At 68.4% G+C, this 115,343-nt stretch carries 94 protein-coding genes (1 of these 94 running past the window's edge); 48 read left to right on the forward strand and 46 right to left on the reverse strand.

Annotated features, from left to right (window positions below; all coding sequences use genetic code 11):
* On the reverse strand, positions 1-383 hold a 383-nt coding region (locus tag E6C76_RS10425), incomplete at its 3' end, for a primosomal protein N' family DNA-binding protein (protein ID WP_456320490.1).
* Between the two features lie 405 nt (positions 384-788).
* Positions 789-1,868 (reverse strand): uroporphyrinogen decarboxylase, encoded by a 1,080-nt coding sequence (gene hemE / locus E6C76_RS10430; RefSeq protein ID WP_136348198.1) that lies wholly within the window; start codon positions 1,866-1,868, stop codon positions 789-791.
* 309 nt (positions 1,869-2,177) lie between these two features.
* Here hemE and E6C76_RS10435 point away from each other — a divergent pair, with 309 nt between their 5' ends.
* A complete protein-coding gene (locus tag E6C76_RS10435; protein WP_136348199.1) occupies positions 2,178-3,437 on the forward strand; it encodes a Zn-dependent hydrolase in 1,260 nt (419 codons plus the stop codon).
* On the opposite strand, the gene E6C76_RS10440 is transcribed toward E6C76_RS10435, so the two are convergent.
* The 13 genes from E6C76_RS10440 to rpmH form a co-directional block, all read right to left on the reverse strand.
* Positions 3,412-4,869, reverse strand: coding sequence for a TrkH family potassium uptake protein (locus E6C76_RS10440; RefSeq protein WP_136348200.1), 1,458 nt, complete (start codon positions 4,867-4,869; stop codon positions 3,412-3,414). The genes E6C76_RS10435 and E6C76_RS10440 overlap by 26 nt on opposite strands.
* Before the next feature lie 11 nt (positions 4,870-4,880).
* Complete coding sequence (gene trkA, locus E6C76_RS10445) at positions 4,881-6,284, reverse strand: Trk system potassium transporter TrkA (protein WP_136348201.1); 1,404 nt, start codon at positions 6,282-6,284, stop codon at positions 4,881-4,883.
* A 103-nt stretch (positions 6,285-6,387) separates the two neighbouring features.
* Entirely contained in the window at positions 6,388-7,635 is a 1,248-nt protein-coding gene (locus E6C76_RS10450; protein WP_136348202.1) for a sigma-54-dependent transcriptional regulator, read from the reverse strand.
* Positions 7,636-7,647: 12 nt separating this feature from the next.
* Positions 7,648-9,759, reverse strand: a complete 2,112-nt coding sequence (locus tag E6C76_RS10455; protein WP_136348203.1) for a sensor histidine kinase — start codon at positions 9,757-9,759, stop codon at positions 7,648-7,650.
* Positions 9,756-10,274, reverse strand: coding sequence for a DUF4390 domain-containing protein (locus E6C76_RS10460; protein ID WP_136348673.1), 519 nt, complete (start codon positions 10,272-10,274; stop codon positions 9,756-9,758). The genes E6C76_RS10455 and E6C76_RS10460 overlap by 4 nt, the downstream gene beginning before the upstream one ends.
* Before the next feature lie 64 nt (positions 10,275-10,338).
* Positions 10,339-11,619, reverse strand: coding sequence for a 16S rRNA (cytosine(967)-C(5))-methyltransferase RsmB (gene rsmB, locus E6C76_RS10465; RefSeq protein ID WP_230976268.1), 1,281 nt, complete (start codon positions 11,617-11,619; stop codon positions 10,339-10,341).
* 130 nt (positions 11,620-11,749) lie between these two features.
* Positions 11,750-12,619, reverse strand: a complete 870-nt coding sequence (gene speE / locus E6C76_RS10470) for a polyamine aminopropyltransferase (RefSeq protein WP_136348205.1) — start codon at positions 12,617-12,619, stop codon at positions 11,750-11,752.
* 4 nt (positions 12,620-12,623) lie between these two features.
* A complete protein-coding gene (speD, locus tag E6C76_RS10475; RefSeq protein ID WP_136348206.1) occupies positions 12,624-13,010 on the reverse strand; it encodes an adenosylmethionine decarboxylase in 387 nt (128 codons plus the stop codon).
* A 114-nt stretch (positions 13,011-13,124) separates the two neighbouring features.
* Positions 13,125-13,892, reverse strand: a complete 768-nt coding sequence (locus E6C76_RS10480) for a sulfite exporter TauE/SafE family protein (protein ID WP_136348207.1) — start codon at positions 13,890-13,892, stop codon at positions 13,125-13,127.
* A 50-nt stretch (positions 13,893-13,942) separates the two neighbouring features.
* Positions 13,943-15,304, reverse strand: coding sequence for a tRNA uridine-5-carboxymethylaminomethyl(34) synthesis GTPase MnmE (mnmE, locus tag E6C76_RS10485; RefSeq protein WP_136348208.1), 1,362 nt, complete (start codon positions 15,302-15,304; stop codon positions 13,943-13,945).
* Entirely contained in the window at positions 15,273-16,937 is a 1,665-nt protein-coding gene (gene yidC, locus E6C76_RS10490) for a membrane protein insertase YidC (RefSeq protein WP_136348209.1), read from the reverse strand. Before yidC ends, mnmE begins: the two co-directional genes overlap by 32 nt.
* Positions 16,938-17,055: 118 nt before the next feature.
* On the reverse strand, positions 17,056-17,457 hold the full coding sequence (gene rnpA, locus E6C76_RS10495) for a ribonuclease P protein component (RefSeq protein ID WP_230976237.1): 402 nt from the start codon (positions 17,455-17,457) through the stop codon (positions 17,056-17,058).
* A complete protein-coding gene (gene rpmH, locus E6C76_RS10500; protein ID WP_002926183.1) occupies positions 17,417-17,551 on the reverse strand; it encodes a 50S ribosomal protein L34 in 135 nt (44 codons plus the stop codon). Before rpmH ends, rnpA begins: the two co-directional genes overlap by 41 nt.
* 295 nt (positions 17,552-17,846) lie before the next feature.
* On the opposite strand from rpmH, the gene dnaA reads away from it, so the two are divergent.
* The 3 genes from dnaA to gyrB all read left to right on the forward strand — a co-directional run bounded on the left by dnaA (position 17,847) and on the right by gyrB (position 22,996).
* Positions 17,847-19,268 (forward strand): chromosomal replication initiator protein DnaA, encoded by a 1,422-nt coding sequence (gene dnaA / locus E6C76_RS10505; RefSeq protein ID WP_230976238.1) that lies wholly within the window; start codon positions 17,847-17,849, stop codon positions 19,266-19,268.
* A gap of 31 nt (positions 19,269-19,299) precedes the next feature.
* Positions 19,300-20,409, forward strand: coding sequence for a DNA polymerase III subunit beta (gene dnaN, locus E6C76_RS10510; RefSeq protein WP_136348212.1), 1,110 nt, complete (start codon positions 19,300-19,302; stop codon positions 20,407-20,409).
* A gap of 94 nt (positions 20,410-20,503) precedes the next feature.
* Positions 20,504-22,996 (forward strand): DNA topoisomerase (ATP-hydrolyzing) subunit B, encoded by a 2,493-nt coding sequence (gyrB, locus tag E6C76_RS10515; protein WP_136348213.1) that lies wholly within the window; start codon positions 20,504-20,506, stop codon positions 22,994-22,996.
* Between the two features lie 120 nt (positions 22,997-23,116).
* On the opposite strand, the gene E6C76_RS10520 is transcribed toward gyrB, so the two are convergent.
* On the reverse strand, positions 23,117-23,713 hold the full coding sequence (locus E6C76_RS10520; RefSeq protein WP_136348214.1) for a cytochrome b: 597 nt from the start codon (positions 23,711-23,713) through the stop codon (positions 23,117-23,119).
* A gap of 35 nt (positions 23,714-23,748) precedes the next feature.
* Positions 23,749-24,492, reverse strand: a complete 744-nt coding sequence (locus tag E6C76_RS10525; protein ID WP_230976239.1) for a TetR/AcrR family transcriptional regulator — start codon at positions 24,490-24,492, stop codon at positions 23,749-23,751.
* Here E6C76_RS10525 and E6C76_RS10530 point away from each other — a divergent pair.
* Together E6C76_RS10530 and E6C76_RS10535 are read left to right on the forward strand one after the other, a co-directional pair.
* On the forward strand, positions 24,491-25,708 hold the full coding sequence (locus E6C76_RS10530; protein ID WP_211090187.1) for a multidrug effflux MFS transporter: 1,218 nt from the start codon (positions 24,491-24,493) through the stop codon (positions 25,706-25,708). The genes E6C76_RS10525 and E6C76_RS10530 overlap by 2 nt on opposite strands.
* Before the next feature lie 261 nt (positions 25,709-25,969).
* Positions 25,970-26,926 (forward strand): DUF72 domain-containing protein, encoded by a 957-nt coding sequence (locus tag E6C76_RS10535; RefSeq protein ID WP_230976240.1) that lies wholly within the window; start codon positions 25,970-25,972, stop codon positions 26,924-26,926.
* Between the two features lie 28 nt (positions 26,927-26,954).
* Here E6C76_RS10535 and E6C76_RS10540 read toward each other — a convergent pair whose 3' ends face one another.
* Both E6C76_RS10540 and E6C76_RS10545 read right to left on the reverse strand, forming a co-directional pair.
* Positions 26,955-30,080 carry a UvrD-helicase domain-containing protein gene (locus E6C76_RS10540; protein ID WP_136348216.1) on the reverse strand — a complete coding sequence of 1,042 codons (3,126 nt, stop codon included), beginning with the start codon at positions 30,078-30,080 and terminating at the stop codon, positions 26,955-26,957.
* A gap of 101 nt (positions 30,081-30,181) precedes the next feature.
* Positions 30,182-30,979, reverse strand: a complete 798-nt coding sequence (locus E6C76_RS10545) for a hypothetical protein (protein ID WP_136348217.1) — start codon at positions 30,977-30,979, stop codon at positions 30,182-30,184.
* 192 nt (positions 30,980-31,171) lie between these two features.
* Between E6C76_RS10545 and E6C76_RS10550 the strand changes: the two genes are divergently transcribed.
* The 4 genes from E6C76_RS10550 (at position 31,172) to cysW (ending at position 34,607) form a co-directional block, all read left to right on the forward strand.
* Positions 31,172-31,561: a hypothetical protein gene (locus E6C76_RS10550; protein WP_136348218.1), complete on the forward strand. Its 390-nt coding sequence runs from the start codon at positions 31,172-31,174 to the stop codon at positions 31,559-31,561.
* Between the two features lie 210 nt (positions 31,562-31,771).
* The gene (cysP, locus tag E6C76_RS10555; protein WP_136348219.1) at positions 31,772-32,788 is read left to right on the forward strand and encodes a thiosulfate ABC transporter substrate-binding protein CysP; all 1,017 of its coding nucleotides are present in this window, start codon (positions 31,772-31,774) and stop codon (positions 32,786-32,788) included.
* A gap of 176 nt (positions 32,789-32,964) precedes the next feature.
* The gene (cysT, locus tag E6C76_RS10560; RefSeq protein ID WP_230976241.1) at positions 32,965-33,774 is read left to right on the forward strand and encodes a sulfate ABC transporter permease subunit CysT; all 810 of its coding nucleotides are present in this window, start codon (positions 32,965-32,967) and stop codon (positions 33,772-33,774) included.
* Positions 33,771-34,607, forward strand: coding sequence for a sulfate ABC transporter permease subunit CysW (cysW, locus tag E6C76_RS10565; RefSeq protein ID WP_136348221.1), 837 nt, complete (start codon positions 33,771-33,773; stop codon positions 34,605-34,607). The genes cysT and cysW overlap by 4 nt, the downstream gene beginning before the upstream one ends.
* A 70-nt stretch (positions 34,608-34,677) precedes the next feature.
* Here cysW and E6C76_RS10570 read toward each other — a convergent pair whose 3' ends face one another.
* Positions 34,678-35,013 carry a hypothetical protein gene (locus E6C76_RS10570; protein WP_136348222.1) on the reverse strand — a complete coding sequence of 112 codons (336 nt, stop codon included), beginning with the start codon at positions 35,011-35,013 and terminating at the stop codon, positions 34,678-34,680.
* A gap of 194 nt (positions 35,014-35,207) precedes the next feature.
* On the opposite strand from E6C76_RS10570, the gene E6C76_RS10575 reads away from it, so the two are divergent.
* Positions 35,208-37,040: an SLC13 family permease gene (locus tag E6C76_RS10575; protein ID WP_136348223.1), complete on the forward strand. Its 1,833-nt coding sequence runs from the start codon at positions 35,208-35,210 to the stop codon at positions 37,038-37,040.
* A gap of 46 nt (positions 37,041-37,086) precedes the next feature.
* A complete protein-coding gene (gene purT, locus E6C76_RS10580; RefSeq protein ID WP_136348224.1) occupies positions 37,087-38,286 on the forward strand; it encodes a formate-dependent phosphoribosylglycinamide formyltransferase in 1,200 nt (399 codons plus the stop codon).
* A 6-nt stretch (positions 38,287-38,292) separates the two neighbouring features.
* Here purT and E6C76_RS10585 read toward each other — a convergent pair whose 3' ends face one another.
* A complete protein-coding gene (locus tag E6C76_RS10585; protein WP_136348225.1) occupies positions 38,293-39,246 on the reverse strand; it encodes an AEC family transporter in 954 nt (317 codons plus the stop codon).
* A gap of 202 nt (positions 39,247-39,448) precedes the next feature.
* Between E6C76_RS10585 and E6C76_RS10590 the strand changes: the two genes are divergently transcribed.
* From E6C76_RS10590 to E6C76_RS10615, 6 genes are all read left to right on the forward strand, one after another.
* The gene (locus E6C76_RS10590; protein ID WP_136348226.1) at positions 39,449-41,080 is read left to right on the forward strand and encodes a peptide chain release factor 3; all 1,632 of its coding nucleotides are present in this window, start codon (positions 39,449-39,451) and stop codon (positions 41,078-41,080) included.
* A 25-nt stretch (positions 41,081-41,105) separates the two neighbouring features.
* Positions 41,106-41,630 (forward strand): retropepsin-like aspartic protease family protein, encoded by a 525-nt coding sequence (locus E6C76_RS10595; protein WP_136348227.1) that lies wholly within the window; start codon positions 41,106-41,108, stop codon positions 41,628-41,630.
* 125 nt (positions 41,631-41,755) lie between these two features.
* Positions 41,756-42,772 (forward strand): Bug family tripartite tricarboxylate transporter substrate binding protein, encoded by a 1,017-nt coding sequence (locus E6C76_RS10600; RefSeq protein ID WP_136348228.1) that lies wholly within the window; start codon positions 41,756-41,758, stop codon positions 42,770-42,772.
* A 147-nt stretch (positions 42,773-42,919) separates the two neighbouring features.
* Positions 42,920-43,357, forward strand: a complete 438-nt coding sequence (locus tag E6C76_RS10605) for a tripartite tricarboxylate transporter TctB family protein (protein ID WP_136348229.1) — start codon at positions 42,920-42,922, stop codon at positions 43,355-43,357.
* Entirely contained in the window at positions 43,354-44,880 is a 1,527-nt protein-coding gene (locus E6C76_RS10610) for a tripartite tricarboxylate transporter permease (RefSeq protein WP_136348230.1), read from the forward strand. The genes E6C76_RS10605 and E6C76_RS10610 overlap by 4 nt, the downstream gene beginning before the upstream one ends.
* 104 nt (positions 44,881-44,984) lie before the next feature.
* Positions 44,985-46,013 (forward strand): AbrB family transcriptional regulator, encoded by a 1,029-nt coding sequence (locus E6C76_RS10615; protein ID WP_136348231.1) that lies wholly within the window; start codon positions 44,985-44,987, stop codon positions 46,011-46,013.
* Positions 46,014-46,065: 52 nt separating this feature from the next.
* Here the strand turns inward: E6C76_RS10615 and E6C76_RS10620 are convergent, their stop codons facing one another.
* Together E6C76_RS10620 and E6C76_RS10625 are read right to left on the reverse strand one after the other, a co-directional pair.
* Positions 46,066-47,193 (reverse strand): aminotransferase class V-fold PLP-dependent enzyme, encoded by a 1,128-nt coding sequence (locus tag E6C76_RS10620; RefSeq protein WP_136348232.1) that lies wholly within the window; start codon positions 47,191-47,193, stop codon positions 46,066-46,068.
* Positions 47,194-47,258: 65 nt separating this feature from the next.
* Positions 47,259-48,353, reverse strand: a complete 1,095-nt coding sequence (locus E6C76_RS10625; RefSeq protein WP_136348233.1) for an ABC transporter substrate-binding protein — start codon at positions 48,351-48,353, stop codon at positions 47,259-47,261.
* Positions 48,354-48,466: 113 nt separating this feature from the next.
* Between E6C76_RS10625 and E6C76_RS10630 the strand changes: the two genes are divergently transcribed.
* Together E6C76_RS10630 and E6C76_RS10635 are read left to right on the forward strand one after the other, a co-directional pair.
* Positions 48,467-49,144, forward strand: a complete 678-nt coding sequence (locus tag E6C76_RS10630) for a response regulator (RefSeq protein ID WP_136348234.1) — start codon at positions 48,467-48,469, stop codon at positions 49,142-49,144.
* A complete protein-coding gene (locus E6C76_RS10635) occupies positions 49,137-50,570 on the forward strand; it encodes a sensor histidine kinase (protein ID WP_230976242.1) in 1,434 nt (477 codons plus the stop codon). Before E6C76_RS10630 ends, E6C76_RS10635 begins: the two co-directional genes overlap by 8 nt.
* Positions 50,571-50,602: 32 nt before the next feature.
* Here E6C76_RS10635 and E6C76_RS10640 read toward each other — a convergent pair whose 3' ends face one another.
* Genes E6C76_RS10640 through E6C76_RS10675 form a run of 8 tightly spaced genes read right to left on the reverse strand, consistent with a single transcriptional unit; the run spans position 50,603 to position 58,814 of the window.
* Complete coding sequence (locus E6C76_RS10640; protein WP_136348235.1) at positions 50,603-51,439, reverse strand: alpha/beta hydrolase; 837 nt, start codon at positions 51,437-51,439, stop codon at positions 50,603-50,605.
* The gene (locus tag E6C76_RS10645) at positions 51,436-52,251 is read right to left on the reverse strand and encodes an ABC transporter ATP-binding protein (protein WP_136348236.1); all 816 of its coding nucleotides are present in this window, start codon (positions 52,249-52,251) and stop codon (positions 51,436-51,438) included. Before E6C76_RS10645 ends, E6C76_RS10640 begins: the two co-directional genes overlap by 4 nt.
* Complete coding sequence (locus E6C76_RS10650; RefSeq protein WP_230976243.1) at positions 52,251-53,327, reverse strand: FecCD family ABC transporter permease; 1,077 nt, start codon at positions 53,325-53,327, stop codon at positions 52,251-52,253. The genes E6C76_RS10645 and E6C76_RS10650 overlap by 1 nt, the downstream gene beginning before the upstream one ends.
* Positions 53,328-53,372: 45 nt before the next feature.
* Positions 53,373-54,476, reverse strand: a complete 1,104-nt coding sequence (locus E6C76_RS10655) for an ABC transporter substrate-binding protein (protein ID WP_136348237.1) — start codon at positions 54,474-54,476, stop codon at positions 53,373-53,375.
* Positions 54,477-54,513: 37 nt separating this feature from the next.
* A complete protein-coding gene (locus E6C76_RS10660; RefSeq protein WP_136348238.1) occupies positions 54,514-55,284 on the reverse strand; it encodes a 2,3-dihydro-2,3-dihydroxybenzoate dehydrogenase in 771 nt (256 codons plus the stop codon).
* Between the two features lie 31 nt (positions 55,285-55,315).
* Positions 55,316-55,951 (reverse strand): isochorismatase family protein, encoded by a 636-nt coding sequence (locus E6C76_RS10665; protein WP_136348239.1) that lies wholly within the window; start codon positions 55,949-55,951, stop codon positions 55,316-55,318.
* On the reverse strand, positions 55,951-57,609 hold the full coding sequence (locus E6C76_RS10670) for a (2,3-dihydroxybenzoyl)adenylate synthase (protein WP_136348240.1): 1,659 nt from the start codon (positions 57,607-57,609) through the stop codon (positions 55,951-55,953). The genes E6C76_RS10665 and E6C76_RS10670 overlap by 1 nt, the downstream gene beginning before the upstream one ends.
* Complete coding sequence (locus E6C76_RS10675; RefSeq protein WP_211090188.1) at positions 57,609-58,814, reverse strand: isochorismate synthase; 1,206 nt, start codon at positions 58,812-58,814, stop codon at positions 57,609-57,611. Before E6C76_RS10675 ends, E6C76_RS10670 begins: the two co-directional genes overlap by 1 nt.
* Before the next feature lie 479 nt (positions 58,815-59,293).
* On the opposite strand from E6C76_RS10675, the gene E6C76_RS10680 reads away from it, so the two are divergent.
* The 7 genes from E6C76_RS10680 (at position 59,294) to E6C76_RS10705 (ending at position 68,105) form a co-directional block, all read left to right on the forward strand.
* Positions 59,294-60,739 (forward strand): YncE family protein, encoded by a 1,446-nt coding sequence (locus E6C76_RS10680; protein WP_211090189.1) that lies wholly within the window; start codon positions 59,294-59,296, stop codon positions 60,737-60,739.
* A gap of 217 nt (positions 60,740-60,956) precedes the next feature.
* The gene (locus E6C76_RS10685) at positions 60,957-62,240 is read left to right on the forward strand and encodes an MFS transporter (RefSeq protein ID WP_136348242.1); all 1,284 of its coding nucleotides are present in this window, start codon (positions 60,957-60,959) and stop codon (positions 62,238-62,240) included.
* Positions 62,237-62,497, forward strand: a complete 261-nt coding sequence (locus E6C76_RS10690) for a phosphopantetheine-binding protein (protein ID WP_136348243.1) — start codon at positions 62,237-62,239, stop codon at positions 62,495-62,497. Before E6C76_RS10685 ends, E6C76_RS10690 begins: the two co-directional genes overlap by 4 nt.
* Entirely contained in the window at positions 62,494-66,411 is a 3,918-nt protein-coding gene (locus tag E6C76_RS10695) for a non-ribosomal peptide synthetase (protein WP_136348244.1), read from the forward strand. The genes E6C76_RS10690 and E6C76_RS10695 overlap by 4 nt, the downstream gene beginning before the upstream one ends.
* A gap of 45 nt (positions 66,412-66,456) precedes the next feature.
* Positions 66,457-66,600, forward strand: a complete 144-nt coding sequence (locus tag E6C76_RS22260; RefSeq protein WP_211090190.1) for an ASCH domain-containing protein — start codon at positions 66,457-66,459, stop codon at positions 66,598-66,600.
* Between the two features lie 59 nt (positions 66,601-66,659).
* Positions 66,660-66,830: a hypothetical protein gene (locus E6C76_RS22265; protein WP_211090191.1), complete on the forward strand. Its 171-nt coding sequence runs from the start codon at positions 66,660-66,662 to the stop codon at positions 66,828-66,830.
* Positions 66,831-66,908: 78 nt separating this feature from the next.
* Positions 66,909-68,105, forward strand: a complete 1,197-nt coding sequence (locus E6C76_RS10705) for a M20 aminoacylase family protein (protein ID WP_136348245.1) — start codon at positions 66,909-66,911, stop codon at positions 68,103-68,105.
* A gap of 3 nt (positions 68,106-68,108) precedes the next feature.
* Here the strand turns inward: E6C76_RS10705 and E6C76_RS10710 are convergent, their stop codons facing one another.
* The 4 genes from E6C76_RS10710 to E6C76_RS10725 all read right to left on the reverse strand — a co-directional run bounded on the left by E6C76_RS10710 (position 68,109) and on the right by E6C76_RS10725 (position 71,033).
* Positions 68,109-68,972 (reverse strand): SPFH domain-containing protein, encoded by an 864-nt coding sequence (locus E6C76_RS10710; protein WP_136348246.1) that lies wholly within the window; start codon positions 68,970-68,972, stop codon positions 68,109-68,111.
* Between the two features lie 25 nt (positions 68,973-68,997).
* Positions 68,998-69,441 carry an NfeD family protein gene (locus E6C76_RS10715; RefSeq protein ID WP_408003478.1) on the reverse strand — a complete coding sequence of 148 codons (444 nt, stop codon included), beginning with the start codon at positions 69,439-69,441 and terminating at the stop codon, positions 68,998-69,000.
* A 91-nt stretch (positions 69,442-69,532) separates the two neighbouring features.
* Entirely contained in the window at positions 69,533-70,489 is a 957-nt protein-coding gene (locus E6C76_RS10720) for a recombination-associated protein RdgC (protein ID WP_136348248.1), read from the reverse strand.
* A gap of 79 nt (positions 70,490-70,568) precedes the next feature.
* Positions 70,569-71,033 carry an SRPBCC family protein gene (locus tag E6C76_RS10725; protein WP_136348249.1) on the reverse strand — a complete coding sequence of 155 codons (465 nt, stop codon included), beginning with the start codon at positions 71,031-71,033 and terminating at the stop codon, positions 70,569-70,571.
* A 123-nt stretch (positions 71,034-71,156) separates the two neighbouring features.
* Here E6C76_RS10725 and E6C76_RS10730 point away from each other — a divergent pair, with 123 nt between their 5' ends.
* The 6 genes from E6C76_RS10730 (at position 71,157) to E6C76_RS10755 (ending at position 81,203) form a co-directional block, all read left to right on the forward strand.
* Positions 71,157-71,876 carry a pseudouridine synthase gene (locus tag E6C76_RS10730; RefSeq protein WP_211090192.1) on the forward strand — a complete coding sequence of 240 codons (720 nt, stop codon included), beginning with the start codon at positions 71,157-71,159 and terminating at the stop codon, positions 71,874-71,876.
* 295 nt (positions 71,877-72,171) lie between these two features.
* On the forward strand, positions 72,172-73,365 hold the full coding sequence (gene earP, locus E6C76_RS10735) for an elongation factor P maturation arginine rhamnosyltransferase EarP (RefSeq protein ID WP_136348250.1): 1,194 nt from the start codon (positions 72,172-72,174) through the stop codon (positions 73,363-73,365).
* A gap of 55 nt (positions 73,366-73,420) precedes the next feature.
* Positions 73,421-73,978, forward strand: coding sequence for an elongation factor P (gene efp, locus E6C76_RS10740; RefSeq protein WP_136348251.1), 558 nt, complete (start codon positions 73,421-73,423; stop codon positions 73,976-73,978).
* A gap of 183 nt (positions 73,979-74,161) precedes the next feature.
* Complete coding sequence (locus E6C76_RS10745; protein ID WP_136348252.1) at positions 74,162-74,605, forward strand: hypothetical protein; 444 nt, start codon at positions 74,162-74,164, stop codon at positions 74,603-74,605.
* A gap of 116 nt (positions 74,606-74,721) precedes the next feature.
* Complete coding sequence (uvrA, locus tag E6C76_RS10750) at positions 74,722-80,307, forward strand: excinuclease ABC subunit UvrA (protein ID WP_136348253.1); 5,586 nt, start codon at positions 74,722-74,724, stop codon at positions 80,305-80,307.
* A gap of 197 nt (positions 80,308-80,504) precedes the next feature.
* A complete protein-coding gene (locus E6C76_RS10755; RefSeq protein WP_136348254.1) occupies positions 80,505-81,203 on the forward strand; it encodes a cytochrome b/b6 domain-containing protein in 699 nt (232 codons plus the stop codon).
* A gap of 95 nt (positions 81,204-81,298) precedes the next feature.
* Here E6C76_RS10755 and E6C76_RS10760 read toward each other — a convergent pair whose 3' ends face one another.
* Positions 81,299-81,775 carry a c-type cytochrome gene (locus E6C76_RS10760; RefSeq protein WP_136348255.1) on the reverse strand — a complete coding sequence of 159 codons (477 nt, stop codon included), beginning with the start codon at positions 81,773-81,775 and terminating at the stop codon, positions 81,299-81,301.
* Between the two features lie 248 nt (positions 81,776-82,023).
* Between E6C76_RS10760 and E6C76_RS10765 the strand changes: the two genes are divergently transcribed.
* Positions 82,024-83,646: a methyl-accepting chemotaxis protein gene (locus E6C76_RS10765; RefSeq protein WP_136348256.1), complete on the forward strand. Its 1,623-nt coding sequence runs from the start codon at positions 82,024-82,026 to the stop codon at positions 83,644-83,646.
* A 72-nt stretch (positions 83,647-83,718) separates the two neighbouring features.
* Here E6C76_RS10765 and E6C76_RS10770 read toward each other — a convergent pair whose 3' ends face one another.
* On the reverse strand, positions 83,719-85,173 hold the full coding sequence (locus E6C76_RS10770) for a DegQ family serine endoprotease (RefSeq protein ID WP_136348257.1): 1,455 nt from the start codon (positions 85,171-85,173) through the stop codon (positions 83,719-83,721).
* A gap of 108 nt (positions 85,174-85,281) precedes the next feature.
* On the reverse strand, positions 85,282-87,360 hold the full coding sequence (locus E6C76_RS10775) for a TonB-dependent receptor plug domain-containing protein (RefSeq protein WP_136348258.1): 2,079 nt from the start codon (positions 87,358-87,360) through the stop codon (positions 85,282-85,284).
* A gap of 181 nt (positions 87,361-87,541) precedes the next feature.
* Between E6C76_RS10775 and E6C76_RS10780 the strand changes: the two genes are divergently transcribed.
* Positions 87,542-88,480 (forward strand): hydrogen peroxide-inducible genes activator, encoded by a 939-nt coding sequence (locus tag E6C76_RS10780; RefSeq protein WP_136348259.1) that lies wholly within the window; start codon positions 87,542-87,544, stop codon positions 88,478-88,480.
* A gap of 166 nt (positions 88,481-88,646) precedes the next feature.
* Positions 88,647-89,117, forward strand: coding sequence for a Dps family protein (locus tag E6C76_RS10785; RefSeq protein ID WP_136348260.1), 471 nt, complete (start codon positions 88,647-88,649; stop codon positions 89,115-89,117).
* 166 nt (positions 89,118-89,283) lie between these two features.
* Here the strand turns inward: E6C76_RS10785 and E6C76_RS10790 are convergent, their stop codons facing one another.
* From E6C76_RS10790 to E6C76_RS10805, 4 genes are all read right to left on the reverse strand, one after another.
* Positions 89,284-91,800, reverse strand: a complete 2,517-nt coding sequence (locus E6C76_RS10790; RefSeq protein ID WP_136348261.1) for a DNA topoisomerase III — start codon at positions 91,798-91,800, stop codon at positions 89,284-89,286.
* Positions 91,801-91,914: 114 nt separating this feature from the next.
* Positions 91,915-92,379 (reverse strand): DUF494 family protein, encoded by a 465-nt coding sequence (locus E6C76_RS10795; protein ID WP_136348262.1) that lies wholly within the window; start codon positions 92,377-92,379, stop codon positions 91,915-91,917.
* 24 nt (positions 92,380-92,403) lie between these two features.
* A complete protein-coding gene (dprA, locus tag E6C76_RS10800; protein WP_136348263.1) occupies positions 92,404-93,501 on the reverse strand; it encodes a DNA-processing protein DprA in 1,098 nt (365 codons plus the stop codon).
* Between the two features lie 2 nt (positions 93,502-93,503).
* Positions 93,504-94,523 carry a LysM peptidoglycan-binding domain-containing protein gene (locus tag E6C76_RS10805; RefSeq protein ID WP_136348264.1) on the reverse strand — a complete coding sequence of 340 codons (1,020 nt, stop codon included), beginning with the start codon at positions 94,521-94,523 and terminating at the stop codon, positions 93,504-93,506.
* Positions 94,524-94,699: 176 nt separating this feature from the next.
* Here E6C76_RS10805 and def point away from each other — a divergent pair, with 176 nt between their 5' ends.
* The 12 genes from def (at position 94,700) to E6C76_RS10865 (ending at position 110,088) form a co-directional block, all read left to right on the forward strand.
* Positions 94,700-95,203, forward strand: a complete 504-nt coding sequence (gene def, locus E6C76_RS10810; protein ID WP_136348265.1) for a peptide deformylase — start codon at positions 94,700-94,702, stop codon at positions 95,201-95,203.
* Positions 95,204-95,256: 53 nt separating this feature from the next.
* Positions 95,257-96,198: a methionyl-tRNA formyltransferase gene (gene fmt, locus E6C76_RS10815; RefSeq protein WP_136348266.1), complete on the forward strand. Its 942-nt coding sequence runs from the start codon at positions 95,257-95,259 to the stop codon at positions 96,196-96,198.
* A gap of 66 nt (positions 96,199-96,264) precedes the next feature.
* Complete coding sequence (htpX, locus tag E6C76_RS10820; protein ID WP_136348267.1) at positions 96,265-97,110, forward strand: zinc metalloprotease HtpX; 846 nt, start codon at positions 96,265-96,267, stop codon at positions 97,108-97,110.
* A gap of 177 nt (positions 97,111-97,287) precedes the next feature.
* The gene (gene fdnG / locus E6C76_RS10825; RefSeq protein WP_136348268.1) at positions 97,288-100,353 is read left to right on the forward strand and encodes a formate dehydrogenase-N subunit alpha; all 3,066 of its coding nucleotides are present in this window, start codon (positions 97,288-97,290) and stop codon (positions 100,351-100,353) included.
* 10 nt (positions 100,354-100,363) lie between these two features.
* Positions 100,364-101,284, forward strand: a complete 921-nt coding sequence (fdxH, locus tag E6C76_RS10830) for a formate dehydrogenase subunit beta (protein WP_136348269.1) — start codon at positions 100,364-100,366, stop codon at positions 101,282-101,284.
* On the forward strand, positions 101,281-101,907 hold the full coding sequence (locus E6C76_RS10835; RefSeq protein WP_136348270.1) for a formate dehydrogenase subunit gamma: 627 nt from the start codon (positions 101,281-101,283) through the stop codon (positions 101,905-101,907). Before fdxH ends, E6C76_RS10835 begins: the two co-directional genes overlap by 4 nt.
* Positions 101,908-102,043: 136 nt before the next feature.
* Positions 102,044-102,985, forward strand: a complete 942-nt coding sequence (gene fdhE, locus E6C76_RS10840) for a formate dehydrogenase accessory protein FdhE (RefSeq protein WP_136348271.1) — start codon at positions 102,044-102,046, stop codon at positions 102,983-102,985.
* A gap of 116 nt (positions 102,986-103,101) precedes the next feature.
* Positions 103,102-104,562, forward strand: coding sequence for an L-seryl-tRNA(Sec) selenium transferase (selA, locus tag E6C76_RS10845; RefSeq protein WP_136348272.1), 1,461 nt, complete (start codon positions 103,102-103,104; stop codon positions 104,560-104,562).
* Positions 104,563-104,747: 185 nt separating this feature from the next.
* Positions 104,748-106,136 (forward strand): FAD-dependent oxidoreductase, encoded by a 1,389-nt coding sequence (locus E6C76_RS10850; RefSeq protein WP_136348273.1) that lies wholly within the window; start codon positions 104,748-104,750, stop codon positions 106,134-106,136.
* 124 nt (positions 106,137-106,260) lie between these two features.
* Positions 106,261-107,187 (forward strand): phosphate/phosphite/phosphonate ABC transporter substrate-binding protein, encoded by a 927-nt coding sequence (phnD, locus tag E6C76_RS10855; RefSeq protein WP_136348274.1) that lies wholly within the window; start codon positions 106,261-106,263, stop codon positions 107,185-107,187.
* Positions 107,188-107,249: 62 nt separating this feature from the next.
* The gene (locus E6C76_RS10860) at positions 107,250-108,059 is read left to right on the forward strand and encodes a phosphonate ABC transporter ATP-binding protein (protein ID WP_136348275.1); all 810 of its coding nucleotides are present in this window, start codon (positions 107,250-107,252) and stop codon (positions 108,057-108,059) included.
* Between the two features lie 25 nt (positions 108,060-108,084).
* Positions 108,085-110,088, forward strand: coding sequence for a PhnE/PtxC family ABC transporter permease (locus E6C76_RS10865; RefSeq protein ID WP_136348276.1), 2,004 nt, complete (start codon positions 108,085-108,087; stop codon positions 110,086-110,088).
* 52 nt (positions 110,089-110,140) lie between these two features.
* On the opposite strand, the gene E6C76_RS10870 is transcribed toward E6C76_RS10865, so the two are convergent.
* From E6C76_RS10870 to E6C76_RS10885, 4 genes are all read right to left on the reverse strand, one after another.
* On the reverse strand, positions 110,141-110,389 hold the full coding sequence (locus tag E6C76_RS10870) for a hypothetical protein (RefSeq protein ID WP_136348277.1): 249 nt from the start codon (positions 110,387-110,389) through the stop codon (positions 110,141-110,143).
* 187 nt (positions 110,390-110,576) lie between these two features.
* Positions 110,577-111,002 carry a hypothetical protein gene (locus E6C76_RS10875; protein ID WP_136348278.1) on the reverse strand — a complete coding sequence of 142 codons (426 nt, stop codon included), beginning with the start codon at positions 111,000-111,002 and terminating at the stop codon, positions 110,577-110,579.
* 259 nt (positions 111,003-111,261) lie between these two features.
* Positions 111,262-111,822: a hypothetical protein gene (locus E6C76_RS10880; RefSeq protein ID WP_136348279.1), complete on the reverse strand. Its 561-nt coding sequence runs from the start codon at positions 111,820-111,822 to the stop codon at positions 111,262-111,264.
* 134 nt (positions 111,823-111,956) lie between these two features.
* Positions 111,957-115,343 carry the 3' portion of an RHS repeat-associated core domain-containing protein gene (locus tag E6C76_RS10885; protein ID WP_136348280.1) on the reverse strand. It continues 1,953 nt past the right edge of the window, so the window shows 3,387 of its 5,340 coding nt (coding positions 1,954-5,340); its start codon lies off the right edge, out of view — the gene reads right to left on this strand; it ends in the stop codon at positions 111,957-111,959.

The raw sequence follows: 115,343 nt of genomic DNA on the forward strand, positions 1-115,343 counted from the left end.
AGCGCGGCGCGGCCGGCCTCGGCCAGGGCGAGCAGCGGATCGGCGTCGCGCCCGGCCACCGCGTCGGCACGGCGCAGGCCGGGCGGCAGCGCGAGGGCGATGACCTCGCCGAGGGGGGCGTGATAGTAGCGCGCGGTGAAGGACACCAGCTCCAGCCAGTCGGCCGGCAGCGCGGCGACCTCGCGCTGGATGTGGAGTACCGCTTTGAGGCGCGTGGATTCGACCTCCGCCGCAGCGGACAGGGCGACGATCAAACCGCTCTTCTCGCCCCGCCCGAAGGGCACCCGCACGCAGCGTCCGACGTCCGAGGCGTCTACATTTTCCGCCGTGTAATCAAACAGTTGTGGAATCGGAACAGGAAGCGCGACACGGACAATGTTCATCAGCGGCGACTTATTGTCCGTTGAAGTTCTTCATAAACAAGACATTACCGTGTTCTTTTGAGAAATACCCTGGAAAGGAGCGGTAACAGCTTGCCTGGAAAACAGCTCGGCGGCTTGTCCACAAAACCTGTGGATAACTTTGTGGAAAGCATGGGTGAAAACGCTGCAAACCTGTGTGGCGCAAGCATTTTCTATACTTTGCCCCATCATTAGGCATCAAAAATTCTTTTTAAAATCAATTGCTTGAAAAAACACCTGCATATTCATCGATTTGCCTCCGGTGCGCGCCTTCGGAACGCTTCGGTGTGTATAAGTCAACCCATTTCGGTGCATTTTCTTGCTTGACAAGGCACCCGGAACCCCATTCGGAAAACGGGTTTTCCGGGCACCCTGGATGTGGCGGAATCAGCGCGTGCCGGCACGCAGTTCACGGCTGCGTGCATGCACGGTATCGACCAGCACCGAGACGTTCTCCGGCGGGGTGAATTGGGAGATGCCGTGGCCCAGGTTGAACACGTGGCCGGGATGCGGGCCGAAGGCATCGACCACGCGGCGCGCCTCGGCGGCCACCACTTCGGGGGGCGCGAACAGGATGGTCGGGTCCAGGTTGCCCTGCAGCGCCACCTTGTGGCCCACCAGCTCACGCGCGCGGCCGATGTCCAGCGTCCAGTCCAGGCCCACGGCGTCCGAGCCGATGCCGGCGATCTGCTCCAGCCACACGCCGCCACCCTTGGTGAACACGATGCTGGGCACGCGCTCGCCGTCGCGCTCGCGGATCAGGCCCTGCACCACGCGCTCCAGATAGGCCAGCGAGAATTCGCGGTAGGCCGCCTCGGACAGCACGCCGCCCCAGGAGTCGAACACCATGACGGCCTGCGCGCCGGCTTCGATCTGCGCGTTGAGGTAGGCCACCACCGCATCGGCGGTCACCGACAGGATGCGGTGCAGCAGGTCGGGGCGCGCGTAGGCCATGGTCTTCACGCGGCGATAGTCGGTTTCCGCGCCGGAACCGCCCTCGACCATGTAGCAGGCCAGCGTCCACGGGCTGCCGGAGAAGCCGATCAGCGGCACGCGGCCGTCCAGCGCGCGGCGGATTTCGGCCACCGCGTCCACGACGTAGCGCAGTTCGCCGTGCGGATCGGGCGCGGCGAGCTTGAGGATGTCCGCTTCCTCGCGCAACGGGCGCTCGAAGCGCGGCCCCTCGCCCTCGGCGAAGTACAGCCCCAGGCCCATGGCGTCGGGCACGGTGAGGATGTCGGAAAACAGGATGGCCGCGTCCAGGTCGTAGCGTTCCAGCGGCTGCAAGGTGACCTCGCAGGCCATCGTCGGGCTCTTGCACAGTTGCAGGAAGCTGCCCGCGCGCTTGCGGGTCTCGCAGTACTCCGGCAGATAGCGCCCGGCCTGGCGCATCAGCCAGACGGGGGTGTATTCGGTGGGCTGGCGCAGCAGCGCGCGGAGGAAGGTATCGTTCTTGAGGCGGCTCACGTTGGCGTTCCTGATCTCGTCCGGGCGGCCCGGCCGCGAGCCACGAGGGCCGCACCGGGGTAAAGGCGGGATTATCCCGCGTTTCGCCCCGCCCGCCTAACCGGACGGGCAGGTTGCATGGACCCGTGCGGGAGGGCATTGGCGCCGCGCTCACCGGAACCGGCGGGATCGCAGCGGCTGCTTTATAGTCGGACCTGCCTCCGCCAATCCACCACGGCCGCTTTCCGGACCCCGCATGAACCCAGTACCCGCCCCCTTCGACGCGCTTTCCTTCCAATACGCCGGTGCGATCGCGGAGACCGCCGGATCATGAACACGCCCCGCATCGACGGCGAACGTCTGGCCCGGCGCATCGCCCGGCTCGCCGAAGTCGGCGCCATCGAGGGCGGCGGCTGCGCGCGCCTGGCGCTCGGCGACGCTGACCGCGCCGGCCGCGATCTGGTGTGCGGCTGGATGCGCGAGCTGGGCCTGGACGTGCGCGTGGATGCCATCGGCAACGTCGTCGGCGTGCGCGCCGGGCGCGTGGACGGCGCGCCGGTGATGACCGGCTCGCACATCGACACGGTGGGCACCGGCGGGCGCTACGACGGCAACTACGGCGTGCTCGCCGGGCTGGAGGTGGTGGCCGCGCTCAACGACGCCGGCGTGCGCACCGAGCACCCGCTGGCGGTGGCCTTCTTCACCAACGAGGAAGGCGTGCGCTTCGCCCCGGACATGATGGGCAGCCAGGTCTATGCCGGTTCCCTGGCGCTCGGCGAGGCCCTGGCCGCGCGCGGCATCGACGGCCCCACGGTGGGCGAGGAACTCGCGCGCATCGGCTATGCCGGCGCGGCGCCGGTGCCCGGCCCGGTGCCGCGCGCCTTCGTGGAGCTGCACATCGAACAGGGGCCGGTACTCGACCGCGAGGGCGTCGACATCGGCGTGGTGGAATCGGTGCAGGGCATCTCGTGGACCGAGGTCGATATCCGCGGCACCGCCAACCACGCCGGCACCACGCCGATGGCGCTGCGCCGCGACGCGGGCTGGGCGGCCGGCGCGCTGATCGCCTGCGTGCGCGAACTGGCGCTGGAACTGGGCGGCAGCCAGGTGGCCACGGTGGGCCGCATCGAGTTCTTCCCCAACCTGATCAACGTGGTGCCCAGGCAGGCGCGGCTCGGCGTGGACCTGCGCAACACCGACGAGGCTCAGCTGCAATTGGCCGAGGCGCGCCTGGCCGCCCATCTGGAAAACTTGCGCGCTGCCGAGGGCGTGGACATCGCCACCCGCAGCCTGGCGCGCTTCGCCCCGGTGCGCTTCGCCCCGGAGATGGCCGCGCGCATCGAGCGCCATGCCCGCGCGCTGGGCCTGTCCACCCGCCGCATGCCCAGCGGCGCCGGGCACGACGCGCAGATGCTCGCCGCCGTCTGCCCCACCGCGATGATCTTCGTGCCCAGCGTGGAGGGCATCAGCCACAACGTGCGCGAATTCACCCACCCACACCACCTGGAGGCCGGCGCGCGCGTGCTGCTCACGGTGCTGTGCGAACTGGCCGGCGGGCCGGCGCTCAGCGCCGCCAGAACGACGGGGTGAGCACCACCAGGAAGGTGAAGATCTCCAGGCGGCCGAGGATCATGGTGAAGGCCAGCAGCCAGCTCTGGAAGGTGTTCATGTCCGCATAGCTGCCGGCCGGCCCCACGCCGCCGAGGCCCGGGCCGGTGTTGTTGATGCAGGCCACCACCGCCGAGAACGCGGTGACGATGTCCAGCCCGGTGGCCGACAGGGTGAGCGTCAGCGAAACGATGGACACCATGTACATGAACGAGAAACCCAGCACGGCGTGCAGCACGCTTTCCGACACCGGCTGCTCGCCCAGGCGCACCGGGCTGACCGCCTGCGGATGCAGCGAGCGGATGATCTCGCGGAAGAACTGCTTGTAGAGGATCATCGCGCGCATCATCTTGATGCCCCCGCCGGTGGACCCGGAACAGGCGATGAAGCTGCCGAGGAACAGGATCCACAGCTGCGCGAACATCGGCCACTGCGTGTAGTCCTGCGTGGTCAGGCCGAGCGAGGTGGCGATCGACACCACGTGGAAGGCCACCGCGCGCAGGGTCGCCGGCACGTCGCCGCCACCCTGCACGGCGGTGAGATAGAAGGTCAGCATGCCGATGCTGGCGGCGAGCACGGCAAAGTAGTGGCGGATTTCCGGGTCGCGCAGATAGGGGCGCAGGCTGCGCCGCGCCAGCGCGAGGTAGTGGGTGGCGTAGTTGAGCCCGGCGAGCAGAGCGAAGACGATGGTCACCACCTCCACGCCGACGCTGTCGAAATGGCCCAGCGAGGCATCCTTGCTGGAAAAACCGCCCAGCCCGGTGACCGTGAAGGCGTGGATCAGCGCGTCCCAGCCGTCCAGCCCGACCGCCCGGAAACTCAGCCCGCAGGCCACGGTGAGCAGGATGTAGGTCATCCACAGGCCCTTGGCGGTTTCGGTGATGCGCGGGGTGAGACTGCTTTCCTTCATCGGCGTGGGCACTTCGGCCTGGAACATCTGCCGGCCGCCGATGCCGAGCAGCGGCAGGATGGCGACCACCAGCACGATCACCCCCATGCCGCCGATCCAGTGCATGAAGGTGCGCCACAGGTTGATCGAGACCGGCAGATCCTCCACCTCGCGCAGGATGGTCGCCCCGGTGGCGGTCAGCCCAGAGGCGGCCTCGAAATAGGCGTGGGTGAAGGACAGCTCCGGCAGGTGGGCGAGCAGCGGCAGCGCGCCGAACACCGGCAGCACCACCCAGGCCGAGACCACCAGCAGAAAGCCGTCATGCACGCGCAGGTCGCGGCGCGCCGAGCGGGTGAACATCCACAGCAGCGCCCCGCAGCCCACGGTGATCAGCAGCGCCTTGTCGTAGGCCGGGGTGGCGCCGTCGTTGAGCCAGAACGAGACGATGAGCGGAAAGGCCATCAGCAGGCCGAAGATCATCACGATCAGGCCGAGCGCCTTGAAAGCCGGAAAGTAGGGACGCATGGGCGCGCGGATCAGAGGAAGCCGAAGCCGACCTGGAACAGTTTCTCGACCTTGCGCACCAGGTTCTTGTGGGTACAGAACACGATCACGTGGTCTTCCGGCTCGATCACCGTGTCGTGGTGCGGAATGATCACCTGGCGGCGTGCCGCCTTGCCGTCGCCGCGCTGCCCGGCACGCACCACGGCGCCGATGGAGGCCCCGTCGGGCAGGGCGATCTCCTCGATGCGGCGGCCCACCACCTTGGATTCCTTGGGCGTGCCGTGGGCGATGATCTCCAGCGCCTCAGCCGCGCCCCGGCGCAGGCTGTGTACCGCGACCACGTCGCCGCGCCGCACGTGGGCGAGCAGCGAACCGATGGAGGTCTGCGCCGGCGAGATGGCGATGTCGATGGGCCCGCCCTGCACCAGATCGACGTAGCTCTTGCGGTTGATCAGCGCCAGCGTGCGGCGCGCGCCCAGGCGCTTGGCGAGCGAGGCGGACATGATGTTGTCTTCCTCGTCGTTGGTCAGCGCGACGAACAGGTCCATCTCGTCGATGCCCTCGCTCTCCAGCAGCTTCTCGTCGGTGGCGTCGCCGCGCAGCACCAGGCTGCCGTTGAGCTGGGTGGCGAGCAGTTCGGCGCGCGCCTCGCTGGTCTCGAGGATCTTCACCACGTACTCGGCCTCGATGCTGCGCGCCAGGCGCTGGCCGATGTTGCCGCCGCCGGCGATCATGATGCGCCGCATCGGCCGGTCGGTACGGCGCAGTTCGCGCAGCACCTTGCGGATGTCGGTGCTGGCGGCCAGGCAGAACACTTCGTCGCCGGGCACCACCAGCGTGGCGCCGTCGGAGGGGATGGGCAGGCCGTTGCGGTAGATGGCGACGATGCGCGCCTCCACGTCGGGCAGGTGCTGGCGCAGGTTCTTCAGCGGCTTGCCCACCAGCGGCCCGCCCTCGAAGGCCTTCACGCTCACCAGGCTGACCGCGCCGTCGGCGAATTCGAGCACCTGCAGGGCCTCGGGAAAGGCGATCAGGCGGCGGATGTAGTCGGTGACGATCTGCTCCGGGCAGATGGAGAAATCCACCGCGAAATTGTCGTCGTCGAGCAGCTCGGGATAGTCGGCGAAATCGGTGGAACGCAGCCGGGCGATGCGCGTGGGCAGGTTGAAGACCACCTTGGCGATGCGGCAGGCGCACAGATTGGTCTGGTCGGACTGGGTGACCGCGATCAGCAGGTCGGCGTCTTCCGCGCCGGCCTCGCGCAGCACCGAGGGCGCGGCTGCGTTGCCGCACACCGTGCGCACCTCCAGCCGGCTGCGCAGCGCGGCGAGCTGGACGGCGCTGGTATCCACCAGGGTGATGTCGTTGGCCTCGGACACGAGGTTTTCCGCCACCGAGGCGCCGACCTGGCCGGCGCCGAGAATGATGATCTTCACGACATGCGCCTATCCGCAGGGGAAGACGGCCATTCTACGCCCGCCTCCGGGCACACCGCCATGTCATGTTGCGGCGCACCAACAGCGCGTCGGCACCGACGCTTCAGCTTTCCTCGGCGCGCCGGCCGGCCTGCAGGCCGAGCTGCTTGAGCTTGCGGTACAGATGGGTGCGCTCCAGCCCGGTCTTCTCCGCCAGGCGGGTCATGTTGCCGCCTTCCAGGCGCAGGTGGTGCTCGAAGTACAGGCGCTCGAAGGCCTCGCGCGCCTCGCGCAGGGGCTGGTCGAGCGGCAGGCCGTACAGCGTGCCCTCGGCCGGCGGCGCGGTCATGCGGCGCACGTCGGCCAGCGAGATTTCCTCTTCCAGCGTGCCCAAGGCGATGGACTTCACCGCCGCGCGCAGTTCAGCGTAGCCGCCCGGCCAGGGATGCGTGCGCAGCGCGTTGAGCGCGGCGGTGGAGAAATGATGGCGCGGCACTTCGCCGGCCTCGACCAGATGCAGCAGGATCTGCGCGGCCAGTTCGGGCAGGTCGTCGCGCAGGTCGGCCAGCGAGGGCGGCGCCAGGCTGACCTCGAACAGGCGGGCGAGCAGCCCTTCGTCCCAGCCCAGGCGGGCCAGCGCGTCCTGCGCGTGGTCGGTGGCCACCACCATGCGCAGGTCGTAGCGGTCCAGGCGCTCCAGCGTGAAAGCCAGATTCTTCTGCTGGGGACGCGACAGGCGCGCCAGTTCGCCGACGAACACCACCCCGCCATGCGCGCCCTGCAGCTGGGAGATATCGATGGGCGCATGCAGCGCGGCCAGGTCCACCCATTGCGTGGAGCAGCCCAGCACGCTGCGCGCGGCCAGTTCGGCGATGCTGCCGGCGCCCACCTTGAGCAGCAGCACGCGCGAGTTCTCGCCGATCTGCTCGATGCGGCGGCGCAGTTCGCGCAGGGCCTGCGAACGCGTGAACGCCGCCAGGCTCAGCGGCGCGGGCGCGCCGGGGGTGGCCGGACGCTGCAGGCCGCGCTTCACCGCGCCCAGCAGCTTCTGCAGGGCGATGGGCTTTTCCAGATAGTCGATGGCACCGATGCGGGTGGCTTCCACCGCGGTATCGATGGTGCCGTGGCCGGACATCATCACCACCGGCATGATGAGCTGGCCGCTGGCCGCCCACTCCTTCAGCAGGGTGATGCCGTCAGTGTCGGGCATCCAGATGTCCAGCAGCACCAGATCGGGCCGCGCAGCGTTGCGCGCGGCGCGCGCCGCGCCGGCGTTTTCCGCAAGCACCACGTCGTGCCCTTCGTCACGCAGGATTTCCGAGAGCAACTCGCGGATGCCCATTTCGTCGTCAACGATGAGTATGTTCGCCATGATTCCGTCGTATCAGTTGTCGGCCGCCACCGCGCACAGACGGATGCGGATTTCCGCCCCGCCGCCGTCCGGGTTGCTCAGGCGCACGTCGCCGCCGTGCTCGTCGACGATCTTCTTGACCATCGCCAGGCCCAGGCCGGTCCCGCGCGCCTTGGTGGTGAAGTAGGGTTCGAAGGCACGCGCCAGCACCTCGGGCGGAAAGCCCGGGCCGTTGTCGCGCGTGCGCAGCACCACGCGCTCGTTCTCGACGCACGTGGCGATGCGCAGTTCCGGCGCCTCGCGGCCGGCCAGTGCATCCTCTGCATTCTGCAGCAGATTGTGGATGATCTGGCGCAGCTGCGAGGCGTCGCCCAGTACCGCCGGCAGATCCGCGGACAACTCCTTGCGGATGCCGAGCGGCGTGCTCTCGTAGAGGTTGAGCACTTCCTCGATCAGCCCGTTGAGGTCCACCGCGCCGAGTTGCGGGGCGGGCAGGCGGGCATAGTCGCGGAAGGCATTGACCAGGTTCTTCATGGCCTCGACCTGGTTCACGATGGTGCGCGTGGAACGCTCCAGCATGGCCTGCGCGTCGCCGTCGAGGCGGTCGTGCAGCTTGTGCAGGAGACGCTCGGCGGACAGCTGGATGGGGGTCAGCGGGTTCTTGATCTCGTGTGCCAGCCGGCGCGCCACCTCGCCCCAGGCGGCGGTGCGCTGCGCGGCGATCAGGCTGGAGATGTCGTCGAACACCACCACCGAGCCGCCACCGGAGCTCTCCGGCAGGCGCGCGCCGTGGATCAGCAGGGTCTGCGGCGCCACATCGGCGCGCGCCAGTTCGAGTTCGCGATGCCAGTCGCCCTCGTTGGCGGCGAAACCTTCCAGCAGGGCATCACGGAACACCTCGTGGCGCGGCCAGTCGGCCAGCGCGAGATCCTCGAAGCCTTCCAGCGGATCGCCCAGGATGTCCATCGCCCCCCGGTTGGCGGCGCGCAGCGTGCCGTCGGCGGCAAAGGCCAGCACGCCGGTGGACAGGTTGGCCAGCACGCTTTCCAGGTAGGCGCGCGCCGACTCCACCGCCGCACGGTTGCGCTCGGCGGCCGCGCGCGCGTCGTCCAGCTGGCGGGTCATGCGGTTGAAGGACTGGGTGAGCACGCCCAGCTCGTCGCGCGCGGGCAACGCCTGGCGCGGCGAGTAATCACCCTGCGCCACCGCCTGGGTACCCTCGGCGAGAATCAGCAGCGGCGCAGCGAGCCGGCGCGCGAGCACGAAGGCGAAGGCCATCGCGCCGAGCAGCGCGAGCAGCAGGGCGAGGGTCAGCGTGAGCGTGTAGATGCGCGTGAGCCCGTCGCGCCCCAGGGTGAGCTGCTGGTAGTCGCGGTAGGCCTCCTGCACCGCCTCGACATGGCGGGCAAAGGTTTCCGGCACCGGCTGGCCGATCACCAGGTAGGGCGGCTCCTGCACCAGCGAACGGCCGGGCATGGGCACCACCACGCGGATCAGCAGCGAGCCGTCCGGCAGGCTGTCGACCTGGCTGAACTTGCGGAACTGGCGGGCCTGGCGCAGTTGCGCGGGGCCGGGCAGATCGGGGATCAGGCTGCCGCGCCCGTCGGTCACCGTGGTGAGCAACTGGCCGCTGGCCGACACGATCGTCAGGCTGGCCACCCCGGCCTGTTCGCGCAGGCGGTTCAGGCGGGTGCTGGACACCGGCAGATCCTCCAGCTCCAGCGCCATGCCCTCCGCCTTGTCGGCGATCTGCCCGACCAGGTAGTCGAGCGCGTTCTGGCCGAGCGCGATGCCGCCTTCCAGCGCGGAATCGACACGCACGTCGAACCACGATTCGATGCTGCGCACGACGAACTGCAGCGACACCGCGTACACCACCACGCCGGGCAGCAGCGCCATCAGCGCGAACATCAGCACCAGCCGGTACTTGAGCCGGGAGCCGAACTGGCGGGTGCGGTACTCCCGCCACAGCGCGCGCAGCTGCACGCCGACCAGCCCGGCGAGCGCCACCGCGACCACGCCGTTGAGCGCCAGCAGGTAGGGATAGCTGTTGGCGAACAGATCGGAATTGGCGCTCGCCGAGGCCAGCAGGAACAACGAGATGCCGGCCAGGGCGGCGATGACGAGGAGAGCGATGCGCTTCATTGGCCGATCTGCGCCCCCGCCAGGAAGGTCCAGGCGTACCAGTCGGTGCCGAGATTCCACTCGCGGCTGCCGATCGCGGTGACCTGGAAGGGTTTGGGCAGTTGTGCAGTGTCGAGGCGGAAGCGGATCGCGGCATTGTAGGACTGCCCGTCTTCCAGTTCGTCGCGCCCGGCCACCTGCCAGTTGCGGATGCGCTGCATGGTCAGCAGCGCCCCTTCCAGGCTGTCGAAGCTCTGGTGGAAGCTGCCCAGCGACAGGCGGTAGCTGCGCGTGATGGCGTGGTAGGACAGGCGGTAGTTGAGCCGGCGGTCCACCACCACCTTGTTGAACCAGTACCAGCGCGGACGCTCGACGACGAATTCGGCGACGAAGTACAGCGACACGCCGCGATTGACCGCCTCGGCCAGGCGGTCGTTGAGTTCGACGCCGAATTCCGCGTTGACCACGTAGCCTTCCTCGCGCAGCAGCACTTCGGCGTGGAGCAGGCGGGCCTCGTCGTTGGCGGTAGCGCCCATCGGCAGCCACAGGGCGCACAGCAGCAGCCAGCCGGCCAGAAGGCCGGGCCAGCCCAGGGCAGACCTAGACACGCTTGCGCAGCAGGGCGTAGTAGAAACCGTCATGCTCGGGGGTAGGCAGCAGCTGTTGCTCGAGCCGGCCATCGATCGGCAGGCGCAGGACGTCGGCATGGCGCTCGCGGAAGCGGGCCATCTGGCCGCGGTTTTCCTCGTCGAACACCGAACAGGTCACGTACAGCATTGTGCCACCCGGCGCCAGCGTCTGCCAAAGTGCATCGAGTATCCCGGCCTGCTGCGCGGCGAAGTGCGCGATGTCCTCGCGGCGGCGCAGCCACTTGATGTCCGGGTGGCGGCGCGCCACGCCGGAGGCCGAGCACGGCACGTCGGCCAGGATGCGGTCGAACGGCCGGCCGTCCCACCAGCGTTCGGGATGGCGGGCATCACCCACGCGCACCGTGCCATGCAGTCCGAGACGGGCGAAGTTGCCCTCGATGCGGCGCGCGCGGCGCGGGTCGATTTCCAGCGCGGTGAGAGCCGCGTCGGCGCCTTCCAGGATGTGCGCGGCCTTGCCGCCGGGCGCGGCGCAGGCATCCAGCACACGCTCGCCCGCGCACGCCTCCAGCCAGCGCGCGGCCCATTGTGCGCCGGCGTCCTGCACGGAGACGCGGCCTTCGGCGAAGCCCGGCAGGCGCGCGACCGGCAACGGATCGGTAAGCAGCAGCGCATCGTTGGACAGGCGGCGCACGGCGATACCGGCGGCGTCCAGTTCGGCGATCACCTCCTCCACCGTGGCGCGCCGCTGGTTCACCCGCAGCGCCATCGGCGGGTGCTGGCTGCCGGCGGCCAGCGCGTCTTCCCATTCGGCCGGCCAGGCCGCGCGCAGGCGGTCGATCCACCACTGCGGATGGCGGTGGCGGGCCACCGCATCGGCCTCCCGCCAGCGCGCCACCTGCTCGCCCTGGCGCACGACGTTGCGCAGCACGCCATTGACCACGCCCTTCAGGCCCGGCGCGGCGGCGGCCACCGCCTCCACGGCCTGGTCGACGATGGTGTGTGCCTGCTCCGGGCAGCGTTCCAGACGATGCAGCGCGATGCGCAGGAAGGACTGGTAGGGTTCGTCCAGCGGCTTCTGCATCAGCCGGCTGAGCACGGCCTCCGCGCGCCCGTAGTCGCGCAGCGTGCCCCAGGCCAGGTCGCGCACTGCGCCCCGGGTGGCATCCGGCCAATGCGGATGTTCGCGCAGCATGCCTTCCCAGGCCTCGGTGAGATTGGCACCGCCGATGACCGCTTCGATCAGCGCGGCGGCACGGGCGATGGCGTAGGCCAGGCCGGTCTCGGGCAGCACCACGGGTGCCGGTGGGGATGGGCGGCGGTTTGCCGCGCCCTGCGGGCGGGCGGCGCGGCGCGGGCTGGATGGCGGGTGGGTCACGTCTGGTATCGGCCTGTGGCGGGCGCGGCACCGCCCTCCGCGGAGGTCAGGCGAGCAGTTCGCGCAGGTAGTTGGGCAGCGCGAATTGCGCGCAGTGAACCGCGCCATTGTAGTGCCGCAGGGCACCGATGCCACGCTGCGCGATGCGCGCATCCACTTCGGCGGCGGACAGGGCCGCAGGCTCCAGCGTGTCGGATGCGCTGGCCATGCCCCACAGGCTGCCGTACAGCGGAATGTAGAGGAAATACGGACTGACTCGGGTGAAGGCCGCCCGCAGGTTGTCCACCAGCCGGCGCACGCGCTCCGGCTGGAACACCGGGGCGCCAATGTGCAGGGTGAGCGCGCCGCCCTCGGCGAGCAGCGCCTTGCAGTCGCGGAAGAATTCGGGGGAATACAAGGCTTCCGCAGGGCCGACCGGATCGGTGAGGTCGAGCACGATCAGGTCGAAACGCTCGCCGCTTGCCGGGGCCACTTCGCGCACATAGCGCAGGCCATCCTCGACGCGCAGCTCAAGGCGGGGATCGTCGAGCGCGCCGTGATGCACGGCGTCGAAATGCGCGCGGGCGATCTCCACCACCTTGGCGTCCAGCTCGACGAGCACTACGCGTTCCATGCTCGGGTACTTGAACAGTTCGTCCGCCGAGCCGCCATCCCCTCCGCCGATGACCAGCGCCCGGCGCGGTGCGGCCTGGGCAATGGCAGGCACGTGGATGAGATTCTCGTGGTAGAAGAACTCATCCCGCTCGGAAGTCATGAAGCAGCCGTCCAGGCGGAACAGACGGCCGAACTGCGGGGTCTGCCACACCTCGTAGGCCTGGTAGGCCGACTGGCCCGCGTCCAGCAAGGTGCCGCGCCGGTAGAAGAAGCCGGCATCGTCGTTGAGCCATTCGAGCAGCAGATCGTCGCGCTCGGCCATTGCCTCAGGCCTCCGCCAGGATCTTGCCGCGGATGACATCGTGGCAGGCCGAATCCTGCGGCTTCAAGGCATCGAGCACACGGGAGAACACCTGGCGCGCCCGCTCGCTGTTGTCGCGCGAGAAATTACACACGTAAACGTCCAGGGTCACGTCGCCGCTTTCCGGCCAGGTGTGGATGGCCAGGTGGGATTCGGCCAGCACCACGGTACCGGTCACGCCGGCCTTCTGGCCGTCGTCGTGCAGAAACTGATAGAAATAGGCGCCCAGCGGGGTCAGACCGGCACCGCGGCACTCGTCGACACACAGGGTTTCCAGTACGTCCCGGTCGATCAGCAGGTCGGGTGGGCATTGACAGCGGTACAGATCCGCAATCAGATGAAGTCCGTTCATGGTGTTCTTCTATCCAACCACAGCAAAGCGATCAATTCTATCACGTTGGACGGCCATCTCATTGGCGCGAATATATCTCCCAGCCACGCAATCAAGTTTCACGTGAAACGCGGCTCAGGCCAGCAGATCGTAGGTCAGCTTGATGATGAGCACACTGACGACGAACAGGAACATCTTGCGCACGAACGCCGTGCCGTGGCGCAGCGCCATGCGCGAACCGGTCACCGCGCCCGCGAGGTTGCACAGCGCCATCAGGGCGGCCAGTTTCCACAGCACCTCGACGTTGAGCGAAAAGAACGCCAGCGCGGCCAGGTTGGTCGCGACGTTGAGGATCTTCGCCGTGACCGATGCGCGCAGGAAATCCATGCCGAGCATCCGGATGAACAGGAAGATCAGAAAGCTGCCGGTTCCCGGTCCAAAGAACCCATCATAGAAGCCGACCACCAGGCCAATCCCCGCAGCAATACCACTTACCTTCATGCCTGGAGCGGATTCATTGGACTGCTGGCCAAGATCCTTGCGCATGAAGGTATAGACCGCCACGGCGATCAGCAGCAGCAGAATCAGCGGACGCAGCACATCGGGCGGCAGATAGGCCACCGCCTTGGCGCCGAACCATGCGCCGATCAGTGCCGCCACCGCCCCGGGCAATGCCGCGTGCCACGGGATGCGTACCCGGCGGGCGTATTGAATCGCCGCGCTGCTGGTTCCCACGATACTGGCGGCCTTGTTGGTGGCGAACAGCGTGGCCGGCGTCGTATTGGGATACGCGGCAAACAATGCGGGAATCTGGATCAACCCACCGCCACCGACGATGGCATCGACAAAGCCCGCGAAGAAAGCGGCAATACCAAGTACTACGAACAACAGATCGATATCCATGGAACTCCGTTTCACGTGAAACAGGCGACTCGTGGCCGCCTGTCGATCTGCTACTTGCCGATGCAGAACCTTGAGAAGATGACACCCAGCAGGTCATCGGCCGAGAATTCTCCCGTGATTTCACCCAGGGCCTCCTGCGCCAACCTCAATTCCTCGGCAAACAATTCCAGCGCGGCGCCACTCCGCTCCTCGGCCTCGCATACATGTTCCAGCGCGCGGCGCAGCGCGATCAGATGACGCTCGCGTGCCAGCACCAGATCCTCGCCATGGGCATGCCACCCGGCCACCCGCAACAATTCGGCGCGCAGCAGATCCACTCCATCCCCCGTACGGGCACTCAGGTGAAGTTCCACCGCGCCCTCCCGCTCATGGCGCGATGCGGGCAGACCCAGCAGGTCGGATTTGTTGTGGACGGTAATGCGTTCGACGCCCTCGGGCAGAAGGCCATCGATCTCGGCATCTTCTTCCCCCGCGCCTTCCCGTGCATCGCGCAGCCGCAGGATCACGTCGGCACGTTCGATCTCCTTCCAGGTACGCTCGATGCCGATGCGCTCCACCTGATCCGCCGTTTCGCGCAACCCTGCGGTATCGATGACATGCAGCGGAATGCCTTCGATCTGGATGGTCTCGCGCAGCGCATCACGCGTCGTGCCCGCCACGTCGGTGACGATCGCACGCTCCTCACCGGCCAGCTGATTGAGCAGGCTGGACTTGCCGACATTCGGCCGACCAACCAGCACCACGTTCAGCCCACTGCGCAGCAGCGCGCCCTGGCGCGCGCGATCCAGCAGCGCCTCCAGGCGCAGCCGCAGTGCGTGCAGACGGCCAAAGGCGTCGGCGGCCTGGAGAAAATCGATTTCTTCCTCGGGAAAATCCAGCGTCGCCTCGACCAGCATGCGCAGATCGATCAGCGCGTCGCGGATGCCGTCGACCTCGGCGGAAAAGGCGCCGGACAAGGAGCGCAGCGCGGAACGCGCAGCCGCCGCGGTGGACGCCTTGATCAGATCGGCGACGCCCTCGGCCTGGGCCAGATCGAGCTTGCCATTGAGAAACGCACGCTTGGTGAACTCGCCCGGCTCGGCCAGCCGTGCGCCCAGTTCGAGACAGCGCGCCAGCAGCATCTGCATGACCACCGGCCCGCCATGGCCCTGCAATTCGAGCACATCCTCGCCGGTGAACGAATGCGGCGCCGGAAAAAACAACAACAGGCCCTCGTCGAGGACCTGTTGTTGGGCATCGCGGAAACGGGCGAAATGCGCTTCGCGCGGGCGTGGCAACCGCCCGGCGATGGCCTGCGCGAACGGCGCCAGATCGGCGCCGGACACGCGCACCACGCCGATGCCTCCCCGGCCCGGCGCGGTGGCCACCGCCGCTATGGTGTCACGAGGCGGCTTTGTTGCCGTTCTTCGCACCCTCGATCATCCGGGTGATCTGCCACTGCTGGGCAATGGACAGGATGTTGTTCACCACCCAGTACAGCACCAGGCCGGACGGGAACCACAGGAACATGATGGTGAAGATGAAGGGCAGCGCCATCATGATCTTGGCCTGCATCGGATCGGGCGGCGCCGGGTTGAGCTTCATCTGCACCAGCATGGACAGGCCCATGATCACCGGCAGGATGAAGTACGGATCCTTGGAGGACAGATCCTGGATCCAGCCCAGCCACGGCGCGTGGCGCATCTCCACGCTGCCCAGCAGCACCCAGTACAGCGCGATGAACACCGGGATCTGCACCAGGATCGGCAGGCAGCCGCCCAGCGGGTTGATCTTCTCGGTGCGGTAGAGATTCATCATCTCCTGCTGCATCTTCTGCTTGTCGTTGCCGTACAGCTCCTTCAGGCGCTGCATGCGCGGACCGAGCACGCGCATCTTGGCCATCGACTTGTAGCTCGCCGCCGACAGCGGGAAGAACACCAGCTTGATGGCGACGGTCACCAGGATGATCGCCCAGCCCCAGTTGCCGGTCAGGCTGTGGAACCACGACAGCACCCAGAACAGCGGCGCGGCGATCACCGTGAGGAAGCCATAGTCGACCACCAGATCCAGCCCGGCGGCGATGTTCTCCAGCTTGTCCTGCTCCTGCGGGCCGGCATACAGACGCACCGCGATGCTGCCGCTCTCGCCCGCGGCCACCGGGGCCACCGGCAGGATCACCCCGGCGGAATACAGGTCATTGCTGACCCGACGCGCGAAGAACTCGCGCTGCGCACCGTCTTCCGGCAGCCAGGCGCCGACGAAGTAGTGCTGCACCATCGCCACCCAGCCATCCGCGGCATCGCGGACGAACTTGGCCTTGCCCTTGTCGATATCTTCGAACTTGACCTTCTGGAAACGCTCGGCATCGGTATAGAAGGCCGGGCCGGTGAAGGTATTCACGCCGAACACCTCGACCGCCTCCGCCGCCTTGCCGTCGCGGGTGAACTGGTAGTACGCGTGCGGCGACAGGCTCCGGTCGCTCTGGTTGCTGATCTCGTAGGACACATCGACCAGGTAGTTGCCACGGTGGAAGGTCAGCAGCTTGGCCACCCGCACGCCATCCTGCTCCGGCGCTTCCAGGCGCACGGTCACGCTGTCCTGGCCGGCGGCCAGCACCACCTCCGTATCCGGCAGGGTGAACACGGTCTTGTGACTCGGCAGGCCCTCGCCGATCAGGCCGGTCTGCGCCGCGTAGAGGTGCCGGCCGCCATCGTCGAACAGCACGAAGTTGCGGCTGCGGTCCTCGTTGGATTTGTGCGCCGGCAGCTCCAGGCGGACGATGTCGCCGCCCTGCGCGGCGATCTCTGCCACCATCAGGTCGGTACGCACCACCATGCGCGCAGAAGTGTTCGCTTCCGCCGCCCCGGCTGCGCCGCCGGGCACCGGCGCGGCACTCAGGGTACTGCCGGGGCTGGGCATCGGCACCGCGGAGATGCCGTCTGCGGCCGTGGCGCCCTGCTGCTGGGCCACCACCGGCGCGGGACGGCTGTATTCCAGCCAGCCGTTCCACAGCATCACCAGGGAAAACGAGAAGATCAGAAAGAGGATGAGGCGACGTTGATCCATACGGATGGCTATCGATTGAGCGTTCGTTGGTCGGGAAACGGGATCATACCCGTCCGGCGGGACGGCGCGCGCGGGGCTTGGCGATACACGGCAGGCAACGGCGGTCGCGCAAAGTTCGTCATCTCGGCAGGCGGGCCAGCAGGCGGGCCAGGTCTTCGTTGAGCTGCGCGCGGCTGGCATCGTCGGCCTTGGCGTGCAGCCGGACCACCAAGTCCAGCTTCGGCAGCGTGGCGCGCGTCTTGCGGAAATTCTCGCGCGTCAGGCGTTTCAGCAGATTGCGCAGGCTGGCACGGCGCGCCAGCTTCTTCGCCACCACCACGCCGAGCCGCGCGGTTTCCAGCCCGTTGGGGCGGTAATGGACGATGAACCAGCGCCCCTTGATCGCCCGCCGAAAAGCAAAAACGGATGAATACTCATCCGTTTTGCGTAGTCTGTGGGCGTCGCGAAACCTGAAGTCAACGCCCGGAAGTTCCGTCACCTCAGACGGCGAGGCGATGACGGCCCTTCGCACGACGGGCACGGATCACCGCGCGGCCGCCACGGGTCTTCATGCGGACCAGGAAGCCATGGGTGCGCTTGCGGCGAACGACGGACGGTTGGTAGGTGCGTTTCATTTTCAGCTGACCCGAGGAAAAAGGTTAAACGAAGGATTTAATTGGATAATCCCATGTTTGTCAAGAACAGTTTTTGGGAAGACCTGTGGATAAGTCTGCCCGCCAGGGGTAGAATCCCCGGGTCGCCCCCGCCGGCAAAGGAGGGGCCCGCGCAGCCACCCGCTGGTTGCCGGCCCGCCGACCGGGCTCCCTATAACAAGCATCCGACCGCCAAGCCTCCCTTCGTGTGCCCCCCGGCGCATCCGGGGGCGGGCGCGTTTTGAGTACCGTGTCGCAAGCACAGACCGCACGTTCCGTGAACCAAGACTTCTGGTCCTTCTGCCTGTCGCGCCTTGAGCAGGAACTGCCCACGCAGCAGTTCAACACCTGGATCAAGGCCCTTTCCGCCTGCGAAGGCGGCGGTGCGGAACAGCCCACGGTCGCCCTGCAGGCACCCAACCGCTTCGTGCTGCAGTGGGTGCGCGAGCGCTATCTGCGCCGCATCGGCGAACTGGGCACCGAATTCTACGGCGCCGAACCCGAGATCGAACTGGCCCTGCCCGCCGCCGGCGCGCCACGCGCTGCGCTTGCCCCGCGCGCGCCGGCCGCCCAGGCCCAGGCAGCCAACGCATCCGAAGCACCACCGGCCGCGCCCGTGCTGCTGCTCGACAAAACGGAGGATGAGGCCATCCTCGGCGTCACCGACGTGGCCTACGAAAAAACCCGCCTCAACCCCGACTTCACCTTCGACACCCTGGTCACCGGACGCGCCAACGATCTGGCGCGCGCCGCCGCCATGCAGGTGGCGCAGAACCCCGGCACCTCCTACAACCCGCTGTTCGTGTATGGCGGCGTGGGCCTGGGCAAGACCCACTTGATCCACGCCATCGGCAACGCGGTGTATCGCGCCAACCCGCGCATGGTGATCCGCTACGTGCACGTCGAGGACTACTACGCCGACGTGGTGCGCGCCTACCAGCAGAAGAGCTTCGACGCCTTCAAGCGCTACTACCGCTCGCTGGACCTGCTGCTGATCGACGACATCCAGTTCTTCAACAACAAGAACCGCACCCAGGAAGAGTTCTTCCACGCCTTCAACGCGCTCACCGAGGCACGCAAGCAGATCGTCATCACCTGCGACACCTACCCCAAGGACATCCAGGGCCTGGAAGACCGGCTGATCTCGCGCTTCGACTGGGGCCTCACCGTGCAGATCGAGCCGCCCGAGCTGGAAATGCGCGTGGCCATCCTGAAGAAGAAGGCCGAGGCGCTGCGCGTGGCGGTGGATGACGACGTGGCCTTCCTGATCGCCAAGAACCTGCGCTCCAACGTGCGCGAGCTGGAAGGCGCGCTGAACAAGGTGGTGGCCTACGCGCGTTTCCACAATCGCGGCATCTCGCTGGAAGTGGCCAAGGAAGCGCTCAAGGACCTGCTCAACGCACACAACCGCCAGCTCAGCATCGAACACATCCAGAAGACGGTGGCCGACTACTACAAGATCAAGGTCGCCGACATGCACTCCAAGAAGCGCACCCGCGCGGTGGCCCGGCCCCGCCAGGTCGCCATGTGGCTGGCCAAGGAACTCACCCCGATGAGCCTGCCGGCCATCGGCGACGCCTTCGGCGGGCGCGACCACACCACCGTGCTGCACGCCTGCCGCACGATCACCGAGCTGCGCCTGGGCGACCACCAGCTCAACCACGACGTACACGTGCTCACCCAGGTGCTGCGCGGCTAACCCTTCCATCAACCTTCCTCAACGAGACGCCATGCTCCTGCTCAACACCACCCGCGACGCGCTCCTCGCCCCGCTGCAGTCGGTTGCCGGCATCGTCGAAAAGCGCCACACCCTGCCCATCCTCTCCAACGTGCTGATCGAAAAGCAGGGCGAAACGCTCACCCTGCTGGCCACCGACATCGAGATCCAGATCCGCACCGCCAGCGCCGGCCACCAGGGCGGCGAGGACACCGCCATCACCGTGGGCGCGCGCAAGCTGCAGGACATCCTGCGCGCCCTGCCGGACAGCGCCGAGGTCACCCTCACCCTGGACGACAAGCGCCTCACCGTGAAGGCCGGCAGGAGCCGCTTCGCCCTGCAGACCCTGCCGGCGGCGGACTACCCGCGCCTGAACGTGCCGGACGGCGACGCCGTGCGCCTCACCGTGCCGCAGCGCACCTTCAAGCGCCAGCTCGCCCAGGTGGCCTACTCCATGGCCCAGCAGGACATCCGCTACTACCTCAACGGCCTGCTGGTGATCGCCGACGGCGGCGAGCTGCGCATGGTGGCCACCGACGGCCACCGCCTGGCCTACGCCGCCAGCACGCTGGAGACCCCGGTGGAGCCGCGCACCGAAGCCATCCTGCCGCGCAAGACCGTGCTGGAACTGGCCCGCCAGCTGGCCGACAACGACGACCCGCTGGAAATCGTGCTGGCCGGCAACCAGGCGGTGTTCCGCTTCGGCGCCATCGAACTGATCTCCAAGCTCATCGACGGCAAGTTCCCCGACTACGAACGCGTGATCCCGCAGAACCACCCGCGCCTGATCGCCTTCGACCGCGTGCCGCTGCTGGCCGCGCTGCAACGCGCCGCCATCCTCACCTCGGACAAGTTCCGCGGCGTGCGCATGGTGCTCTCCGACGGCAGCCTGAAGATCGTCTCCTCCAACGCCGAACAGGAAGAAGCGGTGGAAGAGCTGGAAGTGGATTACCACGACGTGCCGCTCGACATCGGCTTCAACGTCACCTACCTGCTCGACGTGCTCAACAACCTGTCCTCCGAACAGGTCGAATGGCGCTTCAACGACGGCAACTCCAGCGCGCTGATCACCCTGCCCGGCAACGAGCAGTTCAAGTACGTCGTGATGCCGATGCGCATCTGATCCGCCGCTGCTCTGCCGACCGCGCGCCCGGCCCTGCCGGGCGTTCTGCCCCCGTCACCGGGGGCGCGTTCTTTATGAATCACCCGAGATGACCATGTCCGAACCGCAAAACCCGCCCGCTTCCCCCGGCAACGACTACGACGAATCCAGCATCCAGCAGCTCGAAGGGCTGGAAGCCGTGCGCAAGCGCCCCGGCATGTACATCGGCGACACCTCGGACGGCACCGGCCTGCACCACATGGTGTTCGAGGTGGTCGACAACGCCATCGACGAAGCGCTGGCCGGCCACTGCGACGACATCGTGGTCACCATCCACGCCGACAACTCCATCTCGGTCACCGACAACGGGCGCGGCATCCCGGTCGGCGTGAAGATGGACGACAAGCACGAACCCAAGCGTTCCGCCGCCGAAATCGTCATGTGCGTGCTGCACGCCGGCGGCAAGTTCAACCAGAACAGCTACAAGGTCTCCGGCGGCCTGCACGGCGTGGGCGTCTCGTGCGTGAACGCGCTGTCCAAGTGGCTGCACCTGACCATCGCGCGCGACGGCAAGAAGCACCTCATCGAATTCGAACGCGGCGCGCCGCAGAACCGCCTCATCGAAGTGGTCGATGGCGTGGAAGTCAGCCCCGCTCGCGTCGTCGGCGACACCACCAAGCGCGGCACCAAGGTGCACTTCCTCGCCGACGACGAAATCTTCGGCGTGGTCGAATTCCACTACGAAATCCTCGCCAAGCGCCTGCGCGAGCTGTCCTTCCTGAACAACGGCGTGAAGATCCGCCTGCTCGACCAGCGCACCGGCAAGGAAGAGGACTTCGCCTTCGCCGGCGGCGTGCGCGGCTTCGTCGAATTCATCAACCGCACCAAGACCGTGCTGCACCCCACGGTGTTCCACGCCGAAGGCAACACCCGCATCCCCACCGGCGCCGGCCACGACGCCGAACTCTCGGTGGAAGTCGCCATGCAGTGGAACGACAGCTACCAGGAACAGGTGCTGTGCTTCACCAACAACATCCCGCAGTCCGACGGCGGCACCCACCTCACCGGCCTGCGCGCGGCGATGACGCGGGTCATCAACAAGTACATCGAAGAAAACGAGATCGCCAAGAAAGCCAAGGTGGACATCACCGGCGACGACATGCGCGAAGGCCTGGCCTGCGTGCTGTCGGTGAAGATGCCCGACCCCAAGTTCGCCAGCCAGACCAAGATGAAGCTGGTGTCCTCCGAGGCCCGCCCGGCGGTGGAGGAAGTGGTCGCCGGCAAGCTCACCGACTTCCTGCTGGAAAATCCCATCGACGCGCGCACCATCTGCAACAAGATCGTCGAAGCCGCGCGCGCGCGCGACGCCGCCCGCAAGGCGCGCGAGATGACCCGCCGCAAGGGCGTGCTGGACGGCGTGGGCCTGCCCGGCAAGCTCGCCGACTGCCAGGAAAAGGACCCCGCGCTGTCCGAACTCTATCTGGTCGAGGGTGATTCCGCCGGCGGCTCCGCCAAGCAGGGCCGCGACCGTAAATTCCAGGCCATCCTGCCGCTCAAGGGCAAGATCCTCAACGTCGAAAAGGCGCGCTTCGACAAACTGCTGCAAAGCCAGGAAATCGCCACGCTGATCACCGCGCTGGGCACCGGCATCGGCAAGGACGACTACAAGCCCGAGAAGCTGCGCTACCACCGCATCATCATCATGACCGACGCGGACGTGGACGGCGCCCACATCCGCACCCTGCTGCTCACCTTCTTCTACCGCCAGATGCCGGAACTGGCCGAGCGCGGCCACATCTACATCGCCCAGCCGCCGCTCTACAAGATCAAGCACGGCAAGACCGAGCTCTACATCAAGGACGACCACGAGCTCAACAACCACCTGCTCAAGCTCGCCCTGGACGGCGCCGCCCTGGTCCCTGCCGAAGGCGCCAACCCCATCGTCGACGAAGCGCTCGGCGGCCTCGCGCGCAGCTACCTGCTCGCCGAGGCGGTCACCCGCCGGCTGTCCAGCCTGATCGACCCCGAAGTGCTGCAGGTCATGCTGGCGCACAACCTGGAAGTCAGCCTGGCCGACGAAGCCGCCGCGCGGGCCTCCGCCAGCGGCATCGCCGCCCACCTGCCGGAAGGCATCAGCATCCGCGCCGAATTCCACGACGAAAGCGAAGCCTGGCGCCTGATCATCGAGCGCATGCACCACGGCAACATCAAGTCCGGCTGGATCGAAGAAGACTTCCTCGTCTCCGGCGACTACCGCAGCATCCGCAACGCATCGGAAGCCATCGCCGGCCTGATCGGCCCCGGCGCCGAAATCCGCCGCGGCGACAAGCGCCAGCCGGTCACCCGCTTCGCCGACGCCATCGGCTGGCTGCTCGCCGAGGTCGAACGCGGCCTCACCAAGCAGCGCTACAAGGGCCTGGGTGAAATGAACCCCGAACAGCTCTGGGAAACCACCATGGACCCGGCGGTGCGGCGGCTCCTGCGCGTGCAGATCGACGACGCCATCGCGGCGGACGAGATCTTCACCACGCTGATGGGCGACAACGTGGAGCCCCGCCGGGCGTTCATCGAGGGCAATGCGCTGTATGCGCAGAACATCGATGTGTGACGCCGCAGGCGCCCGCAACAGGTGAAAGCCTCCGGCCCCCGCTGATGGCTCGGCGCGGGCCGGGGGCGTCATCGTCCAGCGCAGTGATGAACTCTCCTGGCCCGCCGGGCCGCCCCTGATTCATGCAGCCTTCGATGCTCCTGACCACTGCAACATGCGCGTCAACACGTTGTCGCGGCGTACCCAATGATGGAACAGCGCAGCGGCCACATGCAGGCCGACCACGACCCAGGCAACCCATTTGCCGAGGAAGTGATGGACAACATCAATGGGAGCCTCGAACGCTTCATAGCTCAAATCGAAGGCGCTGCTGATCCAGGCGAACAGCGCGGTTTCGTCGAAGCCCGTCACGCTGAACAGCCCGAAGTCGGTCGGTGCGCCGGTGCCGAGATAGCCGGTCAGCGGCATCACGATGAGCAGGCCATACAGCCCCCAATGCGCCGCATGCGCAAGCCAGTGCTCCAGCGCCGAACCGGGCGGATCTTCGGGCTGCACGTTCAGCAGTCGCCACAGCAACCGGGGTAACACCAGGAAGCCAACCAGCAGGCCCAGCGCCCAATGAATATTGAGCACAGGCCAGGATTCCGGCGAGGTGTCGTCCATGAACCAGATGACGTAATAAACGACGATGTAGGCGGCAATGAACGCGGCCGCGCTCGTCCAATGGAAGAATTTGGCAAGAATGCCAAAGCTGGTTGCGGTATTACGCCATTGCATCTTGTATTCCCCCAGAAGACGGTAAACGAGGGTGGTCAGCGGATGCGCAGGCCGCCGAGCAGACGCTCCAGGCCTTCGAGCGCCTGGGCCAAACGTGCTTCATGGTCGCCATCCGTTTCGGCAATCCAGAAAGACGCTTCCGTCACCGCGCCATAGATCATGCGGGCCGTCACGCCCGTGTGCAGCGGGGCCACGGCAGCTTCGGCAATCAACCCGTCCAGCGAGGCTTGCAGCGCGGCAATGCCCACCGATTGCGCGGCTTGCGGCACATCGCCGAAGACTGCGCGCGCATCCTGCAAGATGATCCGGCGGATCTCCGGCTCCAGCGCCAGTTCCAGATAGGTGCGGCAACGGCGGCGGAAACCTTCCCAGGGCGAAGGGGCGGCATCCGAAACGGCTTGCAGGCGTTCGCCGACCTCGGCCTCGACCTGCTCGATGACCGCGATCAGCAGCCCTTCCTTGCTGCCGAAATGGTGATAGAGCGCCCCCCGCGTCAGGCCAGCGGCGGCGGTGAAATCGTCCATCGAGGTGTGGGCGAAGCCTTGGGTGGCAAATGCGCGCCGTGCCGTTGCCACCAGCTTGGCACGGGTTTCTTCGATCATCTCGGCGCGGGTGCGGCGTTGTTGCTGCATCACAGCCCTTCCTTTTTCAACAACATGCGCGACGTATGTTAATTGACATACGTCGCGCACGTCAATATGATCGAGACTGACATGCGCAGCGTATGTGAATATCCTCTCATGCGCTGGAAGTGCATCGTGCAGGTGAGCGTCGTTCATGACTATGGATACCCAACAGCAAACCGTCGGAATGAAAACGGCCGCGTCCCTGGCCCTCATCACGATCCTGGGGCCCGCGGCCATCGACATGTATCTGGCGGCCATGCCGCAGATGACGAAAGACCTGAACACCGACTACGCCACCATGCAGTTGACGCTGACGGTGTTCCTGCTGGCAATGGGCGCGGGACAAGTCGTATTTGGGCCGGTGATCGACGCGTTGGGACGCCGGCGTCCGCTACTGGCGGGCTTGCTGATGTTCATTCTGGCCTCGTTATGGGCAGCCGCCAGCACGTCGATGAGCGCGATGTTGTATGCCCGCTTCTTCCAGGGACTGTCCGCAGCACTGGTGCTGGTCACAGCCATGAGTTCGGTGCGTGACATCGCCAGCGGTGCCCGTGCCACCCAGCTCTTTGCCTTGCTGGTGACCATCCAGGGTGCAGCCCCGATCCTGGCACCGGCTGTCGGCGGCGTCATCGACGTGCAGTTCGGGTGGCGTGCGGTGATGCTGGCGCTGGCCATCATCGGTGCGCTGGCTTTGCTGAACTCCGCCGTCAATTTGCCGGAAACCTTGGCCGACGAGAAGCGTGTGGCGTTGAAGCTGGGTAGCGTATTTCGCACCTATCGGCGTCTGCTTGCCGATCGACGATTCATTGTTCCGGCACTGGCCCTGGCGGCCGTTTTTTTCTTCCTGTTCGGCTACGTCGGTGGTGCGTCCTATGTGTACCAGGCCGGCTACGGCCTGCGTTCGGACGTCTTCGGCTTCGTATTCGGCGGCACAGGCGCTGCGATGATGCTGGGCGCCATGACCAGCAGCCGCTTGGCTCGCACACGCTCGGCGGGCCTGCCGGCGCTGGTCGGGGTCGCCATCATGGGCGGCGGTGCAGCTTTGGCACTACTTGCCGTGCTGGCAGGTGTCGGGCTCTACGGCATCGTCCCGGGGCTGTTCATCGCGGTGTTCGGCTTGGGTATGGCAGAACCGCCATTGATGTCGATTGCGATGGCCTCCCAGGAACGCTCATTGGGTGCCACCGCTGCGCTGCTGGGTTCCGGTACACACATCATCGGCTCACTTGCCACGCCGCTGGCCGGCGCTCTGGCGCCAGTCGGGGCGAATGCGTGGCTGGGATTCTTGCTGGTGACTGCACTGGCAGCATGGATACTGGCCTTCATCAGTGCCCGCAGTGTGGGCCATAAAACAGTCAGCGCGCATTGACTGATATGCGGGCAAGGAACAGGGTTTCTCAGCATCCTGCTAGCACGGAGCGATGATGCGGCTACGCTGTCAGCACCACGAAAGGCACCAGCTGCGCCAGCCCCGCCATCGCCGGCCGTTGAAGCAAGCCGTGCGCGGCGCAGCGACTTACAATCGCACGCATCGCGGTAAACCGGTGCGCCGCACCGCACGCCCCCAACGCCACCCGCCCGACCCATGCAGAACTCGCTTTTTCCCGATAGCGGACCAGGGGCGCCGCCCGTGGTCGAGGCCGCAGTGCCCGATCCGGCGCTGCGCAGCCTGGCCGGGGTGCTGCCGGCGCAGTTGCGCTTCGGCACCTCGTCGTGGAACTACCCTGGCTGGGCCGGCCTGGTGTGGAAGCGGGGCTACCCGGATGCGCTGCTGTCGCGCCACGGCCTGCCGGCGTATGCGCAACATCCGCTGTTTTGCACGGTCGGCCTCGACCGCAGTTTCTACCGGCCGCTGAGCGCTGCCCAGTTCGCCGCCTACGCGGCGCAGGTGCCGGCGGATTTCCGCTTCGTGGTGAAGGCGCCGAACCGGGTGACCGATGCGCTGCTGCGCGACGAATCCGGACGAGGCCGGCAACCCAATCCGGACTTTCTGGCCGCCGGCCCGGCCGTACGCGATTTCGTCGAGCCTGCGCTGGCCGGCCTGGGAGACAAGCTCGGCGCGCTGGTATTCCAGATCAGCCCGCTGCCGCCGGCGTGGCTGGCGCGCATCCCGGAACTGGTCGGGCGTCTGCATGCCATGCTGGCGGCCATCCCCGCGCTGCGCGGGGCCGCGCCCGACGGCGTGGTGGCGGTGGAGGTACGCGATCCGCAGTGGCTCGTACCGGCATTCACGCAGGCGCTGCGCGACGGTGGCGCAACCTATTGCATGGGCCTGCACGCCAAGATGCCGCGCATCACCGAACAGCTCCCCATCCTGCGCGCGTTGTGGCCGGGGCCGCTGGTGTGCCGCTGGAACCTCAACCCGCTGCACGGCGCCTTCGGCTACGAGCAGGCGCGTCGCCAGTATGCGCCCTACGACCGGCTGCAGGACCCGGACCCGGATACCCGCGCCGCGCTGGCGCGAGTGATCGCGGGCACCGTCGGCGCCGGCCAGAATGCCTTCGTGACCCTCAGCAACAAGTCCGAGGGCAGCGCGCCGCTGTCGGTACGGGCATTGGCCGAGGCCGTCCGCGATCAATTGCGTTGAGCCGTGGGGCGGGTGGGGCAAGTCCTCTTCAGAACAAATCGAACTGCCGCTGCTCCGCGTTCACCTTGCGCGGCGGGGCGTTCTGCTCGCGCAGCAGCGCCGGGGCGATGTCCGCCAGGAAAGGCGAGGGCGGCAGCGCGCGTCGCTGGCCGCGCCATAGGCGTTCGCGGGCGCGGGTGAGGAACAGCCGGTCTCTGGCGCGGGTCAGGGCGACGTAGAACAGGCGGCGCTCCTCGGTCACCGTGCCATCGTCGACGCCGGCTTCGGCGTCCGCCGGGCCCCACGAAAAGGGCACCAGCCCGTCCTCGACGCCGGCCACGAACACCACCGCGAACTCCAGCCCCTTGGCGGCGTGCATGGTCAGCAGCGAGACGCGCTCGGCGCGCGCGTCCCAGAAATCGGCCTCGGTGCATAGCGCGACCCGTTCGCGCAGCTGCGCTTCGTCGGCATCCGCGGCCAGCGTGGCGAGCCAGCGGCGGGCCTCGGCGAGCGCGGCCTGGCCAGCGGCGTCCTGTTCCTGGCGCAACTGCTCGACGGCACTGGCGAGGCGCTCGGGCAGGGGCGTGGTCTGCTGCTGCGCGCCTTGCTGCGCCAGGGCATCGAGCAGGGCGTTCACCATGGCATGGCCGGCGATGGGCGCGGGCGAGCTTTTCCGGTGCGGGATGCCGGCGCGGTCGAAGGCCTCGCGCAGCGCGGCGGCCTGGGCGTCAGTGCGGTAGAGCACGGCGAAATCGGCGAAGCCGAGCGGCCGCCCGCCATCTGCGCCAGCCAGCGCGGCGCCCTTGCGGTTGGCGGCGAGCATGTCGTGGCCGCCAAGCAGGCTTTCGATGCTGGCGGCGATGAAATCCGCTTCCGCGCGCTCGTCCGGGGCGACATAGAGCGTGAGGGGTTCGCCCGGCGGCCGGGTGGCGTCGTCCGGCGTGCCGCTGCCGATCACTTGCGCGGCGGCGCCGACGATATGGGCGGTGGAGCGGTAGTTGCGGCCCAGGCGCAGCGTGCCGGCGCCAGGGAAGTCCTGCGCGAAGCGGGCGAACAGGGTGGCGTCGGCACCGCGGAAACCGTAGATCGCCTGGTTCGGGTCGCCGATTGCGCAGACGCTGGCGGCCGACGGGGCGAGCCGTTGCAGCAGGCGGTACTGGCGCGCGTCCAGATCCTGGAACTCGTCGACGCAGATATGGCGGAAGCGTTGCTGCCAGCGCGCCGCGACGGCCGGGTCGCGTTCCAGGATGTCCACCGGCAGGCTGACCAGATCGTCGAAATCCACCCAGTGGCCGGCCTCGCCGAGCCGGCGGCAGGCGGCCAGCGCGGCGGCGCTTTCCTCGTCGGCGGGCGGCGCACCGGTGCGCTTGGCGAGCGAGACGGCTTTCAGCAGGCGCGCGGCCTTGGCGTTGCTGACACCGAGTTCGGCGGCGAGCGCGGCGGCGCGCTCGCGCTCGTCGGCAATGCGGAAATCCGCCGGCAGGCCGGCCGCCGCGCCCTCTGCATGCAAAAAGGCGAGGCCGAGCGAGTGGAAGGTGTGGATCGCGCATTCCCCGGCATCGGCCGGCAGCAGCGCGGCGAGGCGCTCACGCAGTTCCCCGGCGGCGCGGCGGCTGAAGGTGATCGCCAGGCAGGCCGGCGCCGGTACGCCGCGTTCCAGGATCAGGTGGGCGAGGCGATGGGTCAGCATGCGCGTCTTGCCGGCGCCGGGGCCGGCGGTGACGATCAGCGGGCCGTCCACCCTTGCTGCGGCGCGGGCCTGATCGGCATCGAGCGCGGCGAGGATGCCGCTCAGGCCGGACGGCGCGGGCAAGGGCGGCGCGGCCGCCGGCGCCTCCGCCGCTGCTTCGGCCACCCTCAGCGCGGGGGTTGGCGCGGCCTGCGGAGGCAGCGGCAGGTCGAACAGCAGGTCGCCGTGGCTGAAGCGCTTCAGTTCGCCGTCCTCGAACAGGCGGATCACGCCGTATTCGCCGTCGTAGCCGGCCTCGCGGATCACGCGGCCGGCGCGCAGCCGCTCCACCGCCTCGCCGAGCAGCGGGTGCACGCGGCGGATGTCGTCGATGGGTGTCTCGCACAGGATGGCGAAATCCGGCCCGAGCGCGGCCGACACGCGGTCGTACTCGCGCGTCACGCCCTGCGAGGCGACACCGCTGCCGAGGATCTCGGCGAGCATCTCGGGCAGCGGCACCAGGCTGGTCACCGTGCCGGCGGTCGGCGGCGGAATGCCGACCTTGCGGTCGGCCAGCGTTTCGATGCGGTGCGCGGTGCCGACCGTCACCGGCTTGCCGCACACGGGGCACAGCCCGCCGTGGGCCAGTGTCTCCTGCGGATCGAGGCGCACGTTGCAGGCGCGGTGGCCGTCCAGGTGGTACTTGCCTTCCTCGGGGAAGAATTCCACCGTGCCGACGTAGCCCTCGCCGGTCTCCAGCGCGCGGCGCATGGCGTAGTAGTTTGGCGTGCCGGCGAAGCGCGTGGCCTCGCGGCCGAGCTTGGACGGCGAATGGGCGTCCGAGTTGGAAATCAGGCGGAAACCATCGAGCGAGGATATCCGCCAGTTCATCTCCGGGTCCGACGACAGGCCGGTTTCCACCGCGAAGATGTGCCCGGCCAGGTCGCCGTAGCATTCCTGGATCGAATCGAAGCCGGACTGCGAGCCGAGCGCGGCGAACCACGGCGTCCAGATGTGCGCCGGCACCAGATAGGCCTGCGGCCCCGATTCCAGCACCACCTCCAGCAGGTCGCGCGAATCGAGGCCGAGGATGGGTCGTCCGTCGGAGGCGATATTGCCGATCCGCCCCAGGCTGGCGGCCAGCCGGTCGGCGGTGGCGAAATCGGGCGCATACACCACGTGGTGGATCTTGCGCGTGCGCTCACCCTTCTTGTAGATCGTCGAGATCTCGGTGGAGAGCATGAAGCGCACCGGTGTACGGCAGCTCGGCGGCAGGGTCTTCAGGACTTCGGCCTCGATCTCCGGCCGCAAGGCGAACAGGCCGTCGCCGGTGGCCACCAGCTTGTCCTTCATCTCCGCCAGCCAGGCCGGATGGACGCAGTCGCCGGTGGCGACCACGGCGATGCCCTTGCGCGCCGCCCACCAGGCCAGATGCTCCAGGTCCAGGTCGCGGCTGGTGGCGCGGGAATGCTTGGAATGCACGTGCAGGTCGGCGTGAAACAACATGGCGCGGGAGTTCGGTTCCTGGTGATACGAACGATTATAGAAGCCGAAGCGCCACGCCCCCTCGATCGGTGCCGCGCCGCCCGGCGGATTTCGCCGCCCCGCTACGGCGCCTGCGGCCCCCTCATCCATCCCTGCCCGACCCGGAGCAGCACCCACATCACCAGCAGCGGCAGCACCAGGGTCTGCAGCAGAAAGACCACGATGATGCGCACCACATCGTCAACGATGCGGTCGGCGGTGTCCTTCAGCTTGCCGATGGCGGCTTTCAGGCGGTCCACCTGCTTGCCGATCTCCCACACGCCGGTGCCGCCCTCCTCGGCATCGAGGCTGAGCAGGCCCTGGTCGACCTGCTCCAGACTGGCCTGGCGGGCCTGGTATTCGTCGGCCATGAAGGCATGGTAGGCGGCCTCGCTGCCCAGCGAGGCCAGCGGCACGATGAAGCGCACCAGCAGCAGGGCAACGAAGCCGCGCAGCAGCCAGCGCGAAGGCGGGCGGCCTTTCAGGACCAGCCAGGCCAGCCACGCCGCCGCCACGCAGAGCACCAGGCTGACCGCCCAGGAGGCGCCGATCTTCATCAGCAGCAGCTGGGCGCCGAAGGCGATGCTGGCCGCCAGCATCAGCGTGGAGAACTGTTCGACGAGCTGGTTGAGCGGGTCCAGCACCTGGCCCGGGGTCAGGGTGATGCCCACCACCATGCTGCCGCTCACCTCGGTACCCTGCACCACGGAGATCACCGCGTTGAGCGCGCGCGCGGTGGCGAAGCTGGCCACGGCGCGCTTCAGGCCTTCTTCTGCATAGCGTTCGGCGAGCTGGTCGAGCGGCTTCAGCCAGGCCAGCGCGGCAACCGCCAGCAGTACCGCGACCAGGGCGATGCGGCGGGGAAGAGTGGCTGCGGTCATGGTGTCCTCCGGACAGGCGGAGCCTCCATGCTAAACCCCGGGGCGTGTTGACACGATCCCCGGCGTGCACGCCGGCGTCCGGTCGGCCCCGGGCAGGGCTCGGCAACACTTCGCCACGCATCTCGGGCACCACCCGGCCACGGCTGGGTTACCTTACGACCTGTCGTTCCTTCTCCTGCCGAGCCGTTCCCCATGAAGATCTCCCGCCACCTGGCCGCCGTGCTCCCCGCGCTGTTGCTCGGCGCCTGCATGAGCCACCCCGCCGATCTGCCTTCCGTCGTCGAAGTCCCGCCCGGCACCCCGGACGGCCAGCTGGAATTCAAGCTGGCCAGCGGCAGCTATGCCTGCGACCAGGGCGTGCGGGTAGGCGTGCAGCGCGAGCACGACCACAACCGCGATCGGCGCGTGACGGTGCTGTGGCGCGGCCAGCACCACGTGCTCGAACGCGACCCGTCCTATTCCGGCCTGCCGCGCTTCGAGAACAACCACAGCGGCCTGGTGTGGATCGATCTGCCGTGGAAGAGCGTGCTGCTCGACGGCCGCACGCAGAAGCCGCTGGCCACCGAGTGCCGCCTCGGTTGAACGGCTTGCCCGACGGATGCCTTCGTGCCCGCCGGCAAACCGGGCGACAATCCATATAAAAAAATAGACTTAAGAAATCACTTCTTATCAGTATTATTCACAAAGAACTGCCCGCACACTGTCTCCCATGCCGGATGAGCCGGTGGCGGCGGGCGGGGTGCATGCCCGGTCCGTCTCCCCAATGAGAACCGACAAGGAAACCGATCGATCATGCTGAAGAAACTGATTCTGGGCGCCGCGCTGGGCGCTTCCGTATTCGCCAGCGGGTTCGCCGCCGCGCAGTCCAGCCCGCCGCTGCTCAACGCCTCCTACGACATCGCGCGCGAACTGTTCGGCGCCATCAATCCCAAGTTCGTCGAACACTGGAAGCAGCAGACCGGCGAAACCGTGGTCATCGACCAGTCCTTCCAGGGCACCTCGCGCCAGGCGCAGGACATCATCCAGGGCAAGAAGGTGGATACCGTGACCTTCAACCAGGTCACCGACATCAACGTGCTGGTGCAGCGCGGCTTCGTCGCCAAGGACTGGGCCCAGCGCTTTCCCAACAATGCTTCGCCGTACTACAGCACCACCGCCTTCCTGGTGCGCAAGGGCAACCCCAAGAACATCAAGACCTGGGACGACCTGGTGCGCCCGGACGTGAAGCTGGTGTTCCCCAACCCCAAGACCTCCGGCAACGCGCGCTACAGCTATCTGGCCGCGTGGCTGTACGCCAACGAGAAGTTCAACGGCGACGAGGCCAGGACCCGCGAATTCGTCGGCAAGCTGCTGCACAACGTGGAGAACTTCCCCACCGGCGGGCGCGGCGCCACCGTGGCCTTCGCGCAGAACGGCCAGGGCGACGCGCTGCTGACCTTCGAATCGGAAGTGGTCAACATCGCCAACAGCGACGAGTTCAAGTCCGGCCAGTACGAGATCGTCGTGCCGCCGGTCAGCGTGCTGGCCGAGTTCCCGGTGGCCGTGGTGGACCGCGTGGTCGACGAAAAGGGCACCCGCAAGCTGGCCGCCGCCTTCCTGGAGTTCCAATACACCAAGGAAATCCAGGAGCTGCTGACCACCTTCAACTACCGCGTGCATCACCCGGAAGTGGTCACCGCCACCGCCAGCAAGTTCCCGCAAGTGCGCCTGATCAACCCCAACGACGTGCTGGGCAGCTGGGAAGACATCACCGCGAAGCACTTCGCCCCCAACGCCACGCTGGACCAGTTGCTGGCCAGCAAGCCGTAAGCTCCCCGAATGCCGGTCGCCCGGACGGGTCACCGGCAGCAGGAAACCCGCAACCGTACCGCTGACCCACGGGGAGTGGTACGGTTCGCGTTTTTGCGCTCCGCATCACCGCCCCTTCGCACATGCCGTCCACCGTTTCCGCCAGAAGACACTGGTTCTTCCAACAGACGCCGGTCATGCCGGGGTTCGGGATCAGCTTCGGCCTCAGCACGCTGTTCGTCTCGCTGATCATCCTGTTCCCGCTGTCGGCGCTGCTGGCCCACGTCGCCGAACTGAGCTGGGCGCAGTACTGGCGGGCGATCAGCGACCCGCGCGTGGTCGCCAGCTACCGCGTGACGCTCACCGGCGCGCTGTATTCGTCGATCGCCGCCGCGCTGATCGGCCTGCTGCTGGCGTGGATCGTCACGCGCTACGAATTCCCCGGCCGGCGCATCATCGACGCGCTGGTCGATCTGCCCTTCGCCCTGCCCACCGCCGTGGCCGGGCTGACCCTGGCGGTGCTGTTCGCTCCGGGCGGCTGGTTCGGCCAGTTCTTCGCCGCCCACGACATCAAGATCGCCTACGCCTACCCCGGCATCGTCATCGCCATGACCTTCACCAGCCTGCCCTTCGTGGTGCGCACGGTGCAGCCGGTGCTGCTCGAAGGCGACAAGGAATGCGAGGAGGCCGCGCGCTCGCTGGGCGCCACCGCCTTCCAGACCTTCTGGCGCATCACCCTGCCGACCATCGTGCCCGCGCTGGTGGCCGGCACCTCCCAGGCCTTCATCCGCAGCCTGGGCGAGTTCGGCGCGGTGATCATGATCGCCGGCAACATGCCGTTCCGCACCGAAGTGTCGTCGCTGATGATCTTCGTGCGCCTGCAGGAGTTCGACTACCCGGCAGCCTCGGCCATCGCCTCGGTGATCCTGCTGGCCTCGCTGCTCATGCTGTTCGTCCTGCAACTGATCCAGGGCCGGCTGTTCCCGTGGCAGAGGGTGATGCGATGAAGCGCCCGGATTCCTGGCATCAATGGCTGCTCATCGCACTCGGCATCATCGCCGCCGGGCTGCTGCTGGTCGTCCCGCTCATCCTGATCTTCAGCCAGGCGCTGTCCGGCGGCTGGAGCCTGCTGCTGGCCAACCTGGACGAGCGCTACATGCGCCACGCCATCGGCCTCACCCTGCTGGCCACCGGGCTCACCGTGCCGATCAACCTGGCCTTCGGCATCCTGCTGGCCTGGTGCATCACGCATTACGAATTCCGCGGGCGCAGGCTGCTCACCACACTGGTGGACATCCCCTACGCGGTGTCGCCGGTGGTCGCCGGGCTGTGCTACATGATCGTCTACAGCGTGGAAGGCACGCTGGGGCGCTGGCTGTCCGAGCAGGGTGTGCAGGTCATCTTCGCCTGGCCGGGCATCGTGCTGGTGACCATCTTCGTCACCTCGCCCTACGTGGCGCGCATCCTCATTCCGCTGATGCAGGCCCAGGGCACCGACGAGGAATACTCCGCGCTCACGCTGGGCGCCAGCGGCTGGCAGATCTTCAGCCGCATCACCCTGCCGCGCATCAAATGGGCGCTGCTCAACGGCGTGGTGGTCACCAACGCCCGCGCGGTGGGCGAATTCGGCGCGGTGGCGGTGGTCTCCGGCACCATCATGAACCAGACGCTGACCCTGCCGCTCTTGGTCGAACAACTCAACAACGACTACAAGACCGCCGCCGCGTTCACCGCCGCCTCGCTGCTGGCGTGCATGGCGCTGGTCACGCTGCTGCTGAAGAGCTTCATGGAATGGCGCACACGCGAACGCGAAGCGCGCATGGTGCCGGCGCCGCGCTGAGGCCGCTGCGTGGGGCTTGCACCCCTGGGAAATCTGGGGCGCGGTTGCCTGCTGCCACGGCGGCGGCGCCTCACGGACGCGGCGGCTCTTCCTCCGTGCGCACCTCGCGGATCACCTCGCCCTCGATCACCAGGCCACCGTCCGCCTGCCCGGGGCGCGGCGGCGCATTCCCGGCCATCTCGCGCATCTGCCTGCGCACCGCGCGGGTCTTCCACCACAGCCAGCCCCACACCACCACGCCCACGGCGACCACCGCGGCAAACAGCACCACCGAGAACATCAGCGCGAGCACGAACATGGCGCCGCCGACGATCACGGCGACAAGCTTCTGCCACAGGCTGAGCGGCGCGCCGCCGTTGAGCGGGATGCGGCCGAAAGGCGGGGTCTGGCGGAATCTGGGATCCATCGTGTGCTGTCCTTGTTCGTTCGCCCTGCGGGCGGATGGCCCGCGCGGGAAGGTGTCTGAGTGCCGGAGGCGCGGAAAGATTCCCGCGCGCCGGCCCTTCGCCCCGGAATGAGTACCCGGGCGGTAACGGTTAGCCGTTAACATACCCGCCGTCACCCCATCATGCTCTCCATTCCTGCAAAACCGCGTGCCCCATGAACCTTGAAATGCTGTGGGTCTTCGCCCTGCTGGCCGCCTGCGTGGCGGCCTTCATCGCCAACCGCCCGCGCATGGACGTGGTGGCGATCACCGCCATGCTCGCCCTGGTGGTCAGCGGCGTGCTGGAGGTCAACGAGGCCCTGGCCGGTTTCAGCGAACCCAGCGTGATCCTCATCGCCGCCTTCTTCATCATCGGCGAAGGACTGGTGCGCACCGGCGTGGCCTACCGCGTCGGCGACTGGCTGATCCGCACCGCCGGCAGCAGCGAAACCCGCCTGCTGGTGCTGCTGATGCTGGCGGTGGCCGGGCTGGGCTCGGTGATGAGTTCGACCGGCGTGGTGGCCATCTTCATCCCGGTGGCGCTCAGCGTGGCCAACCGCATCGGCGCCAGCCCCGGGCGCCTGATGATGCCGCTGGCCTTCGCCGCGCTGATCTCCGGCATGCTCACCCTGGTCGGCACACCGCCCAACCTGGTGGTCAGCAGCGAACTGGAACGCAACGGCTTCGAGGGTTTCGCGTTCTTCGACTTCACCCCGGCCGGGCTGGCCGTGCTTGCGGTCGGGGTGGCCTACATGCTGGTCGCCCGGCGCTGGCTGGCCGACAAGCCGGATCCCAAACCAGAGCGCAACGGACGCCGCCGCCGGCTGCGCGAGCTGGCTGAGGACTACCGTCTGCTCAACCGCGTGCGCCGCATGATGGTGGCCCAGGGCTCGCCGATGATCGGCCACACCCTGGGCGAACTGCAGCTGCGCGCCAGCCACGGCGCCAACATCATCGCCATCGAGCGCCAGCGCCAGTTCGGCCGGATCATGCTGACCACCTCGGCCAACCGCGAAATCCTCGCCGGTGACATCCTGCTGGTGGATTTCACCTGCCCCGCCGGGAACATCGAACGCTTCACCACCGACATGCGCCTGCAGGACCGCGTGTTCAAGAACGACTACTTCACCGACATGTCGCGCGAACTGGGCCTGGCCGAGGTGACCCTGCCGCCCGGCTCCACGCTCATCGGCCGCTCCATTCTGGAGCTGCGCATGCGCTCGCAGCGCGGCATCAACGTGATGGGTGTGCGGCGCAACGGCCAACCGCTGGAAGACGACATCCTGCGCGAAAAGCTGAAGATGGGCGACACCCTGCTGATCGCCGGCACCTGGAAGGCCATCCGCCTGCTGCACACCCAGCCGCAGAACTTCCTGGTGCTCACCCTGCCGGCGGAAATCGACGAGGCCGCGCCGGCCGCCAGCCGCGCGCCGCACGCCCTGCTCGCGCTGGCGATCACCGTGGGACTGATGATTTCCGGCAGCGTGCCCAATGTCATCGCCGCGCTGATCGGCTGCCTGCTGATGGGCGCGCTGCGCTGCCTGGACCTCAACAGCGCCTACCGCTCCATCCACTGGCAGAGCCTGATCCTGATCATCGGCATGCTGCCCTTCGCCACCGCGCTGCAGAAGACCGGCGGCATCGACGTGATCGTCTCCGCGCTGCTCGGCCTCACCGGCGAAGCCTCGCCGCGCGCGGTGATGGCCGTGCTGTTCGTGCTCACCGCGGTGGTCGGCCTGTTCATCTCCAACACCGCCACGGCGGTGCTGATGGCGCCCATCGGCATCGGCCTGGCGCAGCAGCTCGGCGCCTCGCCCTACCCCTTCGCGATGACCGTGGCGCTAGCCGCCTCGGCAGCCTTCATGACCCCGGTGTCCTCGCCGGTGAACACCCTGGTGCTCGGCCCGGGGCACTACCGCTTCACCGACTTCGTGCGCATCGGCGTGCCCTTCACGCTGATCGTGCTGGTGATCTGCGTGGTCCTGCTGCCGGTGCTGTTCCCGCCCTGATCGCAGTACACTGCGCCTTCGGCACCGCATGGCAAGGACCCACACGATGAAACTCGGCACCCCGCTTTCCTCCAGCGCGCTGCGCGTGATGCTGCTCGGCGCCGGCGAACTCGGCAAGGAAGTGGTCATCGCCCTGCAGCGTCTCGGCGTCGAGGTGATCGCGGTGGACCGCTACCCCGACGCGCCCGGCCATCAGGTCGCCCACCGTGCCCACGTCCTCCCGATGACCGACGGCGCCGCGCTGCGCGCGCTGGTGGAAGCCGAACGCCCGCACCTGATCGTGCCCGAGATCGAGGCCATCGCCACCGACATGCTGGCCGAGATCGAGGCCGCCGGGCTGGCCGAGGTCATCCCCACCGCGCGCGCCACCCAGCTCACCATGAACCGCGAGGGCATCCGCCGCCTCGCCGCCGAGGAGCTCGGCCTGCCCACCTCGTCCTACCGCTTCGCCAGTTCGCTGGAAGAACTGCGGGCCGCCATCGACGGCGGCATCGGCTACCCCTGCATCGTCAAGCCGGTGATGTCCTCTTCCGGCAAGGGCCAATCCACGCTGCGCGGGCCGGACGACGTGAACAAGGCCTGGGACTACGCCGCCGCCGGCGGGCGGGTGAACCAGGGCCGCGTCATCGTCGAGGGCTTCGTCGATTTCGAGTTCGAGATCACCCTGCTCACCGTGCGCGCCCGCGACGCCGCCGGCACGGTGCAGACTTATTTCTGCGAGCCCATCGGCCACCTGCAGGTCTCCGGCGACTACGTCGAATCCTGGCAGCCGCAGCCCATGCGCCCGGCCGCGCTGGCCCGCGCGCAGGAGATCGCCGCGGCGGTCACCGGCAACCTGGGCGGACGCGGCGTGTTCGGCGTCGAACTCTTCGTGCGCGGCGACCAGGTGTGGTTCTCCGAGGTCAGCCCGCGCCCGCACGACACCGGCCTGGTCACACTGTGCTCGCAGCGCTTCTCCGAATTCGAACTGCACGCGCGCGCCATCCTCGGCCTGCCGGTGGACGTCGCGCTGCGCGAGCCCGGCGCCTCGGCGGTGATCTACGGCGGGCTGGACGAAACCGGCATCGCCTTCGAGGGCATCGCCGAAGCGCTCGCCGTGCCGCGCAGCGACCTGCGCCTGTTCGGCAAGCCGGAGTCCTTCAGCAAGCGCCGCATGGGTGTGGCGGTGGCCAACGGCGAAAACGTGGAACAGGCGCGCGAGCGTGCGAAGCGGGCCGCCGGCAAGATCAGGCCGGTACACGCCTGAACGCGTTCAGATCAGTCCCGCCGCACGCAGGATGGTCACCGCCACGCTGGTGGCGACCAGCGAACCGGCGGTGGTCAGCGCGATGATGCTGGCCGCCAGGGTCGCGTTACCGCCCATCGCGCGCACCATCACGTAGCTCGCCGCCGCCGTGGGCGCCGAGGACAGCAGCAGCAGCACCCCCAGTTCCACCCCGCGGAAACCCACCGCCACCCCGGCCAGCACGAAGAACAGCGGCACCACCACCAGCTTGGCGACGCTGGCGAACAGCGCGCTGCCGAATTCGCTGCGCATGCTGCGGAAATCCAGCGACGCACCGGCGCACAACAGGGCCAGCGGCACGGTCACGTTGGCCAGGTAGCGGAGGGACTGTTCGATCACCTTGGGCAAGGGCAGGCCGGTGCCGGCAACCGCCAGTCCGGCGAGGATGCTGAGGATCAGCGGATTCCGGGCGATGCCACGCAGCATGCGCAGCCAGCCGCCGCCCTCGCGTGCCAGTGAACGCTGCAGGGTGATGACCGCCAGCACGTTGTACAGAATGGTCACCATGCCCACGTACAGCGAGGCGGTCACCACGCCCACATCGCCATAGGCATTCATGCAGTAGGCCAGGCCGATGATGGCCAGGTTGCCGCGGAATCCCCCCTGGACCACCACGCCCCGGTCGCGCGCGGGCTGCACATAACGGGCCGCCAGGAACTCCAGGATCAGATAGGCCACCAGGGTGGCCAGCAAGCCGAAGATCACCAGTCCGGGGTTGGCCGTTTCCTCCAGCGGATTGGCCGCCACACTGATGAACAGCAGCGCCGGCAGCATGACGTTGAACACCAGGCGCGAGCCGGTATCCACAAATGCGTCGGTGAGCATTTCGGTGCGCCGCAACAGCACCCCCAGCGCCAGCAGCACGAAGATCGGCCCGGTGACGGAAAAGGAAAAAGCGAGAACCTGGAGGAATTCGGACATCGGCGCGCTCGGTGGTGCACTGCAACGGAACGGAGAACTCTACGCCGCCCGCCGCGCATCCACAATTGTGGAGCCTCTTCCGCCCAATCCGCCAGCGGGCGCTAATCCACTGATTCCCTGATAAAATCGCCTGCCCTGCACCGCCTGACCGCGCAGCCTTCGCCGCCGGCCGGCGGTTTCGCTTTTTCCGCCACGCCCACCGATGACCGACACCGCCGCCACTCCCTACCCGCCCGAACTGCTGCGCGACGTCGCCAAGCGCCGCACCTTCGCCATCATCTCCCACCCCGACGCCGGCAAGACCACGCTGACCGAAAAGCTGCTGCTGTTCGGCGGCGCGATCCAGCTCGCCGGCACGGTGAAGGCCAGGAAGAGCGCGCGCCACGCCACCTCGGACTGGATGGAGGTGGAAAAGCAGCGCGGCATCTCGGTGACCAGCTCGGTGATGCAGTTCGACTACGCCGGACACACCATCAACCTGCTCGACACCCCAGGCCACGAAGACTTCTCCGAAGACACCTACCGCGTGCTCACCGCCGTGGATGCGGCGGTGATGGTGATCGACGCGGCCAAGGGCGTGGAAACGCAGACCATCAAGCTGCTCGACGTGTGCCGCCTGCGCAGCACGCCCATCATCACCTTCATCAACAAGCTCGACCGCGAGGTGCGCGAACCCTTCGACCTGCTCGCCGAGATCGAGGACGTGCTGAAGATCCAGTGCGCGCCGGTGACCTGGCCGCTGGGCATGGGCAAGGCCTTCCACGGCGTGTACCACCTGCTGCGGGACAGCGTGCTGCGCTTCACCGCCGGCCAGGAAAAGCGCACCGACGCGGAGATCATCCAGGGTCTCACCAACGCCCAGCTCGACACCCTGTTCCCCATGGAAGTCGGCCAGCTGCGCGAAGACGTGGAACTCATCCAGGGCGCCTCCACCCCCTTCGAACTCGACGAATTCCTCGCCGGCCGGCAAAGCCCGGTGTTCTTCGGCTCGGGGATCAACAACTTCGGCGTGCAGGAAATCCTCCAGGCGCTGATCGACTGGGCGCCGCCGCCGCAGGCCCGGGTGGCCGGCACCGGCGGCGCCGACACGCGCATGGTGCAGCCGGCCGAGGAGAAATTCTCCGGCTTCGTGTTCAAGATCCAGGCCAACATGGATCCCAAGCACCGCGACCGCATCGCCTTCTTCCGCATCTGCTCGGGGCGCTACAGCTCCGGCATGAAGGTCAGGCACGTGCGCGCCGGGCGCGAGATGAAGCTCGCCAACGCGCTCACCTTCATGGCGAATGAACGGGTATTGAAGGACGACGGCGTGGCCGGCGACATCATCGGCATCCACAACCACGGCCAGTTGCAGATCGGCGACACCCTGAGCGAGGGCGAGAACCTCGGCTTCAAGGGCATCCCCTACTTCTCCCCGGAACTGTTCCGCGCCGCCCGCCTGCGCGATCCGCTCAAGTCCAAGCAGTTGCAGAAGGGCCTGCAGGAACTCGGCGAGGAAGGCGCGATCCAGGTCTTCGAGCTGGAAGGCGGCAACATGCTGCTGGGCGCCGTGGGCGTGCTGCAGTTCGAGGTGGTCGCCCAGCGCCTGAAGGACGAGTACAAGGTGGACGCCATCTTCGAATCCGCCGACATCCACACCGCGCGCTGGCTGACCTTTCCGGACGAGCTCACGCGGCGCAATTTCGAGCGCGAGCAGGTGATGCGCCTGGGCAAGGACGTGGACGGCAACCCAGTGTATCTCGCCAGCAGCCGCTACAACCTGGAAGTGACCATGGAAAAGTGGCCCAAGGTGGGCTTTCATGCCACCCGCGAGCATGGGCAGGTGCTGGGCTGAGGATTTCTTACGGAGGGAAGCACGCATGAGCCAGTCCCCCGAGCACACCACCCGCGGCCTCGGCCGCGTCATGCTGTGGCTGGGCGCGCTGGCGCTGCTCGGCGTGCTGTGGCTGTTCTTCAGCGAGCGCCTGGAGCAGCGCCACAATCCCAACCGCGATCTTTCCGTCACCCCGGGCAGCGGCACCGAGCTGGTGCTGCAGCGCAACCGCATGGGGCATTACGTGGCGCCGGGCACCATCAACGGCCGGCCGGTGGTGTTCCTGCTCGATACCGGGGCCACCCAGGTTTCGGTGCCCGCCCATCTGGGCGAAGCGCTCGGCCTCGCGCCGGGCGCGCCGGCCCAGGTGATGACCGCCAACGGCGCGGTCACCGTGCGCGCCACGCGCATCGATGAACTGGGCCTGGGCCCCTTCCTCGCCCGCGAGGTGCGCGGCCACCTCAACCCCGGCATGCGCGACGACCAGGTGCTGCTGGGCATGAGCGTGCTCAAGCACCTGGAATTCACCCAGCGCGGCGATACCCTGATCCTGCGCGCACCGGGGCCCTGAAAACCGGCCGGCGCCCGCCGGGGTGACTGAAAGCAGTTTGAAAGCCCTCCGTAGCTAGTATGCCTTGCGCGCATCCACCCCCGAACGGCGGGCGCGCATAAATACAAAACCTACAGGAGACAACCATGCTTTCCGCATCCCTTGCGTTCACCCGCCGCCTGCCGGGGCGGGCTTTTGCCGCCGCCTGCCTGGGGGCGGCCGTGCTGGCTTCGGCCAGCGTCGCCGCGCAGGCCGAGCCGCGCCGGCCCGAGTGCATCGCGCCCGCCCAGCCGGGCGGCGGCTTCGATCTGACCTGCCGGCTGACCCAGGCCGCGCTGCAGGAAAGCGGCGCGCTGAAGAATCCACTGCGCATCGTTTACATGCCGGGCGGCGTGGGCGCGGTGGCCTACAACACCATCGTGGCGCAGCGCCCCGCCGAAGGGGGGTCTATCGTTGCCTTCTCCGGCGGTTCGCTGCTGAATCTGGCCCAGGGCAAGTTCGGCCGCTACACGGTGGACGACGTACGCTGGCTGGCCGCCGTCGGCGCCGACTACGGTGTGGCCGTGGTGCGCGACGATTCGCCCTACCAGACCCTGGACGACTTGATGCAGGCGCTCAGGCAGGACCCCGCCAAGGTGGTGTTCGGCGCGGGCGGCACCGTGGGCAGCCAGGACTGGATGAAGGCCGCATTGACCGCCAAGGCCGCCGGCGTCGATTACAAGCGCATGCGCTTCGTGGCCTTCGAAGGCGGCGGCGAGGGCATCACCGCGCTGCGCGGCAATCACATCCAGGCCTACATGGGCGATGCCGCCGAGGCCGTCACCACGCTGGAAGGGGGGGCGCCGATCAGGATTCTGGCGGTGTTCCACAGCGAGCGCCTGCCCGGCCGCCTGGCCGACGTGCCGACCGCCAGGGAACAGGGCTACGACATCGAATGGCCGATCATCCGCGGCTTCTATCTCGGCCCCAAGGTGTCGGACGCGGACTACCAGTGGTGGGTGGAGGCGTTCGAAAAGACCATGGGCAGCGAGGCGTTCGCCCGGCTGCAGGCCCAGCAGGGCTTGTTCCCGTTCAGCCTGACCGGGCCCGAGCTCGACGCCTACGTCAAGGAGCAGGTCCGCCAGTACGGCGAACTGGCCCGCTCGTTCGGCCTGGTGAACTGACCGGCGGGCCGGTCCCCGGTTCTCTCCTTCCGCCGCAGCCGGCGGGACTTCCGTACTTCGCGCGCAGGGCGCAGCCGCGCCCCGCACGCCGCCCGCGCGAGGCCGTCGCGGGACGGCGCGGCGCGCATTTTCCGACGGGACACGAACATGAACAATCGCATACTGGGCATTGCCGCGCTGGCGCTGGCGGCGATGATGATCTGGCAGGGCCATGACCTGCAGGCGCCTTTTTCCTACGAGCCGCTCGGGCCGCGCGCGTTTCCGCTGCTCATCGCGGCGGTCATGGCGCTGTGCGGCCTGCGGCTGGCGATCCGCGGCGGCGGGCAGGCGCCGGCCAACCCGCCGGGCGCCAACACGCGCATCGCCGCCATGTTCGGCGTGATCGTGGGCTATGCCCTGGTGTTCCAGTGGGCGGGCTTCATCATCGCCACGGCGCTGATGACCCTGCTGGTCGGCCGCCTGTTCGGCGGCGGCTGGGTGGGCCCGGCCATCGGCGGGGTGGCGGGCTCGGTGCTGCTGTTCGTGCTGTTCGACCGGGTGCTGGACGTGGTCCTGCCGGTCGGCCTGCTGGGAGCATGGCTATGAACGGCGTGCTGGAACATCTTTCCCAGGGCTTCGGCGTGGCATTCACCCCGCTGAACCTGCTGGTGGCGGCCATCGGCTCGTTCTTCGGCACCATCGTCGGGGTGCTGCCGGGGCTGGGGCCGATCAACGGGGTGGCGATGCTCATTCCGGTGGCCTTCGCCATGAACCTGCCGCCGGAGACGGCGCTGATCCTGCTCGCCGCGGTTTACGTGGGGGCCGAATACGGCGGGCGCATCACCTCCATCCTGATCAACGTGCCGGGCGAGGCGGCCTCGGTGATGACCACCCTGGACGGTTATCCGCTGGCCCGCCAGGGGCTGGGCAGCGTGGCCTTGTCGCTGTCCGCCTGGGCGTCGTTCTTCGGTTCGCTGGTGGCCTTCTTCGGCATCGTCATCTTCGCCCCGCTGCTGGCGCGCTGGGCGCTGGCGTTCGGGCCGGCCGAGTATTTCGTGCTGATGGTGTTCGCCTTCTGCTGCCTGACCGGGCTGCTGGGCAGCGAGCCGGTGAAGGGCGTGCTGGCGGCGATGATCGGGCTGGCCATTTCCACCGTGGGGGTGGATGCCAATTCCGGCGTCTATCGCTTCGCCTTCGATTCGCCCAATCTGTCCGACGGCATCGATTTCGTGGTGGTGGTGATCGCGCTGTTCGCCATCAGCGAGATGCTGCAGATGCTGGAGCACGTGGTCGGCGGCCTGTCGGTCAAGGTGCCCAAGAGCGGGCGCAAGCTGTTCAATTTCGCGGAATTCCGCTTCACCCTGCCCAGCGTGGTGCGCAGCAGCCTGACCGGCTTCGGCCTGGGGGTGCTGCCGGGTGCGGGCGCCAGCGTGGCCTCGGCGATCGCCTACGCCAACGAGAAGCGCATCACCGAACAGCGCGATCCGGACGCCAAGTTCGGCCGGGGCGACATGCGCGGCCTGACCGCGCCGGAGTCGGCCAACAACGCCTCCGCGACCGGCTCGTTCATCCCCATGCTCACGCTCGGCGTGCCCGGCTCGGGCACCACCGCGGTGATGATGGGGGCGCTGACGCTGTACAACATCACCCCCGGGCCGGTGCTGTTCGACGCCCAGCCGCAGCTGGTGTGGGGGCTGATCGCTTCGCTGCTGGTGGCCAACGTCATGCTGCTCATCATGAACGTGCCCATGGTGCGGGTGTTCGCCAGCATCCTGTCCGTGCCGCCCTGGCTGCTGGTGCCCGGCATCGTGTGCGTGAGCATCATCGGCGTGTATTCGATCAACGCCACGCGCTTCGATCTGCTGCTGGTGGCAGGGATCGGCCTGGTGGGCTATTTTCTGCGCAAGGCGCACATGCCCATGGCCCCGCTGATCCTCGGGGTGGTCCTCGGCAACCTGATGGAGCAGAACCTGCGCCGCGCGCTGGCGATCTCCGACGGCGACGTGGTCATTCTGTTTTCCAGCGCGGTGAGCGTGGCGTTCTGGGTGCTGTCGCTGGGCGTGATCCTGCTTCCGCCCTTGTACCGGCGCTGGAAGAAGCGCAGCCTGCTGCCGGAGATTGCCGAGTAGGAGGCCGCAGCGGCGCCGATGAGGAGATGAGTGGTATATGGAAACGCGGAGCCGACGGGATGCTGCATCCCGCCGGCTTGTTTTTTCGAGAGGCAGGGAAATAGATGAAAAACGCGTGGCGGTGCCTGCTGGGCCTGTGCGTCGCCCTGTTCGGTGCCGCGCTGGCCTTGTGGCTGGATGTGCCGCTGCCCTGGCTGCTGGGCCCGCTGATCCTGACCGCCGCGACCCGCCTGTCCGGCGTCGCCAGCCGTTGCCCGTCCCCGGTCAACCGCCTGGGGCGCTGGGTGATCGGCGTGTCGCTGGGCTTGTACTTCACCCCGCAGGTGGCCGCCAGCGTGGCCCAGCACTGGGCGCTGATCGTGCTCGGCATGACCTACGCCCTGCTGCTGGCGTGCATCGGCAGCTGGGCCTACCGGCGCTATGCCGGGCTCGATGTGTCCACCGCATGGTTCGCGGCCGCCATCGGCAGCGCCAGCGAAATGGCCAACATGGCGGCCCGGCACGGTGCCCGCGTGGACCAGGTGGCCTCCGCCCACAGCATGCGCGTGCTGCTGGTGGTGGTGGTCGTGCCGTTCGCCTTCCGCTGGTTCGGCGACCATGGCGGGGACGTGCTGCCGGACGTGCGCGAGCTGCGCTGGCCCGGCCTGGCCTGGCTGGTGCTGGGCGCCTGGGCCAGCGGCTGGCTGTTCCAGAAGCTGCGCCTGCCCAACGCCTGGATGCTCGGCCCGATGGCCTTCGCCATGCTGGTCACGCTGTTCGACCTGCGCCTGTCGGCCCTGCCGCAGTGGGTGTCGTGGGCCGGGCAGTTGTGCATCGGCTGGTCGCTGGGCGACAAGTACCGGCCCGATTTCCTGCGCTCGGCGCCGCGCCTGCTGGCGGTGGCGACGGTTTCCTCGCTGCTGTTCATGGGCGCCTCCGCGCTGCTGGGCTGGGGCGTGGCGCATCTGGTCGAGCTGCCCGCGCCGACGCTGATCCTCGCCCTGGTGCCCGGCGGCATCGCGGAAATGACCATCACCGCCAAGGTGCTGGGCCTGGGCGTGCCCATCGTCACCGCCATGCAGGTCATGCGCATGCTGTTCGTGGTGCTGGGCACCGGGCCGATCTACCGCAGGTGGGTGGCGAGGGCGGGGTAGGGGGCGGTCATGTGTTTCCGGCGGCCGCGCCCCCTTTCCCCGCCGGAACCCGTCAACCCAGCCGATCCAGCGCGCCGGCCAGGTGCCCCACCGTGCGCTCGATGTCCGCCAGCTTGTCCAGGCCGAACAGGCCGAGGCGGAAGGTCTTGAAGTCCGGCCCTTCGTCGCATTGCAGCGGCACGCCGGCGGCGATCTGCAGGCCGGCGGCGATGAATTTGCTGCCGTTGTGGACGCCGTCGTCGTCGGTGTAGGCCACCACCACGCCGGGCGCTTCGAAGCCGTCGGCCGCCACGCTGCGGAAGCCGCGCGCGGCGAGCAGCGCGCGCACCGCGCGGCCCAGGGCGAACTGGCGCTCGCGCAGGGTCTCGAAGCCCACCGCCTCGGCCTCGCGCATGGTGTCGCGCAGGCGCGCCAGCGCGTCGGTGGGCAGGGTGGCGTGGTAGGCGAACCCGCCGTGCTCGTAGGCCTCCATGATCTGCAGCCATTTGCGCAGATCGCAGGCGAAGCTCGTGCTGGTGGTGGCGTCGATGCGTTCGCGCGCCCGCGCGTTGAGCATCACCATGCCGCAGCCCGGCGAGGCCGACCAGCCTTTCTGCGGCGCGCTGATCAACACGTCCACCGCGTTCGCCTCCATGTCCACCCACACGGTGCCCGAGGCCACGCAGTCGAGCACGAACAGGCCGCCGGCTTCGCGCACGGCCTCGCCCACCGCGCGCAGGTAATCGTCGGGCAGGAGGATGCCCGAGGCGGTTTCCACGTGAGGGGCGAACACCAGGTCCGGGCGCTGCTCGCGGATCGCCGCGACCACCTCGGCGAGCGGCGGCGGGGCGAAGGGGGCCTGGCGCCCCGCGCCGAGCGGGCGGGCCTTGAGCACGGCGGCCTCGGCGGGAATGCCGCCCATCTCGAAGATCTGCGTCCAGCGGAAGCTGAACCAGCCGTTGCGGATGACCAGGCATTTGCGCCCGGTGGCGAACTGGCGGGCCACCGCTTCCATCGCGTAGCTGCCGCCGCCGGGCACCAGGGCCACCGCGCGGGCGTTGTAGACCCGCCTGAGGGTGGCCGAGATGTCGCGCATCACGCCCTGGAAGGCCTGCGACATGTGGTTGAGCGAGCGGTCGGTAAACACCACCGAATACTCCAGAAGTCCGTCCGGATCGAGGTCGGGAAGCAAACCGGGCACGGCTGTCTCCTTGCAAGGGTTCATGGGCGTGGAATGCCAGTTGCCGCCGGCGGGCCGGGGCACGCTCAGGGCGCCATGGCGGCTTCCCATTGTCTCAGGAAGTCCTGCTGCTTGGACTGGTCCAGATAGGCCAGCAGCCCGGTGCCGATGGGAATGGGGCGGAACGCGCCGCCGAGCTGGCTGCGCAGGTCGGAGGCCGCGTGCCGGGAAACCCCTTCGCGCACCGCATGCAGCCCGGCGCTTTCGGCCAGCATGCGCTGGCCCTGCGGCGAGAGCAGATAGTCCAGCCACAGGCGCGCGGCCTCGGGGTGGCGGCCGTGGCGGGTGATCAGCGCCACCCGGCTCAGCACCAGGGTGTAGTCGCGCGGCCACACGATGCCGATGCGCGGATTGCGCCGGGCCCGCTCCAGCGCGTACGAACCGAGCAGGTTGTAGCCCAGCAGGATCTCGCCCGCGGCGATGGCGTCGAGCATCTGCGCCGAGGTCGGATAGCGCCGCACGCCCAGGGCGCCGAGGCGGTGGGCGAGCTGCCAGAAGGCGGTCGGGTTGGCCTGGGCGTCCTGGCTGAGCAGCAGCAGGCCCAGGCCGGAGCGTTCTGGGTCGTAGGTCGCCACGCGGCCGGTGAAGCGTTCGGGCTGCGCCGCCAGCAGGCGGATCAGCGCGGCGTGGCTGTCGGGCACCTCGTCCGCGGCCAGGGCGTCGCGGTCGTAGGCCATCACCACCGGCTCGTAGGTGGTGCCGAAGGCTTCCTCCTTCCACACCGCCCAGCCCGGCAGCGCGGCGGTTTCGGTGGAGCGGTGGGGGCGAGCGTAGCCGTCGTTGACCAGCTTGACCTGCAGGTCCATCGCCGAACTCCACACCACGTCGGCCACCTCCGCACCGTCCGGGGCCGCCCGCGCAGCCTCCGACCCGGCCTCCTCCACGATGCGCCGGTAGGCTTCGTTGCTCTGCATGTCGTGGTAGGCCACCCGCACGCCCGGATGGCGCGCCTCGAAGTCGTCGATGACCGACTGCACGATCTCCCGGTCGGTGACCGCATAGATCACCACCGCCCCTTCGCGCTGCGCCGCGGCCAGCCGTTCGCCGGCGGTCTGGGCGAACACCGGCGCAAACGGGCCGGCCAGCAGCGCGAGTAGAATGACATGCCTCAATCCGGGCATCGACGCGTCTCCTCCTTGTCGGCGCCGGCCGGCCATGCGGCGGCAGCGCCTGTTTTCATGCAAGGATAAAACGTCCGCCCGGCTTACGTGCCACTTTCCGCCGCGGAGATGCCATGCGCCTGCTGCTCGTGGAAGACCATGCCGAGCTGGCCGAATGGGTGGCGCGCGCCCTGCGCCAGGCCGGCTACGCCCTGGACGTGATGCGCCGCGGCGACCATGCCGACCACGCCCTGCTCACCCAGCCCTACGACCTGGTCATCCTCGACCTGTCGCTGCCCGGCATGGACGGGCTGGACGTGCTGCGCCGGCTGCGCGCACGTGAACACGGCCTGCACGTCCCGGTGCTGGTGCTGACCGCGCGCGCCACCACCGAAGAGCGCGTGCACGGCCTCAACCTCGGCGCGGACGACTACCTGCCCAAGCCCTTCGAGCTGGCCGAACTGGAAGCGCGCATCAAGGCCCTGCTGCGCCGCAGCGGCAACCACGCCCCGCTGCTGCGCGTCGGCCGGCTGAGCTTCGACACCACCACCCGCCTGGTCAGCGTGGACGACCGCCCGCTCGCCCTCACCCCGCGCGAACTGGCGGTGCTGGAGGCCCTGCTGTGGCGCGTCGGCCGCCCGGTGGCGCGCGAGGCGCTGTTCGAAAAGGTGTTCGACCTCGCCGCCGACGTCCGCGTCGAGGCCATCGAAATCTATGTGTCGCGGGTGCGCAAGAAGCTGGAAGGCTCGGGCGTGACGATCACCACCCTGCGCGGCCTGGGCTACCTGCTCGCCGAGGCCGGCGATGGCTGACGCGGCCGCCCCGCAGTCGTCCATGCCCACGCGCTTCAGCCTGCGCCGCCGCGTGGCGGCCTGGCTGCTGCCGCCGCTGGTCATCCTGCTGCTGGTTAATGCCGTGCTGTCCTACCAGTCGGCGCTCGACGCAGTCAACCGCGCCTACGACCGCTCGCTCACCGCGGCGCTGCGCGCGGTGGCCGAGCGCACGCACTCGCTGGCCGGGCAGATCCACGTGGACATTCCCTACGCGGCCTTCGAAGTGTTCGAGGAAAGCGGCCAGGAGCGGGTCTACTACGCGGTCATCGACCCGCAGGGCGAGGTGCTCACCGGCTACGCCGGCCTCGCGCCGGACGACCCGCCCCCGCCCAGCGGCGAGGTGCACATCCGCAACGCCCGCTTCCTGGGCGAGGAAGTACGCCTGGCCGCCCAGCGCAAACGGCTCTACGACCCCGAGCTGGGCGACAGCGACGCGGTGACCATCGTGTTCGCCGAAAGCACCGGCTCGCGCGACGTGCTGGTGCGCGAGCTGTTCCTCGGCAGCCTGCGCCGCCAGCTGCTGCTGGTCGCCGCGGGCGGCGTGCTGATCATGCTCGCGCTGGCCTCCGCGTTCCGCCCGCTGCTGGCCCTGCGCAACGCCATCCGCCAGCGCCACGCGGAAGACCTCACCCCGGTGCCCGACACCAACATCCCCAACGAAGTGCGCCCGCTGATCGACGCCATCAACCACCACATGGCCCGCCTGTCGGCCATGCTGGCGGCGCGCCGGCGCTTCCTGGCCGACGCGGCCCACCAGATCCGCACGCCGCTGGCGGTGCTCGGCACCCAGGCGGAATACGGCATGCGCCAGCGCGATCCCGAGGAAATGCGCCGCACCCTGGCGAGCCTGCACGCCAGCGTGCGCGGCGCGCGCCGGCTGGCCAACCAGATGCTCACGCTGTCGCACGCCGAGGCGGTCAACGGTCTGATCGGCGAGCGCGCCGAACTCGATTTCACCGCGCTGGCGCGCGAAACGGCGCTGGAGCTGGCGCCGCTCGCATTGCGCAAGCGCATCGCCCTCGAATTCGAAGGCGCCGACACCTCCCTCCGCCTGCACGGCAACGCCGCCATGCTGCGCGAGATGATCGCCAACCTGATCGACAACGCACTGCGCTACAGCCCGCAGGACGCCCGCGTGGTGGTCGCGGTGGCGGCCCGGGCGGGCGGCGGGGCGGTGCTGCGCGTGAGCGACAGCGGCCCGGGCATTGCGAAAACGGAACGGGAAAACGTGTTCAAGCGCTTCTACCGCATTCTCGGCCAGGGCGACAGCGAAGGCAGCGGGCTGGGCCTGGCGATCGTGCGCGAGATCTGCTGGGCCCACGGCGGGCGGATCGCGCTCAAGGACGGGGAACACGGGCGCGGCCTGTGCGTGGAGGTCGAACTACCCCGCAGCGGGAAGCCGTAAGGGCGCCGGCGGGCCGGCCACCGGCCCGTGCATCAGGGGCGGGGCAATTCCGCGGGCGTAGGCGCCAGCGCAAAACGCAACACGCGCTGGATGCCGATCATCAGGATGGAGGCATGGTCCTCATCGGCGAAGAACTGGAAGCGCACGCGCTCCTCGCCCAGCAGCGCGCCCAGTTCGGCGGCGATGTCGCGCGCATTGCCCACCATGCGGCACTGCGCGCGGCGCTGCACCAGTTCCTCGTAACCGGGGAAGGGGCGCTGCCAGGGCGGCACCTCGTCCTCCCACTCGCCGGCCGCGACGAACACCCGCGCATCGGCACCCGCCAGCGCGGGCAGGCGGGCGCGTAGCCCGGCCTCGTCCCACCACACCGAGGGGCTGATCGCCGCGAAATTCTGGAAGGCGGCCGGGCGCTGCGTGAGCGCATGCAGCACGAAGAAGCCCGCCAGCGAATGGCCGAACAGGGTCTGGCGCGCCGGATTCAGCGAGAGCTCGCCGGCCAGCGCCGGCGCCAGCTCGTCGGCGAGGAAGGCCAGGAAGGCTTCCGCGCCGCCGCCCTTGTCCTGCGGCGAGAAGTCGCGCTGGCGCAGCGCGTCGGGGGAAAACAGGTGCTCGCCGCTCTGCGCGATGCCGACCACCGCCGCCGGCGCCACGCCGGTGGCGTCCGGGCGCCGGCTGGAACGCCGGATGCCCTCGACGAAGGTGCCGAACACCGCGTTGCCGTCCAGCGCATACACCACCGGCCAGCCGCCCGCGGGCGGCGTGCCGGGCGGTACCCACACGCACAGGTGATAGTCGATGCCGGCGGCCGAACGCACGCTGCGCACCTGCGTGCCGCGCAGCGCCACCGGCAGGGCCGCCGCGCCGTTCATGCCGCCGGCACCTCGTCCGGGCGCAGCACGCCATCCACCATGATCTGCAACATGCCGTGCGAGCAATGCTCGGTGCGCGCACGCACGCCATACACGCGCGCCAGGGTATGCGGGGTGATGGCCTCCGCCGGCTTGCCGGTGGCCACTACCGCGCCCTTGGAGAACATCACGATGCCGTCCGACCAGCGCGCCGCGGCCTGCAAGTCGTGCAGTACCACCAGGGCGATCATGCCGCGCTCGCGCGCCAGTTCATGCACCAGCTGCATCACGCGCAGCTGGTGCTGCAGGTCGAGCGCGCTGATCGGCTCGTCGAGCAGCAGCACCCGGGGCTCGCGCACCAGCGACTGGGCCAGCGAGACCAGCTGGCGCTGCCCGCCGGACAGCTGGTCCAGGCCGTTCAGCGCCAGGTGGGTGATGCCCACGCGCTGCAGCACCTCCAGCGAACGCCGTTCGATGGCCTTCTCGCCCAGCCCGGCGTCTTCCCCGGTGGGCGAGGCGCGCAGCGCGCCGATCACGCTTTCCAGCACGGTCAGCGCCACGCCCTGCGGCAGGGTCTGCGGCATGTAGGTGATGTGGCGGGCATGCTCGGCCAGCGACAGGCCGATCAGTTCGCGCCCGCCCAGCTTCACCGAGCCGGTGGCACGCTGCAGGCCGGCCAGCGCGCGCATCAGCGTGCTCTTGCCGGCACCGTTGGGGCCGACCAGCGAATGCACCTCGCCGGCGCGGATGTCGGGCAGGACCAGCTTGTGGATGATCTCGCGGCCGTGGTAGCCGGTGGACAGGTCGCGGACCTGGAGGAGATCGTCGGCCATCAGGAACGCTCCGAGCGGCGGAAGATCAGGAACAGGAACATCGGCACGCCGACGATGGCGGTGACGATGCCCACCGGCATCAGCACGCCCGGCACCAGCGTCTTGCTGGCCACCGAAGAGAGCGACATGATCAGCGCCCCAGCCAGGATGCTGGCCGGCAGCAGGAAGCGGTGATCCTCGCCGAGCAGCAGGCGGGCGACGTGCGGGCCCACCAGGCCGATGAAGCCGATGGTGCCGACGAAGGCCACCGAAGTGGCGGCCAGCAGGCTCACCCGCAGCAGCGCCATGAAGCGCAGGCGCTGCACGTTCACACCGAAGCTGCGCGCGCGGTCCTCGCCCAGACGCAGCGAGGTGAGCTGCCCGGCGGCATGCAGGGAAAACGGCACCACCACCGCCACTACCACCGCCAGCATGCCCACGTTGGCCCAGGTGGCACGCGACAGCGAGCCCATGCTCCAGAACACCAGTTGCTGCAAGGCCTCCTGCGAGGAGATGAACTGCACGAAGGCCACCAGCGCGTTGAACGCGAACACCAGCGCGATGCCCAGCAACACCACGGTCTCCACCCCGGCGCCGCGCCGGCGGGTCATCATCTGCAGCAGCAGCACCGAACCGAAGGCGCACACGAAGGCGTTCAGCGGCACCATCCAGTCCGCCGGAATGAAGGGCAGCGAAAAGCCCAGCACGATGGCCAGCGCCGCGCCGAACGAGGCCGCCGAGGACACCCCGAGGGTGAACGGGCTGGCCAGCGGGTTGTTGAGGATGGTCTGCATCTCCGCGCCCGCCAGCGACAGCGCGGCGCCCACCAGCACCGCCATCAGCGCGTAGGGCAGGCGCACCTGCCAGACGATGGCGGCCTGCGGCGGGGTGAGGCTGTCCGGCGCGAACAGCCCGCTCAGCACCTGCCGCGGGGTCAGCGCCGACGGCCCGGTGACCAGATCGAGCAGAAAGGCGCCCACGCACAGCACCGCCAGGCCGAGGACGATGGCCGCGCGGCGCGCCACCATGCGGCGGTAGGCGGCCAGGATGGAAGCCGCTTCGGCGGCCGTGTCATTCACCTCGATTGCGTTTGCCAAACCGACTCCCCGGAAAATTCCTCAAGCGCCGCGCCCACCGCGCAGCTAGCGCAGATCCACCCAGCTCGCGCCACCATACGGCACGGCGAGGAAGCGCGTATTGATCTCGTCCAGGGTACGGCCCGGATCGAGATCCGCGAACAGTTCGGGATGCACCCAGCGCGCGAAGGCCTCGGTGGCGACGATGTCGATGGGCGAGTTGATCAGCTGGTGGGCCAGCCCGTGGGTGCGGCCGTTCTTCACCGCGCTCAACTGGGCGATGCCCTGGCGGCGGGCGATGGCCTGCAAGGAAGCCTGGGCCTGCGCGGCATCGTAGCCCACCCCCAGCACCAGACCGCCGCTCTTGGCCAGATGCGGCCCGCCGGTAGCGATGTACACCTGCGGATCGCGCGAGATCACGTACTCCATGTTCAGTTTGCCGTAGGGCGCGGTCAGCACGTCCGCGCCGATGTTGTGCCCGCCGACGAACTCGATGTAGTCGCCCACGTTGCCCTTGCCCGGCGAGTTGCAGCAATCGGCGGTCATCCCCGCGTGGGCTTCCAGGAACACCGTGGGGCGCGCTTCCGGCGCAATCGCCGCGACGCGCCGGGAAATCGTCTCCAGGCGCTGCTCGCGGAAGGCCACGAAGGCTTCGGCACGCTCCTGCGCGCCGGTGAGGCGGCCGAGGAGGCGCAGGCTGTCCGCCTGATTCTTGAACGGATAGGTGAAGAAGTCGATGAACACCACCGGAATGCCGGCGGCCTGCAACTGCGCCACCTGGGCGTCACTGGGGCCGCTGCCGAGCGACACCACGGCCACGTCGGGTGCCGCGGCCAGCACCGCCTCCAGGTTGAAGCTGCCGGCCGAGCTGGCCACCTGCGGCAGCTTGCCGAGCGCCGGGAATTTCTTCAGGTACTGCGCATGGGTGGCCTCGCCGATGCGGTGGATGTCGCGCGGCCAGGCCGCCAGCACCTGCACCGGATCGGCGTGCAGCAGCGCCAGCGCCACCAGGTAGCGCCCGTCGTCGATGGAGATGCGCTGGATGCGCTCGGGCACCGTCACCGTGCGCCCGCGCAGATCGACGATCTGCGCGGCCGTCGCCGGCACGGCGAAGAGCAGCGGGAACAGCACGCAGCAGGCGGCAGCAAGGCGGGACGCAAAGGATTTCATGGCAGCTTCCGCAACGGAAAATGGGCAACGGCCGGCATCATGCACGCAGCGTCGCTCCGCCATCAACATAGAGATCGCTCATGGCGACGTGGCCGGCCTGCTCGGAGAGCAGGAACATCACCGCGTGGGCCACGTCCTCCGGCAGGGCGAGCTTGCCGAGCGGGATGCCGGCCTTGTAGATCTGCGGCAGGCCCTCGATGACCCGGCGCGCGCCGCTGTCGTCCGCCCACATGCCGGTCTGCATGGGGGTCAGCGTGGAGCCGGGGGCGACGATGTTGCAGCGGATGCCCAGCGGCGCCAGCTCCAGCCCCAGGCAGCGCATGAACATGGTGGCCGCCGCCTTGGAGGCCGCGTAAGCCGCCATGCCGTGGCGCGGCACGCCGGCGGCGTTGGAACTCACGGTGACGATGGCGCCCTGGCGGCGCGGCGCCATCACCCGCGCCAGCGCGCGCGAGACGTGGAACACGCCGTCGGCGTTCACCGCGAACACGCGGCGCCATTCGGCATCGTCGATGGTGTCCACGGTGCCGGTCTGCAGCACGCCGGCCACGTTGATGCCGAAGCCGATGGGGCCGGCTTCGCGCTCCACGCGCGCCACCAGCGCATCGACCGCGGTGGAGTCGGTGACGTCCAGTGCCTCGGCGAAGGCCGCCGGCGTGCCGGATTGTTCTTCCAGCACCGGCGCATACAGGTCGGTGGCCACCACCACGCTGCCGCTGGCGCGCAGCAGGCGCACCAGCGCGGCGCCGATGCCGCCGCCCGCGCCGGTGACCAGTGCCACCGTGCCGTCGAAGCCGGTCAGGCGCATGCCGGTTCTCCCTCGGCCAGCGGGCAAGGCTTCATCGCAGCACCTCCAGCAAGGCTTCGGTGCTCATCGGCACGCCGCAGGTGCGCGCGATCCAGCGCAGCGCCTGGTCGTGATCCTCGCGCGAGAAATCCGCCACCGCGTCGGCGGCGATGAAGGGCTCGATGTCGCGCTGGAAGGCCTCCACCACGGTCGCGGTGCAGCCGATGTGCGCATACACGCCAGTGACCAGCAACTGGTCGCGCCCGCGTGCGCGCATCAGGGTTTCCAGGTTGCTGCGCTGGAAGGCGCTGTAGCGGTGCTTGACCAGCACATGCTCGCCGGCCCGCGGCGCGAGTTCCTCGACGATGGCCTCGTGTTCCGCGCTGGCGCGCATGCCCGGCCCCCACAGGTCGGCCTGCAGGCCGCGGTCGCAGCGTTCCTGGTTGCCCTTCTGGGCGGTGTAGAACACCGGCACGCCAAGCGCGCGGCTGCGTTCCAGCAGGCGGGCGAGGTTGGCGATGGCCGGCCCCAGCGGGGCGGCGTCGGGCGCGTAGGGGGCGAGGAAATAACGCTGCATGTCATGCACCAGCAGCGCCAGCCGTTCGGCGCGCGGCTGCCAGGTGGCGCGCGGCGCGGGCAGTTCGGCCTGCGCCGGCAGCGGGTAGGGGGCGATGCGCGGCAGGCCCATCAGGCGTCCTGCTGTCCGGCGAGAAATTTCTCGCGCAACTGGGCGCGCAGCTCGCGGCGGCTGACCTTGCCCACCGCCGTGGTGCCGAAGGCGTCCACGAAGACGATCTGGTCCGGCACCTTGAAGGCGGCCAGCCCGCGCTCGCGCATCCAGGCCTTGAGGGCCGGCGCGCGCGGTTTTTCGCCGCGCGGGATGATGAAGGCGCAGCTGCGCTCGCCCAGGTATTCGTCGGGAATCGACACCACCGCCGCGTCGAACACCGCCGGATGGGCGAGCAGGTGGTCCTCGATCTCCTCGGCGGAAATCTTCTCGCCGGCGCGGTTGATGTGGTCGGTGGCGCGCCCCTGCACCACCAGATAGCCGCCGGGCAGGCGCTGCACCACGTCGCCGGTGCGGTAGTAGCCGTCCTCGGTGAAGCTGCGCGCGTTGGCGGCCTCGTCGTTGTGGTAGCAGCGGATGGTGTAGGGCCCGCGCGTCAGCAGATAACCGGTCTGGCCCTCGGGCACCGGATTGCCGTGGTCGTCCACCACCAGCACCTCGTCGTCCGGGCTGATCGGCCGGCCCTGGGTGTTGAGGATGAGCTCCTCGGCGTCGTCCAGACGGGTGTAATTGACCAGGCCCTCGGCCATGCCGAACACCTGCTGCAGCGTGCAGCCCAGCCCGGCGACCACCCGGCGCGCGGCTTCCGGCACCAGCTTGGCGCCGCCCACCTGCACCACCCGCAGGCTGGACAGATCGTGCGGGGTCTTGGCCGCGGCGTCGGCCCACAGCAGCGCCAGCGGCGGCACCAGGCCGACGCAGGTGACGCGCTCACGGGCGATCAGCGGGAAGGCGGCGTCCGGCCCGGGGCCGGGGCTGAGCACCACGCGCGCGCCGGCGTACAGCGCGCCCAGCCAGCCCGGCGAACTCATCGGGAAATTGTGCGCGGCCGGCAGGGCGACCATGTAGGCGCTGTCGCGGCCGATGCCGCAGATCTCGTTGCTGGCGCGGAAGCTGTAGAGGTAGTCGTCGTGGGTGCGCGGGATCAGCTTGGACAAGCCGGTGCTGCCGCCGGAAATCTGCAGGAAGGCCACCGACTGCGGATCGGGGTCGGCCGGCAGCGCGGCCGGATCGCCGTCCAGCGCGGCCAGCGCGGTGAATTCTTCCGCCTCGCCGACGATCACCACCTCGCGCACCGCGGGCACCTCGGCGCGCAGTTCGCGCGCCAGCCCCCGGCAGTCGAAGCCCTCGTGGCGCTCCACGGTAATGTAGGCGCTGGCCTCGGCCTTGCGCGCGAAGTGGGCGATCTCGGTGATGCGGTGGGCGGGCAGGGCGTACACCGGGATCAGCCCGGCGCGGAACAGGCCCCAGACCACGGAGATGAATTCGGGTGTGTTGCCCAGCTGCACCACCACCCGGTCGCCCGGCCGCAGGCCGCGCGCCAGCAGGCCGGCGCCAATGCGCCCGGCTTCCCGCCACAGCTGCGCATAGGTCCACCGCGCGTCGTGGCTGACCACCGCGAGGTCGTCGGCGTAACGCTCGGCGCGCTCGCGCAGGAAACCGGGCAGGGTCTCGCCGCGCCAGTGGCCGGCGGCGCGGTAGCGCGCGACGAACTCGTCGGGCCAGACTTGACGCAGCGGCACGCGGGTGTCGGAGGGCGGAGTGGAACGATCGTTCATTACAAGCTCAAACCTTGCAGTGAGGGACGCTGGGCCGCCACGTGCCCTTCGCCCTGAGTGTCGGAAACCCCTTCATCGCGGATGCCGAGTGCGTTCAGCATCGCCAGGAACTTGCCCGCGGTCTCGGCCACCTCGTCCGCCGGCCGCGAACCGGCGACGATGCCCGCTCCGGCGAACAAGCGCAAGTTCGCGCCCTGCACACGCGCGCAGCGGATGGCCACGTACCAGTCGCCGTCGCCGGCGGCATCGGTCCACCCCACCGCGCCGGCGTAGAAGCCGCGTTCCACCGGCTCCAGCGCCTGGATGGCCGCCAGGGCGGCCGCGCGCGGCGTGCCGCACACCGCCGGGGTGGGGTGCAGCAATGCCGCCAATGCGGCGGCGGATGGGGCGGGATGCTTCAGGGTGCCGGTGATGCGCGTCCCCAGGTGCCACATCGTCGCGGTGGCGTGCAGCGACGGCCGCGCGGGCACGTCCAGTGTGCTGCACAGCGGTGCCAACGCATCGGCGATGGCCTCGACGACGTAGCGGTGTTCGTCCAGATCCTTGGCGGAATCGAGCAGGCTGCGTGCCGTACGCTGGTCCTCGCCGGCATCGGCACAGCGCCGTGCCGAACCGGCGAGCGGGTGCGATTCGATGACCAGGCCACGGCGCGAGACCAGCAGTTCCGGCGAGGCGCCGACCAGCCAGGCCGGGGCTTCGCCATCGCCGACCGGCAGCGGCGCCACGTAGGCCACCACCCCCGGATCGCGCCCCAGGCGCGCGGCCAGTACGCGCGGATCGACCGCCCGCGTGGCGCGCATCGCCAGGCTGCGCGCCAGCACCAGCTTGCGCGGCGCATCCTCGCCGGCGCCCAGGCAGGCGAGTCCGCGCGCCACCATGTCCGCGTAGGCATCGGCCGATGGTTCGGCGACGATCCCGCCGGCCAGCGCCGGCGGTGCGCCGGCGCTGGCCGGTAGCGGGGCAGCGAGCCGGGCCGGCTGGTACAGCGCGTCGTCGGCATGCGGGTCGAAGGGCAGGGCGCCGACCAGCACGGCCGGGCCGGGGCGCGATTCCGCGAAGAAGGCCTTCACCCGTTCGGCCAGCGTGGCCGCCGGGCCGGCCGGCAGCCGGGCCAGACAGCCGGTTGCTTCCAGGGGACGCTGCGGCACCTGTAGCAGGAACAGGGCGGGATGGCCGTCGTCGCCGGAAAGCGGGAACTCACCCATGACCCACCCGCGCATTCGCTACAACGGAGTGTTCCCGCAAGGGCAAATCAATGAAAAGGAAAAGTGAGAACTGGAAACACATGTATTCGACACCAGCTAGAAAAAGCAACTCAACCGGCTTCAATCCATGAATCCGGCATGACTCCTGTCAATCACTTGGAATCCAAGCATGAACCGCCATACGATTATAAATAAAAATGATTTACACTTGTAATTAGATGCAAGGCTTGCATTGGATTGAGCGAACGAATCTGCGCTAAGGCTACGGTGATCGACCCCATGCCTCCAAGGCCTTGTACATAGCGATACAAACGATAATGTGTATCATTCATATGATTTACATCGGCCCATCGGCTGCCCGGCCGGCCCACGGCGGCAACCAAGAGACATCCGGCCGCCGGTCATTCCCGGCGGCCTGAACCCCAGCGCACCGGCAGCACGTATTCGCACACCATCGACGGTTTTTCAAAGGAGCACACATGAACGGCAGACGTACTTTGTCCCACGCACTCTCCACCACAGGCTCGCGCACCGTGCTGCTTGCCTCGCTCACGGTGCTGATGGCCGCTTGCGCCACCGCGCCGTCCTTCGACACGCCGGATGCGAGCTTCAAGGGCCGCGTCAACGTCGTCGAAACGCCGGTGGTGGTGCCGGGCACCGAAGTCAAGCTGGCCGGCCGCGACTTCAAGCCGGGCCAGGAAATCCGTCTGACCTACGGCGGCGCTGCGCTGAGCGGCAAGGAGCCGGTGGTGGTCGGCGCCGACGGCACTTTCCGCACCCAGTTCGTCGTGCCCGCCGATGCACCGGTCGGCCAGCATCCGGTGGTGGTGAACGCCTCCAAGCCTGCCGCCGCGCTGATCCACACTCTCAAGGTGTCGCCGGACATTCCGCTGTCGGGCGAGGAGCGCTTCACCCTCACGTCCAAGCCGCTGGTGCCGGGCCTGTACCAAGCCGCCTACTCGGCCAAGAACGACGTGCTGTTCGTGACCTCCGCCGTCGGCCGCCCGCCGGTGACGCAGACCCAGCTGGTCAAGGTCGATCCGCAGACGCTGGCCATCCTGGCCAATGTGACCCCGCCGCCCGCACCCGCGCAGCCGGCCCGCGACGGCCAGGCGCCGCGCGACCCAGGCCTGTACGCCGTATATGGCGTGGCCGTCGATGACGTGAATGGCACCGTGTGGGTCACCAACACCCGGCAGAGCACCGTGGCCGTGTATCGCCAGTCCGATCTCGCCCTGCTCAAGCAGTTCGACGCCGGCCTGGTGCCGCATGTGCGCGACGTGGTGGTCGACGAGAAACAGGGCAAGGTCTACGCGTCGGCCTTCGGCGCGCCGAACATCGCCGTGTTCGATGCCAGGACCCAGGCCTTCGTCAAGAACATCGAGATCAAGACCACCCTCGCCGGCGGTCCCGGCGCCGGCGACAGGAAGTTCTCGCCGATGAGCCTGGAACTCGACCCGGAAAACCACAAGCTGTACACCGTCAGCATGTCGACCGACGAAGCCGCGGTGATCGACACGCGCACCGACGAAGTCGACAAGGTGTTCGCTATCGAAGGCTCCAAGGGCGCTTCCGGCGTAGCCTTCGACCCCAGGACCAACCGCCTGCTGGTCGCCTCCCAGGGTTCCGACAACCTGCTGATCGTCGACCTCGCTTCGGGCAAGACCCTGCACGACGTGAAGGTCGGCGCAGGCCCGCTGAACGTGGCGAAGGACAGCGAACGCGGCGTGGCCTACGTGCCGAACCGCGGTTCGGGCACCGTGACCGTGGTGAACTTCGATGGCGAAATCGTCGCCAACCTGCCGGGCGGCACCCTGCCCAACCACGTGACCAAGGCCGGCAAGGGCACGATCTACGCGATCAACAAGGCGCGCGGCAACGAAGACCCGAACGGCGACCGCATCACCCGCATCACCCCGCGCTGAACGCGCGCTCCGGGGCCCCTGCGGGCCCCGGCCACGGACCGCGCCGGGAATCCATCCCCGGCGCGGTTTGCTTGAATACCGTCCATGTCCGTGCGCAACCGTGATCGGCCCCCAGCTCCCCATGCGACGGGAAAACGCTGTTCCATGCGCCTCCCCTGCATTCCAGCTGGGCTAGAATTGGCCGCCCGCTGACTTCGCTGCGGCCCCGAAATCCCCGATGAGCGCCGATACCGAATCCCCAGCCAAACCCGCGCACCCGCCCAGCGAAGCGGGTCCGGCCCTGCATCTGCCGCCGCTGCTGTTTTCCGCGCTCGCCGGCACCATGGCGATGATGGCCTACGTGGCGGTGATCGGCCCGGCGGCCCGCCAGCTCGGCCTGCCGGAATGGGTGGTGGGGCTGTCGATCACCGCCGGCGGCGTGTTCTGGATGCTGCTGGCGCGCTGGTGGGGCGGCATCAGCGACCGCCACGGGCGCAAGCCCGTGCTGCTGATCGGCTTCGGCGTGTTCGCCGCGATCTACCTGATGCTGGCCGCAAGCGTCGATCTGGCCCTGCGCGGACAGCTCGGCGCGCTTGCCCTGATCGTGCTGCTGGTCGGCACCCGCTCGCTGATCGGCGCGGTGTATGCCGCCGTTCCACCCTGCACCGCCGCATTGATCGCCGACCACACGCCGCCGCCGGAACGCCCGGCGTGCATGGCCAAGCTCGGCACCGCCAACGCCCTGGGCATGGTGGCCGGCCCGGCCGCCGCCGGCATGCTGGCCGCCCATGATCTGAGCCTTGCTCTGTACGGCGCGGCCGCGCTGCCCGCCGTGGCCTTGCTGGTGATCTGGTTCGCCCTGCCGCATTCCACCAGCAGCGCCACCTGCGCGCCGGACGGCGCTGCCCGGCCGAAACCCTCGGTGAAGCTGTTCGATCCGCGCCTACGCCTGGCCAGCCTGACCGCTCTGATCGCCATGTCCTCGGTGGCCGTCGCCCAAGTGCTGGTCGGCTTCATCGCCATCGACCGCCTCGGCCTGGATGCCCAGGCCGGCGCACGCGCGGCAGGGCTGGCGCTGGCCACCGTCGGCCTCGCGCTGATCGCTTCGCAGCAGTTCGTCATGCGCCTCAAGAGCGTACCGCTGACCCGCTGGGTATCCACCGGCACCCTCATCGCCGGCATCGGCTTCGCCAGCGTGGCGCTGGTACACACCCAAGCCCAACTGCTGGCCTGCTACGCGGTGGCGGCCTTCGGCATGGGGCTGGTGTTTCCGTCCTTCCAGGCCATGGCCGCCAACGCCGTGCACAGGCACGAACAGGGCGCGGCGGCCGGCACGGTATCGGCCGCGCAGGGGCTGGGCATGGTCGTGGCACCCCTGGCCGGCACCCTGCTGTACCGCATCGCCCCCAGCCTGCCGTACCTGCTGGTCAGCGGCCTGCTGTTCGCCCTGGCCCTGTTCGTCGTCCTGCATCGCCCGCTTCCGCTTTCCTCCGAACCGACTTCCGTCCGAGAACATCCATGAGCACCCCGTCCGCCACCTCCGCCCCGCTCACGCTGGACCGCATCCGCAGCGAGATCGCCGGGATCATCCACGAAAGCCCCGAGGACATCGGCCTCGACGACAGCCTGGTGGACTGGGGCCTGGATTCCCTGCGCCTGCTCAACCTGATCACCGCCTGGAACCAGACCGGGCTGCAGCTCGACATGTCCGAACTGGCCGGCCAGCTCACCCTCAACGCCATATGGAAGGTCATCCGCCAGCGGCAGGCCGGCGCATGAACGAACGCGCCGCACATCCACCGGCCCTCGCGCCGGTGTGGCCGCTCACCGAGGCCCAGTCCGGGCTGTGGTACGCCCAGCAGCTGGCGCCGGACAACCCCAGCTTCAACACCGCTCACGCGCTGTGGATCGAGGGCGAGCTGGATGTCGACACCTTCCGTGCCGCCGCCGACCAGACCGTGCGCGAGGCGCAGTCGCTGTCGCTCGCCCTGCGCCACGGCGAGAAGGGCCCGGAACAGTGGCTGGACGCCGCGCGCACGCCCTGGCTGGAGTTCGTTGACCTGAGCGCGCAGGATGATCCGCGCGCCGCCGCCCGCGCGGCCATGCGCCAGGACATGGACACCCCGCTCAACCCCTTGCGCGACGCGCTGGCGCTGCAGCGCCTGTACCGCCTCGGCGCGCGGCAATATGTCTGGTACCAGCGCGCCCACCACCTCGCCAACGACGGCTACGGCATGGCGCTGTGGACCACGCGGGTGTGCGAGCTGTACGCCGGTGGCACCCAGCACGCCCCACTGGGCGCGCTGCAGGCGGTCGTCGACGAAGACCTGGCCTACCGCGAGGGTGACAAGCGCGCCAAAGACGCCGCCCACTGGCGCGAAGCCTTCACGCCGATGCCGGAAGTCGCCGGCATGGCGCCCGGCCGCGCCGTCAGCGCGCACACCTGCCACCGCCGCGAGATCGCCCTGGACGCGGACTTGCGCGCCCGCCTGCTGGCCTTCGCCGAACGCCTCGGGCAGACCTGGCCGGACCTGCTCACCGCGCTCACCGCGCTGTACTGCCTGCGCATGGCCGGCGCCGCGCAGACCGTGCTCGGCATCCCCTACATGGGCCGCCTGGGCAGCACCAGCGCACGCGCCACCGCCACCGTGATGAACGTGCTGCCGCTACGCGTGGCAGCCACGCCGGACACCGCGCTGGACGAGTTCATCCGCGAACTCTCCGTCACCCAGCTGCGCGCCCGCCGCCACGGCCGCTACCGCAGCGAACAACTGCGCCGCGACCTCGGCCTGCTCGGCGGCCAGCGCCGCCTGCACGGCGCGCTGATCAACGTGCAGCCCTTCTACCGCCCGGTCGACCTGAAGGGCGTACGCGCCGAACTGGAAATCCTCGGCACCGGCCCCATCGACGACATCACCATCGGCTTCCGCGGCGACGGCACCCAGTTGCTCGACCTGGAAATCGAGGCCAACCCGGACCTCTACAGCGCCGCCAGCGTGGACGCCCATCTGGCCCGCCTGCCGGCCTTCCTGGAAGCCGCGCTGGAAGCCCGCACGGTGGGCGACATCCCGCTCGCCAGCCCGGTCGAGGCGCAACGCTACCTGTTCGAGGTCAACGCCACCGAGCACCCGGTGCCGGACACCACGCTCACCGCGCTGATCGAAGCCGGCATGGCGCGCGACACGCAGGCCACCGCGCTGGAATTCGAAGACAGCGCGCTGAGCTACGCCGAACTCGAACAACGCACCCGCGCGCTGGCCGAGGCGCTGCGCGCGCAGGGCGTCGGCGCCGACACCCTGGTGGCGGTCGCCCTGCCGCGCTCGCTGGAACTGCTGATCGCCCTGGTCGCCGTGCTGCGCGCCGGCGGCGCCTACCTGCCGCTGGATCTGGCCCATCCGCCCGAGCGTCTGAACCGCGTGGTCGGCCTCGCCAAGCCGCTGCTCGCCCTGGTGCGCCCGGACGACGCCGGCAAGCTGCCCGCCAGCCTGCCCACGCTGTTCCCGCGGGACTGGCCCGCGCAAGCCGCCGGCCGCACGCTGCCCACCGTGCAGCCACAACATGCCGCCTACGTCATCTACACCTCCGGCTCCACCGGCGAACCGAAGGGCGTGCTGATCGAGCACCGCGCCATCGTCAACCGCCTGGAATGGATGCGCCAGTTCTACGGCTTCCAGCCGGATGAACGCATCCTGCAGAAGACCCCGGCCACCTTCGACGTCTCGGTGTGGGAATTCTTCCTGCCGCTGACCACCGGCTGCACCCTGGTCATCGCCCCGCCCGAGGCCCACCGCGACCCGGCCTGGCTGGCCAGCATCCTGCGCGAACAGCGCATCGGCACCTGCCACTTCGTGCCCTCCATGCTGTCCGCCTTCCTCGCCGACCCGGCCGCGCGCGGCATCCAGATGCAGCGCATCTTCTGCAGCGGCGAGGAACTGCCCGCCTCGCTGCGCGACCGCCTGCACGCCACGCTGAGCAGCGAACTGCACAACCTCTACGGCCCTACCGAGGCCGCCGTGGACGTGAGCTACTGGGAAGCGGGCAAGGACGACCACGCCGTGCCCATCCCCATCGGCTACCCGGTGTGGAACACCTGGCTGTACGTGCTCGACGAACGCATGCGCCCGCTGCCCGCCGGCGTGGTCGGCGACCTCTACCTGGGCGGCGTGCAGCTCGCGCGCGGCTACCTGGGGCGCGACGACCTCACCGCCGAACGCTTCATCGCCGACCCCCACCGCCCCGGCCAGCGCATCTACAAGACCGGCGACATCGCGCGCTGGCGCGAGGACGGCGCGGTGGTCTTCCTCGGCCGCAGCGACCACCAGGTCAAACTACGCGGCCTGCGCATCGAACTGGGCGAGATCGAGGCCGCCGTGGTCTCCTCGCCCGCCGTGCTGCGCGCCGAAGTGCTGGTGCGCGAAGACCGCGCCGGCGACAAGCGCCTGGTGGCCTACGTGCAGCCCGCCCCGCAAGGCGATGGCTTCGATGAGGAACAACTGCGCGCCCACCTGCGCACCCACGTCGCCGCCCGCGTGCCGGACTACATGGTGCCCGCCGCCTTCGTCGAACTGGCCGACTGGCCGGTCACCGCCAACGGCAAGCTGGACCGCAACGCCCTGCCCGCGCCCGCCATCACCATCGACGCCGGCCGCCCCGCGCAGACCGACACCGAACGCGCGCTGGCGCAGATCTACGCCGACGTGCTCGGCCTGCCCGGCGGCACCCTGCCCGGCGCCGAGGCCGACTTCTTCGACCTGGGCGGCGATTCGCTCGCCGCCGTGGACCTGCTGCTGCGCATCCAGGAACGCTGGCAGCGCAACCCCGGCCTCGGCAGCCTGTTCGCCACCCCCACCGTGGAAGCCCTGGCCGCCGCCATCGACGCCGAAGAAGTGCGCTTCGACAGCGGCCTCGCGCCCCTTATCCAGCTTGCCGCCGGCGACCCCGCCCAGGCCCCGCTGTTCGTCATCCACCCGGCCGGCGGCATCGCCTGGGGCTACCGCCACCTCGCCCGCCTGCTGGCCAGACCCGCGCCCGGCCCCTCGCGCAGCGTGTTCGGCCTGCAATCGCCCGCGCTGGCGCCGGACCACCCGCTGCCGCACAGCATCGACGCGCTCGCGGAGGAATACGTCCGCCGCGTGCTGGAAGTGCAGCCGCGCGGCCCCATCCACCTGCTCGGCTGGTCGGTGGGCGGCATCCTCGCCCAGGCCATGGCCGTGGCGCTCAACGCCCAGGGCCATCAGGCCGGCCTGGTCGCCCTGCTCGACGCCTACCCCGCCGACGTCTGGCGCGACGAACCGGAGCCCACGCCCATCCAGGCCCTGCGCGCCCTGCTCGCGGTCGCCGGCTACGACCCCGAAGGCCATCCGGAACTCACCACCCGCGAGGCGGTGATCGGCTTCCTGCGCCAGGGCGACAGCGCCCTCGGCAACCTGCCCGAAGCCGCGCTGGAAGGCGTGGTGCGCGTAGTCACCGACACCAACCGGCTGATCCGCCAGCACCGCCACCAGCCCTACGCCGGCACCCTGCTGCACGTGCGCGCCGCGCTGGACCACGCCGCCAAGCCGCAACTGCGCGCCGAAACCTGGCTACCCTACGCGGCACGGCTCGACACGCTGGAAATCCCCATGCTGCACGCCCACATGACCAGCCCCGAGGCCAGCGCGCTGATCGCCCCGGCGCTACTGGTGCGGCTGTAGGCCGGGTTTCCCCGGAGGGGTATTCGTTCGTCCATTCAAGCACTCATGGCAGAATACCTCGCACTCTCGATCGTCTCGCCGCAGGGCGAAAACATCGCCTCGGGCAGGAAGACGCTGGAAGTCCGCTCCTGGCAGCCGCCCGCCTTGCCGCTGCATGATCTGTTGATCGTCGAGAAGCCAGGTATCTGACCGAGGACGGCCAGATCGACCCGGAGGGCAGGGCCGTGGCACTTGTGGATGTCCGAATCGTGGAACCCTGGCTCCCTTCCCAGGTGGCCGCGGCCTGCTCGACAGGCTGGCAACCCGGTTACTACGCCTGGCATCTCGAAAATGTGCGGCGCCTGCCCTTGCCCCAGGCGATGATGGCGGCACGCAGGCTGTACAAGGTCGATTTTTCTCTGATCGACAGTGGCGCCTGAGCTGCTGCGCCGGCGGATTGCCACTGGCCGGAGACTATCCTCGCCGCAGTCCATTCACCTTCACCCGAACCCATTTCCATGAACCTCATCGACGCCATCGCCGCCCAGGCCGACTACCTCACCGGCGTACGCCGTGACCTCCACGCCCATCCCGAACTCGCCTTCGAGGAAACCCGTACCGCCGACCTGGTGGCCGGGCTGCTCACCGAGTGGGGCATCCCCGTCCATCGCGGCCTGGGCGGCACCGGCGTGGTCGGCATCGTGAAGAACGGCGATTCGCCGCGCGCCGTCGGCCTGCGCGCGGACATGGACGCCCTGCCCATCCATGAGACCAACCAGTTCCCCCACGCCAGCCGCCACGCCGGCAAGATGCACGCCTGTGGGCACGACGGGCACACCACCATGCTGCTGGGCGCGGCGCAGTACCTGGCCAGGCAGCGCGACTTCGACGGCACGGTGTATCTGATCTTCCAGCCCGCCGAGGAACAGGGCGGTGGCGCGCGGGTGATGATGCGCGACGGGCTGTTCGAAAAATTCCCCATGCAGGCGGTGTTCGGCCTGCACAACATGCCGGGCATCCCGGCCGGCACGGTGGCCTTATCGCCGGGGGCGGTGCTGGCCTCCAACAACGAGTTCAGGCTCACCATCCACGGCAAGGGCGGCCACGCCGCCATGCCGCATCTGGCCATCGACCCGATCCCGGTCGCCGGGCAGATCATGCAGGCCTACCAGACCATCCTCACGCGCAACAAGAAGCCGCTGGAAACCGCCGTGGTGTCGATCACCATGCTGCGCGCCGGCGACGTGCCCAACGTGATTCCGGACAGTTGCGAGATGCAGGGTTCGGTGCGCGCCTACAGCGCCGAGACCCTGGAACTGATCGAACGCCGCATGGGCGAGATCGCCGAGCAGAGCGCGGCCATGTTCGGCGCGCGGGTGGACTTCGAATTCCGCCGCAACTACCCGTCCACGATCAACCACGACAAGGAAACCGCGTTCGCCCGCGAGGTGCTGCTGGACCTGCTGCCGGCGGAGCAAGTGATCGCCCAGACGCCGATCATGGCAGCCGAGGATTTCGCCTTCATGCTGGAGGAAGTGCCGGGCTGCTACGCCTTCATCGGCAATGGCGACGGCGACCACCGCCTGCCCGGCCACGGCGCCGGGCCGTGCATGGTGCACAACCCGAGCTACGACTTCAACGACGCTATCCTGCCACTGGGCGCCAGCTTCCTGGTGAGGCTGGCGGAACGCTGGCTCGCCCGCCCGGGCGCCTGACGCTCAGGCGCGCCCGCCCAGCTTGCCGACCAGGCCGCGCACGGCCTCCTGCAGGTCGGCAGGCAGCACGACGATGCGCGAATTGTTCGAACTGCCCAGCTTCTCCAGCGAAGAGATGTACTTCTCGCCCAGCAGGTAGAGCATCGGCGTGGTCTGCTCGCCGATGCCGGCGGCCACGCGGCGGATGGATTCGGCCGAGGCCTCGGCCAGCATCACCTGCGCGCTGGCGTCGCGCTTGGCGGCTTCCAGGCGCGCCTCGGCCTCCAGGATGGCGGACTGCTTCTCGCCCTCGGCCTTGGTCACCATGGCCTTGCGCTCGCGTTCGGCGGCGGCCTGCAGTTCCATGGCGCGCTGCATGGACTGGGACGGCTTGATGTCCTGGATCTCCACCGACTTCACCGTCAGGCCCCAATCCACCGCCTCGTCGGCGATGCTCTCGCGCAGGCGGGCCTTGATCTTGTCGCGCGAGGAAAGCGCCTCGTCCAGCTCCATTTCGCCGACGATGGAGCGCAATGTGGTCATGATCAGGTTGCGGATGGCCTCGGAGAAGTCGGTGACCCCATACACCGCCTTGACCGGATCGGTGACCTTCACGAAGGCGATCGCATTGGTGAGGATCACCGCATTATCGCGGGTGATCACCTCCTGTTCCTGCACGTCGAGGATGATGTCCTTGGTGACCAGCTTGTAGGCCACGCGGTCCAGGTAGGGGATCAGGATGTTCAGGCCGGGGCGCAGCGTGGCGTGGTACTTGCCCAGGCGCTCGACGATCCATTCCTCGCCCTGGGCGACCAGGCGCACCCCCTTGCCGATGGTGATGGCGACGAACACCAGTATGGCGACGGCGATGGCAAGACCTTCTGACATGTTCCACTCCCGTTGAGACCTTCGATCAGGCCTTCGCCACCTTGACGAAGCTGCCTTCCACGCTGACCACCCGCACGCGCTCGCCGGCGGCAATTTCCGCCTCGGCCATGCAGGCCCATTCCTCCGCGCCCAGCACCGGGCGCTGGAAGCGTACCTTGCCGCGCTGGAAGGGCGCCACCGCGCTGACCAGCAGGCCGATCTCGCCGATCACCTCGCCCGCGGCGGTGCCGATCAGCGTCTTGTGGCGCGACGGGCGGAACACGCGGAACCACAGCAGCGCCATGACCACCGAGGCCGCCGCCCAGATGCCGAGCTGCCCGGCCAGGCCGAGTTGCGGCGCGGCGTACAGCACCAGCGCGGTGAGCAGCGCGCCGAGGCCGAACCACAGCACGAAGAAGGACGGAATCGCCAGTTCGAGCACCACCAGCACCAGCCCGGCGATCGCCCAATGCCACCATTCGATCATCATCGCATTCTCCATGCCACCACTTTAACGCAGCCCCGGCGGCGCTGCTCAACGAAATGTCATGCGCCCCGCCCGGTGGGACGCGCCACCCCGCTCAGAACGGCGGATCGCCCGCTGCCGCTGCGCTGCCCGCGCCGTCCGTGGACGCTTCCGGCGCCTTCAGTTCGCCGTCCAGCACTTCGACCAGCGCCGGCAGCAACTGGCGCAGTTCTCCGCTCATCAGCGCGAAACCGGCGTCGAACAGCGCCTGGGCGTCGGTTTCCTTGTCGTCGATCTGCTCCTTGACCACGTCGAGGAAGTCCAGGCGCTTGATCTCGGTCTTCTCGGTCAGCACGAAGCTCACCCGGTCGTCGAAGGTCAGGGCCAGCCGCGTGGGCAGCTTGCCGGCGGCCAGGTGGGCGCGCACGTCCTCGCCGTCCAGCGCATGGCGCACGTAGCGCACCGCGGCCTTCTCGTCGGCCACCGAGCGCAGCTCGGCATCCTGGTCGATGGTGAAGTTGCCCGGCGCCTCGCCGCCGGCCAGCCAGCCGGCCATCGCCGACACCGGGCTGCGCTCGGTGCGCAGCAGGGCCAGCGGCAGGCTGTCCAGCGTCTGGCGCAGCACTTCGAGCAGATCCTCGGCACGGGTCTGGCTGGGCGCGTCGATGCCCAGCCAGCCGCCTTCCGGGTCGATCCATGCGTACATCTTGCGCTTGCGGGTGAACGCGCGCGGCATCAGTTCCTGCTGCACGGCCTCGCGCAACTCCTTCATCTGCTTGCGGCCGGGCTTGTAGCCCTGCTGCGCGGCGATCTCCTCGGCGCGCTCGTCGGCCACCTGGCGCACCACCGAAGGCGGCAGCAGGCGCTGTTCCACGCCCAGGGCGATCAGCCACTGGCCGCCCACCGCATGCACCAGGCGCTCGTCATTGAGCGGCGACACCCAGCCACGCGATTCCGGGTCCTGGCTGCCGCAGGGCATGAAGCGCTTGCGCGCGAGCTGCTCGTCGAGCCCCTCCAGGGTGATGTTCCAGGGGGCGGGCAGGCGGTAGATCTGCAGATTCTTGAACCACATGTAGGTCGATTCCTGATGCTGGCGAAAAACAAAGCCCGCGCGAAAACCGGCGGGCGGAAAAAGCGGGCGTACGCCCGGGCTACTGTTCGGTACTGGACGCGGCAATCATGCGGATCACCCGCAAGGTGTCCAGATCGGACTCATGGTAGGCCGAACGCACGTACTCGGCCACCGCGACCTCCTGGCCGCCTTCCGGCAAGGTGGTCGCATAGGTGAAGCGCAGGAACAGCTCGCCGGGCCGGGGCTCCTCGATGGCGATGGTCAGGCTGCCGCCGGCATGCTCGGCGGTGGCCGCCGATTCGAAGCGCACCCATTGCAATTCGGCGAGGCTCACCCGGTCGCGCACCACCGCGCCGCCGAAGTGCAGTTCGCGCTCCAGCACGTCTTCCCGCCGTTCGAGGATCACGCAGCGTTCCAGGCCGGGCAGGAAAGGGCGCGGATCCTCGGCGCGGCACAGCAGGCCGAACCACAGTTCTTCACGGGTGAGCGGCGTCAGCGCCGGATCGGCGAGATCATTGACCTGGACCAGATGCTCGAACTTCACCCTGCGCTCCCGTGCTGGACGGCCGACAGTGTACCGCGTGAACCGCTCGCGGATTCCACCGCGTTGCACATCGCCGCGAACCGGGGCGTGCAAGCCGGGCCGCCAGCGCCTAAGATCGGCCCCATGAAACTAGAACGCCTCCTCCATTCCCAGGGATTCGGCTCGCGCAAGGAATGCCGCGCGCTGATCCGCGCCGGCCGCGTCGCCGTCGCCGGCCAGCCCGTTGAAGACCCTTTCGCCGAAATCCCCCCTGAAGACGCCGTGTTCTCCGTCGATGACGAAGACTGGCGGTACCGCGCACAGGCTTACGTGCTGCTGCACAAACCCGCCGGTCACGAATGCTCGCACCAGCCGCAATTCCATCCCTCGGTGTTTTCCCTGCTGCCGGAACCCCTGGGCACGCGTGGCGTGCAGTGCGTGGGCAGGCTGGACCAGGACAGCACCGGCCTGCTGCTGCTCTCCGACGACGGCCAGTTCATCCACCGCTGGAGTTCGGGCAAGAAGCGCGTGCCCAAGGTGTATGAAGTGACCACCGCCGAAGCAGTCACCGATGAACAGGTCGCCACCCTGCTCGCCGGCGTGCAGCTGCACGACGAACCGGCGCCTATTCTTGCCGCCGCCTGCGAACGCACCGGCGAATACGCGCTGCGCCTGACCGTCACCGAGGGCAAGTACCACCAGGTAAAGCGCATGGTGGCCGCCGCTGGCAACCACGTGGAACGCCTGCACCGCACCCGCATCGGCGGGCTCGATCTCCCGGCCGATCTGCCAGCGGGAGCATGGCGCTGGCTGGATGAAGCGGATCTGGCCCGCTTGGCGGATTTTCCAGTCATCGCCCGTTGAGGGCTTCCCTCCTGTTTCTGCCGAACCGGTTTTGCGGTGCTTCAGGCAACGCAGGGCGGCCGGAGACAGGGGGAAGGTTTTTCTTTTGTTTTTGCTTTTATATTAAAGATAAAGAAGTTAACAGTGCCCCGTTTTCTGTGGATAAGTCTTTCTTCAGTAGTTTCTGCCTGGGTTTTCCGCCTTTGAAAAACACTTGGCAAGTCGGTTGGGACGCTGTGGAGGAAATGTAGACCGATTTGCCCGCCTTGCTTGTTTTGCCCTTTATCCACAAGCCTTCCCCAGCGAGTTCGCCCACTTGTCCACCGATCGCCCCTGCGAACCGTCCGCCGCGCGCCCCGATTGCGAGTTGTTCTGCCGGGTTGTGGATAACTTCGGGGATATCGGCGTGTGCTGGCGCCTGGCGCGTGAGCTGGCCGCGCGTGGCTTGCGCGTGCGACTGTGGGTGGACGATTGGGCCACGCTGGCGCGTCTGTGCCCGGCGGCGGGAGCGGGCCGGGATGGCGTGCACAGCGCAGGGGTGGAACTGCGGCGCTGGGAGGAAGTGTTTCCGCGGGTCGAACCCGCGCGCCTGGTCGTCGAGGCCTTCGCCTGCGAACTGCCGGAGATCCATCTGAGCGCGATGGCCGCGTGCCGGCCGGCACCGGCCTGGGTGAATCTGGAGTACCTGTCGGCGGAAGACTGGGTGGAGGGCTGCCACGGCATGGCCTCGCCGCATCCGCGTCTGGGGCTGGTCAAGCATTTCGTGTTCCCCGGATTCACCCCGGCGACCGGGGGCTTGCTGCGCGAATGCGGTCTGCTCCAGGCGCGCCGGCTGTTCCAGGGCGATGCGCAGGCGCCGGCCGCCTGGCTGAAGGGGCTGGGCCTGCGGCCGGCGCCCGGTGCCCTGGTGGTTTCCCTGTTCGCCTACGCGCACGACGGCCTGGCGGATTTGCTCGATGCCTGGGCGGCCGGCCCTCGGCCCTTGTGCCTGCTGGTGCCGCATGGGCGCATGGCGCGCGCGCTGGCGGCCGCGTTCGGGGCCGCCTCGGCGGCGCCTGGCGATGTCTTCGCGCGCGGGCTACTGACCGCCCACATCCTGCCCTTCACCGGGCAGGATGCCTACGACCGCCTGCTGTGGGCCTGCGACCTGAACTTCGTGCGCGGCGAGGATTCCTTCGTGCGCGCGCAATGGGCGGCGCGCCCTTTCGTCTGGCAGATCTACGCCCAGGAAGAAGGCGCCCACCATGCCAAGCTGGAAGCCTTTCTGGGGCGCCATGGCGAAAATCTGGCTGAGGACGTGGCCGCTCCGCTGCGACGTTTCTGGCATGCGTGGAACGGCCTTGCCGCAGCCGGCGGCGAGCCGGAATCGCCTGCCGCATGCTGGCCGGCAATGGCCGCCGTGTTGCCGGCGCTCAGCGTGCATGCGCAAGGCTGGGCGGCGGCATTGGAGAGCTTGCCCGATCTCGCCGGGGTACTGGCGCAATATCCCGATGCAACGGTAAAATCCTGAGTTTTTAACGATCTGCGGCGGAAATTCCGCCGGCTCGCAGACTCCAGGACTCCGCATGAAAACCGCTCAGGAACTCCGCTCCGGCAACGTCATCATGGTCGGCAACGAACCGCTCGTGGTGCAGAAGGCCGAATACAACAAATCCGGCCGCAATGCCGCGGTCGTCAAGATGAAGCTCAAGAACCTGCTGACCGGCGCGCCGTCCGAGTCGGTGTACAAGGCCGACGACAAGTTCGAAGTCGTCCAGCTCGAACGCAAGGAAGTCACCTATTCCTACTTCGCCGATCCGATGTACGTGTTCATGGACGCCGAGTACGAGCAGTACGAGGTCGAAGACGAGAACATGACCGACGCGCTCAAGTACCTGGAAGACGGCCTGGCCTGCGAAGTGGTGTTCTACAACGGCAAGGCCATCTCCGTGGAACTGCCCAACTCGGTGGTGCGCGAAGTCACCTATACCGAACCGGCCGTCAAGGGCGACACCTCCGGCAAGGTGCTCAAGCCCGCCAAGATCGGCACCGGTTTCGAGCTGATGGTGCCGGCCTTCGTGGAAATCGGCGACAAGATCGAAATCGACACCCGTACCGACGAGTACAAGAACCGCGTCAAGTAAGCCGTACGCGACGATTCTCCGGGGGCCCGCATGCGGGCCCCTTGCTTTTTGGCGGGACCCATTCGCAACACCGATTCGCAACATCGTGCAAATCCGTGGCACGCGAACTTGAAATCGCGCTCGAAGGCGGTAGCTTTCGTGAAAAGACCGATTCGTTCCATTCCCCTACAGGAGTCTCCCAGCATGAAGCCCCATGCGTCCCGCCTCGCGGCCGTCCTTGTCGTCGGATTGACCGCCTGCGGTGCCGAACCCCCGCCCGCCGAAGCGGAACTGCCGGTTCCCCCGGCAGCGGTCGAAACGCAGGCGCCTGCCCCGGTCGTCGAACGCATCATTCCGCCGACGCCCGCCGAGCCGGAGCATGAAGGAGAAGGCGGGCAGACCACGGACGATGCGGCGACAGGCGAAGATACGCAGGCCGGCGATGAATCCGCCGCAGCCGGTCCGGCGAGCGCGGGGGAAAGCGATGCCCAGCGCCACCGCGACGCCAAGGAAGCCACCGAGGAAGCCGCGCGCCGCATCCTGGACGCCGCCCAGCGCCTGCGCGAAGCCGGCCGCGACGCCATCCAGGCGGTCCGCGAAGGCGCGCCGGCCGGCGCGGCGCCGGAGATCGAGGCGCGTGCCGAGTAGTCCGGCGCGAGAGCGTCCGCGCCCCCTATCACAGCACTGGCCGACGCATCCAACTGCCGTTTCTAGGATAATCGGCCACTGATCCATCCCCGCGCGTCGTCCGCGCTCCCGCCGCCATGTCCACCCCGCCGTCCGACCGGATCCGCATTCGCGGCGCCAGCCAGAACAATCTGCGCCACCTCGATCTCGACATTCCGCTCAACCGGATCCTGGTGGTCACCGGGGTGTCCGGCTCGGGCAAGTCCTCGCTGGTGTTCGACACCCTGTACGCCGAGGGCCAGCGGCGCTACGTGGAAACCTTCTCGCCCTACGCGCGCCAGTTCCTCGACCGCCAGGACCGTCCGCGCGTGGACCGCATCGAAGGCGTGCCGCCGGCCATTGCCATCGACCAGACCAACCCGGTGCGCACCTCGCGCTCCACGGTCGGCACCATGACCGAGCTGGCCGACCACTTCAAGCTGCTCTACGCGCGTGCCGCGCACCTGCACTGCCGGGGCTGCGGCGCGCGGGTGGCGCGCGACACGCCGGACAGCATCGCCGACAGCGTCGTCGCGCGCGCGGCGGCGGCCGGCGATCCGCGCCTGGTGATCGCCTTTCCCGTGCCGGTGCCGGCCAATTTCGATGAAGCGGAAATCGCCGCGCTGCTGGAGCGCCAGGGCTACACCCGCATCCATGCCCGCCGGGACGACACCCTGCTGGTGGTGCAGGACCGCCTGCGCGCCGGCAACGCCGAACGCGCCCGCCTGCTCGAAGCGCTGGAAACCGCGCTGCGCATGGGCAAGGGCCGCCTGTCCGTGCACGCCCTGGGCGAGGGCGAGGAAACCGTCTGGCGCTATTCCGACGACCTGCACTGCGCGGACTGCGACATCCACTACGCCGAACCCACGCCGGGGCTGTTTTCGTTCAACTCGCCGATCGGCGCCTGCGACACCTGCCGGGGCTTCGGCCGGGTCATCGGGGTGGATTTCGGCTTGGTGATCCCGGACGAATCCAAGACCCTGGGCGAGGGCGCGGTGAAGCCCTGGCAAAGCCCGTCCTTCCGCGAATGCCAGGACGACATGGCGAAGATGGCCAGGAAGTACGGCGTGGCCATGAACATCCCCTTCCGCAACCTGCCGGCAGAGCACCGCCAGTGGGTACTGGAAGGCGACCCGGAATGGAAGAGCTGGGAAGCCTCCTGGCCGCGCAAATGGTACGGCGTGCGCCACTTCTTCGACTGGCTGGAGAGCAAGGCCTACAAGATGCACATCCGGGTGCTGCTGTCGCGCTACCGCAGCTACACCGAATGCCCGGCCTGCCACGGCGCGCGTTTGAAGCCCGAGGCCCTGCTGTGGCGCCTGCCGGTGGGCGGCGGGCAGGGCCTGGCGATCCACCAGTTGTTCGCCCTGCCCATTTCCCGCGTGCGCGAGGCGGTGGAAACGCTCGCCCTGCCCGGCCGTGAAGTGCGCAGCGGCGCGGATGAGGCCACCGAACTGGTGCTCGGCGAGATCCGCGGCCGCCTGCAATATCTCACCGACGTGGGCCTCGGCTACCTCACCCTGGACCGCCAGTCGCGCACCCTGTCCGGCGGCGAGGTGCAGCGCATCAACCTGACCACCGCGCTGGGCACCTCGCTGGTGAATACCCTGTTCGTGCTCGACGAACCGTCCATCGGCCTGCACCCGCGCGACATCGGCCGCATCCTCGGGGTGATGACCCGCCTGCGCGACGCCGGCAACACCCTGGTGGTGGTCGAGCACGACCCGCAGGTCATGCTGGCCGCCGACGAGCTGCTGGAAATCGGCCCCGGCCCCGGCGAGCGCGGCGGCACCATCGTGGCGCGCGGCACCCCGGCGCAGATCGCCGCCGACGCGGCCTCGGTCACCGGCCCGTGGCTGGCCGGGCGCAAGCACATCGCCGGCGGCGGCACCGCGCGGGCGGTCGATGCCGCCACGCCGCGCCTGATCCTGCGCGGCGCGCGCCAGCACAACCTGGCCGGCATCACCGTGGGCTTTCCACTCGGCCGCCTGGTGTGCCTCACCGGGGTGTCCGGCTCGGGCAAATCCACGCTGATCCAGGACATCCTCTACCCGGCGCTGGCCAAGCATTTCGGCGAGGGCACCGAGGCGCCCGGCGCCCACGACGGGCTGGACGGGCTGGAACATCTCTCCGGCGTGGTGATGGTGGACCAGTCGCCCATCGGCAAGAGCTCGCGCTCCAACCCGGTGAGCTACGTGGGCGCCTGGGACGCCATCCGCAACCTGTTCGCCGCGCTGCCGGAAGCCAGGCAGCGCGGCTACTCGCCCGGCACCTTCAGCTTCAACTCCGGCAACGGGCGCTGCCCCACCTGCACCGGCTCGGGCTTCGAGCACGTGGAGATGCAGTTCCTCTCCGACGTCTGGCTGCGCTGCCCGGACTGCGACGGCCGCCGCTACCGTCCGCAGATCCTCGAACTGCAATGGCGCGGCAAATCGGTGGCCGACGTGCTGGAACTCACCGTGCGCGAGGCGCTGGATTTCTTTGCCGACCAGCCCAAGGTACAGGTCGTGCTCGCGCCGCTGGTGGAAGTGGGCCTGGACTACCTGCGCCTCGGCCAGCCGGTGCCCACGCTGTCCGGCGGCGAGGCCCAGCGCCTCAAGCTCGCCGGCCACCTCGCCCAGGCCGCGCAGAAGAAGGGCGCCAGGCGCAAGGCGGCGGAAGCCGGCGCGCCCGGTCTGCTGTTCCTGTTCGACGAACCCACCACCGGCCTGCACTTCGAGGACGTCGCCACCCTGTTGGGCGCCTTCAACACCCTGCTGGCCGCCGGCCACTCGCTGGTGGTCATCGAGCACAATCTGGACGTGATCGCCGCCGCCGACTGGCTGATCGACCTGGGCCCGGAAGGCGGCGAGGACGGCGGACGGCTGGTCGCCGAAGGCCCGCCGGCCGTGGTGCGCGAACATGCCGGCTCGCATACCGCCGCCGCGCTGCGCGACTATGCGGCGGCGCTGGCAGACACGCGCGGCAAGGCCGTGCCCGGCGTTGCCGAGGCACCCACCACCTACCGCGCGGTGGCCGCGCCGGCCATCGAAATCCGCCACGCCCGCGAACACAACCTGAAGAACGTCAGTTTGGCGATCCCGCGCGACCGCTTCACCGTGATCACCGGCCTGTCCGGCTCCGGCAAATCCACGCTGGCCTTCGACATCGTGTTCGGCGAGGGCCAGCGTCGCTACCTGGAATCCCTCAACGCCTACGCCCGCCAGTTCGTCCAGCCCTCCAGCCGGCCAGACGTGGACGGCCTGTTCGGCATCCCGCCCACGGTGGCCATCGAACAGCGCACCAGCCGGGGCGGGCGCAAGAGCACGGTGGCCACGCTCACCGAGATCCACCCCTTCCTGCGTCTGCTGTACACCAAGCTGGGCACGCAGTACTGCCCGACCTGCGACGTGCCGGTCACGCCGCAGAGTTTCGAGGCCATCGCCGCGCAGATCCTGCGCGACTACGACGGGCGCTCCATCGAACTGCTCGCCCCGCTGGTGGTGAACCGCAAGGGCCTGTACACCGAACTGGCGCGCTGGGCCAAGGGCAAGGGCTACACCCAGCTGCGCGTGGATGGCGGCTACCTGCCCACCGCCAAGTGGCCGCGCCTGGACCGCTACAAGGAACACGACATCGACCTGCCGGTGGGCATGAGCGTGGTCGGCACGGCGCAGGAAAGCGTGCTGCGCACCCAGCTTGCCGAGGCGCTGGAACACGGCAAGGGCGTGGTGAAGGTGCTGGAACTGGGCAAGCTGGGCGCCACGCCCACCACCTTTTCCACGCTGCGCGCCTGCCCGTGCTGCGGCACCAGCTTCCCGGAACCCGATCCGCGCCTGTTCTCCTACAACGCCAAGCACGGCTGGTGCCCGAGCTGCTACGGCATCGGGCTGAAGCTGGCCGCCAAGGTGGACGACCCCGATGCCCTCGATCTGGGTGAAGCGGACGCCGCCACCGACGACCCCTGCCCGGCCTGCGCCGGCGCGCGGCTCAACCCGGTGGCGCGCGCGGTGCGCTTCCGCGAACGCGGCCTGCACGAACTGGCCGCGCTGTCGGTGGATGGCGCCGCCGGTTTCTTCGGCGAACTGCAACTCGCGCAGCGCGAAGCCGAGATCGCCCGCGACCTGGTCAGCGAAATCCGCGCCCGCCTGGCCTTCCTGGGTCAGGTCGGCCTGGGCTATCTGGCGCTGGACCGCGCCGCGCCCACGCTCTCCGGCGGCGAGGCGCAGCGCATCCGTCTGGCCGCCCAGCTCGGCTCCAACCTGCGCGGGGTGTGCTACATCCTCGACGAACCCACCATCGGCCTGCACCCGCGCGACAACCGCATGCTGCTGGATACCCTGGAAGCCCTGCGCGACCGGGGCAACACCCTGCTGGTGGTGGAGCACGACGAAGACACCATCCGCCGCGCCGACCACGTCATCGACCTGGGCCCCGGCGCCGGCGTGCGCGGCGGCCGGGTGGTCGCCGAAGGCCGTCTGGAGGACCTGATGGCCGCACCCGAATCGGCCACCGGGCGTTACCTGCGCGCACCGCTGGCGCATCCGATGGGCACGCGCCGCGCGGTGGCGGACGACCATCCGTGCATCGCGGTGGAAGGCGCCGATCTGCACAACCTGCGCGATGTTTCCGTGCGCCTGCCGCTGGGCCGCCTGGTGGTGGTCACCGGGGTGTCCGGCTCGGGCAAATCCACGCTGGCGCGTGACGTGGTGCACGCCAACCTGGCCCGCCTGCTCGGCGAGGCCAGCCCGGTCGGCCGCGCCAGGGCGCGCAAGGCCGGGGAGGCGGGCACGGCGAAGCCTTCCGCCGCCCTTTCCGGCTGCCGGAAAATCCACGGCTGGCAGCAGGTCGGCCGCGTGCTGGAAGTGGACCAGACCCCCATCGGCAAGACCCCGCGCTCCTGCCCGGCCACCTACATCGGCTTCTGGGACGCGGTGCGCAAGCTGTTCGCCGAAACCTTCGACGCCAAGACGCGCGGCTGGAACGCCTCGCGCTTCTCCTTCAACACCGGCGCAGGGCGCTGCCCGGCCTGCGAGGGCCAGGGGCAGATCACCGTGGAGATGAACTTCCTGCCCGACGTGAAGACGCCCTGCGAAGTGTGCGGCGGCGCGCGCTTCAACCCGGAAACCCTGGCGGTGCGCTGGCGCGACAAGAGCGTCGCCGAGGTGCTGGCGATGCCGGTGGAAGACGCGGTGGATTTCTTCGCCGCCCACCCGTCCATCGCCCACCCGCTGCAGCTGCTGCGCGACGTCGGCCTGGGCTACCTGACCCTGGGCCAGCCCAGCCCCACGCTGTCCGGCGGCGAGGCGCAGCGCATCAAGCTGGTCGCCGAACTGGCCAAGGTGCGCGGCCGCGCGGGCGAGTCTGCGAGCACCGGCGGGCGTCCGCTGCCGGCGGAAAAGCACACCCTGTACGTGCTCGACGAACCCACCGTGGGCCTGCACATGGCCGACGTGGAAAAACTCATCCACGTGCTGCAGCGCCTGGCCGACGCCGGCCACACGGTGCTGGTCATCGAGCACGACCTGGACCTGATGGCCGAGGCGGACTGGATCATCGACATGGGTCCGGAAGGCGGTGACGGCGGCGGCCGGGTGGTGGTCCAGGGGCCGCCGGAACTTGTCGCCGGGCAGGCCGGTTCGCATACCGGGCGCTTCCTGCGCGAATTTCTCGCAGCACGCGCGGGGAACCGAAGCGCCGTCTGAGCGTCCATCCGAGCGCATGCCCCGCGCGGGCGGAGCCGTGGTCGGGCCGCTTTCCGGCCCGGTCCGTCCCTCGCGGGTTTTGACTGGAGTACACTCCTGTCATCAGGGAAAACCCTGATCGCCCGTTCCGCCCCGCCGGTACGGGCGATCGGCAGCATGCCCGCATCCTCTTCGTACCGCAATACAGGGAAGAAACCATGAACCTCAAGCGCATCCGCGTCTGGGACCTGCCCGTCCGCCTGTTCCACTGGTCGATGGTGGTGGTGGTCTCGGCAGCCATCTTCACCGGGATCAACGGCGGCAACATGATGATCCACCACAAGCGCCTGGGCATCATCCTGGTCGGCCTGATCGCCTTCCGCCTGGCCTGGGGCTTCCTCGGCTCCAGCACGGCGCGCTTCACCCAGTTCGTGCGCGGCCCCGGCGCCATCCGCGCCTACCTGCGCGGCCAGTGGCAGGGCATCGGCCACAATCCGCTGGGCGCGCTGTCGGTGCTGGCCCTGCTGGCCCTGTTCGGCTTCCAGGCGGTCAGCGGCTTGTTCACCGACGACGACATCGCCTTCCGCGGCCCGCTGCGCAACCTGATCGACGGCGGCACCGCGGCGTGGATCACCAGCCTTCACCGCGACATGCTGCTGTGGATGGGACTGCTGGTGGCAGTGCACATCGGCGCGCTGTTCTATTACCTCCATGCGAAGAAGGACAACCTGGTGAAGCCGATGATCACCGGCTGGAAGGAAGTCCCGGAGGCCGTTGCCATGGATGTGCGGGGCGGTGGCTGGCCGGCGCTGGTGGTTTCGCTGGCCATCGGGCTGCTGGCCGCTTGGATCGCCGCCGGTGGCCTGCTGCCTGCGCCCGCGCCGCTGCCTGTTCCGGCGGAAGTGCCGGCCTGGTGAGCCGCCCCATGCACCGCTGAATGCGGCGGAGTCGAAAAAACGGCCACCCGAGGGTGGCCGTCGTGTCGTCCGGATGCCGCTTTGAGTCTGGCGGATCAGCGTTGCGGAGCGCGGAACTTGTCGTGACAGGCCTTGCAGGTTTCGCCAACCTTGCCGAAGGCGGCCTTGATGGCGTTCTGGTCGCCACCGGCGGCCACGCTGGCCAGTTCATTGGCGGCGGCGTTGAAGTTGGTGGCGATCTGGCCGACTTCCTGCATGTTCTGGAAGAACTCGGACTTCAGCCGGGTGGGATTGTAGCCGGTGCCCTGGTCGCTGCCGGCCGGGTACAGCGCACCCATGCCGGAATTGGCGATGGCGGCGATGGCGTTGGCCGCGGCGGCAACCTGATCCTTGTTGTACGGCACTGCGCCGTCGACCACCTGGGCCTTGATCTTGCCCATGTTCCAGGCCATGAATGCATAGCCGGCCTGGCGGAACTTGATGGCGTCTTCAATCGACGATTGGGCGGCTGCGGTGGTGGCGACCGACAGCGCGGCCACGCCCAGCACGGTGCAGGCGATGAATTTCTTCATGGAACGACCTCTCTGGTTATCTTGGATGAATGAATCGGCGGCAACGAAGCTCCGGACGAAACTCCGACCATGCCGCCTGAAAAAAGGTTCATCCGAGTCTATCAGCAAAGCCACATATACCGGTAGCTTCCGCCCCCGTCACGCCACTGAAACAACACCCCTAAAGAAAGACATTGCTTAAGTCGTAGATAATGTCAGCGTAGCTTCATATGAATGACTGGCCCACCGGCCGGCGGGAGGGAAATGCCATGCGCAGACTGGCCGATTTGCCGATCTGGTTTCGTTTGACCGCGGCCATCTGGCTGATGCTGATCCTGGCGTGGAACACGATGATCGTCTGGGAGACACAGGTGAGCAAGAACACCGTGGTCGAACAGGCGAAGGATTTCGCCAGTACCATCAACGAGATGACCATGGCCGGGTTGACCGGCATGATGATCACCGGGACGGTGGATCAGCGCGACGTGTTCCTGGACCAGATCAAGGAATTGTCCGCGGTACGGGACCTGAAGGTGTTGCGTGGCGAGGCCACCGCGCGCCTGTTCGGGCCGGGCCATGCGGCCGAGCGGGCGACCGACGCGGACGAGACCAGCGTGCTGGCCGGGGGCGAGCCGGTGATCCGCGTGGAGAACAACGCGCAGTACGGCGAGCACCTGCGCGTGGTGCTGCCTTCACTGGCCTCCGACAACTATCTGGGCAAGGACTGTCTGCTGTGCCATCAGGTCCCGTCCGGAACGGTGCTCGGCGCGGTGAGCATGCGCATCTCGCTGGACAAGGTGAACGAGGCGGTGGACCAGTTCCGCAACCAGATCTTCCTGTTCGCGATCGTGGTGTCGATTCCGCTGCTCGGTTTCGTGGTCCTGTTCATCCGCTCCTTCGTCACCCGTCCGCTGTCCAATCTGTCCGAGAGCCTGTCCGACATTGCGCGCGGCGAGGGCGACCTGACGCGCCGGCTCGACGTGCGCGGCAAGGACGAGATCGGCCAGACGGCGGTGACCTTCAACCAGATGATGTCGACCATCGGCGGGCTGGTGAAGCAGGTCGGCCATTCGGCCGAAGCGGTGGCGCAGTCTGCGCGGGGCCTGTCGGCGAGCGCCGCACGGGTGGCGGAAAGCTCGCATCAGCAGAACGACCAGTCGGTGAGTGCGGCGGGCGCGGTGGAGGAGATGCTGGGCAACATCACCCATATCGCCTCCAGCACCGAGGAGGTGCGCGAGCGCTCGCGGGAAAGCCTGGTGCGTTCGCAGGAAGGCAAGAGCAGCCTGAACCAGCTGATCGACGAAGTCGATCAGGTGCAGGAGGCGGTGCGCCACATGGCGGATTCGGTAGCCGCCTTCGTCGATTCGACCAAGTCGATCACCACGATGACGCAGGAAGTGCGCGAGATTGCCGAGCAGACCAACCTGCTGGCGCTCAATGCGGCGATCGAGGCGGCGCGCGCGGGCGAACAGGGCCGCGGCTTCGCGGTGGTGGCCGACGAGGTGCGCAAGCTGGCCGAGAAGTCGGCGCGCTCGGCGAGCGAGATCGACGAGATCACCAAGCAGATCACCCACCAGTCGGAATCGGTGCAGAAGTCCATCCTGCGCGGCATGGGGCACCTGGATTCGAGCCGCCGCGCGGCCGACGACGTGTCGGGGGTGCTGGACGCGGCGAACGCGTCGGTGAGCGAGGTGGGCGAGGGGCTGGACCGCATTGCCGGGGCCACGGAGGAGCAGCGCCGTTCCAGCGAGCAGGTGACCGAGAACATCGAGGCCATCGCCACGATGGCGCGGGAGAACAACAACGCCATCGAGGAGACGGTGGAGGCCGCGCGCGAACTCGAACGCCTGGCCGCCAGCCTGCAGGAATCAGTATCCCGCTTCCGCGTCTGAGCCGGCCGTTCAAGCAAAAACCCCCGTCGGGCGGCGAGCCCGGCGGGGGTTTGTCTTTTCAGCGGGCGCTGCTCAGTTGCCGATGCGCACCGGTACGAACATGCGCGCATCGCCGCGCTGGACCAGCAGGGCGAAGCGGTTGCCCGCGCGCGACAGCAGTTGGCGGAACTGGTCGACCGAGCGCACCGCCTGGTTGTTCAGCGCGAGGATCACGTCGCCCGGCTGAAGGCCGGCCTGCGCTGCCGGGCCGCTGGCATTCTCGACCACCAGACCGCCCGGCACGTCGAGCTGGCGGGCCTCCTGCGGGCTGAGTGCGCGCGCGGCGAGGCCGAGGCGGCCGCCGGCATCCTCGCCCTGCTGCGATTGCGGGTCGCCCTGGGCCAGGGTTTCTCCGCCCATTTCGCCGAGCACGGCGGTCACGTCGCGGGTGCGCCCGTCGCGCCACAGCTGCAGACGCACGCGGGTGCCCGGACGCTTTTCGCCGATGATGCGCGGCAGGTCGGCGGAATCCTGCACCTCGGCGCCGTCGACACCCAGCACCACGTCGCCGGTGCGGATGCCGGCCTGCTCGGCGGGGCTGCCCGGTTCCACGTTGGAGACCAGCGCGCCGCGTGCCTTGTCGAGGCCGAAGGATTGCGCCAGTTCGGTATCCAGGCCCTGGATGGTGACCCCCAGGCGGCCGCGCTGTACGCGGCCATGCTCGATCAACTGGTCCTTGATGTTCATCGCCACGTCGATGGGAATGGCGAAGGAGATGCCCATGAAACCGCCCGAGCGCGAATAGATCTGCGAGTTGATGCCCACCACCTCGCCGGCCAGATTGAACAGCGGCCCGCCCGAGTTGCCCGGGTTGATCGCTACGTCGGTCTGGATGAAGGGCACGTAGTTCTCGTCCGGCAGGCGGCGCGCCTTGGCGGAGATGATGCCGGCGGTCACGGTGTTGTCGAAGCCGAAGGGCGAGCCCATGGCCACCACCCATTCGCCCACGCGGGCGTTCTCGGCGTTGCCGATGCGTACCGCCGGCAGGGCGGTGGCGTCGATCTTGAGCAGGGCGATGTCGGTGCGCGCGTCGGTGCCGACCACCTTGGCGCGGAACTCGCGCTTGTCGATCAGGCGCACGGTGACCTCGGATTCACCCTCGCCGACCACGTGGGCATTGGTCAGCACGTAGCCGTCGGCGCTGACGATGAAGCCGGAGCCGATGCCCCGGCTGATGCGCGGCCCGCTGCCGCCCGGCTGGTTGGGCAGTCCGGGCACGCCGAAGCGGCGCAGGAAGTCGTAGAACGGGTCGTTGGCGAAGGGGTTGTCGCTCTGCGCGCTGCTGCGCTGCACGACGCTGATGTTCACCACCGCCGGACCGACCTGCTCGACCAGATCGCCGAAATCCGGCAGACCGTAGCGGTTGGGCGAGACCTGGACGGCGGATGGCGCCGTGGCTTCGGCGTGCGCGGCCGATATCACTGGGCCGCTTGCCGCGCCGGTGGCAAGAGCGAGGATGAAGCTGGTGGCGGCAAAGAATTTGCGCATGATGGATCGTTTTCCTGTGGGGACGAACTCAGGGCTGTTGACGTGCGTTGCCGCACGGCGTTCCCGGCGCCGCATCGCGGAGGCGTTGCGGCAGGCTGCGAGTCTGTTTCAGAAGGTTGCGCGTGCGGAAAGATGGATCTGCCGCCCGATGCGGGTGACCGGATGGTTGTCGCGGGCGAGGAACTGCAGCGGGCGGTAGGCCAGTTCCTGATGGCGGCCGAGCAGGTTGATGCCGGACAGGCGGACTTCGACCGGGATGCCGGCGATGTTCAGCTGACGCCCCAGGCTGGCGTCCAGCGTGGTGTAGGCCGGCACCTTGTAGAGGAAGCCCTGGGCGTAGCCGGAGCCGGCATCGATCGGGCCCATGCGCATCACGCTCAGGCTGCCTTCCCACGGGCCGTGGCGCTGCAGCCAGGTCAGGCTGGCGGAATAGGGTGCCACGCTGTCGCGCACCGCGCGTTCGCTGGACGATACGTGGATCATCGTGTGGTTGAAGATCAGTTCGCCGTCGCGCCAGGGCTGCGCGCGCAGTTGGTACTCGATGCCGGTCAGGCGCACCGGGCTGTCGAGGTTTTCCCAGCGCGTGGAACCCAGCACCGCCTGGACTGCCGGAGGATTGGACAGCGAGCCGTCAGGTTGCGCTTCGCGGCGCTGCACCAGGTCGCGGATGCGCTCATGGAACAGGCGTACGTCGACCGACCCGCCGGTGCGGGTGTCCAGGCGGCCGAGAAAACCGACTTCCAGCGCGTCGATGCGCTGCGGGCGGATGTCCGGATTGGGCAGGTGGCGATAGTTGAGCACCTCGCCCTGGTGCACGATGCGCACGTCGGCGCCGCGTTCGAACAACGAGGGCTGGCGCCAGGCGCGCGACCAGCCCAGCCGCCAGGTCTGCGTGGCGCTGGGCTGCCAGTTGACGAACAGACGGGGAGCCAGGCGAAGGCGGTCGTCCTCGATGTGTTCCACCATCAGGCCGGCGTTGCTCAGCCATTGCGGAGTGATCCGCCATTCGAGATTGGTGAACACGCGCCATTCGCGCTGGCTGCGTGCGTTCTGCCCATGGAACAGGAAGGGGGCGTCCAGCCAGTCGCGCCGCAGTTCCGCGCCCCACAGCATCTTCGTGGCCTCGCTGCTGCGGAAGTGGTGCTGGAATTCCAGGTTGTCGCGCCGGCTGTCGCGGTTGTTGTCCACCGGGATGAGTTTGGCGTCGGCCAGGTAATCCATCCATGTGGGTGGCAGGCGGCCGGCCAGCACGCCGATGTTGCTGCTGGAATCGACGAACCATTCGTCGCGCGTGCGTTCGCGGCTGTGGTAGTAGGACAGCGACCATTCCTCGTCGTCGCTGGGCGCGTGCCGCCAGCGCAGGTGCACGCTGCTGTCGTGGTGCCGGGCGGTGCGTTCGCCGCCGCTGTCGAACAGGGTGCCCGGATAGCCCATGGCGCGCCGCCCCCGGGTGATGGCCAGATGGGCGGTGAGTTCATCGGCCGGATTCAGGCGCAGGTCGGCGCGCAGGTTGAGCAGGCCGAGTTCGCGGTGGTCGTTGACGCCGTCCATGCCGCGGTCGCGCACCTGCTGGGCGGTGATGCGCAGGCCGAGCGGACCGTGGCGGCCCACCGCGCGCGCGGTGGCATCGGCGATGCCGGAGCCGCCCAGGGACGCGCTGACGGAACTGCCGCGTTCGGCGGCGGTGTGGCGGGTGAGGATATTGACCACGCCCAGGAAGGCGTTGGAGCCGTAGGCCGCGGAATCCGAGCCGCGCACGATCTCGATGCGCTCGATGTCCTCCAGCGCCACCGGCAGCGCGCCCCAGTCCGCGCCGCCGAAGAAGTACGGCGAATACACCGAGCGGCCGTCGACCAGCACCTGCATCTGGTTGGGGTAGTCGGCCCCCAGACCGTGGTAGGTCACCCACTGGTCGTTGCCGCGTTCCTGGCCGACCTGCATGCCGGGCACCAGGCGCAGCAGGCGCGCCAGATCGCGATAGCCGGTGGCGGCGATCAGCGACTCGTCGATCACCGTGACCGCGCCCGGGGTGTCCTGCATGGCCTGCGGCAGGCGCGACACGGTGAGCACCACCGGCAGATTTTCGAAGAAGGAAGTCTCGTCCGCGCCATTCACCGGCGCCGCGCACAGGCACGACAATGCCAGCAGCAGGCTGCGGGTACGACGCGGACGAATCTTTAACAGCATATGGATCAATGTTCCGACATTGCAAATGTCATTTGCAAGTATATGTCTTTAGTACAATACGGCGAATAACGCAAGTATAGCGCGTTGCCAAACGATTACCCGGATCGATGGCCGCGCGGTAACATCGTCCCCCAACGGAACTGCCTGCGCGCCGCCATGCCCGGCGCGGCCACGGATCATCATGACGCTCACCGATCTCCGCTACCTCGTCGCCCTTGCCCGCGAACGTCACTTCGGCCGCGCCGCGGAAAAATGCCACGTCAGCCAGCCCACGCTGTCGGTGGCCATCAAGAAGGTCGAGGAAGAACTCGGCGTCCAGCTGTTCGAGCGCAGCGCCACCGAGGTCAAGATCACCGAAACCGGCCGGCGCATCGTCACCCAGGCCGAGAAGGTACTGCTGGAGGCCGCGCAAATCCAGGAGATCGCCGCCGCCGGCAAGGATCCGCTGTCCGGTCCGCTGCGTCTGGGGGTGATCTACACCATCGGACCCTATCTGCTGCCGCGTCTGATTCCGCGCGTGCATCAGCTTGCCCCGCGCATGCCGCTGATCATCCAGGAAAACTATACCGCGCGCCTGGCCGATGCGCTCAAGCGCGGCGAACTGGACGTGGCGATCATTTCGCTGCCGTTCGACGAGCCCGGCCTGGTCGCCCAGCCGGTCTATGACGAACCTTTCCGCGTGCTGATGCCCAGCGCCCACCCGTGGGTGGAGCAGACCCACATCGACGCCGACCACCTCGCCAACGACCAATTGCTGCTCCTCGGCGCGGGCAACTGTTTCCGCGAGCAGGTGCTGGAAGTCTGCCCGCAGTGCCGCAATGTCGGCGGCCTGCAGCGCACGCTCGAAGGCAGCTCGCTGGAGACCATCCGCCACATGGTGGCCACCGGACTCGGCGTCACCGTGCTGCCCAGTTCGGCGGCCGATGAACTGGAGATGCAGAATCCGTTGATCGCCGTGCGCCCGTTCTCCGAACCCGAACCGGCCCGCCGCGTCGCGCTCGCCTGGCGGGTGACCTATCCGCGCAGCGGGGCGATCGACGTGCTGCGTACCGCGATTCTCGAATGCGGGCTGCCCGGCGTGCGGCCCATCGGCCGCGCACCGCTGCCCGAGGCGGCGTGATCGAGCGGCTGCCGGTAATATCCCTTTCCGTATCATAGTTTTTCGGGATCGCTTCCATCCCGAGTTTCAATTGGCGTCCTTCCGGCGGATTGAATACGATGGACGCACAAGGATGCGCGGGCGGGTTCCCGCGACGTCACCAACTTGAGCGAACAGGAGAACGAGCATGGATATCGACATCGGCATCAACAAGAAGGACCGCGCCAAGATCGCGGACGGGCTCTCCCGCCTGCTGGCCGACAGCTACACGCTGTACCTGACCACTCACAACTTCCACTGGAACGTCACCGGGCCGATGTTCAACACCCTGCACCTGATGTTCGAGGGGCAATACAACGAACTGGCACTGGCCGTCGATCTGGTCGCCGAGCGCATCCGCGCGCTGGGCTTCCCGGCGCCGGGCACCTACAAGGAATTCCAGAAGCTCACCAGCATCAGCGAGCCGGAAGGTGTGCCGAGCGCCGAGGAGATGATCCGCCAACTGGTGCGCGGCCAGGAAGCGGTGGTGAAGACCGCGCGCAGCATCGCGCCGGTGGCCGAGAAGGTGGCCGACGAGCCCACGCTCGATCTGCTCACCCAGCGCATGCAGGTGCATGAGAAGAACGCCTGGATGCTGCGCAGCCTGCTGGAAAGCTGATCCGCACGCAGGTGCGATGACAACGGGCCCTTGATTGGGCCCGTTTTCTTTTGACCACGGGTCGAGCGCAATCCCCGCCATTCATGGCGGGGTCAGCGTGTCTGGAGCCGAAGGCGCCACAAGCTCGTGGCGAGGAAGCCCCAGTGGGGCGACTTACCGCCGGCGTTCAGCCGGCCTTGGTGCTCCGTTTGCGTGCCGCCGGCTTGGCGGCCTTGTCGGCGGCACCGGCCTTGGGCGTCTTGGCTTCGAACTCGAAGCCGACCTTGCCGTCCGTGCCGCGTACCAGGAAGGCGGAGAACTTGCGCCGCGTGCGCGCCGAGACGAAGCCGCGCAGCAGGTCGGTCTTGCCCTCCGCGAGCAGCTTGCTCATCTGCGCGCGTTCGATGGGCTGCTGCAGGATGATCTTGCCGGAGCGGAAATCGCAGGACTTGGCCGGGCCCACGGATTTCCCGCAGACGTAGGCCATGCCGTGCTCGAACACGCCGCCGCCGCATTTCGGGCAGGGGCCGAGCGATTCCTGGCCGGAAAAATCGACCTCTTCCGCGTTCTCGTCGTCCTTGGGCTGGCCGAAATCGAAGGTGGGCTGCTTTTCGTCGTTGAGCACGATCTCGGCGTTGAACAGCCGCCCCATCTTGTTGCGGAAGCCGGTCAGCGGACCGACCTTGCCGGTACGCAACAGGGTTTCGATTTCGTCGTATTCGAACTGGCGGCCGGCGACGATCTTCCAGGTGCTCCAGTCGCAGGCCTGGCAGGCGAACTTCTTGTAGTTCTCCTTCACCGTGCCGCCACACTTCGGGCAGGGCGTCTTCAGCGTGATGAAATCGCCCGGCACGGTGTCGGATTCGAAGCGCTTGGCGCGCTCGACCACCTCGCGCGCCATTTCGGCGATCTCCGCCATGAAGGCTTCGCGCGACAGTTCGCCGCGCTCCATGCGCGCCAGCTTGTATTCCCACCCGCCGGTCAGCTCCGGCGAGGTCAGCGCGCTGACGCCCAGGCCCTTCAGCAGGGTGATCAGCGAGAAGGCCTTGGCGCTGGGGATGAGTTCGCGGCCCTCGCGGTGCAGGTACTGCTCGGTGATCAGCCCTTCGATGATCTGCGCGCGGGTGGCCGGCGTGCCCAGGCCGCGCTCGGCCATCGCGGCGCGCAATTCCTCGTCGTCTACCATCTTGCCGGCGCCTTCCATGGCGGACAGCAGGGTGGCTTCGTTGAAGCGCGCGGGTGGCTTGGTCACCAGCGCCTTCACCACGATCCCGTCGGCGCGCACCGTCTCGCCGGCGTGGATCGGCACCAATTGCGGGCCGCCGTCCTTGTCGTCCTCGGCCGCCACCTTGCCGTACACGGCGAGCCAGCCGGGGTTGACCAGCACCTTGCCCTCGGTCTTGAAGGCTTCGCCCTCGATGCGCGTGATGCGCGTGGTGATGCGGTATTCCGCCGCCGGGTAGAACACCGCCAGGAAGCGGCGGGTGACCAGGTCGTAGATCTTCTGCTCGGCTTCCGACAGGCTCTTCGGCAGCGTGCCGGTGGGGATGATGGCGAAGTGGTCGGAAATCTTGGCATTGTTGAAGATGCGCTTGTTCGGCCGCACCCAGCCCTGGCGGGCGATCTCGCCGGCGAAGGCGGTGTATTCCCCGGGCAGCGCGCGCAGCACGTCCTTGACCGTGCCCAGGTAGTCCTCGGGCAGCGCGCGTGCGTCGGTACGCGGGTAGGTCAGTACCTTGTGCTTCTCGTACAGCGCCTGCGCCAGCTGCAGCGTGGTGCGCGCAGAGAAGCCGAAGCGCCCGTTGGCCTCGCGCTGCAGGCTGGTCAGGTCGAAGAGCAGGGGCGAGAGCTGGGTGGAGGGCTTGGCCTCCTCGCTCACCGTGCCCTGCTTGCCCTCGCACTTGGCGCGGATGGCCTCGGCGCGGGCCTTGTCCCAGAGGCGGAAGGCGGTGGCGTGCTCGTCGTTTTCCGGCTTCTTGAACTGCTCGTCGAACCAGCGTCCGGGGTAATGCCCGGCCGCGCAGGCGAAGTCCGCTTCCAGTTCCCAGTAGTCGCGCGGCTTGAACTTGCGGATGCGTTCCTCGCGCTCCACCACGATGGCCAGCGTGGGGGTCTGCACGCGGCCCACGGTGGTCAGGTGGAAGCCGCCGGTCTTGGAGTTGAACGCGGTCATCGCGCGCGTGCCGTTGATGCCGATCAGCCAGTCGCTCTCGGCGCGGCACACGGCCGCCGAGCGCAGGCCTTCGACCTCCTGCGCGGCGCGCAGGTGGGCGAAGCCGTCGCGGATGGCCTGCGCGGTCATCGACTGCAGCCACAGCCGGTGCACCGGCTTGTCGGTCTTGGCGTGCTGCACGATGTAATTGAAGATCAGCTCGCCCTCGCGGCCCGCATCACAGGCGTTGATCAGGCCGTCGACGTCCTTGCGCTTGATCAGCCGGGTAAGCAGCTTGAGGCGGTCGTCGGTCTTCTCCACCGGCTTCAGCGCGAAGCGCGGCGGGATCACCGGCAGGTGGGCGAAGGTCCATTTGCCGCGCTTGACCTCGTATTCCTCCGGCACCACCAGCTCGAGCAGGTGGCCGACGGCCGAGGAGAGCACATAGCCTTCGGACTCGTAGTAGTCCTTTTCCTTGGTGAAACCGCCCAGCGCGCGCGCGATGTCGGCGGCGACCGAGGGTTTTTCCGCGATGATCAGTTGCTTGCTCATGCCGTCGGGGAGTGGGCCGGCGCCTGGATCATGCGGGCCGGTGGGTGGATGTGGAGCGACGGATGATAAGCAGCCCGCCGTGAGACATGCAAGCGGCCGGATGGCCGCTGGTCCTTATTGCAGGGCCAGCACGTCCTCGTCGTCGCCGTTCAGCAACTCGTCCAGGATCAGGCCGTCCATCGGGCGCTCCTGCTGCCAGAGCACCATCAGCACGATGACCTTCAGGCGATGCAGGTTCACGCTGAAACGTTCGAGCGCCATGGCGCGTTCGATGATCAGTTCGCGGGTCGGCGCGTCGAGCACGCCGGCGTTTTCCAGGAAGGCGATGAAGCCCCGGCAGTCGGCGCCCAGGCGGGCCATTTCGGTTTCGGCGTAGATGCGTACCGAATCGTTGTCGGCGGCGATTTCCGGCCCCGTGGCGTCGGCCATCTCGCGCAGGCCGGACAGCCATTCGAGCGCCTCGTTGATCTCCTCGTCCTCGAAGCCCGCGGCCGATAGCTTGCGGGCGAGCTGGTCCGAGCCGGGACAGGCATCCGCATGCACATAGCTCTCGAAGAGGTAGACCAGGATATCGAACAAAATGACCTCCAGCGGGGCGGCGGGCTAGCGGCGCTGGAAGCGTCCGCCGGGAAGGCGGACGATACGGCCATCCAGTTCCATGGGCAGCAGGATGGCGTACAGCGCGTCCACCGTCAAGCCGGTGCGCTCGGTCAGCGTGTCGAGGTCCACCGGGTCGTGGCCCAGGCCGGCGAGTATCCCTGCATCATCCCCGGCGGCAGGGACGGCTTGCGCCACTGCCGGAGATGCGGCCCGTGTGTCGGGGGAGGACAGGCGCAGCTCCTCCAGCACGTCGGCGGCGGTTTCCACCAGCTTGGCGCCGTCGCGGATCAGCCGGTGGCAGCCGCGCGCCAGCGGTGAGTGGATGGAGCCGGGAATGGCGAACACTTCGCGCCCGCTTTCGGCGGCCAGCCGTGCGGTGATCAGCGAACCGCTGCCGAGCGCGGCCTCGACCACCAGCACGCCGCGCGCCAGGCCGGCGATCAGGCGGTTGCGGCGCGGGAAGTGGTGGCGCAGCGGCGGCGTGCCGAGCGGCAACTCGCTGAGAATCAGCCCGCGTTCGGCGATGGCGCGCGCGAGCGCCTGGTTGCGTGCAGGGTAGATACGGTCCGCGCCGGTGCCGATCACCGCGACGGTGGCGCCGTCCCGGGCGCTCAGCGCGCCGCGGTGGGCCGCCGCGTCGATGCCCAGCGCCAGTCCGCTGAGGATGGTCAGGCCGGCCTCGGCGAGGCTGCGCGCGAACGCCTCGGCGTTGTCCTCGCCCTGCGGCGTGGCCGAGCGCGCGCCGACGATGGCGAGGGCGGGGCGTGCGAGCAGTTCGAGGCGACCCTTGGCGTACAGCAATACCGGCGGGTCGGCGGTTTCCAGCAGGGCGGCGGGGTAGTCGGTGTCGGCCAGGGTGAGCAGGCGGTGGCCGGGCCGGGCGGCCCAGGCCAGCGCTGCGTCGATCACGGCGGGGTCCGGCGGGTCGAGCAGGGCGTCGGCGGCTTCATGGCCGACCACCGCGGCGATCTTGCCGCGCCCGGCGGCGAGGATGGCTTCCGGCAGGCCGAAGGCGCTCAGCAGGTGACGCTGGCGTTCCGGTCCCAGGCCGGGCGCCAGCGTCAGGCGCAACCAGGCGGCAAGCTCCTGGCGGGATGACAAGTTCAGGGCTGGCGGACGCCGTCGCCGACGGTGACCTGCCCGTTGCTGTTGACCACCAGCGCGTAGGACACGCGGTCGAACACGCGGAACACGAAGGCCAGACCGTAGCGTTGGTCGGGCAGCGCGATGCGTTCGCGCTCATGCTCCACGCTGCCGCGGTTGCGCCACAGCGCCAGCACGTTGCCGCTTTCCAGGCCGTCGCGGCTGCCGGTGTTGAGGATCACCACCTGATGCGTGCCGGCGACTTCCACGCCGCGGTGGATGCCGATGATGCGGCCGTGGACCTCGCCGGCCGGCGGGCGCGGCACGTAGGAGAACACGCGGGGCAGTTCGGCGGGCAGCAGGCGGTCGCCGGCGCCGATCTCTTCATGGGCGCGCACCAAGTGCAGGGTAGCCGGATCGCCCGCTTCGGTGATGCGGGCGGTGCCCAGGTGGCGGGCTTCGTAGCCCAGTACCTCGCGGGTCAGCGGATCGACCAGCGCCTCGGCGCGGCGATAGACCTCCCAGCGTTCCACGCCGGGGCGCACATCCTTGGCGAACACGGTGTCGCCGCCGCCGGCGTACACGCGTGAGCCGTCGTTGGCGACCACGGTGGCCGAGCCGGCCAGGGTGGCTTCATCGACCACCAGCGGCGCGGTCAGGAAGGGTTCGATGATTTCCAGCGGAATGCTGGGAATGGGCTGCAGCGCGGGTTCCGAATAGACCTGCGGCTGGAGCTTGCCGTCGCCCGTGCCGATGCGGCGGCCGACGCTGAGCCAGGGGCCGGAGCGGTCGAGCACGATGATCTGGCCGGGATAGATGAGGTGCGGGTTGCGGATCTGCTCGCGGTTCATCCGCCACACTTCCGGCCAGCGCCAGGGCTGCTTGAGGAAGCGCGCGGAGATGTCCCACAGAGTGTCGCCGCGCACCACGGTGTAGGAGTCGGGCGCGTCGTCGGCGATCTCGATGGGCTGCTGGGCCGCCGCGGTGCCGCCGAGCAGGGTGGCAATGCCGAGGAGGAGAGGGAATATAATGCGGATCATCGCTCGCTTCCGGTAGGTGTGGACCGGGATGAACCGGTCCGGAACGCCATGGGCCGGAAGAGTGTCGAAATCGGGCGACGGGGCGCGTCGATTCAGACCCGGATTCCCGACCAGGCGCCTGCGCATGACAAGGCGCTTGAAATTCTGCACGTAATGTCTTAACCCGGCAAGCATTTATGGCTCTACTCCCCATCCTGCGCTATCCCGATCCCCGCCTGCACACGCGTGCTGAGCCGGTGGTCGAGGTCGATGACGAAATCCGTACGCTGGTGCGCGACATGGCCGAGACCATGTACGCCGCGCCGGGTATCGGCCTGGCGGCCACCCAGGTCAATGTGCATCGGCGCGTGGTGGTCATCGACGTATCCGAAGACAGAACGGACCTGATGGCCTTCATCAATCCGGAGATTCTCGAGCGTTCCGGCGAACAGGTGTGCGAGGAAGGCTGCCTGTCGGTGCCCGGCATCTACGAGAACGTCACCCGTGCCGAGCGCGTGCGGGTGCGCGCGCTCGACGGCGAGGGGAAACCCTTCGAGCTGGAGGCCGACGGCCTGCTGGCGGTGTGCATCCAGCACGAGATCGACCACCTGGATGGCAAGGTATTCATCGAATACCTCTCCGCGCTCAAGCTCAACCGCATCAAGACCAAACTGGCCAAGAAGGCGCGCCTGACCGCCTGACCGCCTCGGCGCGCGCCGAGGCGACCGGCCGTGCCGCCAACCGCGAGATTTCCATGTCCGATCTGAAGATCGCCTTCGCCGGCACGCCGGAGTTCGCCGCCTGCGCGCTGCGCGCGCTGCTGGCCGCCGGCTTCCGGGTGCCGCTGGTGCTCACCCAGCCCGACCGGCCGGCCGGCCGCGGCATGAAGCTCAGCCCCAGTCCGGTCAAGCAGGTGGCGCTGGAGCACGGCATCGCCGTCGACCAGCCCGAACGCCTGCGCACGCCGGAGCAGCGCGCCGCGCTGGCCGCCGCCGCGCCGGACGTGCTGGTGGTAGCGGCCTACGGCCTGCTGCTGCCGCCCGAGGTGCTGGCCCTGCCGCGCCTGGGCTGCATCAACATCCACGCCTCGCTGCTGCCGCGCTGGCGCGGCGCGGCGCCCATCCACCGCGCCATCGAGGCGGGCGACACGCAAACCGGCATCACCATCATGCGCATGGACGAAGGGCTGGATACCGGGCCGATGCTGCTCAGCGCCGCCCTGTCGATCCGCGCGGACGACACCACCGGCAGTCTGCACGACCGGCTCGCCGCACTGGGCGCCGAACTGGTGGTCGATGCGCTGCGCCGGCTGCCGGACAGCCTGCCGGCCATCGCGCAGCCGGACGAAGGCGTGACCTATGCGGCCAAGATCACCAAGGCCGAAGCGGCCATCGACTGGAGGCGTCCGGCGGTCGAACTGGAACGGGCGATCCGCGCCTTCGACCCGTTCCCCGGCGCCTGGAGCACGCTGAACGGCACGGCGATCAAGGTCTGGGGCGCGCAGCCGGTGGGCGCGGAGGGAGTGCCCGGCACGGTGCTCGATGCCGGACCGGAGGGCATCCTGGTGGCCTGCGGCGAGGGCGCGCTGCGCCTGACCGCGCTGCAGCGTCCGGGCAGCCGCCGCCTCGGTGTGCGCGACTTCCTTGCGGGCTTTCCGGTGACCGTGGGTGAATGCTTCGCGCCGCCGCGCGATTGAATCTTTCCGCTGGCGACCCTATCTAAACCGCACAATCGACCCAACACACGAGGAAGGAAACCCCCCATGTTCGGTAACTGGATGAAGACCTCCATTCTGATGGCCGGCATCGTTGCGCTGTTCGGCGCCGTCGGCGCCATGATCGGCGGCCAGCAGGGCATGCTGCTGGCGCTGGTGTTCGGCGGGGCCACCAATCTGTGGGCCTACTGGTTCTCCGACAAGATGGTGCTGAAGATGTACAACGCGCGCCAGGTCGATGCCACCAACTCGCCCTACCTGTACAACATGGTGCGCGAACTGGCGCAGCGCGCCGATCTGCCGATGCCCAAGGTGTATATCATCGACGAGGCACAGCCCAATGCCTTCGCCACCGGGCGCAACCCGGACAACGCGGCGGTGGCGGCCACCACCGGCATCATGCGCATGCTCTCCGAACGCGAGCTGCGCGGCGTGATGGCGCACGAACTGGCGCACGTGAAGAACCGCGACATCCTGATCTCGACCATGTCGGCCACGGTGGCCGGGGCGATTTCCATGCTTGCCCAGTTCGGCATGTTCTTCGGCGGCCGCGGCGACAACCGCCCGCATCCGGCCTTCCAGATCCTGGTGATGATCCTCGCGCCGATGGCGGCGATGATCATCCAGATGGCCATCTCGCGCACCCGCGAGTTCGGCGCGGACCGTGGCGGAGCGGAAATCTCCGGCGATCCGGAGGCGCTCGCTGCCGCGTTGGCGAAGATCGAGGCCTACGCCAAGGGGATTCCCATGCAGACCGCCGAGGCGCATCCGGAAACCGCGCAGATGATGATCATGAATCCGCTGTCCGGTGGTGGTCTGCGCGGTCTGTTTTCCACGCACCCGTCGACGGCGGAACGGATTGCGCGGCTGCGTGCAATGGTGCGCGGCGCGTAGCGCACTAGGGATTATGCTTAGCGACATTCTGTCCCCGCTGGGGACAGAATGTCTCGTGCAAGGGCGGTGGGACCAGGAGGAAAAGCCTGCGCCTCCGGGGTCTTTTGTAACGGTATGAATCTTGCAGGGAATAACGATTGGTTTATACCAAGACCCGTATAGAAGGAGGGGAAGATCATGAATGTCTCAAGGCGCGGCTTTTTCAAAGTCTGTGCCGCGGGCATGTCGGGCTCCAGCCTGGTCGCCATGGGGTTCGCGCCCACGGCGGCGTTGGCGGAGGTCCGGCAATTCAAGCTCGCGCACACGACCGAAACCCGCAACACCTGTCCGTACTGTTCCGTGTCCTGTGGCCTGCTGGTGTATTCCGTCGGCGACGGGGCCAAGAACACCAAGGCCAAGGTCATCCACATCGAGGGCGACCCCGACCATCCGGTCAACCGCGGCACGCTGTGCCCCAAGGGCGCCGGCCTGCTGGACTTCATCAGCAGCCCCGCCCGCCTGAAGTACCCCGAAGTGCGCGAAGCCGGCACCAACGAGTGGAAGCGCATTTCCTGGGATGAGGCCTATGCGCGCATCACCCGCCTGATGAAGGATGACCGCGACGCCAATTTTATCGAAAAGAACGCCGACGGCGTCACCGTCAATCGCTGGCTGAGCACCGGCTTCCTGGCCGCCTCCGCCTCCCCGAGCGAAGCTGGATACATTACGCACAAGGTTGTCCGCAACCTTGGCATGCTTGCATTCGACAACCAGGCGCGTGTCTGACACGGTCCGACGGTAGCCAGTCTGGCTCCGACGTTTGGCCGTGGCGCGATGACCAACACCTGGTCGGACATCAAGAATGCCGACGTAGTGTTGATCATGGGCGGGAACGCCGCCGAAGCGCACCCCTGCGGCTTCAAGTGGGTCATCGAAGCGAAGAAGCTGAACAAGGCGAAGCTGGTCGTCGTCGACCCGCGCTTCACCCGTTCCGCCGCGGTCGCCGATTACTACGCGCCCATCCGCACCGGCACCGACATCGCCTTCCTGGGCGGCGTCATCAACTACCTGTTGACCAACGACAAGATCCAACACGAGTACGTCAAGGCGTACACGGACTTCACCTTCCTGGTCGACGAAAGATTCGCCTTCGAGAACGGGCTGTATTCCGGCTACAACGCCGACAAGCGCGCCTACGATGACCGCTCCTCCTGGCAGTACCAGCGCGGCGAGGACGGCTACGTGGTCACCGATCCGACGATGCAGGATCCGCGCTGCGTCTACCAGCTGCTGAAGAAGCACTACAGCCGCTACACGCCGGACGTGGTGTCGAACATCTGCGGCACCCCGGAAGACCAGTTCCTCAAGGTGTGCGAGTACATCGCCTCGACTTCCGGCACCGACCGCGTGATGACCATCATGTACGCACTGGGCTGGACGCAGCACTCGCAGGGTTCGCAGATCATCCGCACCGGCGCGATGGTCCAGCTGCTGCTGGGCAACATCGGCGTCAAGGGCGGCGGCATGAACGCGCTGCGCGGCCACTCCAACATCCAGGGCCTGACCGACCTCGGGTTGATGACCAACCTGCTGCCGGGCTACATGACGCTGCCGGGCGAGAGGGAGACCGACTACGGCGCCTACATCGCCCGTCGCGCGCCCAAGCCGATGCGGCCCAACCAGATGTCGTACTGGCAGAACTACGAGAAGTTCCACGTCAGCCTGATGAAGTCGTGGTACGGCAAGGCCGCCACCGCCGAGAACAACTGGTGCTTCGACTGGCTGCCCAAGCTCGACAAGCCGCACGACATCCTGCAGGTGTTCGAGGACATGTACAACGGCAAGCTCAACGGCTATTTCTGCCAGGGCTTCAACCCGCTGGCCGCATTCCCGAACAAGAGCAAGCTCAATGTCGCGCTGGCCAAGCTGAAGTACCTGGTCATCATGGACCCGCTGGCCACCGAGACCTCCGAGTTCTGGAAGAACTACGGTGATCTCAACAACGTCGATACTGCCAGCATCCAGACCACGGTGTTCCGCCTGCCGACCACCTGCTTCGCCGAAGAAAGCGGCTCGCTGGTGAACTCGGCGCGCTGGCTGCAATGGCACTGGAAGGGCGCCGAGCCGCCGGGCGAAGCCAAGCCGGATACGGAAATCATGGGCAGCCTGCACCTGCACCTGCGCGAGCTGTACGAGAAGGAGGGCGGTACCTTCCCCGACCCCATCCTCAACCTCGACTGGCCCTACAAGCGGCCGCACGAGCCGTCGTCGGAAGAGCTGGCGATGGAGTTCAATGGCAAGGCGCTGGTGGATCTGGTCGATCCGGCCGATCCGACCAAGATCATCCGCAAGGCGGGCGAGCAGCTCGACGGCTTCGCGCAACTGCGCGCGGACGGCTCCACGGCCTGCGGCTGCTGGATCTACGCCGGCTGCTGGACCCAGGCCGGCAACCAGATGGCGCGCCGCGATAATGCCGACCCCTACGGTGATGGCCAGACCCAGAAATGGGCCTGGGCGTGGCCGGCCAACCGCCGCATCCTGTACAACCGCGCCTCGGCCGATCCCTCCGGCAAGCCGTGGGACAGCAGGCGCCGTCTGGTGTGGTGGAACGGCAAGCAGTGGGGCGGCGACGACGTGCCCGACTTCGCGCCGGCTTCCGCGCCCGAGGTGGGCATGGGGCCGTTCATCATGAACCCCGAGGGCATCGCGCGCTTCTTCGCGCGCGACATGATGGCCGAAGGCCCCTTCCCCGAGCACTACGAGCCGACCGAAACGCCGATCGGCGTGAACCCGATGAACGACAACCCGGCGGCGGTGTACAACCCGGCGGCACGCATCTTCAAGGGGGATCTGCCCAACTTCGGCACCTCGGCGGAATTCCCCTACGCGGCGACCACTTATCGCCTCACCGAGCATTTCCACTACTGGACCAAGCACGTCAACATCAACGCCGTGCTGCAGCCGGAGCAGTTCGTGGAGATCGGCGAGGGGCTGGCGCACGAGAAGGGCATCGCCAACGGCGACCGTGTGCAGGTCAGCAGCAAGCGTGGCTACATCCGGGCGGTGGCCCTGGTGACCAAGCGCATCCGTGCGCTCAAGGTGAACGGGCAGACCGTGCACCAGGTCGGCATTCCGATCCACTGGGGCTTCATGGGCCAGGCCAAGGCGGGTTACATCGCCAACACCCTGGCGCCTTTCGTCGGAGACGCCAACACCCAGACACCGGAATCCAAGTCCTTCCTCGTGAACATCGAGAAGGTTTGAGGAGAGCGCCATGGCACTGCAATCGCTAGACATCAAGCGTCGCTCGGCGACCACCACGCCCTCTCCCCAGGTCCGGCAGACGCTGGAGGTCGCCAAGCTCATCGACGTGTCCGCCTGCATCGGCTGCAAGGCCTGCCAGGCGGCGTGCATGGAGTGGAACGACATCCGCGACGAAGTGGGCACCAACGTCGGGGTGTACGACAACCCCAGCGACCTCACTGCCAACCAGTGGACGGTGATGCGCTTCAATGAAGTCGAGACCGCCGACGGCGGCCTGGAGTGGCTGATCCGCAAGGACGGCTGCATGCACTGCGAGGATCCGGGCTGCCTCAAGGCCTGCCCCGCCCCTGGTGCGATCATCCAGTACAGCAACGGCATCGTCGACTTCCACGAAGAGCACTGCATCGGCTGCGGCTACTGCATCACCGGCTGTCCGTTCAACGTGCCGCGCATCTCCAAGAAGGACGGCAAGGCCTACAAGTGCACCCTGTGCTCCGACCGCGTCGCGGTCGGCCAGGCGCCGGCGTGCGCCAAGGTCTGCCCGACCGGCGCCATCCAGTTCGGCTCCAAGGAGAAGATGAAGGAGTACGCGGAGACGCGCATCACCGATCTGAAGGAGCGCGGCTTCGACAACGCTGGCCTGTACGACCCCGCCGGGGTGGGCGGCACGCACGTCATGTACGTGCTGCACCACGCCGACCAGCCGGGCCTGTACAACGGCCTGCCGAAGGATCCGGCGATCAGCCCGATGGTCAGTGTGTGGAAGGGCGTCACCAAGCCGCTGGCCATGGCCGCACTGGGCGCCGCGGCGCTGGGCAGCCTGTTCCATTACGTCATGAAGGGCCCCAACGAAGTCTCGAAGGAGCTCGAGGACGAGATGGAGCGTGAAGACGAGCGTCTGCGGGCGCAGGAAAAGGAGGACGTGAAATGATCCGCAACCCACGCGACATTCAGCGTTACAACGCCTCGGAACGCGCCAACCACTGGATCGTCGGCATCTGCTTCATCCTGCTGGCGCTGTCCGGACTGGCCTTCTTCCACCCGGCCTTCTTCCCGCTCACCCAGCTGTTCGGCAGCCCGACCTGGGCGCGCATCCTGCACCCCTACATCGGGGTGGTGATGGCCTTCTTCTTCCTCATCATGGCGCTGCGCTTCGCTCGCCTCAACTTCATCCACAAGCAGGACATCGAGTGGCTGAAGCGGGTCGGCGAGATGGTCAACGGCGACGACCACAACATGCCGGAACAGGGCAAGTACAACGGCGGCCAGAAGGTGCTGTTCTGGGGGCTGGTGATCGGCATGCTGCTGATCACCGTTTCCGGCGTGCTGATGTGGCGCAGCTGGGTGGCGGTGCCGGTCGGCGTGGTGCGTGCGGCCTCGGTCGTACATGCCGGCGCCGCCGTGTTCATGATCGGCCTGATCATCATGCACGTGTATGCCGCCATCTGGACCCGCGGCACCATCCGCGCCATGCTGTACGGCACGGTGACGCGCGCCTGGGCCAAGCAGCACCACCGCGTCTGGTATCGCCAGATCACCGGCGACAAGCGCTGAACCCGCCGGACGGCGCAAAAGGCCGGCGAAGGCGCGGGCGGAACGGGCTTCCTGCCCGTTCCGCCCCGCCTTCGGTCATTTCGCCGTCCGTACCCTGAAACGGCCCGGCTCGCGCCGGGCCGCACTGGAAGGCTTCATGAGTTTCGACACCACCCAGAATCCGCTTGCCGGCGTGGGCCAGATCAACCCCGGCGAAAAGCCGGCCGACGTCCATCCACCGGTACGCCCGGCGGTATTCGCCGACCGCGCCCGCCGTTTCGATGCGCTGGCCGCCGGGCACGCCCTGGGCGACTACCTGCGCCTGCTCGGGCGCATCAGCGCGCTGCAGCACGAGTGCCTGCGCGATCACCCCGCAGTTGCCCTGCCGACGGCCGATGCGCTGGCGCGCGCGCTGGAATTCAGCATGCCGCCGGTGCCGGTCACCGGCTGGCCGCGCGACCCGGCATGGCGCACGCACCTCAAGCACATCGTCGCCGGCCTGCGCACCGATGCCACGCCGGCGGTCGCCGCCGTGCTTGATGCCATCGACGCCGCCGACGAGGCCGAACTCGAACGCCTGGCCGATGCCGTGCTGGCCGCCGACTACGCGGTCGAGGGCGCCGCCGGCCGGCTGCCGCTGATCGCCGCCGCGCTGCAGGTGTATTGGACCCACATGGCCTGCGCGCCCGAACTGGCCGGCCTCAAGCGCCTAGACGTGGACAACGTCTGCCCGTGCTGCGGCAGCCTGCCGGTCACCAGCGTGCTGCGCATCGGTTACGAGGTGGCCAATCTGCGCTACCTGCACTGCTCGATCTGCAATACCGAATGGAATCTGACGCGCGCCCGGTGCGTGAGCTGCGGCGAACTGCAGAAAATCTCCTACCGCCATATCGAAGGCAGCCAGGGCAGCGTGCGCGCCGAATGCTGCGAGGCCTGCCACGGCTACCTGAAGATCGTCCAGCAGGACAAGGATCCGCTGGTCGACCCGGTGGCCGACGATCTCGCCAGCCTGACCCTGGACCTCCTGGTCGACGAGGCCGGTTTCGAACGCACCGGCCCGAATCCGTTGTTCATTCCGGGCAATACCGGAGAGGCATGATCCGCAGGGCGGTCCGTGAGGACCGCCCTTGAGCCGCCGGCCGAGCCGTGTCTAGACTGCAAGGACGCGACTCGGTCCAGTTTTTCGACCTGACTGCCCGGTACGGGCGTAGGCCAATGAAAACGCATTCTTCCGCACCCTCGTCCGCCGATCCGGCGGACCGTCCGAACCCGGCGCCCGGCGGGGCGCTGTCCTCCCTTCCCGCCGTGGATCGCCTGCTCGGCGACCCGCGTCTGCAGCAGGCGATTGCCGAGCACGGCCGCGCACCGGCCGTCGAAGCCGCGCGCAAGACGCTGGCCGCTGCCCGCATGGAGATGCGCGCAGGCGCCCCGGCACCCGGCGCCGAGGCGCTGGCCGCCGCCGTGCTGCAAACGCTGGAAGCCAGCGTTCGGCCCAGGCTGCGCCGCGTGTTCAATCTCACCGGCACTGTGCTGCACACCAACCTGGGCCGCGCCACGCTGCCCGAGGAAGCCGTCGCCGCCATGGTCGAGGCCGCCCGCCACCCCTGCGCGCTGGAATACGACATCGACTCCGGCGGGCGCGGCGACCGTGACGACCTGGTCAGCGAACTGCTGTGCGAACTCACCGGCGCCGAAGCCGCCACCGTGGTCAACAACAACGCTGCCGCCGTCTTCCTGCTGCTCAACACCCTGGCGCAGCGCAAGGAAGTGGTGGTGTCGCGCGGCGAACTGGTGGAAATCGGCGGCGCCTTCCGCGTGCCGGACATCATGAAGCGCGCCGGGGCGAAGCTGGTTGAAGTGGGCTGCACCAACCGCACCCACGCGCGTGACTTCGAAGAAGCCATCGGCCCGCGCACCGGCCTGCTGATGAAGGTGCATACCAGCAACTACGCGGTGGAAGGCTTCACCAAGGCGGTGGAGCAGGCCGAACTGGCCGCCATCGCCCACGCCCACAACCTCCCCTTCGTCGAGGATCTCGGCTCCGGCACGCTCACCGGGCTGGAAGCCTGGGGCCTGCCGCACGAACCCACGCCGCGCGAGGCCATCGCCGCCGGCGCCGATCTGGTCACCTTCTCCGGCGACAAACTGCTCGGCGGCCCGCAGGCCGGCATCCTGGTCGGGCGCAAGGACTTGATCGCCAGGATCAAGAAGAACCCGCTCAAGCGCGCGCTGCGCGTCGGCAAGATCACCCTGGCCGGGCTGGAGGCGGTGCTGCGCCTGTACCGCGACCCGGATCGCCTGCCCGAGCGCCTGGAAACCCTGCGCCTGCTCACCCGCGCGCAAGACGACATCCACGCCCAGGCGGAACGCCTGAAGCCCGCCTTCGCCAGCGCGTTGGTCGGCTGGCCGGTGGAGGTCGCCGTGGAGGCCATGCGCTCGCAGATCGGCTCCGGCAGCCTGCCGGTGGACCGCCTGCCCTCCGCAGGCCTGGTGTGTCGCCCGCACAAAAAAGGCGGCGCGCTCAACCGCCTGGAAAAAGCCCTGCGCGCGCTGCCGGTGCCGGTGGTCGGGCGCATCGCCGACAACGCCCTGTGGCTGGATCTGCGCTGCCTGCGCGCGGCGGACGAAAACGAATTCGCGGCGCAGTGTGCCGGGCTCGCCACGGCGGGCAAGTAAGCGACAACGAATGCCTTCGGCCGCCCCCGCGGCCGGGTGCTCCGGGCACATCCGGCCGATCCGCGTATCGGCCGCCCGGCCGGCGGCCTGCGTGCCGCCAGACAACGGGCCCGCTCATGGGCCTGCATTAAACCCCGGCGACTTCCGCGCCGGGGTGGCTGACCACAACATCGGGAGGAAGAGCAATGAGCAAACGGTACGACGCCTCGCGCAGGCGTTTCCTGGCCGCGGGCGGCGCCATCGCCACGGCATCGGCCGCAGCCGCGGCCGCCGGGCCGGCACTGGCCCAATCCGCCGCCGCGCCGGCTGCCAGCCCCACGCTGCCGCCGCTGGTGGGGCGCCGCACGGATGCCCTGCTGGCGCGCGGCAAGGCGCGCCGGGTGGTGATCTGCGGCGGCGGCTGGGGCGGGGTGACCGCCGCGCGCTACCTGCGCCAGAGCGCACCGCAGCTCGAAGTGGTGCTGCTGGAACGCAATCCGGTGTTCTTCTCCTGCCCGATGAGCAACAAGTGGCTGGTGAACATCATGGATGCCGACTACCTCACCAAGGACTACCTGAAAGTCTCCGAGGAACAGGGCTACCGCTTCATCCAGACCGAGATCCTCGAGATCGAACGCGACACCAAGCGGGTCATCACCGCCGCCGGCGCGCTGGACTACGACTACCTGATCCTCTCGCCGGGCATCCGCTACAACTACGAAGCCTGGTTCGGCAACGACCGGCGCGCGGCGGAAGCCACGCGCGCGCGCTTCCCGGCGGCCTACATCCCCAGCGCCGAGCACTTCCGCCTCAAGCAGGCCATCCACGACTTCAAGGGCGGCGACCTGGTGATGACGCTGCCGCCCCCGCCGCAGCGCTGCCCGCCCAGCCCCTACGAGCGCGCCTGCCTGATCGCCGCGCTGTTCAAGGCCAGGAAGCTCAACGCCCGGGTGGTCATCCTCGACCACAAGGACGACGTGCGCCCCATCGGCCCCGGCTTCAAGGCGGCCTTCCAGGAGCTGTATAAGGACATCATCACCTACGTGCCCAACGCCCATGTGAAGGAGGTCGACCCCTTCAACAAGCGCATCAAGACCGCCGCGGGGGATTTCGACTTCGAGCACGCCATCCTGATGGCCCCGCACCAGGCCGGCGATCTGGCGTGGAAGGCCGGCGTGGTGGGCAAGTCCCCGCTGGGCGGGCTGGACGGCTGGGCCAACGTCGATCCGCTGTTCCTCAACGACCGCAACGACCCGGACGTGTACGTCATCGGCGACGCGGTGGGCTTCGTCTCCCCGCAATTCGCCTTCTACCCCAAGGCCGGGCACGTGGCCAACCGCCACGCGCGCATCGTCGCCAGGTACATCGCCGAGCGCGAAGCCGGGCGCGATCCGGCTCACGATCTGCCCAACAACCTGTGCTACATGATGGTCAGCACCGACCCGCAGGAAGCCATCTCGGTGCAGTTCGACTACAAGATCAACGAACAGGGCGTGATCGAGCAGACCCAGTGGGACTTCAACCAGCGCAAGCCGGAGACCGTCAGCGACGACTTCGAGTGGGCGCGCATCATCTACGGCGACATGTTCGGCTGAGCCCATTCGCCGGTCCCGCCCCCACCGGGCGTGGACCGGCGGTGCCATCTCCGCCTCGTTTCCGGGGCGGCCATAACAAGGCGGTCTTGCCGGCCGCCATGCAATGTTCCAAGGAGAGACACCCATGCAAAAGACCCTTTCCGCCCCGCGCCGGGGCTTCGTCCTGGGCGCCGCCGCGCTCGCCGTCGGCGCCGCGCTCGGCCTGGCCTCCGCCCCGGCGGCGGCCCAGCAGGCGCCGGCCAAGCTGATCATCACCGCCATCCCGGACGACGGCGACGCCGACCGCATGCGCGAGAACTTCGGCGCGCTGGCCCGCCATCTGGGCAAGGCCGTCGGCATTCCGGTCGAATACATGCACGTGGAGAACTACGCCGCCTCGGTGACCGCGCTGGCCACCGGGCGCGCGCACATCGCCTGGCTGGGCGCGGTGACCACCGCGCAGGCGCGCATGCAGATGGGCGACGGCCTTACCATCCTCGGCTGCCGCGACATCGACAAGGGCTTCGTCAGCTACTTCATTGCCAACCCGGCCACCGGGCTGGGCACCGTGGCCGACCTCGGCGAACTCGCCAAGACCGCCCAGGGCAAGGGCTGGACCTTCACCTTCGGCAGCAAGAGCAGCACCTCCGGCCACATGATGCCGCGCAAGTACTTCATGGATCAGAGCGGCACCACGCCGGAGCGCGTGTTCCGCACCGTGGCCTACTCCGGCAGCCACGACGTGGTGATGCAGATGGTGGCCGACGGCACCTACAACGTGGGCGCGCTCAACTACGCCTCGTGGGACAAGGCCGCCGACGACCTGAAGGCGCGCGCGCCCATCATCTACAAGACGCCGCCCTACACCAACTACGCGGTCACCGCGCGCGCCGACCTCGGCCCCGAACTGCTCGGCAAGCTGCGCGCCGCGCTGCTCGCGGTGGATGGCAGCACGCCGGAAGGCGCGGCGGTGCTGAAGTACCTGAAGGCCGGCAAATTCATCGAAGCCGACATCTCCGAATGGCAGGGCTATGTGGACCTGCTGGAATCGGGCATCGACATCGGCGGCTGATGCAGCGCCCCGCCCGCCGCCGGCCAGGGCGCCGGTGGCGGGCGCCTGACAGGATTTCCGCAATGAATGCACCCAGCCCCGCCGCGCCCGCCGCGGCGCCGGTCCGCGTCGAGCAGGCCGCCGTGGCCTACGGCGCGCGCCGCGTGCTCGACGGCATCGATCTCAGCATCGCGCCGGGCGAGCGCGTGGCGGTCATCGGCCCTTCCGGCGCCGGCAAGACCACGCTGTTCCGCCTGATCGCCGGCCTGGTCAAGCCGGCCGAAGGCCGCGTGCATACGCTCGGGCGCGACACCGCCGCGCTGGCCGGCCGCCGTCTCGCCCGCCTGCGCCGCGAGGTCGGCTTCCTGCACCAGCAGGACAACCTGGTACCCCAGTTGCGCGTGGTGCACAACGTGCTGATGGGCCGCCTGGGGCACTGGTGGCTGCCGCGCGCGCTGCTCTCGCTGCTGTGGCCGCAGGACATCGGGCGCGCCCGTGCGGCGCTGGCCCGCGTGGAACTGGCAGACAAGCTGTGGGCGCTGCCCGACGAACTCTCCGGCGGCCAGCAGCAGCGCGTCGCCGTGGCCCGCCTGATGGTGCAGCAGCCGCGCCTGGTGCTGGCCGACGAGCCGGTCAGCGCGCTCGATCTGCGCCTGGGGCGCGAGATCATCGCCCTGCTGTGCGGCATGGCGGCGCGCGACGGCGTGACCTTGCTGGTCAATCTGCACACCCTGGACCTGCTGCAAGGCCATTTCGACCGCGTGGTCGCGCTGCGCGCCGGGCAGCTGTTCTGGCAGGGCGCGCCTGCGCAGATCAGCCAGCACCTGCTGCGCGAACTGTACGGCGCCGAATACCGCGCCCTGCATCTGGACGAGATGGAGCTGCCGGCATGAATACCGCCGCGCCGGGGATGGCACGGTGAACACGCTGGCCCTGCCCTCCGCCGCACACTACGGCAAGCGTCCGCTCGGCCATTTCTATGCTTTGCTGGCGCTGTTGCTCGCCGTGCTGGCCGCCTTCTTCGCCGCCGAATGGGACTGGGCGGCGCTCACCGACGCCGAACGCCGCGCCCAGGCCGCCGCGCGCATCGGCGCCTGGCTCACCGCCTTCGCGCAGCCCGATCTGTCCGCCGGATTCCTGCGCCATGCGTGGGATCTGACCCTGCAGACCCTGTCCGCCGCCGTGCTCGGCACCGCGCTGGCGGTGCTGTTCGCCTGGCCGCTGGCCATGGGCGCCAGCCGCGCGGTGTGTGTGGGCGAGGAACACGGGCGCTTCGCGCGCGGGTGGTGGCGGCATTTTCCGCTGCGCTCGCCGGCCGCGCTGCTGTGCGCCGCCTGCCGGCTGCTGCAGGACATCCTGCGCGCGGTACCGGACTTCGTCTGGGCCATCATCCTGGTCGCCATGATCGGCCTGGGGCCCCTCACCGGCGCGCTGGCGCTGGCGCTCAACATCACCGGCATCCTCGCCAAGGTGTACAGCGAACTGTGGGACGGCGTGGACGAATCGCGCTACGCCCAGGTGCGCAGCCTGGGCGGCGGGCGCCTGGCCACCTTCCTGTACGGCATCCGCCCGCTGGCCGCGCGCAACGTGCTGTCCTTCACCCTGATGCGCGCGGAATGCGCGATCCGCAACGCCGCGGTGATCGGCGCCGTGGGCGGCGGCGGGCTGGGCTCGGAAATCTGGTACCAGATCCGCTTCGGCGCCTGGGACAAGGTGAGCACCTTGATCCTGTTCACCCTGCTGCTCACGCTCACCGCCGACCTCGCCAGCAACTACGTGCGCCGCCAGTTGCGCGGCGAGGCGGCGCGGGCCGGCGGCGGGGCCGCGCCGGTGGTGTGCACGGGCGTCGGCTCCGCCGTGGGCGAGACGGCGGCGAACCGCCCGCAGGCCACGTCAGCGCCCGCTGCCCCGGTGGCCGCCCGTCCGCCGCTGCGCCCCTGGCTGGCCGCCGGCTTCGTCGCCTTGGTCGCCGCCTGGTCCATCTGGTTCATGGGCTGGGGCAACCATGCCGGCGACAACGGCGCGCCGCGCAACCACCTCGCCCCGGCGACCGAACTGTTTACCGGGCAGGCCTGGCAGAACCTGCGCTTCTTCGAGCGTCTGCTGGCGCCGGAACTCGATCTGCCCGCCATCGGCCTGGGCGACCCCGCCAAGGCCGAAGCGCGCGCCGCGCAGGGCAAGGCGGTGGACCTGTTCGCGCAGTACGGCCCGGCACAATTCTGGCAAGCGGCGGCCTGGGCCGCCTGGCAGGAGGAACTGCGCAAATGGTTCGTCTGGCGCGTGGTGGAGTCCGCCGCCGTGCCGCTGGCCATCGCCGTGGTCGGCACCGTGCTGGGCGTGGGCGCGGCCATCCTGCTCACCTACCCGCACTCGGCCAGCTTCCAGCTCCATGCGCAGCGCTTCACCGGCGAAGCCCCCGGCCCCTGGCGGCGTCTCCAGCGCGCCGTGCAACTGGCCGCCGCGCGTGCCAGCGCAATGGTCGCGCGCGGCGTGCCGGAAGTCATGTGGGCCTTCCTGTTCATCGCCTTCTTCGGCCCCGGCCTGGTGGCCGGCACGCTGGCCATCGCCGTGCACACCCTGGGCGTGCTCACCCGCGTGTTCGGCGAAGCCATCGACAACCAGCCGTTGCGCCGCTTCGAACCCACCTGCGGCGCCTCGCGCCCGGCCACCTACGCCGTGGTCGCCGGGCCGCTGGCCTGGCGCGACTGGATGACCTACAGCTTCTTCCAGTTCGAGAGCAACGTGCGCGCCGCCGTGGTGCTGGGTCTGGTGGGCGTGGGCGGGCTGGGCTTCCAGTTCAGCTTCAACTTCGAGTGGTTCCGCTTCGAGCGCGCCGGCACCTACCTGATCATGATCATCCTGCTCACGGTGCTCATCGACCGGGGTTCGCGCATGCTGAAGCTGTCGCGCGTGGGGCGGTGAGCGGGCGGCCTGGCGCCCGCCATCCTCGCAAGCAGTGTTCAGGCCGTGCGCTTCAAGGCCGCCCCCGCCACCACAATCCCCAGGCCAGCGCGGCCGGGATGCCGAACAGGGCCACATGGATGGGCAGTTCCTGGGCCAGGGTGTAGCCGTGTGACAGGCCGGTGAGCAGATTCCATGCGGAAACGCCCAGCCAAGCCACGGCGAAGGCCAGCGCAGCCAGTCCACGCCGGGTGGGCGGAGCAAGCCGCAGTGCGAGGACGGCGAGCAGCAGTCCGGCGGCGATGAAAATCAGGGTGCGCATGCTGCGGCTCCTCTGTCGGGAGGCAAGGGTTTGCCAACGGCAGGACGACCTTGCCATGCTTCGCCGTTGCGGGCCAGACGTATAGTTGGCGCTGTGGGATGTTTTCCCGCCGATGGCCCTGGGAGGATGATCCCTGTCGCACAAAAAGGCCGCCGTTGCCGGCGGCCTGGAGAAGCCTGGATGGGGCCTAGATGCTCAGCCTGGACAGGCTTTCCAGCATCCGGCCGCATTCCGCCTTGCTCGGCGTGCGTTCCCGGGAAACCTTCATCTGGTTGGTCTGCCAGTCTTCGAGCGTGCGGCGCTCGACTTCCAGCGCCTTGCCGAGGCGGTCGCTGTTGCCGTTGCCCTGCGTCAATTCGCGCATCACCGGTTCGAGTTGCTGCCGGTTCTGCGCCTGCCAGCCCTGCAGCAGCTTCCGGTATTGCTGGGTATCGTCGCCATGCAGGCGCGAACAGACATCCACCAGCGACTTGAAGAACTGCTCGCGCACCATCAGGCGGTATGGGTCGACCTGTTGCGCGAACGCGCCCGGCGTCCAGGCACAAAGCCCGAGCGCGGTCATGGCGACGAAGCGGGAGAGTCCTTTACAGTGGGAAAAGCTGGGATATCGCATGGAATACGTCCTTCTGCCAGAAGTTGAAATGACCGACAGTTCTGGAGATAGCCCCCTTCCTGCCTGGATAATGTCAGCAGTATATGCCTTTGAGATTGTCAATGGCATTTTACTGGGCACTACGAAAGTAAAATGGCCGTGGGCTACAGACTGAGCAGTGCCGATTGGGGCGGCCCCGGGGCGTGGGGACCACGCACCATTATGAAAAGGCCGACAGTCCATTCGGCGCTTGGGTAGCCGCCGCCGATGTCGGTATTCCTCAAAAATCGGTCTCAATGCGTTCGCCGGTCTTGGGGTGGATGTACCAGCCCTTGCGCAGTACCTTGCCGTTATAGATGTAGGCTTCCTGGAAATCCCCGCCCGCATGATGAAACTTTGAGCCGTCGGGCGCCGAGCCGGGCGCACGCTCTAGATCCCAGCCGATGAGGGGTCCGTCGGGGTGGATGCGTATCTTCAGGCGGAAGCCGCCGCCATTTCTGCGCCGGTCTTCGAGCGGGGCATCGGGGATGCGCGAGGCGACCGAAACCGTATGGTCTGCAATGATGGTGCCGCCCAGCATCGCCCCGTGCGGACCTTCGGCTCGAAATGAACTAGCTGGGTCGCGCCACTCCACCCGCAAGAACTTCGGTACGCCAAACTCTGCACCGTAGCTGGCGGTGGCTCTGCCTCGGGGGGGGGTCATGCTTGCAGCGGTGAAAAACAGCCAACCGTGCTCGTCAAAAATGTTCAACCCCTGAACACGAAACAGCGAATCGACGCGTAACTGTCCACCTTCAAGCCCCCGGAACTTGCGCTTGAGCGCCTCATCCTCCGGACTCAACGGGGGCTGTGCGGCCTGCGTATACCGGGTATGACTGCGGCAACCGGCTAGGAGCACGGCGCACAGAGTCAGCAGCTTGCGGCGTAATGCGGATGGCGGCGGAGATGAAGGTTTGAATATCATGGTGTGGTCTTTTATGACGGGCATTGGGGAGCGTTTTCGTTGAAGTAGCCGTTTGCGCAGAGCCAGCGCATGTATTCCTGGATGTCGACGCGGCCGGTCTGGTTGCCGGTGATCGCGTTCCAGGTGTCGTCGGGATTGCCGGTCGTGGGGCGTCCGGTGTAGTCGATGAAGGTGTGCGTTTCGGCGTTGGTCAGGCTGCGATCCTTGGGGCCGAAGTCGGTGAAACCCATTTCGCGCTGTGTGGTGCCGCTGGCGGCGCCGCGTACCCGGCGATCTTCGGCGCGCAGGAGTTCCCATTCGGTATACGCCGAATCCCCGTGTCCGACTTCGCGTGACACCAGCGGCGTGTTGCGCGGATCGCCGATACGCAGGGCGTTGCTCTGGTCGTGGAGGATGGGGTTGGCGATGGAAGCAATGGATGGCAGACGGGAGACATCCATATTCACTCCTGCTTTCTTCGCCTGTTCCACCATCCAGTTCAGCGCCACGAAGGACAACTGGTTCTCGCCTTCGTCGTAGCCGCCGCCGATGTCGGCATGCGCGCCAATGAAGCCGCGCTCGATGCGCACCTGGTCGGGGGTCAGACTGCCCGCGCCGATGGATTCCAGCGGGAAGCCGCCTTGGTGCAGATCGTCGGGCAGATTACGGCGGGTTGAATTCCAGAAAGCCGCGTTGAAAGGATAGCCGAACACGTCGGACGAATAGGGCTGGCTGCGGTACTCGTTGAGGGCCACGGCGTGTGCTACATAGGCAAACTCCCCTGGTATTCCCAGGCGGTAGGCGGCTCCCGAAGGTAAGTCGGTGCTCAGAACGGTGTCGAACAAGCCCATGAAGCGCAGGTTGACCGGCTGGCAACGTGTGACTTCTTCGCCCGAGGCACTATCGGTGGCGCTGTACTGGATGAAGCGGACGCCATCGATCACGATGCTGGCCGCCGTCAACCGGTTGGCGAACTCCCGTGCCTGCGCGGCGCCACGGCTGAAACCGACGATGTCGATGTCCATGACCTCATCGTCCTCCATGGCCTCGGCCTCGTCGATGAAATAGCTCCACATGCGGTCGATGCGTTCGCGTCCGGTGTAGTTGCCACCGCGATCGGGGATCGGACCGAAACCGTTTGGCAGGATGTCCTGGTACGCCTCGCCCAGATAGTTGGTATTGCCATCCTCAAAGTGCCGAGTCCCTACGCCGGAAACATAGTTCCGTGGGCCATCATCATAGAGATCCCAAAACCGCGCCACGTTGGTCCTGGAGCCACCCAGGCGCTGCAATTCGCGCTGATCGCGGGAATTGTCCGTGCCATCGAACGCAAACAGGATGAGCCCGTCCGGATCGATGTACTTGAACGGATTGAAGGCCACATAGGCATACGGATTCGGTCCGTCCGGCGTGCCCAGCGGGTCCGGTGTCAGGTACTGGCCCAGGTCCGGGTCGTAGTAGCGCGCCCGGTTGTAGTGCAGGCCGGTCTCGATGTCGAAGTACTGGCCGGGCAGGCGCAGATGCAGGGCGAAGCCGTCGCGGGCGGTGATCGATGCCGCGCCGAAAGGGGCGTAGCTGGCGCGCCAGATCACTTGCCCGCCGCCGTCGGTGGCGGCTTCCGGGGCACCCAGGTGGTTGGCGTGCAGCCAGGCGATGCCGTCGAGCCCGGCAAACCAGCTTTGCACGATGCGCAGCAGGTCACCGCCGATGCGGGCGAACGGATTCCGGTCGGCGGGTGCCAGGGCGGCGCCGTCCGGGGTGTCGATGACGGCCAGGGCCATGTCGGCCAGGAAGACGTACTGGCGGGTGATGCGCCCGGCTCCGTCCAGTTCGGCCAGCGGCTGGCGGACTGCGTCGTGGAGGATGTGGCGGGTCTGGCCGCCGGCCTGGATGGTGTTGCGCAGGCCCCGGTGGTCGTAGCCGTAGCGGGCGATTTCGGCGCCGTCCTCGCGCACGGCCACGAGGCGGCCCCGCGCGTCCCAGTCGTATTCGCGGCGGCCCAGTTGTTCGGGCTGGCCGCTGGCGCTGTAGCGGGCGGGTTCGGTATCGGTGCGCCGGTGGCTGCCGGGCTCGAAGGTGCTGCGCCGGGTGCCGGCGCGCAGTTCGGCTTGCGAGTCGATGCCCTGTTGATCGAGCACACGGCGTTGCGAGTGGTCGTAGGCGTAGCGCCAGACGGCCTGTTCCTCGCCCCCTTCCCCGGCGGCGACACTGGCGACGAGGCGGCTGCGGGTGTCGTAGGCGTGGCTGAGATGGCGGGTTTCGCCGGCGTGCTGGCGCTGGTACAGCAGGTTGCCGCGAACGTCCCACAGGTAGCGGTGATCGATCAGCGCCTGCGGGTCGGCGGGCAGGCCGAGCGCGCCGGGCAGCGTGGAAGGCGCGGGCGGCTGCGGTGGCGGGTTTTGCGCATGGGCCTGGGCAATGCCCGGCAGCGCGGCAAGCGTCGGGCCGGGGCGGCGGTAGGCGATGCGCGCGAGCGTGCCGTCGCGGCTTCTCTGGTATTGCGCCTGGATGCCGTTGCCGGTGGTGTAGCTGCGCAGCCCGGCCAGGTCGCGGGTGATGTCGCGGACGATGATCTGGTCCCTGCCCAGCCAGCGCAGCCAGGGGGTGTGGACGGTGCTGCGCGCCAGGGCGACGACCTGGCCCTGGCCGTTGCGGCGGTATTCGAGGCGGCTGCCGTCGGGCAGGGTGGTGGCGACCAGTTGGCCGGATTCGTCGTGCTCGTAGCGGGTGACGGCGGTGTGTTCGCCCTGGGGGGTGTTCAGGGTGACGATGCGGGCGCTGCGGTAGCCGCGTGCGTCGTACTCGTAGCGTTCGCGCTGGGCGGGGTGGATGAGTTCGGCCAGATGCGCGCCGACGTAGCGCCATTGGGTCCGTTCGTCGTCGCCCGTGTGCGCGTCGGTGATGACCTGGCGCAGGATGCGGCCTTGCGGGTCGTAGTCGTAGCGGGCGCGGTTGCCGCGCGCGTCGTGCATGGCGACGAGGCGGTCGGCGGCGTCGAATTCGCGCCGCGCTGCGCCGCTGTCGGGGCTCAGGGTGAGGACCGTGCGGCCGAAGTCGTCGCGCAGGTGGCGCGGGGCGGGGTCGCTGCGTGACCGGGTGGGCGCGGTCGTGCGCCCAAGGGCATCCTCGTGGGCCTGCGGCAGCCCCGCCGGGCTGTAGTGGATGCGCTGCGTGCGCCCGGCGTTGTCGTTGAAGGCGGTGAGGCGGCCGTGGGCATCGTATTCGTAGCGGTGGATGCGGGCCATGCTGGCGCTGTGGATGCCGGTTTCGGTCAGGCGGCTTTCGGTGTCGTACCGCCAGGTGCGTAGTACGCCCAGGGGGGAGGCCTGCCATTGCAGGCGGCCGGCCGGGTCGTAGGCCCGGCGCCACTGCGGCTGGTAATCCTGGCCGCCCCCGCCGGCCGTGCCGGCTTCGACCGG

The organism is Pseudothauera nasutitermitis, from assembly GCF_004801295.1.
Taxonomy (GTDB): Bacteria; Pseudomonadota; Gammaproteobacteria; order Burkholderiales; family Rhodocyclaceae; genus Pseudothauera; species Pseudothauera nasutitermitis.

Excerpts from the sequence above, each read along its gene's own strand:
- E6C76_RS10875 (WP_136348278.1), bottom strand. The coding sequence starts at position 111,002 with ATGCGATATCCCAGCTTTTCCCACTGTAAAGGACTCTCCCGCTTCGTC.
- selA (WP_136348272.1), top strand. The coding sequence starts at position 103,102 with ATGAAAACGCATTCTTCCGCACCCTCGTCCGCCGATCCGGCGGACCGT.
- E6C76_RS10675 (WP_211090188.1), bottom strand. The coding sequence starts at position 58,814 with ATGGGTGAGTTCCCGCTTTCCGGCGACGACGGCCATCCCGCCCTGTTC.
- purT (WP_136348224.1), top strand. The coding sequence starts at position 37,087 with ATGAAACTCGGCACCCCGCTTTCCTCCAGCGCGCTGCGCGTGATGCTG.
- E6C76_RS10695 (WP_136348244.1), top strand. The coding sequence starts at position 62,494 with ATGAACGAACGCGCCGCACATCCACCGGCCCTCGCGCCGGTGTGGCCG.
- E6C76_RS10655 (WP_136348237.1), bottom strand. The coding sequence starts at position 54,476 with ATGAAATCCTTTGCGTCCCGCCTTGCTGCCGCCTGCTGCGTGCTGTTC.
- E6C76_RS10805 (WP_136348264.1), bottom strand. The coding sequence starts at position 94,523 with ATGATCCGCATTATATTCCCTCTCCTCCTCGGCATTGCCACCCTGCTC.
- E6C76_RS10585 (WP_136348225.1), bottom strand. The coding sequence starts at position 39,246 with ATGTCCGAATTCCTCCAGGTTCTCGCTTTTTCCTTTTCCGTCACCGGG.
- uvrA (WP_136348253.1), top strand. The coding sequence starts at position 74,722 with ATGTCCACCCCGCCGTCCGACCGGATCCGCATTCGCGGCGCCAGCCAG.
- E6C76_RS10870 (WP_136348277.1), bottom strand. The coding sequence starts at position 110,389 with ATGCGCACCCTGATTTTCATCGCCGCCGGACTGCTGCTCGCCGTCCTC.
- E6C76_RS10590 (WP_136348226.1), top strand. The coding sequence starts at position 39,449 with ATGACCGACACCGCCGCCACTCCCTACCCGCCCGAACTGCTGCGCGAC.
- E6C76_RS10780 (WP_136348259.1), top strand. The coding sequence starts at position 87,542 with ATGACGCTCACCGATCTCCGCTACCTCGTCGCCCTTGCCCGCGAACGT.
- fmt (WP_136348266.1), top strand. The coding sequence starts at position 95,257 with ATGTCCGATCTGAAGATCGCCTTCGCCGGCACGCCGGAGTTCGCCGCC.
- E6C76_RS10630 (WP_136348234.1), top strand. The coding sequence starts at position 48,467 with ATGCGCCTGCTGCTCGTGGAAGACCATGCCGAGCTGGCCGAATGGGTG.
- E6C76_RS10665 (WP_136348239.1), bottom strand. The coding sequence starts at position 55,951 with ATGGGCCTGCCGCGCATCGCCCCCTACCCGCTGCCGGCGCAGGCCGAA.
- E6C76_RS10435 (WP_136348199.1), top strand. The coding sequence starts at position 2,178 with ATGAACACGCCCCGCATCGACGGCGAACGTCTGGCCCGGCGCATCGCC.
- htpX (WP_136348267.1), top strand. The coding sequence starts at position 96,265 with ATGTTCGGTAACTGGATGAAGACCTCCATTCTGATGGCCGGCATCGTT.
- cysW (WP_136348221.1), top strand. The coding sequence starts at position 33,771 with ATGAAGCGCCCGGATTCCTGGCATCAATGGCTGCTCATCGCACTCGGC.
- E6C76_RS10530 (WP_211090187.1), top strand. The coding sequence starts at position 24,491 with ATGACTATGGATACCCAACAGCAAACCGTCGGAATGAAAACGGCCGCG.
- E6C76_RS10605 (WP_136348229.1), top strand. The coding sequence starts at position 42,920 with ATGAACAATCGCATACTGGGCATTGCCGCGCTGGCGCTGGCGGCGATG.
- E6C76_RS10460 (WP_136348673.1), bottom strand. The coding sequence starts at position 10,274 with ATGGGCGCTACCGCCAACGACGAGGCCCGCCTGCTCCACGCCGAAGTG.
- E6C76_RS10770 (WP_136348257.1), bottom strand. The coding sequence starts at position 85,173 with ATGCGCAAATTCTTTGCCGCCACCAGCTTCATCCTCGCTCTTGCCACC.
- cysT (WP_230976241.1), top strand. The coding sequence starts at position 32,965 with ATGCCGGGGTTCGGGATCAGCTTCGGCCTCAGCACGCTGTTCGTCTCG.
- speE (WP_136348205.1), bottom strand. The coding sequence starts at position 12,619 with ATGGCCGAGCGCGACGATCTGCTGCTCGAATGGCTCAACGACGATGCC.
- E6C76_RS10540 (WP_136348216.1), bottom strand. The coding sequence starts at position 30,080 with ATGTTGTTTCACGCCGACCTGCACGTGCATTCCAAGCATTCCCGCGCC.
- E6C76_RS10645 (WP_136348236.1), bottom strand. The coding sequence starts at position 52,251 with ATGGCCGACGATCTCCTCCAGGTCCGCGACCTGTCCACCGGCTACCAC.
- fdxH (WP_136348269.1), top strand. The coding sequence starts at position 100,364 with ATGGCACTGCAATCGCTAGACATCAAGCGTCGCTCGGCGACCACCACG.
- E6C76_RS22260 (WP_211090190.1), top strand. The coding sequence starts at position 66,457 with ATGGCAGAATACCTCGCACTCTCGATCGTCTCGCCGCAGGGCGAAAAC.
- E6C76_RS10550 (WP_136348218.1), top strand. The coding sequence starts at position 31,172 with ATGAAGATCTCCCGCCACCTGGCCGCCGTGCTCCCCGCGCTGTTGCTC.
- E6C76_RS10715 (WP_408003478.1), bottom strand. The coding sequence starts at position 69,441 with ATGATGATCGAATGGTGGCATTGGGCGATCGCCGGGCTGGTGCTGGTG.
- E6C76_RS10660 (WP_136348238.1), bottom strand. The coding sequence starts at position 55,284 with ATGCGCCTGACCGGCTTCGACGGCACGGTGGCACTGGTCACCGGCGCG.
- speD (WP_136348206.1), bottom strand. The coding sequence starts at position 13,010 with ATGAACGGACTTCATCTGATTGCGGATCTGTACCGCTGTCAATGCCCA.
- E6C76_RS10575 (WP_136348223.1), top strand. The coding sequence starts at position 35,208 with ATGAACCTTGAAATGCTGTGGGTCTTCGCCCTGCTGGCCGCCTGCGTG.
- def (WP_136348265.1), top strand. The coding sequence starts at position 94,700 with ATGGCTCTACTCCCCATCCTGCGCTATCCCGATCCCCGCCTGCACACG.
- E6C76_RS10690 (WP_136348243.1), top strand. The coding sequence starts at position 62,237 with ATGAGCACCCCGTCCGCCACCTCCGCCCCGCTCACGCTGGACCGCATC.
- efp (WP_136348251.1), top strand. The coding sequence starts at position 73,421 with ATGAAAACCGCTCAGGAACTCCGCTCCGGCAACGTCATCATGGTCGGC.
- E6C76_RS10440 (WP_136348200.1), bottom strand. The coding sequence starts at position 4,869 with ATGCGTCCCTACTTTCCGGCTTTCAAGGCGCTCGGCCTGATCGTGATG.
- E6C76_RS10705 (WP_136348245.1), top strand. The coding sequence starts at position 66,909 with ATGAACCTCATCGACGCCATCGCCGCCCAGGCCGACTACCTCACCGGC.
- E6C76_RS10760 (WP_136348255.1), bottom strand. The coding sequence starts at position 81,775 with ATGAAGAAATTCATCGCCTGCACCGTGCTGGGCGTGGCCGCGCTGTCG.
- E6C76_RS10520 (WP_136348214.1), bottom strand. The coding sequence starts at position 23,713 with ATGCAATGGCGTAATACCGCAACCAGCTTTGGCATTCTTGCCAAATTC.
- E6C76_RS10785 (WP_136348260.1), top strand. The coding sequence starts at position 88,647 with ATGGATATCGACATCGGCATCAACAAGAAGGACCGCGCCAAGATCGCG.
- E6C76_RS10710 (WP_136348246.1), bottom strand. The coding sequence starts at position 68,972 with ATGTCAGAAGGTCTTGCCATCGCCGTCGCCATACTGGTGTTCGTCGCC.
- E6C76_RS10595 (WP_136348227.1), top strand. The coding sequence starts at position 41,106 with ATGAGCCAGTCCCCCGAGCACACCACCCGCGGCCTCGGCCGCGTCATG.
- cysP (WP_136348219.1), top strand. The coding sequence starts at position 31,772 with ATGCTGAAGAAACTGATTCTGGGCGCCGCGCTGGGCGCTTCCGTATTC.
- E6C76_RS10765 (WP_136348256.1), top strand. The coding sequence starts at position 82,024 with ATGCGCAGACTGGCCGATTTGCCGATCTGGTTTCGTTTGACCGCGGCC.
- E6C76_RS10730 (WP_211090192.1), top strand. The coding sequence starts at position 71,157 with ATGAAACTAGAACGCCTCCTCCATTCCCAGGGATTCGGCTCGCGCAAG.
- dnaN (WP_136348212.1), top strand. The coding sequence starts at position 19,300 with ATGCTCCTGCTCAACACCACCCGCGACGCGCTCCTCGCCCCGCTGCAG.
- E6C76_RS10545 (WP_136348217.1), bottom strand. The coding sequence starts at position 30,979 with ATGACCGCAGCCACTCTTCCCCGCCGCATCGCCCTGGTCGCGGTACTG.
- E6C76_RS10685 (WP_136348242.1), top strand. The coding sequence starts at position 60,957 with ATGAGCGCCGATACCGAATCCCCAGCCAAACCCGCGCACCCGCCCAGC.
- E6C76_RS10790 (WP_136348261.1), bottom strand. The coding sequence starts at position 91,800 with ATGAGCAAGCAACTGATCATCGCGGAAAAACCCTCGGTCGCCGCCGAC.
- E6C76_RS10860 (WP_136348275.1), top strand. The coding sequence starts at position 107,250 with ATGAATGCACCCAGCCCCGCCGCGCCCGCCGCGGCGCCGGTCCGCGTC.
- fdhE (WP_136348271.1), top strand. The coding sequence starts at position 102,044 with ATGAGTTTCGACACCACCCAGAATCCGCTTGCCGGCGTGGGCCAGATC.
- E6C76_RS10525 (WP_230976239.1), bottom strand. The coding sequence starts at position 24,492 with ATGAACGACGCTCACCTGCACGATGCACTTCCAGCGCATGAGAGGATA.
- E6C76_RS10455 (WP_136348203.1), bottom strand. The coding sequence starts at position 9,759 with ATGAAGCGCATCGCTCTCCTCGTCATCGCCGCCCTGGCCGGCATCTCG.
- E6C76_RS10775 (WP_136348258.1), bottom strand. The coding sequence starts at position 87,360 with ATGCTGTTAAAGATTCGTCCGCGTCGTACCCGCAGCCTGCTGCTGGCA.
- E6C76_RS10635 (WP_230976242.1), top strand. The coding sequence starts at position 49,137 with ATGGCTGACGCGGCCGCCCCGCAGTCGTCCATGCCCACGCGCTTCAGC.
- gyrB (WP_136348213.1), top strand. The coding sequence starts at position 20,504 with ATGTCCGAACCGCAAAACCCGCCCGCTTCCCCCGGCAACGACTACGAC.
- E6C76_RS10720 (WP_136348248.1), bottom strand. The coding sequence starts at position 70,489 with ATGTGGTTCAAGAATCTGCAGATCTACCGCCTGCCCGCCCCCTGGAAC.
- E6C76_RS10755 (WP_136348254.1), top strand. The coding sequence starts at position 80,505 with ATGAACCTCAAGCGCATCCGCGTCTGGGACCTGCCCGTCCGCCTGTTC.
- E6C76_RS10600 (WP_136348228.1), top strand. The coding sequence starts at position 41,756 with ATGCTTTCCGCATCCCTTGCGTTCACCCGCCGCCTGCCGGGGCGGGCT.
- rpmH (WP_002926183.1), bottom strand. The coding sequence starts at position 17,551 with ATGAAACGCACCTACCAACCGTCCGTCGTTCGCCGCAAGCGCACCCAT.
- E6C76_RS10850 (WP_136348273.1), top strand. The coding sequence starts at position 104,748 with ATGAGCAAACGGTACGACGCCTCGCGCAGGCGTTTCCTGGCCGCGGGC.
- E6C76_RS10480 (WP_136348207.1), bottom strand. The coding sequence starts at position 13,892 with ATGGATATCGATCTGTTGTTCGTAGTACTTGGTATTGCCGCTTTCTTC.
- E6C76_RS10625 (WP_136348233.1), bottom strand. The coding sequence starts at position 48,353 with ATGCCCGGATTGAGGCATGTCATTCTACTCGCGCTGCTGGCCGGCCCG.
- E6C76_RS10745 (WP_136348252.1), top strand. The coding sequence starts at position 74,162 with ATGAAGCCCCATGCGTCCCGCCTCGCGGCCGTCCTTGTCGTCGGATTG.
- E6C76_RS10670 (WP_136348240.1), bottom strand. The coding sequence starts at position 57,609 with ATGAACGATCGTTCCACTCCGCCCTCCGACACCCGCGTGCCGCTGCGT.
- E6C76_RS10450 (WP_136348202.1), bottom strand. The coding sequence starts at position 7,635 with ATGGCGAACATACTCATCGTTGACGACGAAATGGGCATCCGCGAGTTG.
- E6C76_RS10640 (WP_136348235.1), bottom strand. The coding sequence starts at position 51,439 with ATGAACGGCGCGGCGGCCCTGCCGGTGGCGCTGCGCGGCACGCAGGTG.
- yidC (WP_136348209.1), bottom strand. The coding sequence starts at position 16,937 with ATGGATCAACGTCGCCTCATCCTCTTTCTGATCTTCTCGTTTTCCCTG.
- phnD (WP_136348274.1), top strand. The coding sequence starts at position 106,261 with ATGCAAAAGACCCTTTCCGCCCCGCGCCGGGGCTTCGTCCTGGGCGCC.
- E6C76_RS10610 (WP_136348230.1), top strand. The coding sequence starts at position 43,354 with ATGAACGGCGTGCTGGAACATCTTTCCCAGGGCTTCGGCGTGGCATTC.
- E6C76_RS10835 (WP_136348270.1), top strand. The coding sequence starts at position 101,281 with ATGATCCGCAACCCACGCGACATTCAGCGTTACAACGCCTCGGAACGC.
- E6C76_RS10680 (WP_211090189.1), top strand. The coding sequence starts at position 59,294 with ATGAACGGCAGACGTACTTTGTCCCACGCACTCTCCACCACAGGCTCG.
- E6C76_RS10615 (WP_136348231.1), top strand. The coding sequence starts at position 44,985 with ATGAAAAACGCGTGGCGGTGCCTGCTGGGCCTGTGCGTCGCCCTGTTC.
- E6C76_RS10570 (WP_136348222.1), bottom strand. The coding sequence starts at position 35,013 with ATGGATCCCAGATTCCGCCAGACCCCGCCTTTCGGCCGCATCCCGCTC.